This is a genomic window from Halomonas sp. TA22 (assembly GCF_013009075.1).
Taxonomy (GTDB): domain Bacteria; phylum Pseudomonadota; class Gammaproteobacteria; order Pseudomonadales; family Halomonadaceae; genus TA22.
Map to the genome: position 1 here is coordinate 283,390 of NZ_CP053108.1, position 115,343 is coordinate 398,732.

Consider the following 115,343-nt stretch of genomic DNA (forward strand, 5'->3'; position numbering starts at 1 on the left):
GTCGACCACCCCGTAGCCGTCGACCCGGACGACACTCTGCGCCAGGTGGCCGAGGCGCGCGATTGGCGCATCATCAGCCTGCGCTGAACTCGCATCTCACGCTAGACAATCGCCTTCGAGCAACCATCCACGCAGCCGAACTCCACGGCTGCGCATGCGCTGTCGCCATCCCGGCGGGCTCCCTGCAGAAGTGCTATATTGCACTGCACCACCAACGATAAAGTCCCACTCTGTTGCAACTGATTGAAAAGGCAAAGCTTTATTGCGCCCCCAGACCCAAGGTTTTCCTTATGGCGAGAGGCTTAACCATAAAGTTGAGCTTTGGCATGCAGTATTTATGGCGCGAAGCCGCTATACTGCCGCATCGAATCAAGCGCCGATCATGGCGTATCACCGAGACGCTCGGCCATGAGCCTCCGCCGGCCGAGAGGCTGATCGCCTCGATGACAGCCGTCCTTCTTCAGTGACTATATGAATGGTAGAGACACTATGGATGAGGCAGTAGATGTCGTACTCGTAGGAGCGGGAGTGATGAGCGCCACGCTTGCCACGCTCCTGCACGAGTTGGAGCCGAACGCTCGCATCGAGATTATCGAGCGCCTCGACTCCGCCGCCAGCGAAAGCTCATTTGCCTGGAACAACGCCGGCACCGGACACGCCGGCCTATGTGAGCTCAACTACACGCCTCAGGCCGAGGATGGCGCGATCGACCTGACCAAGGCCATCCAGATCAACACCATGTTCGAGGAGTCCAAGCAGCTATGGAGCTACTTGGTCGACCATGGCGACCTTGGCGATCCCGCGCGCTTCCTCTTCCCGGTTCCGCACATGAGCTTCGTGCGCGGCGAGAAGGACGTGCGCTTCCTGCGGGCGCGCTATGAAGCCATGCACTCCCACCCCTGTTTCGATGCCATCAAGTACACAGAGGACCCCGCCGAGATCGCCCAATGGGCACCGCTGTTGCTGGAGGGCCGCAAGCCGGGCGAGGCCATTGCCGCGACACGGATTGAGGCCGGCACCGATGTCGATTTCGGCGCCCTCACTCGCCAGCTGCTCGAGCGCCTCGGCAGGCACCCCGACGAACAGATCCGTACCTGTACCGGCCAGACCATCACCGACCTCGAGCGCAACGACGATGGCACCTGGCGAGTCAAGATCGAGGCCAAGCATGGCAAGGATCGCGTGCTGCGTGCGCGGTTCGTTTTCCTGGGTGCCGGTGGCGCGTCGCTGCACCTGCTGCAGAAAAGCGGCATTCCCGAAGCCAAGGGCTTCGGCGGCTTTCCGGTCAGCGGCCAGTGGCTGCGCTGCGATCTGCCGGAAGTGGTCTCCAAGCACAACGCCAAGGTTTACAGCCAGGCGCCCATCGGTGCGCCGCCCATGTCGGTACCGCACCTCGACACGCGTAATGTCGATGGTAAGCCCTCACTGCTGTTCGGGCCATTCGCCGGCTTCACCACCAAGTTCATGAAAACCGGCTCGGTATTCGACCTGCCCAAGTCGGTCAGCTCCTCCAATCTCAGTCCGATGCTGTCGGTGGCACGTGACAACTTCAGCCTGGTCAAATATCTGCTGGAGCAGTCTCGCCTCACCCATGAAGAGCGCATCGAGGAGCTGAAAGCCTTCTACCCCGCTGTCAGGGCCGAGGATTGGCGCCTCGAGATGGCTGGACAGCGGGTCCAGATCATCAAGAAGGATCCAAAGAAAGGCGGCGTGCTGCAGTTCGGCACCGAGATGGTGGCGGCAAGCGACGGTAGCCTGGCCGCCCTGCTGGGCGCCTCACCCGGCGCCTCGACGGCGACATCGATCATGCTCAATCTAATCGAGCGCTGCTTCCCCGAGAAGTATGCCTCGCCGGAGTGGAAGAGCCGTCTGGAGCAGATCGTTCCGGCCCGGGCCACGGTACTGGCCGAGGATGGAGAGCTGCTCAGGGAGAGCCGTCGTGGCTCCCATCGGACTCTCAAGCTGAGCGATCCCGACGCCTAGTTCCAGCAGTGGGACGCCTCATTACTGCCCCGGCCCATGGCCGGGGCAGTGCGTTTCAGCGCCACTGCGAGACGCCCACGACTTGGGTTATGCTATCGCACTCGATTTCGCCCAAGGAGGGCCAATGCCCCCCCGTCTGCGCCGCCCCTCGCTCTCATTGCTGTTTGCCATCCTCCTTGGCCTCGTCCTGCTCGCGTGGCTGCTGCTCGGCGACCTGCAGCGCTTCCAGACAGAGGCACCCGCCGAGGCCCTCGAACCCGCCGCCGCCCTGACACGGGTCGAGATCCAGGAGAGCCTGGCTCAGGCGTATATGCCCCGCGTGAATGTTCAGGGGCAGCTTGGCGCTTGGCGGGAAGTGGAGCTGCGCGCACGCAGCGAAGGCCAGGTGGAGCGCCTGCCGGTTGCGCAAGGCGCCCGCGTAGCCGCCGGTGAGACGCTCCTGCAACTGGCTGAAGAGGATTTGCCCGCCCAGTTGACCCGCGCCGAGGCGGAGCTGGAATTGGCTCGGGCCGAGCTGGCCGCCGCCGAACGGCTGCGCGAGCGCGATCTGATCTCGCGTACCGAACAGCTGCGCCTAAGCAGCGCAGTGGCGCAGGCGGCAGCCGAGCTACAGCGCCTGCGCCAGTTGCAGCAACACACCCGGCCGATGGCGCCATTCGATGCCGTTGTCGATCGCCTCGATATCGAGGTAGGCGACATCGTGCAGGTCGGCGAGGTCATCGCCCTGCTGGTCGACGACCGCCAGCTCAAGGCCCAGGGCCATGTCGCCCAGCGCGATGCCTTCGACCTCGAGCCCGGTCTTGCGGTGAGCATTCGCCTGCTCGACGGCAGCGAACTGGCGGGCGAGCTGGTGCATGTCGCCAGCCGAGCCGAGCAGGGCACGCGTACCTTCGCCGTCGAGGCGCGCCTCGACAACCCCGAGCGGCGCCGCCTCGCCGGAGCCAGCGCCAGCCTCGCCATCGCCCTGCCCCAGCGCCAGGCGCACCGCCTATCGCCGGCGCTGCTGGTGCTCGACGACCAGGGCCAGATCGGCATCAAGGCGCTCGACAACGAGGATCGCGTCGTATTCCACCGCGTCGACCTGCTCACGGCAGATAGCCGCCAGGCCTGGATCTCGGGCCTGCCGGATCGCGTGCGCCTGATCACGCTGGGGGGCGGTTTCGTCGCCGTTGGCGAGCGGGTCACGCCGATCGAGACCGGTGAGCTGGGCGGCAACGCCATCCTGCAGGATCTCCCGGTGGGGGGTGAGGCCAGCCCCACGGTGGCCAACTGACATGCGCCGTCTCATCGAAGCGGCCCTGGACCGCTCCCGCACCACCCTGCTCATGCTGGTGTTTCTGCTGATTGCCGGCGCCCTGGCCTATCAGGCCATTCCCAAGGAGGCCAACCCCGACGTCGCGATTCCGATGATCTACGTCTCGCTGAGCCTGGAGGGGGTCAGCCCCGAGGATGGCGAACGATTGCTGGTGCGCCCCATGGAGCAGGAGCTGCGCACCATTGCAGGCATGCGCAAGATGACCTCGCAATCGAGCGAGGGGCATGCTGCGGTGACACTCGAGTTCGATGCCGGTTTCGATCCCAGCCAGGCCCTGGCGGACGTTCGCGAGCGGGTCGATATCGCCCGTGCCGAACTGCCCTCCGAAGCCGACGAGCCACGCGTTCTGGAAGTCAATGTCGCGCTCTTCCCGGTTCTGTCGATCGGCCTGTCAGGCCCGCTGGAGGAGCTCCAGCTGCAGACCCTGGCCCGCCTGCTGCAGGAGCAGATCGAGGCGATTCCCGAAGTGCTGGAGGTGGATATTGGCGGCGAGCGCGAGGATATCCTGGAGATCATCGTCGATCCGCTGGTGCTCGACAGCTACGAAGTCGACTTCGATGCGCTGTTCAACCAGATGTCGCGCAACAACCGGCTGGTGGCGGCCGGCAGCCTGGATACCGGCGCTGGGCGCATGCCCTTGAAGGTGCCTGGAGTGATCGAGACACTCGAAGACATCATGGCGATGCCGGTCAAGATCGAGGAGGACAGGGTGGTGACCTTCGGCGACGTGGCGATCATTCGCCCCGCCTTCCAGGACCCGCAGGGCTTTGCACGTATCAACGATCAGCCTGCCGTGGTGCTGGAGATCTCCAAGCGGGTCGGCGCCAACATCATCGCCACCATCGAGTCGGTACGAGCGCTGCTCGACGAAGCGGGCCCGCTGCTGCCCGACGGGCTTGAAGTCACTACCATCACCGACCAGTCTCGCACCGTGCAGGACATGCTCTCGGAACTACTCAACAACGTGCTCACCGCCGTGGTGCTGGTCCTGATCGTGATTCTGGCGGTGATGGGACCACGCAGTGCGCTGATGGTCGGCCTGACGATCCCGGGTGCCTTTCTTACCGGCATCCTGCTGGTCTGGATGCTCGGCTACACCCTCAATATCGTGGTGCTGTTCGCGCTGATCCTGGTCGCCGGCATGCTGGTCGATGGCGCCATCGTGGTCAGCGAGCTTGCCGACCGCTATCTGCGCGAGGGCCAGGCACCGTCGCTTGCCTGGGCCAACGCCGCCTCGCGCATGGCCTGGCCAGTGATCGCCTCTACCGCCACCACGCTTGCGGTATTCATGCCGCTGCTGTTCTGGCCAGGCGTAGTGGGCGAATTCATGAAGTACCTGCCAGCCACGGTAATCCTGTGTCTGCTGGCATCGCTGGCCATGGCGCTGATCTTTCTGCCCACGCTGGGTGCGGTGTTCAGCCGCGGCATGGGGCACAGTCAGGGCGAGCAACGAATCACCCAAGGGGGGCGTGCCTATCGTCGGCTACTCGGCTGGCTGCTGGCGCGGCCCGGCGCGACGCTGCTGATGGCGATAGCGCTCATGGCATTGATCTATGTCGGCTATGGGCGCTTCAATCATGGAGTCGAGTTCTTCCCAAGCGTCGAGCCCGAGAGCGCCCAGGTGCTGGTACGAGCCCGAGGCGACCTCTCGGCCCGCGAGCGCGATGCGGTGGTCCAGCGAGTCGAGCGACGCCTGGCAGGCATGAGCGAAGTCCAGGCGCTCTATGCCCGCTCCTTTGCGATTCCCAACGAGCAGTTGGGCCCGGACGTAATCGGCCAGCTCAGCTTCCAGTTCATCGACTGGCAGCATCGCCGTCCCGCTACGCGTATCTTCGCCGACATGGCCAGCCGCACCGAGGACCTGCCCGGCATCATGCTCGAGTTCCGCGAACAGGAGCAGGGGCCTGCCAGCGGCAAGCCCATCGTACTCGAGATCAGCGGACAGCAGCCCGAGAGGGTCGATGAGACAGTGGATGCGCTGCGCAGTGCGATGGTCGAACTCGGTGGTTTCAGTGCCATCGAGGACAACCGCAGCCTGCCCGGCATCGAGTGGCGCATCGAGGTGGACCGCGAGGCCGCGGCACGCTTCGGTGCCGATGTGACCGCGATCGGCAGCGCCGTGCAGCTGGTCACCGCCGGCCTGCAGGTCGCCAGCTATCGGCCGGCCCATGTCAGCGACGAAGTCGATATCCGGGTACGCCTGCCCGAGGCGTGGCGCTCCCTCGAGCAGCTCGGCGGCATGACCCTCAACACCAATCGCGGCCAGGTACCGATCAGTCACTTCGTCGAGATCAGACCCGCCCCCAATGTCGCCAGCCTGCACCGCATTGACGGCCGTCGGGCGATCACGCTCGAGTCGGATGTTGCCCCCGGCTACCGCCCCGACGAACGCCTGCAGGCCCTGCTCGCCAGCATGCAGGGCCTGCCCGAGGGGGTCATGGTCAATATTGCCGGCGAGCAGGAGGATCAGCAGGAGACCGCCCAGTTCCTGATCACCGCCTTCGGTGTGGCGATCTTCCTGATGACGCTGATTCTGGTCACTCAGTTCAACAGCCTCTACCAGGCCGGCCTGGTGCTGTCGGCGATCGTCTTCTCCACCGCTGGCGTACTGCTCGGGCTGTTGGTCAACGGGCAGCCCTTCGGCATCGTCATGGTGGGCATGGGCATCATCGCCCTGGCGGGTATCGTGGTGAACAACAATATCGTGCTGATCGATACCTACAATCAGTTGCGTGGCAGCGGCTTGAGCGCGCCAGAGGCGGCACTCGAGGCCGGCGGACTGCGCCTGCGCCCGGTGCTGTTGACGGCGATCACGACGGTACTTGGACTGTTGCCGATGGTGCTTGGTATCAACGTCAACCTGTTCGCACCGAGCCTGGGGCTCGGCGCCCCCTCCACCCAGTGGTGGACCCAGCTCTCCAGCGCCATCGCCGGCGGCCTGACCTTCGCCACCGGGCTTACGCTACTGCTCACCCCCTGCATGCTGGTCCTCGGCGCCAAGCTCTCCAGCAGACGCTGATCTCGCTCAAAAGACAACGCCGCTGCGGAAAACCGCAACGGCGTTGACGTCTCATGCTGGCGCTTGTCCTTCAGGGACGGCTCACGTCACTGCGCTGGGGGCGGATTGAGCGCCGGGCGGCGGCGAATGCGCCGCATGCAGGCGCCCGATCAGCTGGTCTTCCAGGGCAAAACGCTCCGTCAGCCCCTTGGCGAGACGCTCGAGCCAGGCCGGCAGTCGAGTCAGGTAGTGCTCGCAGCGCACGGGAGTGGAGTAATCGGCATCGAAGGAGAGCACCAGCTCGGTGGACATCTCGAGCCGCTCGAGCAACTGACCGGCCACCAGCAGTGCCTCGTTGTCGTTGAAGGCCTTGGCCTCCTCGCGCAACTGTGGATAGATCTCGAAATGACCCGCACTGATGTAATCCATCAACAACTCGCTGAAGGCGTCGATGCGTGCCTTGCTCACCGCCTCCAGATCCGTGTCGCATGCCTCCTGAAGCTCGACGAAGTCGACGAGCATCTCGCGGCGCTGATCCAGCCAGCGGTCGATCAGTTCGTGCACACCACCCCAGCGTTCCAGGGCTGTCTTGCAATTCTCAAGCATTGACGCCTCCCTTCCGATTGCTTGCTCGCTAACGTCCGACTCATTGCCTCCTTGGCGAAGGGACAGACTCGCCCGAGACGCCGCCTCTGTCAATCGAACAGATGACGAATATCGATCAGTTGCGCAGGGCGCGGTAATTGAGGGTATAGCTCATGTCGGCGCTCTCGCAGCGCGTCGACCGGCAGCTGAATGGCTGGCGCACCTCCAGGTACCAGGTCCCCGCCGCAAGCGTCGTCTCGATGCGGAAGTTACGGTTCTCACCGCTCTCATTGTCCTCGATGACCGTCTGGCCATTAGCGTCGATCAGACGACCATTGAAGCCAGCGGGCAGCCCACGACTAGGGGGTGTCGAGGCTTCGAGTAGCACGTTGCTGGGGTGGGCGAGCGTGAAGGTGAACAGCTGCGAGCCCCCCGACATCTGACCATAATAGAGCTGGCCGGGACGCAGCTCGGTGGCGCGCTGCTGTTGCGTGGCAGTCGCCTGGCAACCCGCCAGCAGCAGCATCAGCAGAAGGGGAAGAAGAATTCGTGTCATACGCATGAGTCGTTCCTTGGGTCACGTTTTACGAGACATTAGCATGTTAATTATCACGAGATGGATAGCGGGCGCTATCAAGGCGTCTCTGGATGAGCCACCGCCCGGCGATTGTGCGAACGCCAGGCACCTACGAGCAGGCCCAGCGGCGCCAGTGCCAGCATCACGAATCCGATCAGCGTCCAGCCGGGCAGCGAGATGCCGAGAAACAGGAAATCGATCTCGGCGCACTCCCCGGAGCCGGAGAGCACATGCGTCAGCACCTGGCGCATGGGCAGTATCTCGATCATGTAATTCAGGCCGGGACCGCAGCTCGGCACCTGGTCGGCAGGCAGTGACTGCAGCCACAGATGGCGCCAGGCCACCGCGATGCCGCCCGCCACGCCCAACAGGCCAAGTGTGCCGTAAAGCGCTCTCCCCCAGCCTCTGGGATTGTGGATCGCGGCGATCGCAAGCACCGCTGCCGTGGCGAGCACCGCCACCCGCTGGAAAATGCACAACGGGCAGGGCTCGAGGCCGGCAACATGCTCGAGCGTCAGTGCCACTCCCATCATCAATGCACAGAATGCTAACCCGGCCAGGCTCCAGTGTCGCGCGGAGAGTGACTGAAGGGGGGACGCCTTGTGGCTTGCCTGCATCGAAGTAAGATCTCTCTGTAAATTCATCGGTAGCGTGCGCGTCAGACCGACGGCGCGGCGCGCGGTTCACGCGCCCGGGTAAAGTAGCCATCGAGAAATTCGCTGAATGTCTCGCTATTGGCCCGTTCGATATCGCCCTGCTGCTGGCGCGAGGTCTCGACCAGCTGGCGGAACAGCGCATCGCGAGCGCTATCCATGGGCGTGGTGCGAAACTCCCGAGCATGCTCCCGGGCGAGCTCCAGCATTGTCTCCGTCAGCTCCTTGGCTCGGAAAGAGCCACCCTCCTCGAGGCGACGCAGCAGGCGGCCCGACGGCGTGAGGTCGGGATCATCGAGCATCGCCTCGAGCGAGGCGATGGCCTCGGCGTGGGGCGCCCCCTCCTCAAGCAGATCCAGCAGCTGCGCCACCTCGGCCAGCTCGGCGAAGATCGCATGGCCACGACTGGCAAGCGAGTGCTGCTCGCCGTCGATGAACAGCTTGAGCGAGGGGTCGCGCCCGCGCTCGACGACCAGCCGACGGTTGTCATCCAGGTGGTCACACTCCTCGTCGGAGATCCACGGGCTCTCGGAGAGCAGGCACCACATCAGGAAGGTATCCATGAAGCGCATCTGCCGCTCGTCGACCCCCAACGGCAGGAAGGGGTTGAGGTCGAGACAGCGCACCTCGATGTATTCAACGCCCCGCGCCTCGAGGGCCTGGCTGGGCGTCTCGTTGTGGCGCGCCACCCGCTTGGGGCGGATATCGCTGTAGTACTCGTTCTCGATCTGCAGGATATTGGCGTTGAGCTGCCGCCACTCATCGTCCACATTGACGCCCAGTGCCTCGTAGGCCGGCCAGGGCGAGCTGATCGCGTGGCGCAGGGTGCCGACATAGTTCGACAGTGAATTGAAGCAGATCTTGAGCTGCTCCTGGACCTTGTTCTGGTACCCCAGACCGGACATGCGCAGGGTCGTGGCGTAGCGCGAGACCAGGGTCTCGTGACCATGGGCCTCGAGCCTGTCGGGAGTCGGCTTGCCTTCCAGGAAGCTCCTGTCGATGGCCGGCGAGGCGCCGAACAGATACATCAGCAGCCAGCTGTTGCGGCGGAACTGACGGATCAGGCCGAAGTAGCGCCCAGAGCGATAGTCGCCATCGCTCGACTCCTCGCGTGAAGGCGCCAGGGGGTCGAGCTCACGCAGCAGCGGCCAGAGGTTGTCAGGCAGCGAGACATTGTAGTGCACCCCGGCGATGGCCTGCATGATGCGGCCGTAGCGCACGTCGAGCCCCTTGCGGTAGGTGTGCTTCATGATCCCCACATTGGAGCTGCCGTAGTCGGCGATCGGCACGCTGTCGTTGCCGGAGAGGCGCGAGGGCATGCTCGCGGGCCAGATCAGCTCCTCGCCAAGATGGCGATAGCTGAAGCGGTGCAGATCGCCGAGAAAGACCATCGCATCCCGAGGGCGGCAGTAGACCGGGGTGATGTATTCGAGCAGCGCTTCGGAGTAGTCGGTGGTGATATAGGGATGGGTCAGTTTCGAGCCCAGCGCATGCGGGTGCGGGGTCTGGACGATGTGCCCAGCAGCGTCGACGCGCAACCCCTCCTTTTCGATCCCGCGGCGCAGACGGCCAAACGCTCCCTTGCGGGCCGCTCCATTGAGATGGGCGATGACACTCGCGAGTTGCTCGGACAAGGTGAACACCCCTTGGCATGGAAGGATGGGCCCGCGCCCCTCTCTTCGTACGTAAAACGGGCGAGCGTCCGGACGGGGCCGTGACGCTCGCATGAAACCCACATTATGGTGCCTGTTCGAGGCCTTTCAAGCTATCGATGCACACCTGCTCAGGCTATCGGCGCGCCTGACCTGTCAAAGCGATGCCCGGCCAGGCCTGCAAGCGTCATTTGTCCTTGCGGCGTGCCTGCAGCAGCGCCGCACCCAATGCCCCGACTGGTGCCGGCTCCTGAAGACCCTGGCCCTGGGACTGGCCTCGCGATTGGCGACGCGCTGGCTTGCCGCCGGGGTGTGCTCCCTTGTCGCTGCGCGGACTGCGCTGGCGGGAGTCGCCCAGCGGGTCGTCAAGGCGCATGGTGAGGCCAATGCGGGCACGCGCCACATCCACGCTCATCACCTTGACCTTGACGATATCGCCGGCCTTGACGACGCTGCGCGGATCCTCGACGAACTTGTCTGAAAGCGCCGAGATATGCACCAGGCCATCCTGATGCACGCCGATATCGACGAAGGCGCCAAAGGGGGTGACATTGCTCACGGTGCCCTCTAGCAGCATGCCGGGCTCGAGATCCTTGAGCGTCTCGACCCCTTCGCGGAATTCGGCAGCCTTGAACTCGGGACGCGGATCGCGCCCCGGCTTGTCGAGCTCCTTGAGAATGTCGGTGATGGTCGGCACGCCGAAGCTGTCGTCGACGTAGTCGGCCGGCTTGATCGCCTTCACGGTGGCGCTGTCACCGATCAGGCTCGCCACCTCGCGCTTTCGCTCACCGGCGATGCGCTCCACCAGGGGGTAGGCTTCGGGGTGCACGGCGCTACCGTCGAGCGGGTTGTCGCCGCCCATGATGCGCAGGAAGCCGGCACACTGCTCGAAGGTCTTGGGCCCCAGACGACTCACCTCGAGCAGTGCGCGGCGATTGCGGAAGGCCCCCTGCGCGTTGCGCTGCGCCACGATGTTCTCGGCCAGCGTCACGTTGAGCCCCGAGACACGCGACAGCAGCGCCGGCGAAGCGGTGTTCAGGTCCACCCCCACGGCGTTGACGCAATCCTCGATCACCGTCTCGAGGCTGCGCGACAGCTGCAGCTGCGAGACGTCGTGCTGGTACTGGCCGACGCCGATCGACTTCGGCTCGATCTTGACCAACTCGGCGAGCGGGTCCTGAAGACGCCGGGCGATCGATACCGCGCCACGAATGGTGACGTCGAGATCGGGAAATTCGCGTGAGGCATACTCCGAGGCGGAGTAGACCGAAGCGCCCGCCTCGCTGACCATCACCTTGGCCAACTTGCGCGGTGCGACGCGCGGCGCCACTTGCTTGATCAGCTCGCCGGCAAGCTTGTCGGTCTCGCGGCTGGCGGTGCCATTGCCCACCGCGATCAGCTCGACGCCGTGCTTCTCCACCAGCTTGCCGAGCACTGCCAGCGATTCGTCCCAGCGGTTGTGGGGCGCATGGGGATAGAGGGTGGCGTGCTCCAGGAATTGGCCGGTGGCATCGACCACCGCCACCTTGCAGCCGGTGCGCAGCCCGGGGTCGAGCGCCAGGGTCGCCTTGGGGCCGGCCGGTGCGGCAAGCAGCAGATCCTTGAGGTTGGCGGCAAAGACGTCGATCGCCTCACCCTCGGCGCGCTCGCGCAGGCGTCCCATCAGCTCGGTTTCAAGGTGCGTATAGAGCTTGACCCTCCAGGTCCAGCGCACCACCTCCTTGAGCCAGCGATCGGCGACGCGCCCGTGATCCTGGATGCCCACATGCCGGGCAATGGCTACCTCGCCGGGGTGGATCGGTGCCTCCTCCTCTCCCGGCAGGCGGATGGCGAGCGCCAGCACCCCCTCGTTGCGTCCACGAAACATCGCCAGGGCTCGGTGCGATGGCGTCTTGGCCAGCCGCTCGTCGTGTTCGAAGTAGTCGGAGAACTTGGCGCCCTCCTGCTGCTTGCCGTCGATCATCCGAGCGCTGAGCTCCCCCTCCTCCCACAGCCGCTCACGCAGACGACCGACCAGCTCGGCATCCTCGGCGAAGCGCTCCATGAGGATCTGCTTGGCGCCGTCGAGCGCCGCCTTGGCATCCTCAATGGCGGGAATCTCCTCCTCGGCGGGGCGTAGATAGGCCTGGGCCTCGCGCTCGGGGTCGAGTGCAGGATCATTGAGCAACGCATCGGCCAGCGGCTCGAGCCCCGCCTCGCGAGCGATCTGCGCCTTGGTGCGGCGCTTCTTCTTGTAGGGGAGGTAAAGATCCTCGAGGCGCTGCTTTGAGTCGGCGGCGAGGATCAGCCCTTTCAATTCGTCGCCGAGCTTACCCTGCTCGTCGATGGCGGCGAGCACCGCCAGGCGCCGCTCCTCGAGTTCGCGCAGGTAGCGCAGCCTCTCGTCAAGCAAACGCAGTTGCGTGTCGTCGAGCGCACCGGTCACCTCCTTGCGGTAGCGGGAGATGAAGGGCACGGTGGCGCCGCCATCGAGCAGCTCGACGGTGGCCGCCACCTGCTGGGGGCGAACGGCTTGAGAAGAGCTTGAGGAGAGTTCCTCGGCGAGGCGGGCAATGATCTTGGCGTGGGCGTCCATGAATGCTGATAAACCTTTGTCAATCGACGATATCCAGACAGTCGCGACAAGGTACCATAAACCTCACGCTCACGCCGACGCCCGCTCGCGCAGCAGGATCAGTGGCCCTGGCGACGGCTCTCCAGCGCGTTACGGTAGACCGCCGCCAGCCGGTAGAGGCCATGCACGAACTTGCCATAGGGCATGGTGACGAACAGCGACATCACCACACCGAGGTGAATCACCAGCAGCAGCCCCAGCGCCGAGGTCTCGCGAAACAGCATCAGGGCAAGGCCGGTGGCGCCGGTCAACCACAGCAGCGCGATGAAAGCCACGTCCATGCCTAACTGTTTGCCATCGCCGGTATTCTCGTCACGCTTGAGCTTGAGATAGAGCAGCCCCGCCGGGCCGATCAAAAGCCCGATGCCCCCCAGGGTGCCGAACAGCTTGGGCAGGCTTGTCAGCTCATAGGGCGCCACCCAGCCGAACACATAGTGGTAGATCGTACCGGTCACCGTGGCGGCGAAGCTGAGCATGAAGCCGTAGAAGGTGAAGTGGTGGAAGTAACGCCTGGCATGGGAGTGATAGCCATCGGGATAGGTGCATCCCACCTTGCCGTGGCCATGCAGGTGGCGCAGGGCGAAGGTCTCGGCCAGCGCCTGTCGCCAGCTCTTGCCATCGCCCAGCGCCCTGGCCCCCTCGCCGCTCTCGCGCCAGAAGTTGGCGGACCCCATCCCCAGCGCCAGCAGCACGAACAGTGCCACGCTGCCGAAGGTGATCACCATCACGTTATGCGGAATCAGAGCATAGAAGTCACCACCATGCTGATTGCTGACCAGCGGTGCCAACCCACCATTCAGAGCAATGGCGATCAGCAACAGCAGTGTCACCCCAAAGGCCAGCGCCAGTGCCGTCACCAGGCCATTGCGATCGAACAACCGGGCCAGAGGGCCGGGCCAGGCGTACTGACGATAGGACTCGGTGCGCAGCTTGGACAACGACTGCGGCACATTGACCGCGAACTCATGCGGCGGCGCGTACTGGCAGGCGTAGAAACACTCGCTGCAGTTGTGGCACAGGTTGGCCAGGTACTTGAGATCCTCCGGGCTGAAGGCGCGGCGACGCTCCATGGCCGGAAATACCGGGCAGAACCCTTCGCAATACCGGCAGGCATTGCAGATCGTCATGTTGTGGCGCGCCTCATCGATCAGCGCATCGATGCGCTGTCCCTGGCCAGGCGCCGCCGAGCGCTGCGTGGCTGTCTCAGTTGCTTGCACTGTCTCAGGTACTTGCATAGTGTCCTGCCTCTGTTCCCGCGATACGTCCAAATACCGTGCCGATGGTCATGCCGAAGCCGGCCACATAGCCCTGGCCTAGAATGTTGCCGGCCATGATCTCGCCGGCAAGAAAGACGTTGTCGGCAAGCTCGCCGCTCGCCATGTACATCCTCGCCTTTTCGTCGACCTCGGCGCCGAGATAGGTGAAGGTGATGCCGGTGCGCAGCGGATAGCCGAAGAAGGGCGGCTCGTCGAGCCGCTGCGCCCAGTGGGTCTTCTCCGGCGTGATGCCCCGTGTGCGGCAGTCGTCGAGCACGCTGTGATCGAAATGGCCGGGCTGCACGGCGGCGTTGAACTCATCCACGGTCTTGAGCAGCGAGGCCACCGGCAGGTCGAGCTTGAGCGCCAGCTCCTCCAGGGTGTCGGCCTGCTCCGGCGGAAAGACCGAGGGCATGAAGCGCCCCACCGCTTTCGCATCGGTGATCGAGTAGCCGATCTGATCGGGCTGGCGAGCGATCAAGCGGCCCCAGATCGCGTAGCGCTTGGGCCAGAAATCCTCGCCTTCATCGTAGAAGCGCTCGCCGTCACGGTTGACGACGATCCCAAGCGACACGCAGTCGACCCGGGTGACGATGCCACCGTCGTATTTCGGCGATCGCGCATCGATGGCCACGGCGTGCCCCTGGGTTGGATCGCCGATCGACTTGGCGCCATTGTCGAGCAGCGAGCGCAACATCTTGCCCTGGTTGAAGCGCGTGCCGCGGATCAGGAAGTTGCGCGATACCGGCCCCCAGGCCTCCTCGAGCCACGCCTGGTTGGATTCGAAACCGCCCGAGGCCACCACCACCGCCTTGGCGCTGACCTGATGGGTCTCTCCTCCGATACTCACCAGGGCATGGTCGAAACGCTTGCCGTCGAATACAAGCTGCTGTGCCTCGGCCTCGTAGATCACCTTCACGCCCAGCCGCTCGGCGGCATGGTAGTAGGTGTTGACCAGGGCCTTGCCGCCGCCCAGGAAGAAGGCGTTGGTACGCCCCAGATGCAGCGTCCCGCCAAGCGAGGGCTGAAAGCGCACCCCGTAGCCCTTCATCCAGTCGGTACAGGTTTCCGAGGCGCGTATCACCATGCGCGCCAGGGCTTCGTTGGTCTTGCCACCGGTGACCCGCCACACATCCTCGAAGAACTCCTCCTCCAGATAGGCGTCGGTCAGCACATCGGTGGGTGCGGTGTGCATGCTGCGCAGGTTGCGGGTATGGATACTGTTGCCACCACGCCATACCTTCGGCGCGCTCTCAAGCATCAACACACTGGCACCCTGCTCGCGCGCCGACAGCGCGGCACACAGCGCCGCATTGCCGCCACCGATCACCAGCACGTCGTGATGCACGAGATCGCCGGAGCCAAGTGACGGTGCGTTCGTGGATTTGGGCATGGCCAGACACCTTTGGATTCTTTTAAATACAACTGTATTCAAGCGTGTTCAAAATGACAAGAGACGGACGGCCCTTTACCATGCACTAGGCAATGGCAACCGAGCTTCACATCATGGCGGAACGCAAGACACGCAAGAACGCGCCGGTGACATCGAATCATCGTGGTGAGCCGCGCAGTGAGCAGGCCTACCGCTATATCGTCGAGGCAATCAAGGACGACACCCTGCCACCCGGCACCCGGGTGCGCGAAGTGGATCTTGCCGAGCGAATCGGTCTGAGCCGCACCCCCGTGCGCGAGGCGCTCAATCGCCTGCAGCTCGAGGGGCTCGTGGCCAACGACCCGGCCCGCGGCATGATCATCACCGAACTCGACCACGGCATGATCAGCGAGCTGTATGCCATGCGCGAGGTGCTCGAAGGCACCGCCGCCGGTCTTGCGGCCCGCCACGCCTCCGATGTCGAGATCGGCTTTCTGCGCGAGATCAGCGAGCGCGATGCCCAGCTCACCGAGGTTGCCGACCTGGTGAAGAACAACAAGCTGTTCCATGGCACCCTCTACCGCTGCGCGCATAACCGTTACTTGCTGAAGATGCTGCACACGCTCCAGGAGTCAATGATGCTGCTGGGACGCAGCACCCTGGCCAAGCCGGAGCGCCAGCAGATCGCACGCGCCGAGCACGGCGCCATCATCGATGCCTTGGTGCAGCGCGATCCCGCCGCCGCCGAGCAGCGGGCCCGCGAGCACATCCGCGAGGCCTACAAGGTTCGCCTCGGCGCCTTCTTCGACAGCGATCGCTAGCCGACGACCCGCCTCTCAGGTACGGATCGCGAAGGGGTCGCGGTCCTCCTCCGAGAGGTCGATCATCAGGTTCTTCACCTCCAGGTATTCATCCAAGGCTCGCAGGCCACGCTCGCGGCCGATGCCGCTGGCCTTGACGCCGCCGAAAGGTGCCTGGGCCGCGCTGGTGCGGTAGGTATTGACCCATATCCCGCCCACTTTGAGCCGCTTGGCCACACGGTGCACACGACTCAGGTTCTGGGTCCAGAGGCCCGCCACCAGGCCATAAGCGGTGCCGTTGGCAATCTCGATCGCCTCGGCCTCGTCGTCGAAGGGGATCACCGCCAGTACCGGGCCGAAGATCTCCTCCTGGGCAAGCTCGCTGTGTGGCGCCACGTCGACGAATACGGTGGGCTCGACGAAGCACCCCTGAGCGAACGCCTCCCCCTGCGGCACGCCGCCACCGACACGCAACCGGGCGCCCTGTTGCCTTGCCCGCTCGATGAAGGCAAGCACGTTGCGATGCTGCGCCTGGGTCGCCACCGGTCCCATCTCAGTGGCCTCGTTCAACGGATCTCCGAGCCGGATCGCCGCGGCACGCTTGCACACCGCCTCCGCTACCTGGTCGTAGATCTCGCGCTGTACCAACAGGCGCGAGCCGGCGATGCAGGTCTGCCCCGCCGCGGCGAAAATGCCCGCCACGGCCCCGGTCACGGCCTGCTCGAGATTGGCATCGGCGAATATGATATTGGCCGACTTGCCACCCAGCTCGAGGGTCACCGGAGTAAGGTTGTCGGCCGCCACCCGCGAGATCGCGCGGCCCGTGGCGCTGCCGCCGGTAAAGCTGATGAGGTCGATATCGCGGTGTGAAGTAAGTGTCGCCCCCACCGCGCCGTCGCCGGTCACCACGTTGATCACGCCGGCGGGAAAGCCGGCCTGTTCGCACAGCGCCGCAAATTCAAGCGTGGTCACGCTGGCCATCTCCGAGGGCTTGATCACCACCGTGCAGCCCGCGGCCAGTGCCGGTGCCAGCTTGTTGGCGAGAATCGCCATCGGCGAGTTCCAAGAGGTCACCAATGCCGCCACGCCCCTGGGCTCGCGAGTGGTGAAATCGACCAGCTCCGGACGATCCAGGGGAATGCTCTCGCCATGCAGCTTGTCGGCCCAGCCGGCAAAATAGCGATAGTTGCGTGCGGCAAAGCGCATCTGTACTCGTGTTTCGCGTATCACCTTGCCGTTGTCGGTGGTTTCGAGCCGGGCCATGCGTTCGGCATCTGCTTCGAGTAGGTCCGCCAGACGATGGAGTAACGTCGCGCGCATCAAGCCGGCACTGGCACCCCAGCCCTCGTCGAAGGCCCGGCGCGCTTCGGCCACCGCCGCATCGACATCGAGCTGTGTCGCCTGCGGCAGGTGGGCCCATATACGTTGGTCGAGCGGATTGATGGCGGGGAAGTTGCCGCCATCGGAAGCGTCACGCCACTCATTGCCGATACGCAGTTGATAGATCTTGACCACGGCTTGTCTCCTGTAGCGTCAGCGGAAGGGGTCGAAGAGGTAACCCACCGGCCAGCGCAGGTTGAAGGCGTCGGAGAGCCCGAACAGCATCGCAATCAGCACCAGGGCGCCGATCAGGGTCGCCAGCCAGCTCATCTTGCCGACGAAGCGGCAGAAGGCGAAGGTGAACAGTGCCACCGAGGCCATCAGGCCGATCAGGGCAATACCTGCATAGAGTCCACCCAGCCACAGAAAGTAGGGCATGGTGCGTCTGAACTTGGCGCCGTACACCGGCTCCAGCGCTTCCGCCGAATCGTTGGCCCGGCGCAGGCGTCGAAAGGTCAGCACGGCCTCTATCGCTATCAGGCCCAGCGTGGCGATCGCCACCACCTGGGGCATCAGCCGGGCGGTGAAGGGGTAATCGGCCGAGATGATCAGCGCTGCCGTGATCACGCCGGCCAGCAACACGATGAACAGCAGCTCTTCCCATAGACGCGTCGTCATCAGCTCTCTCCCAACCCTTTGCTTTTGGCCCGTACACCGGCGATCACTACGGCGACCGCGAGGGCGCCGATCACCAGCACGATCGGGTCGGCAAGCCACGACCAGCCGTAGCGCGAGGCCGAGATGGTCAGGTAGCGCTCGATGCTGGGCGCCAGCACGAAGCCGATCAGCACCGGGGCGCGCGGCCAGTCATAGGTCTTGAGCAGCCAGCCGAACAGGCCGACCGCCATCAGCGTCACCAGGTCGCCCCATTGATGGGTATTCTGATAGGCGCCCACCAGCATCACGATGAGCAGGAAGGGGGCGAATTTCTTGGCCGGAATGGTGCTCAGCCGGGCGATGGGACGCGACAGCATGAAACAGGCCAGCGCCCCCACCACGTTGGCCAGCGCCAGCGTCCAGACGATGGTCAGGGTGATCGAAAGGTCGGTGGTCAGCATCGACGGGCCTGGCTGTATGCCGAGCAGGATCAGTCCGCCGAGCAGCACCGCCGTGGTGCCGCTGCCGGGAATCCCGAACAGCATGGTGGGTATCAGCGAGCCCCCCTCCTTGGCGTTGTTGGAGCTCTCCGGCGCAATCACTCCGCGCACGTCGCCCTTGCCGAAGCCGCGCTTGTCCTTGGCGCTCTGTACCGCCTGGCCATAGGAGAGCCAGTCGACCACCGAGCCGCCAAGACCGGGTATGGCACCCACCGCCACCCCCAACGCCGAGGAGCGCAGCACCAGCCAGCGGTGGCGGAAGGTGTCGCAGATCCCCTCCTTCCAGCCGCTGGAGACCGCCTTGACCTTAGAAACCGCACGGTTGTCGGCCAGCAGATCGATGATCTCCGGTACCGCGAACAGGCCCATGGCCAGAATGGCCAGCGGGATGCCGTCCATCAGATAGACGCTGTCGCCGACGAAGCGAAAGGTCACCGATGCCGGAGCCGAACCCAGCATCGCGATCATGATGCCGAACATCGTCGCCAGGATGCCCCGGAAAGGGTACTTGCCGGAGAGCAGCCCGACCACGCACAGCCCAAGCACAGTGAGCATGAACAGGTGCGGCGACTGGAAGGCCAGCACCAGCGGGCGGGCAATGGGCAGGATCAGAAACAGCACCAGCGCCCCGATCAGGCCACCGATCATCGAGGCGCTGAAGGCCGCGCTCAAGGCGCGCCCCGCCTGGCCCTGCTGGGCCATGGGGTAGCCATCGAGAATCGTTGCCTGCGAGCCCGCCGACCCGGGCACCCCGATCAGCACGCTTGGGAAGGTGTCGGCGGTGGCGATCACCGCCGCCATGCCGATCAACATGGCAATGGCGGCATGCGGGTCCATCCCGTAGACGAAGGGCAGCAGTAACGACATGCCCACGACTCCCCCCAGGCCAGGGAGAATTCCTACGATCAGTCCCACGCCCACGCCCAGCAGCATGAAGATGAGTCGTGATGGGTCGAGCACCAGAGCCAAGGCATCGAACGCGGCAGCTATCACGGCGTCGAGCTCCTTTCAAGAAAGGCAAGAAAGGGAGCGCCGCTCACGGCCCCCCCATGCATGTAGGGCGCCATTACAGATCGGCGTCGTAGCGCTCCTTGAAGGTTTCGCGCAGATACTCAAGCGCCTCGTCGGAGATCTCCAGCGTCGCGCTCATGGCGGTGTAAGCATCATCGCCCACCAACCACTCATAGGGTCCGTTGGCCTCGATGGAGTCCTCGTGGAATGCCTCGTCCTGCCTCGCCTGTTCGAAGGCATAGCGCAGATCGTTGAGCGCCTCCTCCGGCGCATCCGGCTTGGCCCAGAGCATCTTGATGCTGCCGGCCGAGAGCACGGCGCGATAGGCATCCCATGCCACGCCTGACGGTGCCTCGCCATGCCGCTCCTCGTACACTTCGGCCACGGTCGGCATATCCGGGAAGGCCGGATCGCGAATCAGCTCGCCATCGGTATCGATGATGCCGAGGCTGAACAGCGGCACCGCAACGCCCTCCTCGATCAACGGCTCGACGTTGGAGGTGTAGGCGCTGGTGGTCTGGAAATCGAGGTTGGTCTCGCCCTGCTCCAGTGCCAAGCGAGTCGGCCCACGGCTCTCATAGCCGAAGATCGCCTCATGGGGCAGATCGAGCAGAGCGAAGGCGGCCAGCGCCATGGAGCCGATCGCCTGCGGTGAGACCTCGCCATAGATCAGTTCGTCGACATCCCAAAGCTCCTGGGGACCTTCGATGCCGAGCGTGCTGCTGGCATATACCACCCCACCCTGGGCCATGGCCACGACCGGCACGTAGTCTCGGAAGTCGTAACGCACGGCCTGGGAGCCGTACATGAAGGGAAACACCTGTCCGGCACTCTGCAGCAGTACGGTCTTGCCGTCGCCTCTGGTGCGCAGCTCGAATTCGTTGGTACCCTGCACGCCACCCGCGCCGGGACGATTGATCACCTGGACGCTGGCATTCTCGCCAAGGAACGGCCCGATCGTGGCGGCGATGTAGCGCCCCCAGGTATCGGCCCCGCCGCCGGGTGCCCAAGGGGTGAGAATTTCCAGGGTCTCGCCGTCGTAGAAACCGGTGCGCTCGGCGTAGGCCGGCGACATCGCTCCCAGGGCGAGCCCCGCCGCGGCGATGAGCATGGCCGCACGGCGAGCGTGATAGAGGGTATGGCCCTTATTGTTCATGTTGTATCTCCTCTGGAGCTGGTGCACGTTCCGACAGACGTTCGAGTGCGCCGTATCGGTAGTGCTCTCACTCTATGACATACCGGCTCAGCATGAATGTATACTTTAGTATTCAACTGACCTCAAAGTTATGCGCAAGTGTCCTAACGAGCGTTTCCGCCTGCTATATTGGCTACGCGCAAGCCGGAAGTCCGTGGAACGCCGGCCGCAAACGGCAGCCACAGCGAGGAAGAACACATGGAACTGGGCATGGCGGGAAAGGTGGCCCTGGTCACTGGCAGTAGCGAAGGCATCGGTTTCGAGACAGCCTGCGCGCTGGCGGCCGAAGGCGTACGTGTGGTGCTGGTCGCAAGGCGACTCCACCTCCTGGAACAGTCCGCCGAGCGGATCGCCACAGCCACCGGCCAACGGCCGACGATCGTGGCGGCCGACATGGCAACTCCCGAGGGGCCAGCTGCCGCGATTGGCGCCGCCATCGAGGCGCACGGGGCCCTCGACATTCTCGTCAACAATGCCGGTAGCAGCGCCGCAGGCCCTTTCCTCAACGCCGACGATGCGCTGTGGCAAGAGGACATCGAGCTCAAGCTGATGGGGGCGGTGCGCTGCATTCGCGTCGCGCTGCCCTATCTGAAAGCGTCATCCGCCGCCGCCATCGTCAATATCACCACCTCGGCGGCCAAGGCGCCGCCGGGGGCGTCGCTGCCCACGTCGGTAACGCGCGCTGCCGGCATCGCCCTGACCAAGTCGCTGGCCAACGAATTGGGAGGCGATGGCATTCGTGTCAATACCGTTTGCGTGGGGCGCGTGCGCTCGGCGCAAGTGGAGAGGCGCTGGCAGCGTGAAGCCTCCGAACTGAGCTGGGAGGAGTACTCCGCCCGCCAAGGGCAGAGCATCCCCCTGGGGCGGCTCGGCGAAGCTCGCGATGTCGCCAACTGCATCGTTTTTCTCGCCTCGCCACTCGCTGCCTATGTCACCGGCGCCAGCCTCAATGTGGATGGAGGCAGGGGCCCCACCGTCTGAACGAGACGTACGCCATCAACGACAACATCCGTACAGGAGTTCGCTATGCCCACCGTCGCCCACGCCCTCGTGGAAGGTCTTCGCCGTGAAGGCATCACCCATGTGTTCGGCATCCCCGGCACTCAGAATCTGGCGATTCTGGATGTGATCCGCGAGACACCGGATATCCGCTTCATCCTCACCCGCCATGAGCAGGGTGCCGCGTTCATGGCCTACGGCTATGCTCGCGCCGGCCATCGCCCCGCCGTGGTCACCGCCACCGAAGGGCCCGGCGTGACCAACATGGCCACCCCCTTCGGGGCCGCCTTTCGCGGAAATGTGCCGATCATTGGTCTCAATGGGCTTCAGGAGGCGTGGCTGCGCGAGAAGGATGCCAGCCAGGAGATGGACCAGATCGCCTTCGTCAAGCCGATCACCAAGTGGGCCTACTCGATCACCGGACCCGACAAGGCACAGGAGGCGCTGCGCAAGGCCTTCCGCGTAGCGTTGAGCGAACCTCCCGGCCCCGTGCATCTCGAAGCCTCATCGGAAATCTACCTCGACGAGACGCCATTGGAACAGCAATCGCCTGCCCAGTATCGGGCCATGGCGCTGCCCAGTGTGGCGTCCGCGATACTCGACCAGGCCGCCGAGCTGTTACGCTCCGCGCAGCGCCCGGTAATACTGGCCGGCAGCGGCGTGCTGCGCGAGCGAGCCAGCGCCGAGCTGATCGCCTTCGCCGAGCGCCACAACATCCCGGTGGCACCGCTGCAGTTCAGCCCCGACGCCTTCCCCACCTCGCATCCGTTGGGGCTCGGCCCGCTCGGGCGCAACGGCTGGAGCAGCGCCAACCGCGTGGTCAAGCGCGCCGATGTGGTGATCGCGGTGGGCGCGCGCATGGATCTCTTCTCCACCACCTTCAAGCATGGCCTGATCCAGGCTGACGCCAAGCTGATCCACCAGGCGGCAAGCACCGACCCCATCGGCACGATCTTTCCAGTCGACGTGGCCGCGGTCGGCGCCACGCCAAGCTTCCTTTCGGGCCTCACCGAGCGCCTGGCCGACAAGCGCTGGGCGTGGGTCGACGTGGCAGAGGAAGTGTCGCGCTGGGAGGAGGAGCGCCTGAGCCTTGTCGAGCCCGAAGCCGAGCCGATCCAGCCACCCTTCGTCGCCGACGTGCTGCGCCGTACCCTGCCCCGCGGCGGCATCATGGTGGTCGACGCCGGCAATGCCGGCAAGCACGCCCGACAGCACTTCGTCAGTTACGCCCCCGATACCTATCAGTTCATCGACAACTGGGCGGCGGTGGGTGCGGGCTTTCCCACCGCCATCGGCGCTGCCCTGGCGCGCCCCGACGTTCCCGTGCTCGCGGTACAGGGCGACATGGGCTTCATGTGCAATATTGGCGAGCTCGAGACCGCCGTTCGCGAGAAGATCAAGCTGGTGGCGGTGATCTTCAACGACGAGGGACTAGGCAACGAGCGCGCCTTTCAGGATGCCCACTACGGCGGGCGGCATTTTGCCGTCGATTATCGCAATCCCGACTTCGGTGAACTGGCCCGCATCTTCGGCGCCCATGGCGAGACCGTGACCCGCCCAGGCGATCTGGAGGATGCCATGCGGCGTGCCTTCGCGGCGGACGGCCCTGCAGTAGTCAACGTGATGATCGACAAGCATCATCTCGCCCCCGTGCTGTTCAGCGCCTGAGCCTGCGTGAGCGACGCGAGCGTCCCGGACCCCGGTGCCATTCGCAACCTGATCCTGGTCTGTATCGGCCTGACCAGCGTCTTCGTCGCCCAGACCATGCTGCTGGTCGCGGTGCCGCTGCGGGCATTGGAGCTGGGCGCGGGCCCCTCGCTGGTGGGGCTGATTCTCTCCGCTCCCTATCTGCTGCCACTGGTGTTCGCCATCCCGCTAGGGGGCGTGGTCACACGCGTCGGCCCGCAGAAGGTATTCATGGTGGGAGCCCTGGGCATGGTGGCGGGGCCTTGGCTGAGCCTTGTCGCGCCCAACTACACGGGACTGTTGGCAACCCAGCTCACCATCGGCGTGGCGCATGTGGTGATGGTGATCGCCGCGCAGTCGGTAGTCGCCGCCCTGGGTCGCGGCCGAGCGCTGGAGCGCTACTTTGGCTGGTACACCATGTGCCTCTCAGGGGGGCAGTTGATCGGCCCGCTGCTGGCGGGGCGTATGATCGACACGCTCTCGATGGGGTGGGTATTTGCCACGATCGGGGCGATCCCTTTGATTGGCTTGGCGAGTTCCCTAGGTTTCGTTGGCAGCGCCCGCCACGGACAGAGCACGTCGAGAACCCTGCTCGGCTATCGCGCCCAAGCCAACCTGCTACGTCACAATACCGGCGTGCAGATGTCCATCGCGGTGACCGTTGCGGTGCTCTTCGCGCTCGGCGCGCATGGTGCCTTTCTGCCAGTCTACCTTGAGAGCCTGGCCATGACGGCGACCACCATCGGCCTCCTGGTTAGCCTGCGTGCGCTATGCGCCATGCTCGTTCGTCCCTTCATGTCGTCGATCATCATGCGCCTTGGCGGTCGCTCGAAAACGCTGATCGCTTCCGTTGCCGCCGTCGCCGCAGGCCTGGTCTGGACCGGCATGACCAGCGAGCTTGCGCTGCTTGCTCTGTTCGCCGTGCTGATCGGGCTGGGCTCCGGCATCTCGCAGCCGCTGTCGATGGTGGTGCTCGCCGAACACGTACCAGCCGAACAACGCTCGAGCGCGCTCGGCATGCGCCTGATGGGCAATCGCGGCGCCCAGGTGCTGGCACCGCTGCTGCTTGGCGTGCTGGCCGAGCTGATGGGCTTTGCCTTGACGTTCCTGTTCGCCGGCCTGCTGCTGCTCGGCTTCCTGGTCCTGGTCATGCGACTGGCACCAGGCTTCGACCGCGCCGAAGCCGAGGCGCCGACACAAGTCGACCTACCGCCTCGTTAACGATACCAGCCCCCATCGTCCCAAAAGGGGCGCCGCCACTCCCGATCCGCCTCCCGGCGGGTCAAGCCGATATCGCGCAAGAGCGCATCGCTCAGCTCGCGCAACTGACGGCGCTCACGCTTCAACTGCCGCCAGCGCTTCGACCGCGCCCACAACCTGGCGTACCACGGGGGCATGCGCGGCTTGTGAAACCTGGCGAGGGGGGAATCGGAGTATTTGACCGGCATCATGACACTCTCCTTTACTGCCCAATCGAAATGACTGGAGAGAGTCTCGGTCACGTCATAAAATCATTCTAACGAATGTTTGTGATGTTAAACATCAACCGAGGTGATGCAATTATGTTAGCGACCATCGATCACGAATTGCTGCGCACCTTTGTCGCCATCGTCGATCACGGGGGGTTCACCAAGGCCGCCCAGGTGGTCAATCGCACCCAGTCGGCGGTCAGCATGCAGATCAAGCGACTCGAGGAGGATGTCATCGCTCGTCCACTGTTCATCCGCGAAGGGCACAGGATGCTACTGACCAGTGAAGGGCAGACGCTGCTGGGTTATGCGAGGCGGATACTCGAGTTGCATGGCGAGGCGCTCAATGTCCTGCGCCAGCCCGACATGGTGGGTCGCGTTCGTCTAGGCGTGCCGGACGACTATGTGATGCGCTTTCTGCCCGGCATCCTCAAGTCGTTCTCGCAGAGCTGGCCGATGGTCGATGTCGAGGTCCATTGCGAGCCTTCGTCGCGCCTGCTGTCACGCCCGAGCGGAAGCCTGGATCTGGTCATCGTGACGCGCGAGGTCGGTCATGAGATCGGCCAGACCCTGCGCAGGGAAGAGACGGTGTGGGTCGCCGCCGAGAGCTACGCACTGCATCGCCAGACTCCCCTGCCCTTGGCGCTCTTCGAGGAACCCTGCTTCTGCCGGCAGCACGCCTGCAATGCGCTGACAAGCGCCGGCAGGCAGTACCGGGTCGCCTACAGCAGCCCCAGCCTTGCCACCCTACAGGCCGTGGTCAGCGCGGGGCTGGCCGTCTCGGCGACGATGAAGAGTCTGATCACACCGGACATGCGCATCCTGGATGAAAAGGAGGGTTTTCCGGCACTGCCGGACGCCTCCATCGTTCTGCTGCGCTCAGCCGACGCCAATTCGCCGGTGGTCGAGGGGCTGGCCAATTATATCGCCGAAGGCTTCCAGCACTGAGCGCCAGCCCGTTGTCGCACCAGCGCAGCCGGTGCCGGAATCCCCAGAAAGTAACGGCGTTGCATGGCATATCTCCTCGCGGAAGGCAAAAAAACGGGGAAGTCAAAAGACTTCCCCGTTTGACCTTGCGGTCCCGACTCGGTTTGCCTGAAGCAAGTCTCAGTCGAGGCGTGGGCCAGCGGCAATGATCACCGGATCGACACCTTCGAACTTGGTGAAGTTGTCGACGAACTTGGCCACCAGCTCCTGCATCTTGCGCTGGTAGGCCTCGGCATCACCCCAGGCTTCACGCGGGTCGAGCAGACGGGAGTCGACACCCTGCACGGCGTGAGGCACGTCCAGGTTGAGCCCATCGATATGGCGGGTTTCCACGTCACGCAGCGCACCGGATTGAATGGCGCTGATGATGGCGCGGGTAGTGGGAATCGAGAAGCGCGATCCACCCTCACCGTAACTGCCCCCGGTCCAGCCGGTATTGACCAGATAGACGCGCGAGCCGAAGGCGTCGACGCGCTTGATCAGCAGGTCGGCGTATTCGCGTGCCGGACGCGGGAAGAAAGGCGCGCCGAAGCAGGTCGAGAAGGTCGCCTCCAGGCCGCTCGACGACCCCATCTCAGTGGAGCCGACCTTGGCGGTATAACCGGAGAGGAAGTGGTAGGCCGCCGCCTGTTTGGAGAGGAGCGACACCGGCGGCAACACCCCGCTCATGTCGCAGGTCAGAAAGATGATCGCATTCGGCTCACCGGCACGATTTTCCGCGACGCGCTTGTCGATATGCTCGAGCGGATAGGCAGCACGCGAGTTCTGCGTCAGGCTGTCGTCGGCATAATCGGCCTCGCGACGATCGTCGAGCACCACGTTCTCGAGCACGGTACCGAACTTGATGGCCTTCCAGATCAGCGGCTCGTTCTTCTCGGAGAGATCGATGCACTTGGCGTAACATCCGCCCTCCATGTTGAAGACCGTGCCTTCGCCCCAGCCATGCTCGTCATCACCGATCAGGTAGCGCGCGGGGTCGGCGGAGAGCGTGGTCTTGCCGGTGCCAGAGAGGCCGAAGAACAGCGTAGTCTCGCCATCCTCGCCCATGTTCGCCGAGCAGTGCATGGGCAGCACGTCGGACTCCGGCAGCAGGAAGTTCTGCACCGAGAACATCGCCTTCTTCATTTCACCTGCATAGTGCATGCCGGCAATCAGTACTTTACGGCTGGCGAAATGGATGATCACGCAGGCGTCGGAGTTGGTGCCGTCGCGTCCCGGTTCGCAGACGAATCCCGGCGCGTTGATGATGGACCACTCCTGCTTGCCGGAGGGGTTGTAGGCATCGGGGCGCACGAACATGGTACGACCGAAGAGGTTCTGCCAGGCCATTTCGGCATTCACGCGAATCGGCAGATAGTGCTTCGGATCAGCGCCGACATGCAGCTCGGAGACGAAATGCTCGCGCTCGTCGAGGTAAGCCTCCACCCGTGACCATAGGGCATCGAACTTGGCGGCATCGAAGGGACGGTTGACCTTGCCCCACTCGATCTGCGCGCTGGTCGAAGGCTCATCAACGATGAAGCGGTCTGCCGTCGAACGACCGGTCCGCTTGCCGGTCTTCACTACCAGGGCGCCGTTCGCTGCCAGATGCCCTTCGCCGCGCAACACAGCCTGCTCGATCAAGTCGGCGTGGCTAAGATTGGTAAAACGACGAGGCGTGCTGGCCTCGACGGCGCTGAACTGTGCACTGGTTGTGGTCATGTTGGTTTTCCCTGGCCTTGCGGCCATCTCTCTCTCGTTTGCCACACGTCGATACCGACGGGAATGGCGCCTGATCCTAGTCACTGAATGAACGATTGATTCGCTTCTGGTTCTCGTCGACATACCCGAAGGAGCGACGTTTATTACCACTTTGGTCACGCATTATGACAAAAAGCGAACGGCAGGAAAACGCAGAAATTCACCGAATTTCATGTAGTTTTACTACTACAAGACAGCAACTTACAAACCGTACCGCTAGTGAAGCGTAGGGGGTGGCGCATCCGGCGCCTCGATCAGGGATTCGATCTCGGCCGCGCCGAAATGGTAACGGGTATGGCAGAAGTGGCACTGGGTCTCCACCGCCTGCTGCTCTTCGAGAATCGTGCGCAGCTCCTGCGCTCCCAGGCTATAGAGCGCCTGGGCGATACGCTCCCGCGAACAGGTGCAGCCAAAGCGCAGCGCCTTGGGCTCGAATACCCTGGCCTGCTCCTCATGGTAGAGGCGATAGAGCAGCGCCTGAGGCTCGAGGCCGAGCAGTTCGTCGTGCTGCAGCGTGGAGGCCAGATGTACGGTACGATCCCAGGCATCCGGATCCTGATTGGCGGCGTCATCCGGCAGCTGCTGCAGCAGCAGCCCTGACGCCCGCGTGCCGTCGGCCGCCAGCCATAGCCGCGTCGGCAGCTGCTCGGAGCGCGCGAAGTACTCCTCGAGGCAGCCGGCCAGGGTCTGCTCGCTCAGCTCGACGATCCCCTGGTAACGATTCCCCTCACGGGGATCGAGGGTGATCACGATACGGCCGTTGCCAATCAATTCACGAAAGCTGGCGCTGCTATCGGGCAGCTCCTGCTCCTCGGCCAGGCGGGCAATGGCGCGCAATTCGCCACCGGGGTTGGACTCGGCCATCAGCAGCGCAAGCGCGCCCTCGCCGCGCACTTCGATGCTCAGGGTGCCATCGAGCTTGACGGTTTCGGTGAGCAGTGCCACGGCGGCCATCAGCTCGCCGAGCAGTTGGTCGATCGGCGCCGGATAGGCCTGCTTGTCGAGCACGTCACGGTAGGCGGCTTGCAGGGTGACGATCTCGCCACGCACATTGGTGTGATCGAAAAGAAAACGCTGAATCTGGTCGGTCATCACGGTCTCGGTAAGAGTAAGGGTAGGACGGAGCAGGCCGAGGTCACTCGTCGTCCTGCTGCCGCTGGAATCGGGTGATCTCGCGACGCTGCTTCTTGTCGGGGCGCCGCGGCGGCATCGACATCGCCTGATTGGCCAGTCGACGATTTTCGGTTTCTCGCTCGCGCCGGACCTGGCTTTCTGCGGTCTCGCGATAGAGCTCCCGGGCTTCGGGGGCACCGCGGCGCTGGTCGCTGAGCGCCACGATTTCCACTTCCCAGATATCCCAGCCCTGGGGGACGCGCACCACCGCGCCCACTTCGACGCTCTTGCTGGTCTTGGCCTTGGCGCCGTTGTAGTGCACCTTGCCACCCTCGATGGCCTTCTTGGCCATGGCCCTCGTCTTGAAGAATCGGGCGGCCCATAGCCACTTGTCGAGTCGTACGTTATCCATGGACTCCTGGTTCATTCGTCAGTGTGGGGGACCCTGGTCAGGCAGGATCGAGGCAAAGCTATTGAGTGCAATGAACTCCTCGAGTTCACGCTCGGGGCGGCGACTATCGGGCTGTTTGATCCCCAGCAGGTGCCTGATTCCGTATTCGCGGGCACTTTCGAGTACCGCCGGGTTGTCATCGATGAACAGCGTGCGGGTCGGATCGAAGGGCTCGATCTCCTGCAGCGCGAACCAGAACTCCTGCGCCTCCTTGGCCACGCCAAGATCCGCCGAGGAGACGATCGCGTCCAGATACGCCTCGATCCCAGTCAGCGGCAGCTTGAGCGCCAGGCTCTCGCGATCGGCATTGGTGGCCAGTATCACCCGCGGATGGGAGCGCTTGAGCCACTGCAGGAAATCGAGCGCATCGCTGCGCAGGCCGATCAGGTGCTGCACCTCACGCTTGAGCGCCACGACATCCACGCCCAGCTCACGGCTCCAGTAGGCCAGGCTGTACCAGTTGAGGGTGCCCTGCTCGCGGATGATCCGCGCTCTCAGCACCTCCTGGGTCGCCTCGTCCAGGCGATGCAACTCGGTATAGCGGCGCGGCAGGTGCTCCAACCAGAAGTGGCTATCGAAGTGCAGATCTAACAGGGTACCGTCCATGTCCAGCAGCACCGTATCGATGGCTCTCCAGTCGATCATTCGGCGTGGCTCCGCAAAGGCTTGAGGAGTGATATTGTACGGTATCCTTGGGGTCAAGACACAGACCCGACGCATGCCAAGCCGGAGAGACCATGACCCGCTCATTCCCCAACGTCTTGACCAAGCCCCGCATCCTGGCCAAGCGCGAAGTCGCGCGCAGCCGCCTGTTCGCCATCGAAGCCATCGACCTATGCTTTTCCAATGGCGAGGAGCGCACCTTCGAACGCTTGATGGGCAGCGGAAACGGCGCGGTGATGATCGTCGCCATGCCCGACCCGGAGCACGTGCTGCTGATCCGCGAGTATGCGGCAGGCTTCGACGACTACATCCTGACCCTGCCCAAAGGCCTGATCGACCCTGGTGAGGATATCGTCACCGCAGCCAACCGCGAATTGATGGAGGAGTGCGGCTTTGGCGCTCGCAACATCGAGCCGCTGGTCGAGCTGTCGCTTGCGCCCAACTACATGAACCATCGCATGCAGGTGATGTTGGCAAGCGAGCTCTATCCCAAGCGCCTGCCCGGGGACGAACCCGAACCGCTGATCGTCGAGACGCATGCCATCGACGAGCTGCCGAGCCTGCTGGCCCGTGAAGACTTTCACGAAGCCCGCGCCATTGCGGCGCTCTACATCGCGCGTGACAAGTTACGTGAGCAGCGCCCGCAGAACAGGCTGTGGTGAGTCTTCAGACATGCGTCAGGCGGCGATGATTGACGCCACCCTCCTTGAGCTTCATCCAGCGCCCCTGGCGGTAGCTGTCCAGCCCCGCCTCGAGCAGCGTCATCACGCTCAGGGCATCGTCGACACTGACTGGTGAGGCCGCCTTGCCCTGCAGTGCCGCCACGATGCCTCGATAGTAGGCCAGGTAGTCGCCCGCCTGGGTGGGGTACTCCCGGATGGTGGGTGCCGCTTCGCCCCCACCCTCGAACAGGGTCAGCGTACCGTTGAGCGGATCCTCTCCCCAGTGGGGCGAGGGCGTCTCCCCCGCCTTGAGGCGCGCTTCCTGAGGATCGAGCCCGAACTTGACGTAACTGCCCTTCGTGCCATGCACGATGAAACGCGGCGAGTCGGCCGCGACCAGCGCACTGGCCTGCAGCGTCACACGCCGCTCCCCATAGTCGAGCAGCGCCACGAAATCGTCATCCACCACCGCCCCCTCTCGGCGGGCTGCCATGTCGAGCATAATGGCCCGCGGCATGCCGAACAGCTCGCGTGCCTGATCGAGAAGGTGCGGCCCGAGATCGTACCAGATGCCTCCGCCGGGCTTGGCCTGCTCGCGCCAGCGGTCGCGGACATCGGGACGGAAACGATCGAAACGCGACTCGACACTGACGATTCGGCCAAGGCTGCCCTCATCGATCAGCGCCTTCAGCGTCAGGAAATCGCTATCCCAGCGACGGTTCTGGAATACCGACAGCAGGCGCTCGGCTTCATCGGCCTGAGCCTTGAGCATACGCGCCTCGGAGAGCGTCACGGTGAAGGGCTTGTCGACGACCACGTGCTTGCCCGCCGCCAGCGCTGCCTTGGCCAGCGGAAAGTGAGTCTCGTTGGGGGTGGGAATCACCACCAGATCGATATCGTCGCGGGCAAACAGCGCATGCGGCCTGGCTTCGACGGCAACGTCGGGCAGGCCGGCCTGCACCTTGCCGGCATCGCTTGACGACACGGCCACCAGCTCCAGCCCCGGCGTGGCGGCAATCAGCGGCACATGGAACGTCTTGCTGGCAAATCCATAGCCGACCAGCCCCACATTGTACGTTGTCTTCATCATCGTTCCTTGATGTCTTCCTTGGTGTCCCGGGTCTCGGTACGGCGGGCCGTGCGCCCTGCCCGGTTTTTGAAGCGCAATGCAAACCTAGTCGAGCTTGCTCAGATCGCGCACTGCCCCCTTGTCGGCGGAGGTCGCCAGCAGTGCATAGGCCTTGAGTGCGGCGGACACCTTGCGCACTCGCTCGATGCTCGGCTTCCAGGCGGCCTTGCCCTTGGCCTCCATCGCCTCTCGACGACGCGCGAGCTCAGCGTCGCTGAGCTTGACGTCGATGGAGCGCTTGGGAATATCGATGCGGATCGTGTCACCCTGCTCCACCAGGCCGATGGCCCCACCCGCCGCCGCTTCCGGCGAGACGTGACCGATGGAGAGCCCGGACGTACCGCCGGAGAAACGCCCGTCGGTGAGCAGCGCACACGCCTTGCCGAGCCCCTTGGACTTGAGATAGGAGGTGGGATAGAGCATCTCCTGCATGCCCGGGCCACCCTTGGGCCCCTCGTAGCGGATGACGACGATGTCGCCCTCCTTCACCTCGCCGGCCAGGATATGCTCCACCGCCTGGTCCTGGGACTCGACGACGTGCGCCGGCCCCTCGAAGATCAGGATCGAGTCGTCGACACCGGCGGTCTTCACCACGCAGCCATCGACGGCGATATTGCCATGGAGCACCGCCAAGCCACCCTCGCGAGAGAAGGCGTGCTCGAGATCGCGGATACAGCCGGTGGCGCGGTCGCCATCGAGACTTGGCCAGCGCGAGCTTTGCGAAAACGCCTGCTGGGTCGGCACCCCGCCGGGGCCCGCCTTGAAGAACTCCACCACCTCGGCGCTGGGGTTTCGCATGATGTCCCACTCATCCAGCGCTGCCTTGAGCGTATCGCCGTAGACGGTGGGCACCGAGGTATTCAGTACGTGGGCGCGATCCAGCTCGCCAAGGATTGCCATGATGCCACCGGCGCGGTGCACGTCCTCGATATGGTATTTCTGGGTATTGGGCGCCACCTTGCACAGCTGCGGCACTTCCCGTGACAGTCGGTCGATGTCGGCCAGGGTGAAGTCGATCTCCGCCTCCTGGGCAGCAGCGAGCAGGTGCAGGATGGTATTGGTCGAGCCGCCCATGGCGATGTCGAGCGTCATGGCGTTCCTGAACGCCGCCTTGGAACCGATGGCACGAGGCAGCAGATGCGCCTCTTCGCCCTCGTAGTAGCGCTTGGCCAGCTCGACGATGCGGTGGCCTGCAGTCTCGAACAGCCGGCGACGGTCGGCGTGGGTGGCAAGCACCGTGCCGTTACCCGGTAGCGCCAGGCCCAAAGCCTCGGTCAGGCAGTTCATCGAGTTGGCGGTGAACATGCCCGAGCAGCTGCCGCAGGTGGGACAGGCGCTGCGCTCGACCTCGGCCAGCGTCTCGTCATCCACCGAATCGTCGGCGGCCATGACCATGGCATCGACCAGGTCGAGGCCATGATCGATCAGCTTGGTCTTGCCCGCCTCCATCGGCCCACCGGAGACGAAGATCACCGGAATGTTGAGGCGCATGGCGGCCATCAGCATGCCCGGGGTGATCTTGTCGCAGTTGGAGATGCACACCAGCGCATCGGCACAGTGGGCATTGACCATGTACTCGACGCTATCGGCGATGATGTCACGGCTCGGCAGCGAATAGAGCATGCCGTCGTGGCCCATGGCGATGCCGTCGTCCACGGCGATGGTATTGAACTCCTTGGCCACCCCGCCGGCCTTCTCGATCTCGCGGGCCACCAGCTGGCCCATGTCCTTGAGGTGCACGTGCCCAGGCACGAACTGGGTGAAGGAGTTGGCCACGGCGATGATCGGTTTGTGGAAGTCCTCATCCTTCATGCCGGTGGCGCGCCACAGGGCGCGTGCGCCGGCCATGTTGCGACCGGCGGTGGTGGTGCGGGAACGGTACTGGGGCATGCTGTCCTCTCGTGCTTGATCGCGCTGTCTTGGTTGCCGTGACGGCAACTCGACAGTCTAGGTGTCCAGGTTGAACGGTGATTCTGTCATGAGCCACGGGACCTTGCCACTCGCCCGCCCTGACGGCGTGATATCAATGCGCCAGCCAGATGACATGGCGCGCCCCCTTGCCGGGGCGATGGGCCCGCACTTCGCGCTCCTCGACGCTGAAGCCGGTACGCTTCAAACGCTCGCTGAAGCCAGCGTCACGGCCCGCCGACCAGATCGCCAGCACGCCTCCCGGGCGCAGTGCCTCCTGGGCTGCCTCGAGGCCACGCGGCGAGTAGACCCAGTCATTTTCCTGACGGGTCAGGCCCTCGGGACCGTTGTCGATATCGAGCATGATCGCATCGAAACCCTGCGGCTCGCGGCGCAGCAGCGCCCCGACATCGCCGACGCTGACCGTGGTGCGAGGATCATCGAGGGGATTGCCGGCGACCATGCCCAGCGGTCCGCGGTTCCACTCCACCACCCCCGACACCAGCTCGGCGACCACGACCTCGGCATCCGCCCCCAGCGAGCGCAGCGCGGCGGCCAGGGTGAAACCCATGCCCAGGCCGCCGACCACCACGCGAGCGCCGGGGCGTTGCTTGAGCGGCTCGCAGCACAGCTCGGCCAGCGCATCCTCCGAGCCATGTAGGCGGCTGTTCATCAACTCGCCGGGCTTGCCGGCGATGCGGATGGAGAACTCATCGTTGCGACGCAGCAGCCTGAGCTCCCCGCCCTGCCCCGGAATGGCGGCGGTGTCCAGCAGTTCGAATTTGGCCATGCGATCTCGTTAGTCGTTTGACGTTTGGCGGCCGGCTTAGCCGAACACGATCTTGGCCACATCCTTGTAGCGGCTGGCGAAGTGTACTGTCATGCCCTCCTTGAGGAAATCCGGCAGCTCGTCGAAGTCGCGGCGATTGGCCTCGGGTAGGATCACTTCGAAGATGTCGCTGCGGCGCGCGGCGATCACCTTCTCGCGAATCCCGCCCACCGGCAGCACCTGGCCGGTGAGCGTCAACTCGCCGGTCATCGCCAGCGAGCGCTTGATCGCCTCTCCCCGCGCCAGCGACAGCAGCGCAGTGGTCATGGTCACCCCGGCGGAAGGACCATCCTTGGGTGTGGCGCCTTCCGGCACGTGCAGGTGAATGAAGGCGTCGTTGAAGAAGCCGGGATCGGCGCCATACTCGCCGAGATGACCAAGTACATAGCTGTAGGCGATATTGGCCGACTCCTTCATCACATCGCCGAGCTTGCCGGTGAGCTTGAAGCCGCGATCCAGGGCATGCACCTTGCCGGCTTCGATCGGCAGCGTCGCGCCGCCCATCGAGGTCCAGGCAAGGCCGGTGACCACCCCCTCGCCCTTGAGCACCTTCTCCTTGCGAAACAGTGGCGCACCGAGAAACGATTCGAGATTGTTGATTGAAATCTTGATCGACTGCTGCTCTCCCTCGAGCAGCTTGACTGCGGCCTTGCGCACGATGCGGTGCAGCTGCTTCTCGAGCTGGCGCACCCCGGCTTCGCGGGCATAGCCCTCGATCACCTGCTTGAGAGCCGCATCGGTGAGATTGATGCGCATCTTGGGAATCTTGTTGCGTGTGAGCAGCTTCGGCCAGAGATGATGTTTGGCAATCGCCACCTTCTCTTCGGCGATATAACCGGAGAGCCGGATCTGCTCCATGCGATCGAGCAGCGGGCCGGGGATCGAATCCAGGGTATTGGCGGTACACACGAACAGCACCTTGGAGAGGTCGAGGCGTACGTCGAGGTAGTGGTCGAGGAAGTCGACGTTCTGCTCGGGATCGAGCACCTCGAGCAGCGCCGAGGCGGGATCGCCCTGGAAGGATTGGCCCAGCTTGTCGATCTCGTCGAGCATGATCACCGGATTGGAAACCTCGACCTCCTTGAGCGCCTGGACCAGCTTGCCGGGCATGGCACCGATATAGGTCCGACGGTGCCCCTTGATCTCGGCCTCGTCGCGCATGCCGCCCACCGAGAAGCGGTAGAACTCACGCCCAAGCGCCTCGGCGATGGAGCGCCCGACCGAGGTCTTGCCCACCCCGGGCGGACCCACGAGCAGCAGGATCGAACCGCCGACGTCGCCCTTGAAGGTACCTTCGGCAAGAAACTCGATGATCCGCTCCTTGACGTCGCCCAGACCGTCATGATCCCGGTCGAGCACCTCACGTGCATGCTTGAGATCAAGCTGATCCTGACTGGTGATACCCCACGGCAGCGAGGTGAGCCAGTCGAGGTAGTTACGCGTGGTGCCGTACTCCGGCGAGCCGGTCTCCAGTACCGAGAGCTTGTTCAGCTCGTCGTCGATGCGCGACATCACGCGCTCGGGCACCTCGAGCTCGACGAGGCGCTTCCTGAAGGTATCGACATCGTTCTCGCGATCGTCCTTGGATATCCCAAGTTCGCGCTGGATCACCTTGAGCTGCTCGCGCAGGAAGAACTCGCGCTGACGCTTCTGCATCTGCGCATTGACCTGTTCGCTGATCTGGCTCTGCAGCTGAGCTACCTCGATCTCCTTGTGCAGCAGCGGCAACACTTTCTGCATGCGCGCCATGACCGGCAAGGTTTCGAGGATGCCCTGAAGCTCCGGCCCCTTGGCGGAGGTGATGGCCGCTGCAAAATCGGTCAGCGGCCCTGGCTCATGGGGGCTGAAGCGGTTGAGATAGTGCTTGAGCTCCTCGCCATACAGCGGGTTGATCGGCAACAGCTCCTTGATGCCGTTGATCAGCGCCATGGCGTAGGCCCGCGCCTCGTCCTCCTCGGCGTCGACCGGCTCCTTGGGGTAGCTCACCTCGACCAGATAGGGTGGCTTCTTAGAGAGCCAGCGCTGGATCTTGAAGCGACGCATGCCCTGGGCAATGAACTGGATCTGATCGCCTTCACCCTGCACCTTGTGCATGCGCACCGCGGTACCGATCTCAGGGAAGCTTTCGTGGTCGAGATCGCTGACGTCGCTGTCGCCGACGAAGGCAAGGCCAACGGTATGGTGCGGCGTATTGCCGACGCGCTGAATGGTCTCCTCCCAGCGCGGGCGATGAATCACCAGCGGCTGTACCTGGGCCGGGAAGAAGGGGCGGTTGTGTATCGGCAGCAGATAGAGCCGCTCCGGCAGGTAATCGCGGGTCGGCACCACGGCGCCGCTACTGGACTCGGAGTTCCCGATGCTCTCTGCATCGGCGCACTGTGTCCCAGAGCCTGACTCATAGCCTGCCTCGGAAATGAAGTTGTGCTGATCGTCGCTTTCGCTCATTTCGTATCCTAGTTGGCCGTCGGGCGCAAGGCCCCATTGCCAACGCAATGCGGGCGCAAGCGCCAAACTTCAAGCCAAGCCGTGATTCTCGTCAGCGTTACAAAGGAGCGAATCAATACGAATGACATCAGAACAGAGAGGGCATGGCCTGCTGGTTGAGCCAAACCTCACCGTCGATCACATCGATGGAGAGCTCGGTGGTGTCGAGAGGCAATCCCAGTTGCAGCGATACCAGCAGCGGCAGATCGTGGCAAATGAAGTGGCCATTCAGACGCGAGCGCCAGCGCTGCTGCTGTATCGGATCGTCCAGGTTGCGCAGCGACAGCTCCTCGACGTTATCGCCGGTGAACGTCAGGGCACCATCAAGGGCGATCTGCATGTCCAGCACCGGACTTGCCAGGCGCAGGGACTCCACCACCAGACGTGGCGAATCAATGAGCATATCGAGCAGGTAGGGTTCGAGCCTGGCAAGCAGGGCTGCATCGAGCTCGCCTTCCGCCTTGAGCAGTGCCACCTCGTCACGCAGATGATCGGCCAAGGCACGCACACCATCGGCATCGATGCGCGTCAGCGCGAGGTCCAGCTGGCCGGCGAGAATGGGTTGAGCCCCAAGACGAGCCTCGCCCAGCGAGAGCCGGGCCGTCAGATCGAGCGAATCGCTGCCAAGTTTCGTTTCACCACGATAACTCAGCGCGTCCAGCTCCCATGCCGGGCCGTGGCCCTGACGATAGCTCAAACGGGAAAGGTGCAGGTCGTCTCGCTGCAGGAAATGCCCGGGCGCACCGTCGTAGCGATACTGGCTTTCTAGCACCAGCGGCCCCGCCGCCAGAAACTCACTGCCACGGCTCCACTGCCAGGCAGCGACTTGCCCACTCAAGGTCATGTCGCCGCGGCGCCCTTCGAGGGTCAGGTCGGTACCGCCGAACGCCAGTAGCCAGCCCGGCCGCTGGTCTTCGAAAGGCGCCATGTGCAGTGTCGCCTGGAAGGTCTGCTCAAGGGTCCGATACTCGGCCGCCCAGCGCGGCATCGGTGCCTCGACCCGCTCACCGAACAGCGGCTCCCCCGCCTCGCCCAGCGTCAGCGACACCGCACCTTCGGCACGGGTGGCGAGCAGGCCATGACGAGCGGTATAGGGAATCACCAGCCGCCACTCATCGCCATTGAGGGGCACCAGGTGCACTTCTCCCCGGGAGATGAACCAGCCGCGACTCACCTGGGCACGACTCACCTGCACGTCCTGACGCTGCTTGATGTTCTCAAGCGCCCCCGAGAGCTCGCGCTCGAACATCGTGCTCGAGTAAGCCTGAGCGGCCAGATACCCTACCCCGAGTACTCCGAGGGCAACGACGACAAGCTTTCCTTTGCGCATGGGCATTCCTTGCTACGTCGAAAACAGCTACGTCGAAAACAGTTACGTCGCGAACAGTTACGTCGAAATAGTCATATATCAGTTACACCGTGATCAGCGGCCACCTCGCCTGGGGAGGGCCTATCGCTAATGCAGCCAGAGCCAGAGGTGAATAGTACTCCAGGCATAAATGCCGGCAAGCACGTCATCGATCATGATGCCGAAGCCACCGGCAACCCGCCGATCGGCCCAGCGGATCGGCCAGGGTTTGAAGATATCGAACACCCTGAATACCAGAAACCCCCATAACGCCGCTTCCCAGGAGAAGGGGACCGCCGCCATGGTGATCCAGTAGCCCACGAACTCGTCCCAGACGATGCCCGAGTGATCATGGACGCCCAAGTCATGCGAGGTGACTTCACACAGCCAGATGCCGACGAGCATCGCCATCGCCACGATACTCATGTACCAGGCAAACGGCAGGTCCGACATCAGCCAGTAGAAGGGAATCGCCGCCAGGGTACCGAAGGTGCCCGGCGCCCAAGGCACGCATCCGCTCCCCAGGCCAAAGGCCAGGAAGTGGGTGGGCCGGCGCCAGACACTGGCCGGAGCGCGGTTCATGGCGTCTCTCCAGAAAAGTGCTGCCAGCCGCTGCGCGCCTCGTCAGGAACACCCTGCACGCCTGTCTTGCGGGTCACGCGTCCTATGAGAGTGAGCGACAGACCCAGGCCGGCTAGCCGGGCGCGCGCCTCGGCGATATCCCGCTGTGCCAGGCTGATCAGTAATTCGTAATCGTCCCCGCCGCACAGCGCAGCGCGCAGCGCGCCCTGCTCTCCCAGCCGCGCCTGAAGCCCCTCGGGCAGCGGCAAGCATTCGCAATCGAGCTGCGCGCCCACGCCGGAGGCCCGGCACAGATGATCAAGGTCGGCGACCAGACCATCGGAGATATCGATAGCCGCACTGGCAAGACCGCGTAGCGCCTGTCCAGCCGCCAACCGCGGCTGCGGCAGCAGGTAGGCCCCGAGCCAGGGGTTGTCGGCCAGATCGCGCTCACCCGCCTGCCAGGCGAGCAGGCCAGCATGCGCCCCGCCCAGCGTGCCGGTCACCGCCAGCCATTCGCCGACACTCGCCCCGCTGCGTCGCAGGGCACTGCCGGTGGGCACCTCGCCGTGCACGGTCACGCCAATCGCAAGTTCGCCACGCGTGACATCACCCCCGACCAGGCTGACGCCACTTGCCAAGCATAGCGCATGGAAGCCCCGCGCATACTCGCCAAGCCAGGCATCATCGGCGTTCGATAACGTCAGCGACATCACGCACCAGCGCGCCTTTGCCCCCATCGCGGCAAGATCGCTCAGGCTGACCGCGAGCGCCCGGTGGCCAATGGCGAAGGCCGGCGCCTCCCCCGGGAAGTGCACCTGTGCCACCGAGGTATCGACGCTCACCGCCAGTTCATGGCCAGGTGAAGGCGCAAGCAGGGCACAATCATCCCCCACCCCCAGCACGACGCTTCGGTCCTGCGGCGGGCGGGTGAAATGACGGGCTATGAGTTCGAACTCGCCAGGCATATAAGGGCGCAGCTAACGACGCGCGCTGACCTCGGCATAGCGCAAGCGGCCAGCCAGCTTGTCGAGAATGCCATTGACGTATTTATGGCCATCGGTGGCACCGAAGGACTTGGCGAGCTCCACGCCCTCGTTGATGACGGCGCGGTAAGGCACTTCGAGACGACGGGAGAGTTCGTAGGTCCCGAGGCGCAGAATGGCCAGCTCGATGGGGTCGAGCTCCTCCAGACGCCGGTCGAGCAGTGGCGAGATTGCCGCGTCGAGTTCATCCTTGAAGCGCACCACGTTGTGGAGCAGTTCATGGAACAGCGCCAGGTCGGCGATCTCCATGACCTTGGACCAGTTCTCGTGATCCTCCATGTCATCGTCGGCGCGCTGGCTGCGAAACTCCACCTCTATCGAGGTGATCGACTTGCCGGTCATCTGCCACTGATAGAGCCCCTGTACGGCAAGCTCTCGCGCCGCATGGCGAGACTGTTGCGCCGCCGAGGGGGCACGGCGCTTGTCGCTCATGCCTCACCCCCGAACTGCTTGAGCAGCGAGACCATCTCCATGGCGGCCATCGCCGCCTCGGCCCCCTTGTTACCGGCCTTGGTGCCGGAGCGCTCGATCGCCTGCTCGATGGAGTTGACGGTCAGCACGCCGTTGGCGATCGGCGTATCGAACTCGAGCTGCAGCGAGGAAAGCGCCGCATTGCAGTTACCGGCGACATACTCGAAGTGCGGCGTGCCGCCACGAATCACCGCACCCAGGGCAATCACCGCATCGGGCTTGACCACCTTGAGGGCACGCTTGACCGCCAGCGGCAGTTCCCAGGCGCCGGGCACATGGACGATATCGATGGTGTCGCTATCGACGCCATGCCGCACCAGGCTATCCACCGCCCCTTCCACCAGGCTGTCGACCACATGGTGATTGAAACGTCCGACCACGATCACATAACGACCATCGACATCGGTAAAGCTGCCTTCGACTTGGGAGATCGGTTGCATTCTTTCTATCCTAATAAAAACGTCATGCGGCCGAGCGATCAGGGACTGATGAGCTCGACCACTTCCAGATCGAATCCCGACAGTGCCGAGAATTTCCAGGGCGAACTGAGCAGACGCATCTTGCCCACTCCCAGATAACGCAACATCTGCGACCCGGTGCCGATGGTCAGGTAGTTGCCCGACCCATCGGACTCACTCGAGCGCGGCGCGCGGCGGCGCTCGAGCAGAAGATCGAGTTGATCCTTAAGGTCCCGATGCGGGCACCCGTCGTCGAGCAGCACGAATACCCCCGCCTCCGCCTGGGCCACCTCGGCAAGCGCCCCCTGGGCAGTCCAGCTCTGGTTGCCGGGCTTGGTCAGGGTCAGCAGGTCGCGCAGGGTGTCGGCGAGGTGCACGCGCACCGTGGTCGGCACCTCAGGGCTTGGCTGCCCCTTGACCAGCGCCAGGTGATGCGCTCCTTGGATGCTGTCGCGAAACACATGCAGCGTCAGTTCGCCATGCTGCGTGGAGACCGGCAGGGTCTCCAGGTGCTCGACGGTCTGCTCGTTAAGGACGCGATAATGGATCAGGTCGGCGATGGTACCGATTTTCAGGCCATGCTCGGCGGCAAAGCGCTCGAGTTCGGGACGTCGCGCCATCGTGCCGTCATCGTTCATCACTTCACAGATCACACCGCTGGGGTCACAACCAGCCATACCGGCTAGATCGCAGGCAGCCTCGGTGTGACCGGCGCGACGCAGCACACCGCCAGGCTCCGCCATCAGCGGGAAGATATGCCCCGGTTGAACGATATCCGACGACTTGGCATCGCGTGCCGCGGCGGCTTGAACGGTCAAGGCGCGGTCGGCGGCGGAAATGCCGGTGGAGATGCCCTTGGCCGCCTCGATGGAGAGGGTGAACTTGGTGCCGAAACCGGAGCCGTTGTCACGCACCATCAGCGGCAGATTGAGCTGTTCGCAGCGCTCGCGCGTCATCGGCATGCAGATCAGGCCGCGCGCGTGGCGGGCCATGAAATTGATGTGCTCGGCCTGCACCTTCTCGGCGGCCATGATCACATCGCCTTCATTCTCGCGATCCTCGTCATCCATGAGGATCACCATCTTGCCTTGCCGAATGTCCTCGATCAGCGCCTCGATGGAGGCCAGAGCGGTGGAGGACGACTCCTCCTCGACGGAGGTTGAATCCTGGGAAGAATGCGCCATGAAAACTCCGGTTTAGCTAAGCCGCGAATGTCGCAAGAGGGCGACAACCGAGTTGCCGCAGGCCGACGCCCGCATCGAATCGGCGCTCAGGGTACCTTGGCATGGCCTCGGGCGCCAGTAGATAGCGGTGCACTCCGCTATATCTCCTGCAGATGCCGCTGCGGGCGGGCAGTGACACGCCAGTCGCGACCAATGGCGCGGATATCGAGTATCTCCAGTGCACGCTGCTGGGCCATACGCTCAAGCCCCGGCAGCTCGAACAGCGGCCGCGCCTCGCCCCCCAGCAGGGTGGGCGCCACGAACAGTTGAAGTTCGTCGACCAGCTCGGCCTCGAGCATGGCGCCGGCAAGGGTCGCCCCGGTCTCGATCAGTACCTCATTGGCCGCCTCCTGAGAGGCCAGGTAGCGCAGCAGCGCATCGAGATCGACACGCCCCGCCTCGCTCGATGGCAGCACCAGCACCTCGGCACCGGCATACTCGAGCCGCTCGCGGCGGGCATCGTCTCGGCTGCAAGTGGCAACCAGGGTGCGCCCGGGCTCGCGCAAGCAGGCCGCCGCCAATGGCATCCGCAAAGAGGAGTCGACCACCACCCGAAGCGGCTGGCGAAGGGCGATCCTGTCGGCGTCTTCGAGATCGAGCTGGTCGGCACGCACGGTGAGCCTGGCATTGTCGAAGATGATCGAATCCACGCCACTGATCACCGCGCTGGAACGTGCCCGCAGCCGCTGCACCTCGGTGCGCGCCGCCGGGCCCGTGATCCACTGCGACTCGCCAGAGCTCATCGCGGTGCGGGCATCCAGGCTCATTGCCATCTTCAACCGCACGAAGGGGCGGTTGTGCAGCATGCGCGAGATGAAGCCGGGGTTGAGCGCCCGGGCCTCCGACTCGAGCAGGCCGCATTCGACCTCGACCCCCGCTTCGCGGAGCATCGCCAGGCCACGCCCGGCCACTTCGGGATTGGGGTCCTGCATGGCCGCCACCACCCGGGTGACGCCGGCATCGATCAGGGCCTGGGCGCAGGGCGGCGTGCGGCCATGATGCGAGCAGGGCTCGAGCGTCACATAGGCGGTAGCACCCTGGGCCGCCCCGCCTGCCTCGCGCAGCGCGTTCACCTCGGCGTGGGGCTCGCCGGCCCGCACGTGATACCCCTCGCCCACCACCTGCTCCTTGTTGACGAGCACGCAGCCGACGCGGGGGTTGGGGTCGGTGGTATACAGGCCACGCCGCGCAAGCGTCAGCGCTCTTGCCATGAAGGTTTCCGCGGTCGGCTTGGCCATGCACTCTCCGGGGGGTTCAGTGTTCGTCGTTGGGTGAAAGGTTCGGCTCCTGGGCCAGACGATCGATCTCGGCACGAAACTCGTCGATATCCTGAAAGCGCCGATAGACCGAGGCGAATCGAATATAGGCCACCTGATCGAGACGCTTCAATGCGTGCATCACCTCCTCACCGATCTCGCGAGCCTCGATCTCGCGCTCGCCCCGTGCACGCAGCCGCTGGCGAATGCGTTGCACTGACGCCTCGATCGACTCGGCACTCACCGGGCGCTTCTCCAGTGCCCGCAGCATGCCGGCCCGCAGCTTCGCCTCGTCGAAGCTCTCCCGCGAGCCGTCGCCTTTCACTACCCTCGGCATGACCAGCTCGGCCGTTTCGTAGGTGGTGAAGCGCTCCCCACAATCCACGCATTGGCGGCGGCGGCGAACCTGATCGCCTTCGGCGACCAGGCGCGAATCAGTGACCTTGGTGTCATGCTTACCGCAAAAGGGGCAATGCATCAGTCGTTACTTCCGATGTCGTAAAAAGGTTAATCCGCCCGAAATGATGCGATCAGTGTACCGGCTCGAAGCGAATGCGCCCAGCGCATGGCATGCGTTGTGCATTATGCTGAGTCAAATGTCGCAAGCTTCAGGAGACCTTCATGTCCGACCCTTCGACTCCTCCCGTCAGGCCTCTTGCCGAATCCGAATTTCTCTCGCTGGCCAAGGCCCGCCTCGAGGAGGTCTATGGGCAACGCGCCGCTGAGGTGCTGCGACGGCTGACGAAGATGCTGCCCCACCATCGCCAGGCACTCGCGGGCCGGGCCGGGGAGAGCCGTCCGCTGTGGAGCGAACGCGATCAGTGGCTGATCACCTATGGCGATTCGATCATCGACGGCGACCGCCCGCCCCTCGAGGTGCTCGACGAATTTCTCGAAAACCGCCTGGGCGAGACCTTCAGCGGGGTGCATGTGCTGCCCTTTTTCCCCTGGAGCAGCGATGACGGCTTTTCCGTGGTCCACTACCGCGAGGTCAACCCGGCCCTGGGCGACTGGTCCCACGTGCAGCGCCTGGCCAGCCACCGTGACCTGATGGTCGACCTGGTGATCAACCACGTCTCCCGCGAATCGCTGTGGTTCGTCGACTACCTGGCGGGCAGCCAGCCGGGACGCGACTACTTCATCGAGATGGACCCGACCACCGATCTCTCCCAGGTCACCCGGCCGCGCAACTCGCCGCTGCTGGTGCCGATCGCCACCCGACGCGGCACCCGGCACCTCTGGGCGACCTTCTCCGAGGACCAGATCGACCTGAACTTCGCCAATCCCGACGTACTGCTGGAGTTCATCGGCATCCTGCTATTCTACGTCGAGCAGGGGGCACGCATCATTCGTCTGGACGCCATCGCCTTCCTCTGGAAGGAAGTCGGCACCTCCTGCATTCATCTGCCACAGACCCACGCTATCGTGCGCCTACTGCGCGCCCTGCTCGATCATCTGGCGCCGGGCACGCTGCTGGTCACCGAGACCAACGTGCCCCATCGCGAGAATCTCAGCTACCTGCGCCTGGAGCTTGCCGAGGAGGAGGGAACGCAACCCGACGAGGCGCATATCGTCTATCAGTTCACTCTGCCGCCGCTGCTCGTGCATACCCTGACCAGCGGCGAGGCGACCACGCTGTCGAGTTGGCTGCGCGGGCTGCCCAACCTGCCGCCGGGGTGCAGCTACCTCAACTTCACCGCCAGCCACGACGGCATCGGCGTACGCGCTCTGGAAGGGCTGCTGCCGAGCCACGAGGTCGAGGCCTTGCTCGAGCTGATGCACCGCTTCGGCGGGTTCGTGAGCATGAAGGCCAATCCTGACGGCAAGGATTCGGCCTACGAGATCAACATCACCTTCTTCGAGGCCCTGAAGGGCACGCGGCGCGGCGCCGACCCCTGGCAGGCCGAGCGCTTCCTGTGCAGCCAGAACCTGATGCTGGCCCTGCAGGGCATTCCGGCGCTCTATCTCCACTCGCTGACCGCCACGCTCAACGACCGGGAAGGGGTCGAGCGCAGCGGACACCTGCGCTCTATCAATCGCCGCCGCTGGGAGCGCGAGGATCTCGACGAGCTGCTCGACAGCCGCAACACGCCCACCCGGGAGGTGTTCCTGGCGCTCAAGCGGCGCCTGGACATTCGCCGCAACGAGCCATGCTTCCACCCGGATGCCGCCCAGCGCGTGCTCGATACGCCGAGCCAGCTGCTTGCCATCGAGCGTGGGCCGCTGCCCAACGGACGGTGCTTGCTGGCGATCTACAACGTCACCGACAAGCGCCAGCCACTCGCCTTTCCCGAACTCGACGAGCGCGCGTGGTTCGACCTGCTGGAGGGCCAGCCTTGGCAGCCCGAGGCGCGCGAACTTCGTCCCTACCGCAGCCTGTGGCTGGTCAGCGAGTGAGCGCCTTGGCGATGGCGCCGTCAGAGGTAGCGGTTTCTTGCCGTGGCGGCGCCTCGTCTGCCTCTCCCCAGGAGAGCCGCGCGGCATTGGCGACCACACTCAACGAGCTTGCCGCCATCGCCAGCACCGCCACCAGCGGCGGAATCGCCATCCATACCACCAACCCCAGCGCCAGCAGGTTGTAGACGCCTGACAGCACCAGGTTCTGGTGCATCACCCGCCGTGCCTGTCGGGCGATGCGCCAGGCGTCGACCACACCGGAGAGGCCCGGCTGCAGGAGCTGAACGGCGGCGGCATCGCGTGCCTGGGGGCTTGCGCCAAGCGGCGCGACACCGACACTCGATGAAGCCAGCGCCAGCACATCGTTGATGCCATCGCCCACATAGAGCGAGGGGCGGGGCAGCGCATCGACCAGGCGCGCCTTGGCCTCGGGGGATTGCGCGGCAAAGCACTCGCGCTCGGCAAAGCCCACGGCACGCCCGATGCGCTTGACCACCGGCCCCCGGTCACCACTGATAAGTGCAAGCGTCATGCCCTGGGCACGCAGCTCGGCGAGACTGGCACTGGCCTGGGGGTCCGGGCGGTCGGTCAGCCGCAACCGCCCTTGCCACTCGCCGTCAAGCGCCACGTCGACGACGATCTCCTCGTCGGCGCGCAGCGGCGGCATGTCCACCCCCTGCCCCACCAACCAGTCGCGTTCACCGACCAATACGCAGCCGCCATCGGCCAGCCCGACTCGCCGTCCAAGCCCGGCGTGATCCTCGATGCTGGGTGGCGCCTGGGCCGCATCGACGCCCTGCTCGTGCGCGGCCTGGCGAATGGCGCGCCCCAACGGGTGCTCGCTCCCCCACTCCGCCAGCGCGGCCAGCTCAAGTACGCGCGGCTGGCTCATGCCGTCTGCTGGCTCAATGCCGGCAAGGGCGACGTCGCCAAGGGTCAAGGTGCCGGTCTTGTCGAACGCCGCCGAGCGTGCATGACCGGCGCTTTCCATCGCTGCCAGATCGCGAAATACCACTCCCTGCTCGAGCGCCCGGGAGCTCGCCGCCATGGTCGCCAGGGGGATCGCCAGGCCCACCGCGCAGGGGCAGGCCACCACCAGCACCGACAGTGCCCGTACCACGGCCTCCTCGGCGGGCACGCCAAGCAGCAGCGCCACCAGCAGCGTGGCGACGGCAAGCAACACCGCCAACGGGCTCAGCCAGGCGGCAAAACGATCCGCCAGCAGCTGCAGCCCGCCCTTGCGGGCATGCAGTTCGAGCATGCGTCGATAGAGATGATCGAGATACCCCTCCCCCGCCGCGGCGCTCACACGCAACACCAGCGGCGGTCCCAGGTTGCGACACCCCGCCTGGAGCGCATCGCCGGGGCGGCGGGTCACCGCTCGACTCTCGCCATTGAGCGGCGAGAGATCCAGCAGCGCCTGGCCTGTCTGGTCGGCAAGGGCGACAAGTTCCCCATCCAGCGGCAGCAGCTCGCCACTGGCCACCCGCAGCCGCTCGCCGACCGCCACCTGCTCCAGCGCTTTGCGACGCTCGCCCTCGGGCTCGATCAGGGTAACCTCCTTGGGCGGCTGATAGAGCCGCGTCAAGGCGGTGAGACCGCGATAGCGGCTCAGCGTCTCGACCAGGCGCCCTCCCAGCAGCAGCAGCACCAGCATCACCGCAGTATCGAAATAGACCTCGGCGGAACCTCGCCATAACAGCCATAGCGACACTACGACGGCACTGGCGACCCCCAGTGTCACCAACGCGTCCATCCCCGGACGTCCGGCCAGCAGGGTACGAAAGCCCGCGCGATAGAAGGGAATGGCAGCATAGCCGAGCACCGGCACCGCAAAGGCGCCGGAGACCAGCGCCATGATCAGCTCCCTGTAACCCTCCTCGGGTACCGCTCCAGCATAGATCAGCAGCGAAGCGAGCATCGTCCACATCCCGAAGCTCGAGGCAGTGATCAGGCGAAGCATCAGGTGTCGGCTTTCGGTTTCCAGCCGCTCCTGGGCATCGTTGGCCGCCTCCAGCGGTGCCAGCTCATAGCCCAGCCGCTCGAGCCGGGGAGCCAGCTTCTCGAGCGTGACCGCCTCCTCACGGCCAGCCACCAAGGCCGTGGCGGTAACGTAATTGACACGGGCGCTGGCAACGCCAGGCCGGCGCGAAAGCAGGCTTTCGATCGCCTGAGCGCAACTGGTGCACCACATGCCGTGGACCGAATAGAGCACTTCGGTATCCATTTTCGGCGCGGCGTCATCGCCGATATGCTCATTGGCGCGTGCTTCCTGCATGACGATCCCTTAGTGCGCGACAGAGAGGACAGCTTACCTTTCCACTTCGGCTATGACAGCACTGTGCAGCGAGAACGCTTCATGGCACCCTTGGCGCACATTACAGGAGTCATGATCATGCGCCGCCACCTGCTTGCTCTACTCATGCCGCTCATGCTGCTGGCATTGCCCTTTTCGGCCACATGGGCTCAGCCGATTGCGCCGACCGAGGCAGCACAGCTTAGTGACGAGGCGGCCGCCGCCTGGGCGGCTCTGGAGGCGAGCGCCTGGATTCGCGAAGGCGAGCCCGACGCCGAACGGGTGATCTATGTCTTCACCGACCCCTACTGCCCCTATTGCCACCGCCTGTGGCAAGCGACACGCCCCTGGGTGGAAGCCGGCAAGGTACAGATGCGCCATGTGATGGTCGGCCTGATGGCCCGCGACAGCCCGCGCACGGCAATCTCGCTGCTGGCAGAGGAGAACCCCAGCGAAGCGCTGCTCGCTCATCTGCGCGGCGAGACAACCCCTCGGCTCGAGACCCTGCCCCGCGCACTGGAGGAAGCCTTGCTGGACAATCATCTATTGATGGAGAGTTTTGGCGCCATGGCCACCCCAAGCTTGATCTACCATGTCGACGAACTCGAGATGGCGCACGGCTTGCCGGACGAGCAGGAGCTCGAGCGGATCATGGGCTCGGCATTGCAAGAATGAATCTGGAGCGGCTACACACTACACCTTACCTTGGTTATCCAGCTCCACGGCCGCGTGCATGCGCTCGAGCAGATCGGGAATTGCCGCCTGCACGCGGTTCCAGCTGGGAATGAAGGGCTTGTCGCGGGGGTTGTCGAGAAAGGCCGCCCCCGCCTCCATGATATTGCCGGCGAACAGCTCCACCGCCTGCTCCTCGCTGTGCCGGTCGAGCTTCAGACCGTTCATGACCGCATCGTTGTCGTAGGTCTCGATCATGTCCAGCGCGATGCGGTAGTAGGTCGCCTTGATGGTGCGGAAACTCTCGGCATTGATCTGCACGCCAAGCGTCGCCAGCTTGCGATACAGCGCCTTGGCGATATCCAGGCTCATGCGGTTGAGCCCGCCGTTGGGATCGTCCTCGGAGACCGGCTGATGCTTGTGGTCGTAGGCATCGGCGATGTCCACCTGGCACAGCCGCTTGGTGGAGTAGTTGCGATGCACCTCCGACAGCACGCCGATCTCGAGTCCCCAGTCGCTGGGAATGCGGATGCCGTCGAGCACGTCGGTGCGCATCGAGAATTCGCCGGAGAGCGGATAGCGGTAGCTGTCGAGATAGTCCAGGTAGGGCAGCGGGCCATAGACGGTCTTGAGGGCACGAATCAATGGCGTCACCATCAGCCGTGCCACGCGGCCATTGAGCTTGCCATCGGCGATGCGCGAGTAGTACCCCTTGCAGAACTCGTAGTTGAACTGGGGGTGTGCCACCGGGTAGATCAGACGCGCCAGCAGCGAACGGTCGTAGGTGAGGATATCGCAGTCGTGCAGCGCCACCGCCTCGGTACGCCGCGAGGCCTGCACGTAGCCGGAGCAGAACCATACGTTGCGCCCCTTGCCCTGCTCCTGGGGCGAGATATCCATCTCGGCGAGCTCGGCATCCAGCGCCTTGAGGCGCGGGCCATCGTTCCACAGGATGCGGTGATGCTGGGGGAGGCGCGAGAAGAACTCGCGGGCGTGCAAGAACTGGTCGCGGTCGGCGCGATCCAGGCCGATGACGATCTCCGATAGATACGGCACCTTGGCCAGCTCGTCGACGATATGCGAAAGCGCCGGCCCCTCGAGCTCAGAATAGAGCGAAGGCAGGATCAGCCCCATCGGGCGGCGCATCGAGAAACGCACCAGGTCGGCTTCCAGCGCTTCCACCGGGCGGTGGGTCAGGTTGTGAAAATTGGTGATGATGCCGTTCTGATAGAAATCGCTCATGGGTGGCTCTCCTTGCCGCCGTGTACAGCGTCATGTGACGCATCCTCGGGTATCTCCCCGCCCCACCAGTACTCAATGCCCTCGGCCCAACCCTCAGGCCCATACGCCTCGCTGCGGTAGAGCTTCGCTGCCTCGACCTCGACCGCCTGCCCGTGCCGTGCGCGAATCAGTACCGCCAGATCCACGGCGGCCAGCAGCGGCACATCGTTGGGGCCATCACCCAGCCCCAGGGTATGCGGCGTGCACCCGCGCAGCGCCTCGAAGCGATCGACCAGCCAGCGCACCGAATCGCCCTTGTGTACTTCACCCATTACATGCCAGAAGCGGCCGCCTCGGGTCAGGCGCAGCCCATCGTCGGCCAGCGCCCGGCGGAAGGCCTCCACGTCGCCATCCTCCTGCCAGATCAACGGCTCGCTGCCTTCGCGCACCCGCGCCTGGCGCGCCGCGGGCTCCGGCAAGCCGGTCAGTGCGATAATTTCATCGAGCGACATCTCGCCCATGGCGCGAAAGTGCAGGCCCATCCGCTCGCGAATCACCGCCAGGCGCTTGCGCACGAAGTCGATATCCAGCCCCGGCGTCTTGATGCACAAGCCATCCGGCGCGGTCGGGTCGCGGTCGAGCCTGGCATGCTGCCAGGCGGGCGGCAGCCCGATCACCGCCCCATTCTCGGCAATGAAGGGTGCATCGCCCAGCCCCAGCTCCAGGCGCAGCGAGAGCAGCTCGGCGCGGGTCTTGCTGGTCACCGGAATCACCGGCACACCGGCGCGTTTCAGGCGCGAAAGCCACGCCCTGGCCGGCGCCCAGCTGTAGGTGTCGTGGTCGAGCAGCGAGCCGTCGAGGTCGGTGAAGACCAGGCGTGGCGGTGAAGCGGTGGACGGCATGACGCACTCCCATATTGCGTGATTATGGTGAACCTAGCACGTGGCGTGCCAAGCTGCCCATGCGCCTGATACAGCGGCATTTGAAGAGGCCTGTAGAAGCGTTTCACGTTATGGACAGTTAATTGCACCATGATCACGCGTGCTACCGCACAAATATAGTGCCTTCTCACCCTCTCTCAGCCAATGGTATTGCTGGCGTACGCCGCTACGCTGGGCTAGGTTGATCGAATGCAGGGAATAACAATCAACATGACCATGGAGGTCTACCATGCTGAGCAGCAGACTTACCTCATCCCTGCAGGCGCGATACGACGATGTACGACATGACGTGCAGCAGCGCTACGACGATGTACGACATGACGTGCAGCAGGTTCGAACCCCTGTTCCCGCCGTGAAAGGGCGGTGTCCTGGACCACTAGACGAATGGGACGCAGCAATTTCGCCTCAACGAGGTGGCGCGTATGTTACTGAGCGCCCCGAAAGCTGTCAAGCGCCTACCGGCACGCCTGTCGCGAACGACGGCACTGGATCCCTGCCTGGGCTACGCTGTGGTAATCGACAAGGGTGGAAATCGTCTCGCCGATCGTTGTCTCATGAAGCGCTACCACACCCATGCGATTCGCCGGAGAAACCGTCATGCGCAACAAAGTCGAGAAAAACGAAGCCGAATGGCGTGAGCAGCTCACGCCGGAGCAGTACCGTGTCACCCGCGAGAAGGGCACCGAAGCACCGTTCAGCGGCGACTATCAGGTCAGCGACGAGCAGGGCATCTATCACTGCGTGTGCTGTCAGGCGCCGCTGTTCGAAAACGAGCATAAGTTCGATGCCGGCTGCGGCTGGCCAAGCTTTGACCGCCCCCTGGGCAAGGGCTCGGTTGAGGAGCATGCGGACACCTCCCATGGCATGCAGCGTACCGAAGTCGTGTGCTCGCACTGCAATGCCCACCTGGGCCATGTCTTTCCCGACGGCCCGCCTGAGACCACAGGCCTGCGCTACTGCATCAACTCCGTGGCTCTGGGCTTTCACGCAGGCGAGTAGCGCTTCGGCGAGTGGCTCACCTTAGATCGATCCCACGCCACTGAAACGGGTCAGCTCTGCTAGAATGGGCGCCCGCTTCTGTGGTGATGGAGAATGACAATGCTCGGCTGGTTTCCGGGACACATGAACAAGGCGCGCCGCCAGATCAAGGAGGCGCTGCCGGAGATCGACGTGGTGCTCGAGGTTCTCGACGCCCGGCTGCCCTATTCCAGCGCCAACCCAATGCTGGCCGAGCTCACCGAGCACAAGCCGGTGCTCAAGATTCTCTCGCGCGCGGATCTTGCCGACCCCGAACGCACCCGCGAATGGGTAGCGCATTTCGATGCGCTGGAGGATACTCGTGCGTTGGCGGTCACCACCACCAACATCCGTGAACTCAAGCGCATTCCCCGCCTCTGCCACGAGCTGGCCGGCCAGGTACGTGCCGATCGCGATGTGCGTGTGATGGTGATGGGTATCCCCAATGTCGGCAAGTCGACGCTGATCAACGGCCTGGCGGGGCGCAAGATTGCCAAGACCGGCAACGAGCCGGCGGTGACCAAGCGCCAACAGAAGGTGCGCATCGACGGCCATGTGGCACTGATCGACACCCCAGGGGTGCTGTGGCCGAAGATCGAGAACCAGGTCAGCGCTTACCGCCTGGCCGCCAGCGGGGCGATTCGCGATACCGCCATCGAGTATCTCGATGTGGCGATGGTCACCGCGGCAGAGCTTGCCAAGCGCTACCCCGCCGCCCTGATGTCACGCTACAAGCTCAAGGCGCTGCCGGCGTACACGGCCAATCCCGAGGCGGAGAGTGTCGAGGCCGATGGCCCAAGGCGCCCCGACTTCCTGGCCCTGGCCGGCTTCGACGGCATGGCCATCGTGCGCGAGATCGCAAGCAAACGCGGTGGGCTGCGTCCCGGCGGCGCGGTCGATCTGCACCGCGGTGCCGAGGTGCTGCTGCATGAGCTGCGCGACGGCAAGCTGGGGCCGATCACATTGGAGACGCCCGAAGATATCCCTCCGCCCCCCGTCGATGACCTCGAGCACGACGAAAGCCAGCCCCATAACGCCAATTGAGTTGACGGACACTGCATGGACACCTCTACTCCCATCAGGAAATCCCACAAGCTAGACCACGTCTGCTACGACATTCGCGGCCCGGTGCTCGACCACGCCAAGCGCCTGGAAGAGGAGGGTCAGCGGATTTTGAAGCTCAACATCGGCAACCCGGCGCCGTTCGGCTTCGAGGCGCCGGAAGAGATCCTTCAGGACGTGATGCGCAACCTCGCCACTGCCCAGGGCTACTGCGACTCGAAGGGGCTCTACTCGGCGCGCAAGGCGATCATGCAGGAGTGCCAGCGCAAGCAGATCCCCGGCGTAGGCATCGAGGACATCTACGTCGGCAACGGCGTCTCCGAGCTGATCGTGATGGCCATGCAGGCGCTTTTGAACGACGGTGATGAAGTGCTGATTCCAGCACCCGACTATCCGCTCTGGACCGCCGCGGCCAACCTGTCAGGTGGCCGCCCGGTCCACTACATGTGCGACGAGCAGGCCGACTGGGCGCCTGACATGGCCGATATCCGCGCCAAGGTCACCAGTCATACCCGAGCCATCGTGCTGATCAATCCCAACAACCCCACCGGCGCAGTCTATCCACCGGCGGTGATCAGCGAGCTGCTCGACATCGCCCGCGAGCACGACCTAGTGGTCTTCTCCGACGAGATCTACGACAAGATTCTCTACGACGAGGTCGAACACGTCTCCACCGGCGCCCTGGCTTCCGACGACCAGTTGGTGGTCACCATGAATGGCCTCTCCAAGAGCTACCGCTGCGCCGGCTTTCGCTCCGGCTGGATGATTCTCTCGGGCAACGTCGCCAAGCCGCGCGCCAGCGATTTCATCCAAGGGCTGAACATGCTCGCCTCGATGCGTCTGTGCGCCAACGTACCCGCCCAGCATGCCATCCAGACCGCGCTCGGCGGCTATCAGTCGATCAACGACCTGATCCTGCCCGGCGGCCGGTTGCGTGCCCAGCGCGATATTACCGTGGAGAAGCTCAACGCTATCCCGGGGGTCTCCTGCGTCACGCCCAAGGGGGCGCTCTACGCCTTTCCCAAGCTCGATCCCAAGGTCTATCCGATCACCAACGACGCCAAGCTGGTGCTCGACCTGCTGCTGCAGGAGAAGATCCTGCTGGTACAAGGTACCGCCTTCAACTGGCCGGAGCCGGACCATGTGCGCATCGTCACCTTGCCTTGGGCAGAGCAGCTCGGCGATGCGCTGGAGCGTTTCGGCACGTTCCTGGCACGTTATCGCCAATAACGATCAAGGCCTGCAAGCGCAGGCAATCAAGGATGAATGATGAAAAAAGCGGCGGCGCTTGAAACCTCGCGCCGCAGGCCATATCTAACTCGGCAAAAATAAGCCCGGCCACTCGCCAGTTACCGTAAGGTCATCGCCGTAGTCGTCGGGCGCGCATTCCAAGTCTGCAGGAGAGTTTGCAACATGATGAGAATCATTCTTTTTCTGGCCACCAACCTGGCGGTGATCCTGGTGGCCAGCATTACGCTGCGGCTGCTGGGCGTGGAGCCCTACCTCTCCGCACAGGGCATCAACTTCACCAGCCTGCTGATCTTCTGTTTCGTGTTTGGCATGGCCGGTTCGATGGTGTCGCTATTCATCTCCAAGTGGATGGCCAAGCGCAGCACCGGCACGGTGGTGATCGAGACGCCGCGCAACTCCACCGAGCAGTGGCTGGTAGATACCGTCGCCGAACTCTCTCGCGAGGCCGGGATCAAGACGCCGGAAGTGGGGATCTTCCCGGCCCAGCAGTCCAACGCCTTCGCCACCGGTTGGAACAAGAATGATGCCTTGGTGGCGGTCTCCGCTGGCCTGCTCAACCGCATGCGCCCCGAAGAGGTGCGTGCGGTACTGGCCCACGAGATCGGCCACGTCGCCAATGGCGACATGGTCACGCTGGCGCTGATCCAGGGTGTGCTCAATACCTTCGTGATGTTCTTTGCCCGGGCCATCGCTCACCTGGTCGACAACTTCCTGCGTAGCCGCAGCGATGGCGCTGGCCTCGGTTTCATGGGCTACTTCGCGGTGGTGATCGTCGCCGAGATCGTGTTCGGTCTGGTTGCCTCGGTGATCGTTGCCTGGTTCTCGCGCTTCCGCGAATATCGCGCCGACGCGGCAGGCGCCAAGCTTGCCGGCTCCGGGGCGATGATCAACGCCCTTGCCCGTCTCAAGGCCGAGACGCAGATGCCCGATCAGATGCCGGATACCTTGACCGCGTTCGCCATTACCACTGGCCAGACCCGCAAGGTGATGGAGCGATTGTTTGCTAGCCACCCGCCGCTGGATGACCGCATCCGCGCGCTCAAGGAGTCCGCTTACCGCCAGTAAGCGAGAAGCGCCCTGCAGCGGCGAGCCTTCGCCGCTGCAGGGCCTTATTATCCCCCTCCTTCCTCCCTGACTTCTCTCGTTAACCCATCCCCTATTTCACCGGCCTCTCCCCTCTTCTTTGCTATGCTCCTTGGCCGGCCCCATCTCATGGCGGCTCAGGTTGTGCGCGCTATTGACCAGCCCGACATGGGAAAATGCCTGGGGGAAGTTGCCGAGCTGACATTCATGAACAGGATGGTACTCCTCGGCCAGCAATCCCAGATCGTTGCGCACCGCCAGCAGCTTGTCGAAGAGTTCGCGCGCCTCCTCCTTGCGCCCGAGTAATAGCAGGGCATCGACGAGCCAGAAACAGCACAGCAGGAAGGCACCTTCGCCGTCCGTGAGGTTCTCCCGCTTTTTCTCATCGAGAAAGCGATAGACGAAGCCGTCGTGGACAAGTTCTGCCTGTATCGCCTCGATGGTTCCCACCACCCGCGGGTCTTCTATCGGCAGAAAGCCCATCTGGGGAATCAGCAGCAGCACGGCATCCAGCGAATCGGTGTCGTAATGCATGACGAAGGCGTTACGCTCGCGATTGAAGGCGCGCTGACACACTTCTTCATGAATACGTGCCCTGAGTGCCCGCCAACGGGGAAGATCACCCTCGAGCCGATAGCTTTCGGCATCCTTGATGACCCGGTCGACTGCGACCCACGCCATGATCTTGGAGTAGGTATAGTGTTGCTCGGGGCCACGAAGCTCCCACAGGCCCGCATCTTTCTCCTGCCAATGATCCTCGAGATAAGCGATCAGACGCCGCTGCACGTTCCACATGTCCTCGTCGGGTTCCATGTGTTCGAGCCGGCTCAGGTGCAAGCCATCCATCACCTGGCCATAGATGTCGTTCTGGCGCTGCAGATAGGCCTCGTTGCCGACCCGCACCGGCCGGCAGCCATTGAAACCCGTCAGCCAGACAATCTCCTGTTCGTCGAGCCGCCGCTCACCGCCGACGCCGTACATCGGCTGCAGCATGCGAGGATCGCCGCCTGCCACACGTAGCAGCCACTCCCGCCAGGCCTTGGCCTCTTCCCGATAACCTGACGACAGCAGCGCATAAAGCGTGAAGGTGACATCGCGAAGCCAGGTGAAGCGATAGTCCCAATTGAGTTCTCCGCCGATCTCCTCCGGCAGTGAGGTGGTGGGTGCGGCGACGATGCCCCCCGTATCGACATGCGTAAGCGCCTTGAGGGTGATCAACGAGCGAACCACCGGCTCCCTGAACGTCTCGTCGATCTGACAGCGCTCGCTCCACTCGAGCCACCACCGCTCGGTCTCATCGAGAGATTGGCACGCATCTAGCCGCTCCGGCGCGGCACTGTAGGCGTGATACCAAGTGAGTACGAAGGGCACCCGCTCGCCCGCCTCGATCGTGAAATCGGCCTCTATATCGTTATGGCGATCCCGCATCTCGATGGGCGAGTCCAGGCGCAACCCAGCGGGGCCTGCAATGGCACTCACTCCTTCACGGCGGCAGTGCACCCAAGGATGGACATGACCGTAATCGAAGCGGAACACCGCCCTGGATTGCATCTCGACTCGCCCGCTTCGCCCTTCCACGATGCGCACCACATCGACGATGGTATCGCTCTCGCGGCTCAGCGGCATGAAGTCGATGATGGCGACACTTCCCGCCAGCGTCTCGAACAACGTTTCGAGCACCAGCGTCTCGCCCCGATAGCAGCGGCTCTGTGAGCGAATCTCGCCCACCGGGCGAATTTGCCAGTAGCCGTTCCGCTGCTCTCCGATCAGTGCGGCACAGCACGCCTCCGAATCAAAGCGTGGTAGGCACAGCCACTCCAGAGAGGCGTGTCGATCGATAAGCGCTGCCGTACGCATGTTGCCGATCAGCCCGTAGTCCTCGATTCTCTTGGGATTGTCCATCCTGGAACCTCATTACCAATGTGGTATCAGCTTGGCTGGCGTAGATAAGATGGTCAAAACCCGTCATGACGCTTTGCCAATTGCCCACCCCACCGCCCCGAACTACGCTTTAACGGCACGGAACATCACGACGGCGCGTTCCCTGACTGACACTACGACCATGGCCGGTCCATCAACCGCTTTGCATGGAGGCTTGAATGAGCGACAAGCAAGTTGGCGACTTTCTGCTCGAGCGTCTCGACGCCTGGAACGTTAAACGGATCTTCGGTTATCCGGGCGATGGCAGTAATGGCATCATGGGGGCGCTGAATCGTGCCGGGGACCGCTTCGAGTTCATCCAGTCCAGGCATGAGGAGATGTCGGCGCTCATGGCCTGCGCCCATGCCAAGTTCACCGGAGAGGTGGGTATTTGCACGGCGACTTCCGGCCCGGGGGCGATCCACCTGCTCAATGGGCTCTACGATGCCAAGAAGGATCACCAGCCGGTGGTCGCCATCGTCGGCCAGCAGGCACGCGACGCCATGGGCGGCAGCTATCAGCAGGAGGTGGATCTCGTCTCACTGTTCAAGGATGTCGCCCACGAGTACGTGCACATGGCGACGAGCGCGGCGCAGATTCGTCACCTGGTCGATCGCGCCATCCGCATTGCGCTGGCCGAACGCACCGTCACGGCTCTGATCATCCCCAACGATCTGCAGAGCCAGCCCGCCGTCGAGACGCCCGCCCACGCTCACGGCACCGTTCACTCCGGCGTAGGCTTCAGCATGCCGCGGACAGTGCCCTATGAAGAGGATCTCAAGCGCGCGGCTGCAGTGCTCAACGAGGGCAAGCGTGTGGCGATCCTGGTCGGCGCCGGAGCGCTCAACGCCACCGACGAGGTGATCCAGATCGCCGAGATGCTTGGCGCGGGTGTCGCCAAGGCTCTGCTCGGGCGCGCCGCACTGCCCGATGACCTCCCCTTCGTGACCGGCTCGATCGGCCTGCTTGGCACCAACCCCAGCTGGGAGCTGATGGCCAACTGCGACACCCTGCTGATGATCGGCTCCACCTTCCCCTACTCCGAATTTCTGCCCGAGGAGGGACAGGCCAGGGGGGTGCAGATCGATATCGATGGTCGCATGCTCAGCATGCGCTACCCCATGGAGGTCAACCTGGTCGGCGACAGTGCGGCAACCCTGCAGGCGCTATTACCCTTCATCGAACGCAAGCAGGAGCGTGCCTGGCGCGAGGAGATCGAGAAGAGCGTCGCCCAGTGGTGGGAAGTGCTCGAGGCGCGGGCCATGGCCGAGGCGAACCCGGTCAACCCGCAGCGGGTGTTCTGGGAACTCTCGCCACGCCTGCCCGACAACTGCATCCTAACCAGCGACTCGGGCTCCGCGGCCAATTGGTACGCCCGCGACCTGAAACTGCGGCGCGGCATGCTGGCGTCGCTCTCCGGCGGGCTTGCCACCATGGGCAACGGCGTCCCCTACGCCATCGCCGCCAAGTTCGCCTACCCCGAGCGCACCGTCATCGCGCTGGTCGGTGATGGCGCCATGCAGATGAACGGCAACGCCGAACTGATCACCATCGCCAAGTACTGGAAGCGCTGGTCGGATCCGCGCCTGGTGGTGATGGTGCTCAACAATCAGGACCTCAACCAGGTGACCTGGGAGATGCGCGCAATGGAGGGCGACCCCAAGTACGAAGCATCGCAGGATCTTCCCGATTTCCCCTATGCCGAATACGCCGAGATGATCGGCCTGAAGGGGATCAAGGTGACCGAACCCGAGGCGCTTGCCGGCGCCTGGGAGCGTGCGCTGAGCGCCGACCGCCCGGTCGTGCTCGAAGTGGTGACGGATCCGGACGTACCGCCGATCCCGCCGCATATCAAGCGTGAGCAGGCCCAGGCCTATCTCTCGGCGCTGCTGCATGGCGATCCTGATTCGCTGGGTATCGTCAAGGCGTCGTTCAAGCAGTTCGCACGTGAGATCGTGCCAAAGCTGCGCAAACATTGATCCGGCATCGCGGGAACGAGAGAGGAGGCTTTACGACATGGAGAAACGTCAGGAAGTGGTAGTAGTGACAGGCGCCGGCGCCGGCCTGGGTCGAGCGGTGGCCCGTGAATTTGCTCGACACGGTGCGCAGCTGGGCTTGATCTCGCGCAACCAGAACCGCCTCGAAGCGGTGAAGAGTGAGGTCGAGGCACTCGGCGGACGCACGGTGACGGTGAGTACCGATGTCGCCGATGCCAGCCAGGTGGAGCGGGCGGCCGAGCGCATCGAAGCGGAGCTCGGGCCGATCGACATCTGGGTCAACAGTGCCATGACCACCGTGTTCTCACCCTTCCATGAGGTGACCCCGGAGGAGTTCAAGCGCGTCACCGAAGTCACCTACCTGGGGTACGTGCATGGCACCATGGCGGCACTGAAGCGCATGAGGGAGCGCAATCACGGCACCATCGTGCAGGTCGGGTCGGCGCTCTCCTATCGACCGATACCGCTGCAGAGTGCCTATTGCGGTGCCAAGCATGCGATCAAGGGCTTCACCGAATCGCTGCGCTGCGAACTGATGCACGAGCGCAGCAAGGTGCACATCACGCGGGTTGAGATGCCGGGTCTCAATACACCGCAGTTCGACTGGTGCAGGAGCCATCTGCCGAAACAGGCCCGCCCCATGGCACCAGTCTTCCAGCCCGAGGTGGGTGCTCGGGCCGTCTACTGGGCCGCCTATCATCGTCGCCGCCAGCTCAATGTCGGCATGTCGTCGGTGCTGACCATCTGGGGCAACAAGATCGCCCCGGCCTTGATGGATCGCTTTCTCGCCCGCACTGCCGTGGACGGGCAGCAGATGCCCGAGCCACTGCCGGACGAGCGTCCCGACAATTTGTGGGAGCCGGTCAAGGGCGACATGGGCGCTCGCGGTCGCTTCAGCCGCGAAGCTCACCTCGACAGCAAGCAACTATGGCTGAGCACCCATCGCGACAAGGTCGGCCTGGCGGCAGGCGCAGTCCTGCTCGTCGGCTCGCTGCTCTACGGCTCTCGCCTCTCTCGAGCGCGGCACCGCTAGCCCTGCCGCACACGGACGAAGCCATTGGCGATTCGAGAGTGAGTCACTCAAGCGCCACGCCAAACCCCGCCGCTCCGAGCCATTGCCCCAGGGAGTGGGCGGCGGGGCGCAGCCCCACCTTCAACGTGGAGAACTCGCGCCGCAGCGGGTACTCGGCCCGACACGCATCGAAACCCGCCGCCATGACCTGCCGCCGTGCCCGAGCGATCAGCGCATCGTGATCGCGACGCACGTCATACATGGCACGCATGCACAGCCGCATCGCCTCCCAGGGCGACAGCCCCCCATCCAGCGTCAGCCCGGCCAGGGCCGGCGCCGGCGCAAGGGCCTCGAGCCGCTGGCGGGCCGGCAGGCCGAAGTGGTTCATCAACGCCTGATAGACCTGATGGGTACCGCGCATCTTGCCATCCAGACTGTAACCGGCGATATGCGGCGTGGCGATCTCGGCACTACGCCAAAGCGCCTCGTCGATGCCCGGTTCGCCCTCCCACACGTCCAGGACGGCGGTGATGTCGCCGCAGCGGCCAAGACGCTCGCCAAGCGCCGCACCATCGAGGCAGTCGCCACGCCCGGCGTTGAGTAGCCAGGTGCCGGGAGCGAGCGCGGCGATCCGCTCGCGATCCAACAGGTGATGGGTCGCATGGGGGCCATTCTTGACCAATGGGGTATGCAGGCAGAGCACCTCACAGCGCTCGATCAACTCATCGAGAGGGAAGAACGCTTCGCCAGGCTCGCGCTCGGCGGCTCTCTCGGCTCTGGGCGGATCGCAGCGCAGGCACTCGATCCCCAGTGCCGACAGCCGTCGAAAAAGCCGCTCACCGACATTGCCAGCCCCGACGATGCCGACTCGTCGGCTATCGAGCTCGCTTCCCTGGCGCTCGGCCAGCAGCGTCAGGCTAGAGAGCACGTAGTCGACCACCGCCTCGGCGTTGCAGCCCGGCGCACTGGCGAAACCGATGCCCCGCCTGGCAAGCGCGGCCTGGTCGACATGATCGGTGCCGATGGTGCAAGTACCGACGAAGCGCAGTCGCGAACTCTCCACCGCTCCTTCGTCGACCCGAGTGATCGAACGCACGATCAGCACCTCGGCATCACGTACCGCCGCCGCATCGATCTCGCGCCCGGGCAGCCGAACCAGGGTGCCCATCTCGCCAAAGCAGGCATCGGCCAGGGGAATGTTGCTATCGACGACAATACGCATGGGCAGCCTTCCTTATCGATTCGGCAATGACTTGTTCCCACGGCTTGTCCACCACGGTGGGAGGGTTACAATAACGCCCCGCCGCGAGTCCATCCACTCGAGCGCTGATATCTCATCTTAATCGGGAGCCGCCGTGATCGTTCGCTGGGAAAGTGACCATGACTATGTGCTGGTGCACGTGCATCAGGACATGTTCGGCGACTGGATCTTCAGCCGCGCCTGGGGCCAGATCGGCACCCAGTTCGGCGGTCTCAAGCACCAGTTGGCCGACGACCACGGCCAGGCGATGATGTGGCTCGACGACGTCGACCATATCCAGCGCTCGCGGGGCTTTCAGAAAGTCTTCGAAGTGCAGGACGACACCCCCGAAGGGCAGGACGCGGTGCGCCAGCTATCGCTGCTCGACAATGCCTGAGCGCGGATGAAGTGCGCTCCAGGCTTATCCCAGATAGCGCCGTCCGCCGCGCATTACCGCCCCCCTGCTCGGCGGAGAAACCACATGCCGCTCCCGCCAGGCATCGACGTCGAGCCAACCACGCGCTTGGAGCCAGGTGGCCAGACGCTTGGCCTCGAAGCCACGGTCCAGCTCCTCGCCCCCCTCGTCCACCAGTACGGGAATGCGCACTCCATAGCGCACCATCAGCGCCTCGTCCTCGGCGATCTCGACTCGCGCGAGGGAGTATTCGACCCCGGCAAGGTGGGCGAGATGGTGCTCGAGTTCCTCGCAGAGATGGCAGCCCAGGGTGGTATAGAGCATCAATGTGATCATCCCCCCTCCCGGTGGCGAATCAGGAAGCAGTGGTGCAGGTCGGGGCGTCGCTGGAAGTCCGGATCGAAGGTCCTGGCCGAGATATCCTCCACTCTATAGTGCTCGGCCAGGTCGCCATCGAGCAGGAAGCGACGCTGGTTGTTGGAGAACACCAGCGTGCCGTCCGGCGCCAGGCGCGCCATCGCCAGCCGTACCAGCCGACCATGATCGCGCTGCACATCGAGGGTGTCCTCCATCCTCTTCGAGTTGGAGAAGGTCGGGGGATCCATGAAGATCAGGTCGAACTCACTGCCGGCGGTCTCGAGCCAATGCAGACAGTCGTCACGCACGACTCGGTGACGGCGCTGGTCGAGACCATTGAGCGCGAAGTTGTCGCGGGCCCACTCCAGGTAGGTATTGGAGAGATCGACACTGACGCTATCGCTGGCACCTCCCTCCTGTCGAGTGCCCAGCGCGGCATGCACGGTGGCCGTCGCGGTATAGCAGAACAGGTTGAGGAAGCGCTTGCCGGGGGCCATCTCGGCAAGCATGCGGCGCACCGGCCGATGATCGAGAAATAGCCCGGTGTCCAGGTAATCGCGCAGGTTGACCCACAGCAGCGCCCTGCCCTCGCGCACCTGGAAACGCTCACCGCTGGTGGCCTGTTTCTGGTACTGGGCGCGACCGCTCTGGCGTTCGCGTTGCTTGATATGGACATGATCGGCACGCACCCCGAGCACCTCGGGAATCACGCCCAACGCATCGAGCAGGCGACGCTGGGCCTGTCCAGCATCGATCGACTTGGGCGGTGCATACTCCTGCACATGCACCCGCTCGCCGTAGACATCGATGGCCAGGGCATACTCCGGCATGTCGGCATCGTAAAGGCGATAACACGTCTCGCCGGACTGCTTGAGCCACTTGTTGAGCCGCTTGCGGTTCTTCTCCAGCCGATTGACGAACATCTGTGCGCCCTCGGAGCGACGCGGCCGCTGTTCGCCCGTTTGCGTCGTCTGCGGCTCCCCCTCGGCCAGCGGCATCAGCAGCAGCTTGCAATCCAGTGGACCGTTCTTGAACGCGTACTGCTTCTCGGCACGCAGTCCGGTGCGGTGGCCAAGATCCGGGTTGCCGGTGAACAGCGCCAGTTGCCAGCCCGGAAACTGCCCCCGGGCGCGCTCGCCAAGGGCGGTATAGAGCGGCACCAGCTCGGGCAGCTCGCCCAAGCGTTCGCCATAGGGCGGATTGGTGATCAAGAGCCCCTGTGCCTGGGAGTCGAGCGCCTCGGGGCGGGTCAGCTGCGCCACCGAGCCGCCCTGGAACTCGATCAGCGCCGGGATACCGGCACGCATGGCATTGGCCCTGGCGGCAGCTATCGCCTGGGGGCTCTGGTCGAAGCCATAGAGGCGTGACTTGCAGCGCTTGCGACCGATGCTTGCACGCGCCAGGGCCTCGCGCGTGAGCTCGTGCCAAACATTCGCGTCGTGTCCGGCCCAGCCGTGAAAGCCGAAACGCTCACGAGCCAGGTTGGGGGCGACATCCGCCGCCATCAGGGCGGCCTCGATCACCAGCGTTCCGGAGCCACACAACGGATCGACCAGCGCTTCGCCGGCCTTGGCACGCGCCGGCCAGCCAGCGCGCACCAGCAGTGCCGCGGCCAGGTTCTCCTTGAGCGGCGCGTGGCCCAGCTCACGGCGATAACCCCGCCGGTGCAAGCTGTCGCCAGAGAGATCGATGCCCAGCGTCAGGCGGCCACGGTGGAGATGGGCATAGAGGCGCAAGTCGGGGTTGCTCGGGTCGACATCGGGGCGGGCCTGGCCGGCGGCGCGCAGCGCATCCACCACCCCATCCTTGACTGTCTGCGCGCCGAATCGGGTATGGCGGATTTGCTCCGACTGACCATGAAAATCCACCGCCAGGGTCGTGCCGGGTCGCCAGTGACGGTGCCAGTCGAGGGCTTCGGCACACGCCTTGAGCTGCTCGGGACGCTCGACCCCTTCCTCCCGCACCAGACACAGGATGATGCGATTGGCCAAGCGCGACCAGAGACAGAGGCGGTAAGCACTCTTGAGCGAGGCCCGCAAGTGCACACCGGCCACCGTGGTCTTGTCGATTTGCGCGCCGAGAGCGCTTAGCTCCTCGGCCAGCAGCATTTCGATGCCTTTGGGGCAGGTTGCAAAAAGAGCAATAGAATCAGTCAATTGAAGATCTGTCATAAACTGGCCATGGCTCGAAAGCCGGTCATATTCCTGTAAAGACTATTTGGTAAGGCGCTTATGCCAAATCACTTGTCGACAGAAGCATCCAATATGGACTAGTTGTAAAGAGGTAGCTACTGAGAACGCATGCGTTTCTTGTCCATGGGCGTCTACGGATGGGCGTCACACGGGTTGCGGCGAGGCGGAAACTGTACCGGCCTGCCGCACTGACACCTGTCTCACTGACAGTGTGTCCAAACCGCTAGTTTCAAAAACCTGGTTTTTCAAGAGGCCATCCGATGAAACGACAGAAACGTGATCGCTTCCAGCGTGCTTATGTTCACGGTTACAAGGCCGGTGTGTCCGGCCGATCCCGGGATGACTGTCCCAGTCAGGACATCAATCTTCGCGAATACTGGATGAGCGGTTGGCGTGAGGGTCGTGGGGATCAATGGTCCGGTATGACAGGTGTCTCCGGCATTCATAAGAACCCCATGGTGATGTGATATCACCCTTATTCAAGGCCCGCACCAAAGTGCGGGCCTTTCTGTACCGGGCGCTTCCCCGTTCACTCCCCCTCTAGCGTCCCATCGCCTGCAACGCCCTGGCACATTCACCCACCAGCATCGGCCCGCGATAGATGAATCCCGAATAGAGCTGTATCAGATCGGCCCCCGCTTCACGCTTGGCCACCGCCGTTTCGCCACTCTCGATGCCGCCGACGCCGATGATCGGCATACCGGGCAGCTGCCGCCGCAATTCGCACACCACTCGATTGGAGAGTTCCAGCACAGGCCTGCCGGAGAGCCCCCCCTCCTCGTCGGCATGGACAAGGCCCGCCACCGTCTCGCGGGAGAGCGTGGTATTGGTGGCGATCACCGCATCGATGCCGTTGGCCTTGAGGCTTGCCGCCACCAGTGCGACTTCGTCTGCACTCATGTCCGGGGCGATCTTGACCGCCAGCGGAACGCGCCGCCCATTGGCTTGGTCGAGCCGCGTGCCCTCCTCTCGCAGCGTGGCGAGCAGCGCATCGAGCTGCTCGCCGAACTGCAGATTGCGCAACCCCGGCGTGTTGGGCGAAGAGATGTTCACGCTGACGTAGTGGGCATGAGCATGCACCTTGCGCAGGCAGGCGAGGTAGTCATCGGCTGCCTGTTCCACCGGGGTGGTGAGATTCTTGCCAATATTGATACCGATCACGCCGTTGTAGCGACTCGCCTTGACGCGCTCGATCAGATGATCGACCCCGGCATTGTTGAATCCCATGCGATTGATGATGGCGCCACGTTCGGGCAGGCGGAACAGCCGCGGCCTTGGGTTGCCCTCTTGCGGCCTGGGGGTCACGGTGCCCACCTCGACGAAGCCGAAGCCGAGCGAGCCCAGCGCGTCGAGGTGGTCGGCATTCTTGTCGAGGCCAGCGGCCAGCCCCACCCTGTTGGGGAAACGCAACCCCATCAACTCCACCGGATCGTCGATGCGCGGTCCACCGCCAAGGCGCGGCGCCATGCCCAGGCGATGTACGCCGTCGAGCAGCGACAGCGTCACGCCGTGCGCGGTTTCCGGATCGAGATGAAACAGCAACGAGCGGGCAAGGGCGTACATGGCTCTCCTCGGCATCACAGGCAGGACTAGGCAGTGGGCGGCGAGTATACCGCAAGCCTACCCATAACGACGAACCCCCGCCGGGCGGCGGGGTTCGTCTGCTTTCACATGAGCACCGTCAGGGGCGCGTCACCCCTCGCTGCCACTTTCGGCCAGGTCCACCAGCTCGCGGATCGCCACGGCGAACAGCGCAAAGCCGCCCGCCTGACTGCCACCGGAACGCACCTCCGCCAACAGGTGACACCAGCGGTGATAGAGAGCGTCATGCCGCTCGATCCACTGCTCCACGCGCTGGTCGATATCCAGCGGACCATCCTCCATCTTCAGCACACCGACCGACAGTGCCAGTTGCTGACGCTCGAGGTCGTCGCGGAAGGTCTCCCGCGCCTGGGCCTGCCAGCCGTCGCGCACCTTGAGCGCGTTGATCTGCTCCCCCATCCATGGCAGCTCCAGGCGATGCCCCACCTCGTAGAACGCCTCGGCGACACGCTGGATCTTTTCGCCGGTCTGCTTGGACGCCTCGATGATGCCAAGCCCGACATACAGGCTATGGGTAGCCGCCACGGCACTGGCCAGCACTTCGGGCACGCCTGCCGCGATCAGCTCGTCGCGTCGCGCCTCCCATGCGTCGCGCTCATCGCCGCGCAGTCGCTCGCCGAGACTCTCCTGCAACTGAGCCAACCGCGGTGCGAAGTAGGCAATGCTGTCCTTGGTGGTCATCCCGATACGCTGGCGTAGGAACCAGCGGCTGGCACGCCTCAGCAGGCGCATCAGATCGAGCATCATGCGGTACTGCACTTGGCTCTCGATCTGGTTGTCGAGCGCTTCGATCTGCTGCCACAGCCCATTGAGATTGAAGCTGTCCCGCGCCACGATGTAAGCCCTGGCGATGTCGGCCCGCTCGGCACCGGTGCTGTCCATCAGCCGGCGCACGAAGACGACGCCCATATGATCGACCAGGTCGTTGGCGATCTGGGTAGCGACAATCTCGCGCTTGAGCTTGTGCTCGTACATCTCCTCTCTGAAGCGCTCGACCAGAATCGACGGGAAGATACGCTCGAGATGCTGCTGGATATAGGGGTCGTCCGGTACGTCCGAGGCGATCAGGCTATCCTTGAGCACGCTCTTGGCGTAGGAGATGAGCACCGAGAGCTCGGGCAGGGTCAGCCCCTCGCCGTCGTTGGAGCGTTCCAGCAGCGCCTCGTCGGTAGGCAGGAACTCCAGCTCACGATCCAGCTGGCCGCTGGACTCGAGCTCGTTGATGAAGCGCCGATAGGAGCCCATCCCCTCCTGGGAGAGAATCTCCGAGAGTGACAGCGCCTGGGTCTGGCGGTAGTTGTCGAGGATCACCAGCTCGGCGACCTCGCCGGTCATCTGTGCCAGCAGCTGGTTGCGCTGCTTGTCGGTCAACTCGCCGCGCTTGACGATATCGTCGAGCAGGATTTTGATGTTGACCTCGTGGTCGGAGCAGTTGACGCCCCCGGCGTTGTCGATGAAGTCGGTATTGACGCGCACGCCCCGTCGCGCGGTCTCCATGCGCCCACGCTGGGTCAGCCCCAGGTTGCCGCCTTCACCGACCACCCGGCAGTGGAGCTCGGCGCCGTTGATGCGCAGCGCATCGTTGGCCTTGTCGCCCACCTCGGCGTCGCTCTCGTCTCGTGCCTTGATGTAAGTGCCGATACCGCCGTTCCAGAGCAGGTCGACTCGCGACTTGAGCATGGCGCGAATCAGTTCGTTGGGTGAGAGCTTGCTCTCGCTGATGCCGAAAACCTCCTTCATCTCCTTGGAGATCGGGATCGACTTGGCACTGCGCTTGAAGATGCCGCCACCGTTCGAGATCAGGCTTGCGTCGTAATCTTCCCAGCTCGAGCGCGGCAGCGCGAACAGCCGCTCGCGCTCGGCAAACGAGGCGGCGGCATCCGGCTTCGGATCGACGAAGATATGCAGATGGTTGAAAGCCCCCACCAGGCGAATCCGGTCGGAGAGCAGCATGCCGTTGCCGAACACGTCGCCGGCCATGTCGCCGATGCCCACCACCGTGAACTCGTCGGCCTGGGTATTGATGCCCATCTCGCGGAAGTGGCGCTTGACCGACTCCCAGGCGCCCTTGGCGGTAATGCCCATCTTCTTGTGGTCATAGCCGTTGGCGCCGCCGGAGGCGAAGGCATCGCCCAGCCAGTGGCCATACTCCAGCGATATCTCGTTGGCGATATCGGAGAAGGTCGCCGTGCCCTTGTCGGCGGCGACCACCAGGTAGGGGTCGTCGACGTCGTGACGCACCACCGCACGTGGCGGCACGATCTCGGTGCCATCGAGGTTGTCGGTGACATCGAGCAGTGCGCGAATGAAGATCTTGTAGCAGGCGATCCCCTCCTGCTGAATGGCGTCGCGATCGCCGCTTTCGGGCATCCGCTTGCAGACGAAGCCGCCCTTGGCGCCGACCGGCACGATCACCGCATTCTTGACCTGCTGCGCCTTGACCAGCCCCAGCACCTCGGTGCGGAAGTCCTCGAGACGATCCGACCAGCGCAGCCCGCCGCGAGCCACCTTGCCGCCTCTCAGGTGTACCCCCTCCACGCGCGGCGAATAGACGAATATCTCGAACATCGGCCGCGGCTTGGGCATGTCGGGGACTTGCTTGGGATCGAGCTTGAAGGCGATGTAGTCCTTGGGCTCGCCATCGGCCCCCGGCTGGTAGTAGTTGGTACGCAGGGTCGCCTGGATCAGTTCGATATAGCGACGCAGCAGCAGGTCGTCGTTGAGGCTCGCCACGTCGTCGAGGGCGGCGTACAGGCGCGACAGGCAGGCCTCGATCTCCGTCTCGCGCGACTCCTGCTCGGGGTCGAAGCGCAGCTCGAACAGCGTCACCAGCTCGCGGGTGATCTCCGGATAGCAGGCCAGCGTCGAGGCGATATAGGTCTGCGAGAGCCCGAAGCGGATCTGCTTGAGATAGCGGGCATAGGCGCGCAGCATGGCAACTTCGCGCCAGCTCAGGTTGGCACCGATGATCAGGCGATTGAAATCGTCGTTCTCCGCCTCGCCATTCCAGATGCGCTTGAAGGCATCGATGAACGGCTCGCGCATCTCCTGCAGATTGACGGTTTCGTTGGTGTGGTGCTCGAGGTCGAAGTCATGGATCCAGTAGCGTCCGTCACTGCAGGCAAGCTCGTAGGGCCGCTCGCCGATGACGCGCAGGCCGAGGTTCTCCATCACCGGCAGTACGTCGGAGAGCGGTACCGGGCTCGCCCTGTGGAACAGCTTGAGGTTGACGCCGTCGCCCTCCTCCTCGACCAGCCGATAGAGTGACAGTGACAGGGGCGCCCCACTCTTCAGCTCATTGACGTGATGAATGTCGTAGACGGCCGCGCGTGCAGTGTAATCCTCGCGATAGCTCGCCGGGAAGGCGTCTCGGTAGACATCCATCAGGCGGTTGGCCTGCTCTTCGCCGAAGCCCTCGACCATTGCGCCATGCAACTCGTCGCGCCAGCTGCGCGCCAGGCTCATGATCTTCTTCTCGATGCGCTTGACGTCATAGTCGCTGGGGCTATCGCCGTTGAAGCGCAGAATGAACTGGATGCGTGCCAACACCGACTCGGAGAGATAGGTATTGAAGTCGCCGAAGGTAGCGTCGAGCTCCTCACTCAGCAGATTCTGGATGCGCACGCGCAGGTCGGTTGAGAACACATCGCGGGGTACGAATACCAGGCAGGAGTAGAACTTGCCGAAGCGATCCTCGCGCACGAATAGCCTCACGCGGCGGCGCTCGCGAATGTTGAGGATTCCCCGCGCCGTATCGGTCAATTCATTGACATTGATCTGGAACAGGTCGTCGCGGGGATAGACTTCGAGGATCTGCATCAGCTGCTTGCCATCGTGCCCCTGGGGGTCGACGCCAGCCGCCTCCATCACTGCCTTGAGCTTCTTGCGCAGCACCGGCACGTTGCGCGGCGACTCGTTGTAGACCGCCGAGGTGAACAGCCCCAGGAAGCGCCGCTCGCCGATGATCTGGCCGGTGTCGTCATAGCGGTCGATGGAAATGTAGTCCGGGTAGGTCGGACGATGCACGCGCGAGTGGTAGGCGCTCTTGGCGAAAGAGAGCAGCTCGGGAATCAGCACGTAGCGATCGCCCTCGACCCCCTGGTCGTTGCGGATGCGTTCGCGATAGCGCGGCTGTTCGAGACGGAACACGCCAAGCTCGCTGCCCTCGATGTGATCGAGTTCGTCGTGGCCGTTGGCCGAGCGTACGGTGTACTCGTCATAGCCCAGGAAGGTGAAGTTATCGGCCAGCAGCCACTCGAGAAACGCCATGGCCTCCCGGTGATCCTCGCTGTCGATCTGCTCGGGGCGCTTGGTCTCGAGTTCCTTGAGCACTCCGCGTACCTGGTCGCGCATCGCTTCGTAGTCGGCCACGGCAGTGCGCACGTCATTGAGCACTTCGTGCAGGCTCGCCTCGATCTCCTCGCGTGCAGCCGGGTCGGAGTGGCGGTCGACCTCGATGACGATCAACGACTCGCGGCTCTGCGGCGCTCCCTGCTCCTTGGGCCGCGTCACCTTGACCAGCTGATGGGCGCTATCGCGCTGCATCGCCAGCACCGCGTTGTGGATGGCATGCACGGTAATGCCGCGGCGGTTGAGCTCGATGCGTACCGAGTCGACCAGAAACGGCATGTCGCGGTGCAACAGCTCGATCTGGGTATGGGTCGACTGCCAGCCATGCTCCTCGAAGGTGGGGTTGTAGACCCGCACCTTGGGCTCGGCAGGGTCGTGCGACTGGATGAAGTGCCAGATTGCCAAGGTGGCGCTGTAGACATCCTCAGGACGGCGCTCCACCAGGTCCTCCAAAAACGCCGTCGCATAGAAGGCATCGGCAAAGGCCGTGATCGCCCCGACTTTATCCTCCGCGAGTCGCTTGACCAGCTGTTCCTGAAGTTGCGCAAGAAATTCCTGTTTGCCTGCGTTCGCCACGTGTTGCATCCGTCACCTCGGTTTGATCCGGTCAGCACTCGACCGGCGAAAAGTCTGCGACGGGGCTCGCTGGCCCTATCTGTGTCCAGCTTACGCCTGCCGCCTTGCCGACCCTACTGAATTGACCCTTTTGACATGTGCCATGTCGGTTACGCATCGATCCTTGACGTCGCGCCTCGTTATGCGCATCACGCTAGCGCTTCTCCAGCACCACGCCGCATTCGCAGTGGTGCGTCCAGGGAAACTGATCGAACAGTGCAAAGCGCGTGATGCGGTGCGTCACACCCAGGCGCTCGAGATTATCCGCCAGAGTGTCCGGATTGCATGACACATAGACGATGCGCGCATAGTCGCTGAGCTGATCGCAGCTACGCTCATCCAGTCCGGCACGCGGGGGATCGACCAGCACGGTAGAAAAATCGTAGTCGTCCAGCGCCATCTCGGCCACCCGACGCCCCCCTTTCTCCCCCTTGAGCGCCGCCGAGAACTCCTCGGCGGACATCCGCCCGACCACGGCATTGTCGATTCCGTTGGCCTCGAGATTGACCTTGGCCGAGGCGACTGAGGTACGCGAGATCTCGGTGGCCAGAACCCGCCGGAAGTTCTCGGCCAGCGCCACGGTGAAGTTGCCATTGCCGCAGTAGAGCTCGACCAGGTCTGCCGCCTGGCTGTCTCGCGTCACGTCCCGAGCCCAGCCGAGCATCGATTGGCTGATCTCGGCATTGGGCTGGGTAAAGCTGTTCTCGACCTGCTGGTAGACGAACTCCCGTCCCTCCACGTTCAGGCGCTCCCATACATGGTCACGCTCGAGCACCAGGCGCTGCTTGCGCGAACGGCCAATGAGCGAGATGCCAAGGCGCGCCTGAAGCGCCACGGCCTCGCGCTCCCACCCCTCGTCGAGCGGGCGATGGTAGACAAGCGTCACCAGCGCCTCGCCGGAAAGCGTGGTGAGGAACTCGACCTGGAACAGCTTGCGACGCAGCGTCGGCTTGTCGCGTATCGCCTCGATCAGCTGCGGCATCAATTCATTGATGCGCCGGCTGGCCACCGGATACTCGTCGAGTCGAATGACCCGCTTCTTCTTCGGGTCGTGCGGGTCGACCTCGAACATGGCGTAGAACAGGTCGTCGCCCTCATGCCAGAGCCGGAATTCGCAGCGCTGGCGGTAATGGCTTGCCGGCGACGGATAAACCTCCAGCGGGGGCGGTGAGAAGTGCGCGAACTGCTCGGTGATGCGCACGCGCTTGGCCTCGAGTTGCTGGTCATAGTGCGTGGGGTCGACAACGGGTACGGCCACGGGGCCTCCTTGATTGTGGGAAACACGTGGAAAGCGGAACGGGGATCAGCCAAGACGCGGGGCGGGCTCATGGCGGGGCGCCACCGCAAGCAGGCTCGGCACGCCGAAACCGTGGTATGCCAGCGCCGGGGTCAGCTGTGGCGCCGAGGCGGTGAGCCAGACCGGCCCCGGGCGCTGCGTCAGTGGGGGGCGCTCCACCAGTTGGGCGACGCGGCGGGCAATGGCATCGCCGGAATCGACCCAGGTAATAGTGCGTGCCGGACAGGCCGCAAGCGCATGCCTCTGCAGCACGTCACGCAGCAGCGGGAAGTGGGTGCAGCCGAGTACCACGGTGTCGAGCTCCTCCTCCCGCCACAGCGGTGCCAGGCATGCTTCCACCACGGCGTCATCCAGCAACTCGCCGGCCAGCATCCGCTCGGCTTGGGCGACCAGCGGATCGGCGGCCAGACGCAGCACCTTGCAATCGCCGGCAAAATCCTCGATCAGCTGACAGGTATAGGGACGATTGACCGTGGCCGAGGTGGCCAGCAGCGCAATGCTGCCGCTGCGGGTGAACCGGGCGGCGGGCTTGATGGCAGGCACGGTGCCGATCACCGAGACCGACAGCTGTTCGCGCAGCGCATCCAGCGCCAGGGTACTGGCGGTATTGCACGCCACGACCAGCGCACAGGCACCGCTTTCACGAATCGCCGCCTCGCACACCGCAACGCTGCGTGCCACCAGCCAGTCGTCAGCCTTGGTGCCGTAGGGCAGCATGGCGTTGTCGCAGACGTAGGCAAGCTCGGCGCCCGGCAGCCGGGCGCGCATCGCCGCGACTACCGACAGCCCGCCGACACCGGAATCGAAGATCAGAATCGGTCCACTCATGGGGTCGTTGTCCGAAAATAGCTCAGCAGGGTATCGATCAACACACGCAGGCGTGAAGGCATCAGCTCACGCTCGGCATACAGCAGGTGCACGCCCAGCGGTGGCGGACAGTACGCCTCCAGCACCCGCACCAGGCGCCCATTGGCCACTTCCGGCTCGCCCAGAAACGCAGGCTTCATGGCCAGCCCCATGCCGCGGATGGCGGCCTCGACCAGAGCCCGGCCATTGTTGCAGCTCAGCACCGGCTGGAAGCGGATGCGCGTAAGCCTGCCCTCGACCCACATCGGCCAGCTCGGCCCTCCCCGCTGCAGGCTGTAATGCAGGCAGCGATGCCGGGCCAGATCGCGCGGGTGCGCCGGCACACCGTGGCGCGCCAGATAGTCGGGCGAGGCGTAGAGATAGATCGGCATCGTCATCAGCGAGCGAGCGATGAGACTGGAGTCCTCCAGCTCACCGATACGGATCACCAGGTCGAAGTCCTCGGCCAAGGGGTCGACACGCCGATCCTCGAGCACAACATCGAGCTCCACCTGAGGATGGGCCTGCTCGAAAGCCTGCAGCGCCGGTATCAACTCAAGCACACCGAAATCCAGAGGCGCGGAGAGCCTCAAGCGCCCACGCACTTCGCCGCGCTGCTCGCCAAGTCCCGCTTCCAGCTCGTCCAGCTCGTCCAGCAGCCGGCCAGTGGTGTGCAGGTAGCGCTCACCCTCGGCGGTGAGCTGCAGCCGCCGGGTGGTGCGGATCAGCAGCCGCACGCCCAGCATCTCCTCGAGCCTGGCGATCTGCTTGCTGACCATGGCGTTGGAGATATCCAGCTTGCGAGCGCCGCCGGCAAAACTGCCCGCCTCCACCACCGCTCGAAATATCTGCATCGCCTGCAGCCGATCCATGTCGCCGCACCCTCATCTCCCCTTGGTGAGCGCATTCTACCTCAGACGGGAGTCACGACTCGAACTGTCGTGCCCTATTCACGCTCTGCGACCGCATTCATCAGCCTGACCTAAGCGCAGGCGCTTTTCAGCGCTTGCCAGCCTCCTGAATACTGTTTATTTTTACAGCATTATTTTTCAGGAGGCTAACATGCACATCATCCCCCTACCTCAAATGCCCGCCATCAAGGCACCGCCAGGCCCCACCCGGCGCGGTGCCAGCGGTTTTCCCTCGCCGGCCGACGAGTATCTGGAGACCCCGCTGGACCTGCATCGTCATCTGATACCGCGCCCCTCATCGACCTTCTTCATGCGAGTGGCCGACGCCACCCAGAGCGAGGCGGGGTTCCATCCTGGGGATCTGCTCGTCGTCGATCGCGCCCTCTCGCCCCAGCCAGGCGACTGGGTAATCGCCGTGATCGATGGCGGGCTGTGCCTGCGCCGCATCGAGGGTCTGGGGCGCCAGCGCTGGCTCTGCCCTCCCGAACCTCAGCGAGCCAGGTTGCCCTTGGAGGAGGAGAGCGACTGCCGGCTCTGGGGCGTGGTGCATCATGTCATCCATAACTTTCGACATGCATCGCGTACAGAGGCGCGCTAGGGGATGTTCGCGCTGGTCGATTCCAACAACTTCTATGTGAGCTGTGAACGGCTATTCGCCCCTCGCCTGGAAGGCCAACCGGTGGGGGTGCTCTCCAACAACGATGGCTGCGTAATTGCCCGCTCGGAGGAGTTCAAGGCCCTGGGCATCCCCATGGGCATGCCGACTCACAAGATCGCCCCGGACCTGCGTCGCCAGGTGGTGTTGTGCTCCTCCAACTATGCGCTCTATGGCGACATCTCGGCGCGCATTCAGCAGGTGCTGGCCGCACGGGTCCCAGCGCTTGAGCCCTACTCCATCGATGAGTGCTTTCTCGACCTTCGCGGTGTGAAGGAGGATCTGGAGACCCTGGGAAGGGAACTGGCCATGGCGGTGGCTCAAGAGGTCGGCATGCCGGTCTCGGTGGGCATCGCCCCTACCCGCACACTGGCCAAGCTGGCCAATCGGCATGCCAAGCGGCACCCGGCGCGCCCCCAGGTATGCGTCTGGCCGAGTGCGGATACGCCAGCGTTGATACGCCTGCTCGACGAGCTGCCGCTCAACGGCCTATGGGGAATCGGCGAGCGCTTGCAGCGGCGCCTGGCTGGCCAGAACATCGTCACCGCCGCCGCCCTGCGCGACGCGCCGCAGGAGTGGCTACGCAAGCATTTCAGCGTAGTGGTGGCACGTCTGGCGAAGGAGCTTACGGGAACGCCCTGCCTGCAGGGCACGGATATCGATACGCCACGCCGCTCCATCCTCTGTTCACGCTCCTTCGCGCGGCCCCTGAACGATCCTGGCGAAATCAGCGCAGCACTGCGCTACCACAGCCAGCGCGCCGGCGAGAAGCTGCGCCGCGACGACCTGCAAGCCAGTGCTCTCGGGCTCTTTCTGCGCACCAGTCCCTACCAGTATCCCGACCGACCCGGCGGTAGCCTATGGGCACCGCTACCCTACCCCAGCGCCGATACGCTGTGTCTCAACCGCCTAGCGCAGGCGTTGCTAGCACGCTTGTGGGACCCTTCGCTGACCTATCAGAAGGTCGGGGTCATGCTGAGCGAGCTAACCCCCCGCCAGCATAGCCAGGGATCGCTGTTCCAAGGGCATGAACCGCTACGCCAAGAAAAGCTGATGGCCACCTGGGACACGATTCGACAACGCTTTGGAAACGATGCCCTGACACTGGGCGTGCATGCTGCCGATGCCCGCTGGCAGATGCACAGTCGCTATCGCTCGAGCCGCTATACCACTCGCTGGGACGAGCTGCCCGGAGTCAGTGCGTGCTGACACCGGGCTGGCTGCTAGATCGCAGGTTCGGGCGTGGCACGAAACTCGGCGTAGAGCTCGGGATAGGCCTGCTGCAACTGCTCGAGCTTGGCCGAGGCCTCTTCGGGCAGCAGGGTGGAGAGACGCTCGAGATCCTCCTCATCGAGGTGCTCGCGAATCAGCGGAAACAGCTCCTCACGCTCGTTGCGCAGATAGGCGCGGTGCGCCTCCAAGTAGGCCTTCAGATCGTCCGCGAACACATCCATCGGCATGACCGCATCCATGAGCACTCTGTCGACATCCTGGGAGAAGCGCAGCAGGCGCTCGCGCAGGTCCTGATAGTCGGCATTGAGTTGGCAAGTCAGCTCCCGGGCACTGGGGACGCGCTCGAGCAACTCGTCGCTGCAGATCCGCTCCAACGGCAAGGTGAACCCCTCCATGTAGTCGAGAATGTAATCGACGACCTCTCGAATCAGCTGAAAGTTGGGCCGCTCGCCGGCCGCCAGTGTCTTGTGCTTGAGTTGCAGCACGTGCAACAGGCGCGCCATGTTGGCATGATCCAGACGCAGTTGAGTCAGCATGGGCATGGGAGGCCTCCTCTGCTGTCAAGGGCGAGAAAACATGACACCGATCAGACGTGACATTGAACGAATGTCATGCACGGATGCAGTCAAGGGTATGGGAGCTCTGCTTGTCCGCAATAGACAGGTTAGACGACTCTACCCACTTTAGGCATCGTAATGGCAATGGATTCGACCAAGGAGTAAGCATGGCCAGAAGGGGACGATACGTATTGGGCGCCGCTGGCACGCTCGTGCTGATGAGTATCGCCCTGGGCTTGGCAGCAGTTCGCGGGTCATCCCCCGAGGTGACCGGAGCACCGGCCAGCGCCGATCCACCCTCACTGATCCTCGACTTCACGCTCGTCAGTCACCGGGGCGAGACGCTTACGCCTGACGCGTTCGAGGGGCGCTGGCTGCTGCTGTTCTTCGGCTTCACCCACTGCCCCGATGTCTGCCCCGCCAGCCTTGCCACCCTCGCCCAGGTGCTGGAGCGGCTAGGGGACCAAGCAGAACCGCTGCAGCCGCTGATGATCAGCGTCGATCCCAAGCGCGACACTCCTGACATTCTCTCCCGCTACGTCACCCATTTTCACCACGACATCGTTGGGCTGACAGGCACGCCGGCGCAAGTCGACGCTGCAGCCGCCAGCCTTCGCGCCTACTACCGCCAGGTACCCTACGGCTCACAGGGCGACTATACGGTGGATCACTCGGCGTTTTTCTATCTGATCGACCCGCAGCGGGAGGTAGCCGAACTCTACCCTCACGGCATGGGCGTGGAGGCCATCGCCGACGACATACGAGCCCACCTGGACGCAGCCCCTTCCTGGGGAGGCGATACCTAGGCTGGCGGTCGCGACCACGCGAAGCAACCCACCGCCAGCAACGAATTGCTGACCAGCAAGGCGCCGTTGCCATAGAGCGATCTCGCACGGCGCGGATCGGGCAGGTCAAGCGCCCATAGATCCCCCGTGGCGTCGCTCCAGACGAGCCGGGCATCGATCTCGGCAATCGCTGCCAGCCGCTGCGAAGCGGGCATACCAGGCTTGAACAGGACCACCGCCCCAGACGTGTCGGAAGGCGGCACGGCAGCCAACGGCCCCGCCACCAGCACCGCCAGCGTAAGCACCATCGCCGCTGCTCCCGGCTTGAGCCGAGTGCCGCCTTCTCCACCGCTGCCGCCGCGACGCAGCAGCCAACCCGCGATCAGCGGCAGGCCGCCGAACAACCCCAGCCAGAGCAGGTCCCAGAACAGCAGATTGTCCGCCGCCATACGAATACGATGAAAGCCCAACGCCCAGTGGAAGACGAAGGCATCGATCACATGCCACAGGCCAAAGCCGAGCAGTGCATTGGCCAGCAGCCGCCGGTCCGCCCCAGGCCTCGCGAAGCGGTCCCGAGAGCGCCAAAGTAGCCACAGGCCGATGATGGCCAATACATACATCACGGCATGGAAAAGCCCGTCAGCAAGAATCTGCACCCGCATGTCGGCGAAGAAGGCCCCCTCGAGACCGAGCAGCAGATGGTGCCACTGCAGGATCTGATGCAGCAGGATGCCATCGAAGAACCCAGCAAGGCTGAAGCCGAGCAGGTAGCCTGCCCATCTGAAGTGCTTCGCGCCCAAGGAGGGTGCCTGTGACGCCATAACGTGCTCTCCGTGACAGGGATTTCACCTCAGTCTAGCGAGCTTGACGCAATACGCCCGCCCGGGGTGCAACCCGGGCGGCATCTTGGCATGATCAGGCAATGGCACCCAGCCGCTCAGCGATACCGGAATCGACGACATGGACCTTTTCAGTCAGCAGCACGCCCAGGAGAGCGCTCCCCTGGCCTTTCGCATGCGCCCACGCCGCCTGGCCGACTATGTGGGCCAGGCGGCCCTGATCGGCCCAGGCAAGCCCTTGCGGCGCATGGCCGAGAGCGCCACAGTGCGCTCGATGATCCTGTGGGGCCCCCCCGGGGTGGGCAAGACCACCCTGGCGGAGATTCTCGCCCATGAATCGCACTCCGAGCTGGAGCAACTTTCGGCGGTGATGGCCGGTGTGAAGGATATCCGCGCGGCGGTGGAGCGCGCGCGCATCAGTCAGTCGCAAGGCAAGAGCACCCTGCTGTTTCTCGACGAGATCCATCGTCTCAACAAGAGCCAGCAGGACGCCCTGCTGCCGCATGTCGAGTCAGGGCTCCTGACGCTGATCGGTGCCACCACCGAAAACCCCTCCTTCGAGGTCAATTCAGCGCTGCTGTCGCGGGCCCGTGTCTACGTGCTCAAGGCCCTCGATCAGCAGGAGCTGCTTCAGGTGATGCGCCAGGCCCTGGAGGATGACGAGCGCGGGCTAGGCAAGCGCCACATCGAGGTCGACGACGAGGTGCTTGGCATGCTGGCAAGGGCAGCCGGTGGCGATGCCCGGCGCGCCCTTGGCCTGCTTGAGACCGCCTGCGACTTCACGCAGCCACACGGCAAGGGCGAGCACCTGCCCCGCGAGGCACTCGACGACGTGCTCGGCCATCAGGCCAGCGCCTTCGACAAGCAGGGCGATCATTACTACGATCTGCTCTCGGCCATCCACAAGTCGATACGCTCATCGCGCCCCGATGCCGCGCTGATGTATATCGCCCAGTTCATGCAGGGTGGCGGCGACCCGCTCGATGTGGTCCGGCGCCTTACGGCCATCGCCTCGGAGGATGTCGGCAATGCCGACCCGCGCGCCCTGCCCCTGGTCATCGCCGCCTGGGATGCCTACCTGCGCCTGGGCGACTACGAGGGGCAACGTGCCATCGTGCATGCTGCCATTCACCTGGCAGTCGCCCCCAAGAGCAACAGCATCGACCAGGCCTGGAGCAAGGCCAAGGCCTTTGCCGCTCAGCACCCCACCCTCGAGGTGCCGACCTATCTGCGCAACGCGCCGACCAAGTTGATGAAGGAGCTGGGCCACGGCCAGGGGTATCGCTACGCGCACAACGAAGCGAATGGCTATCCGGCCGGCAGTGCCCATGACTGCTGGCCGCTGCAGTTGCCGAAGACGACGCTCTTTCAGCCCAGCGAGCATGGCCAGGAGGCACGCTTCAAGCAGATCATGGCGTGGCGCGCCGAGCTGGATGCCCAGGCGGACGACTCCTCCAAGGGTGATAGGTAGCATGACAAAACGCCGCCCTCGGATGAGAACGGCGCTTGCTGGAGAAGCAGTGGGGCTCAGTGTGAGTCGCGAATCACATCAGTACCGTCGGGAATGTCGAACACGAAGCGCGACTCGTCGATGGAGGGATTGAACTCGATGCCATCGAACTCGATGGCGGTCAGCTGGCCGGTGCTGTCGGCCATCTGCAGCGCATTGAGCCGCTCGTTGTTGAAGGACATCTTGAGCTCCTCGAACAGCGTGTCGGGGCTGCGCGGGGTCAGGGTAAAGGTCTCGATTGCCCCCTGCTGCTGATAGGCCACCTCATAGCTGCCGGTAAGTTCGGAGGCGCTGCCCGAGAGCAGTAGCGCCGGGGTATGCGTCACTCGGGTATCCAGCGGCTGGACGGTCACCTGCTCGAGATCGGGATCGTAGAGATAGACCTCGTGACCATTGGAGACGACGATCTGCTGGTAGGGGGCATTCACCTCCCAGCGAAACTTGCCGGGACGCGACAGCCACATCTGGCCGCCAGCTTCCTGCAGTCGCTGGCCACTACCATCGAGAATTCGCTGATCGAAGCTGGCCGAATAGGTCTGCAGCGGCTCAAGCAGCTGGGTCAGGCGCTGCGCACCCTCGTTTGCCAGCGCCGTCATCGGGACGGTGGCAGCCAGCGACAGTGCCAACAGCGATGTCTTCAGTTTCATGTTCACTCCCTAGCGGCCAGTACCGCGTCGACAAGAAAAGTCCGACGCAGGCCTCGTGGCTGTCATTGATTCCCGAGTCATTGACCTCGGCCGTTCGCGGCGGTTTCAGGACTGCCGCGACTTCCTCGATTGCTGCATATTGCTTGGCCAGCATGTCGCTCACTGCCGATCAATCGCCGACCGGGGGTGGCGCCAGTACGTCGCGGCTACCGTTGGTACCCATCGACGACACCACCCCTGCACTCTCCATCGATTCGACCAGCCGCGCGGCGCGGTTGTAGCCGATCTTGAAGCGACGCTGCACCGCCGAGATCGAGGCACGGCGAGACTCGGTGACGAACATTACCGCCTCGTCATAAAGCGCATCCTGCTCGGCATCATCGCCCTCGCCCCCCTCGGCCTCGAGGCCGGTCAGGGCATCGGCCGAGACGCCGCCGGAGAGGATCTCCTCGATATACTCGGGCTCGCCACGACGCTTCCAGTCCTCGACCACGCGGTGCACCTCATCGTCGTCGACAAAGGCGCCGTGCACGCGGGTCGGCAATCCCGAACCGGCCGGCAGGTAGAGCATGTCGCCGTGGCCGAGCAGCGCCTCGGCACCGCCCTGGTCGAGGATGGTACGCGAATCGACCCGGGACGAGACCTGAAACGCCATACGGGTGGGGATGTTGGCCTTGATCAGCCCGGTCACCACATCCACCGAGGGACGCTGGGTGGCAAGAATCAGGTGGATACCCGCCGCCCGGGCCTTCTGCGCCAGCCGTGCGATCAGCTCCTCGACCTTCTTGCCGACGATCATGAACATGTCGGCGAACTCGTCGATCACCACCACGATATAAGGCAGCTTCTGCAGCACCGGGGGCGGCTCATGCATCTGCCAAGGCTGCGGCTCCCACAGCGGATCGGCGACCTGGGCACCAGCCTGCTCGGCCTCGTCGAGCTTGCCGTTGAAGCCGGCGATGTTGCGCACACCCATCGCCGCCATCAGCTTGTAGCGACGCTCCATCTCGGCCACGCACCAGCGCAGCGCGTTGGCGGCCTCCTTCATGTCGGTGACCACCGGGGCCAGCAGGTGCGGAATCCCGTCGTAGACGGAGAGTTCCAACATCTTGGGATCGACCATGATCATGCGCACTTCGTCGGGCGTGCCCTTGAGCAGCATCGAGATCAGCATGCCGTTGACACCTACCGACTTGCCCGAGCCGGTGGTACCGGCCACCAGCAGGTGCGGCATCTTGCCGAGATTGGCGACCACCGGCTCGCCACCGATGTCATGCCCCAGCGCCAGCGTCAGCGGCGATGTCGCCTGTTGGTAGGCGTCGGAGTCGATCACCTCGCGCAAGCGGATCATGGCGCGATTGGGGTTGGGAATCTCGATCCCCACCGTGGGCCGGCCGGGAATGATCTCTACCACCCGCACGCTCTTGACCATCAGCGAGCGGGCCAGGTCCTTGGCCAGATTGCTGATCTTGGAAACCTTCACGCCAGCGGCCGGCTTGATCTCGAAGCGCGTGATCACCGGTCCCGGCCAGGTCTCGACCACCTCGGCCTTGACGCCATACTCACGCAACCGGGTCTCGAGCAGCTCGGCCATGCCGGCAAGCTGCTCCGGCGTGTAGTTGGGCTTCTGCGCCTCCGCCGGCGTCAACAGGCGCAGGCTAGGCAGATCGCCATCCGGGTCGGGCAAGTGGTCGAACTGCGGACGCTGGCTCTGCAGGTGCTCGACGGTCCACAGCGTCGGGCCCTGAGGATCAACGACCGCCGCGCGAGCCTGCTCGGCCGTCGCCAAAGAGACTGACGGAGGCGATACGCTCGCGGCTTGCTCGAATCGCGGCTCGCGCGGCAGTGGAGGCTCTTGCCGAGGCTCTGCGTCTGCCGTGGATGGCTCGCTCGCCATCCGCGGGGAAGCTTCCTCCCCCTCGTCGACATCGGTCCAGGAGAGGCGTGGCTCGTCACTTTCCTCCTCTTGCCAGCTCACCTCGCGCCAGTCATCAAGCTCCGGTTCGCGCTTCTCGGCGGCCGGCGGTGCCATCGGCGCTGTTAGCTCGTCTGGTGCGGAGCCCCAGGTAATGGCCGGGGTATTTTGCTCATTAACTTCAAACGGTTCGTCATCGAACCTGTCGTCAGGCAGCGCTTGCTTGGTGGGCTCAGTAGCGAAAGCTCCGTTCATGCGGCCATCCGCTTCGCTTACGGCCGGTTCGACAGGTACCGAGGTGGGTGCAGACGAAGGCTCTGGAATGCTCTCGTGACGGTCAGCGCGCAGCGGCATGGAGACCCAGCCGAACTCCTCGTCGTCCGGCAACGCCGGCTCGGGCACCTCCTCCGGACGCCGCCGTGTCGCCACCTCGTGGGTAGTTTTCGGCGCCACCTCGTCAGAGGCGGCAGGCATCGCGGCCACCGAAGGTTCGGCAGGCGCAGGCGTCTCAGCCGTCGCCTCGCGAGGCTGCATCCGGGCGGTATAGGCGGCCTCCGGCTGCTTGGCCGATGGCGTCCGCTCAGGTACATCCCAAGGTATCTGCGTTCCCCCCTCGAGCTGTGGCTCGCGACGCTCTGCACTGCGCTGGGTGGGAGGGGCCTGGGTATTGAAGGCGGGTACGCTCTGCGCCATACGCCAGGGCATGAGACGCTCCCACCAAGGCGGGTCGGCTTGAGCATCGTCATCATCGAGCTCCGTCTGCTGCCGTTTTGCCTCTTGCTCTCGATTCTGTAACTTGGTGGCGGCCACTGCCAGCGAGGCCTGGCGAGCATCATCGCGATTGGTCGCCCACTGCTGGCGGGCACCGCCGAACTTAGTGCCGAACCAGCCGAACAGGCGAAACGCCTGACGTCCAAGGTCATCCATGATGGTCAGCCAGGAGAGTCCGGAGAACAATGGCAAGCCACACATCAGAGCGACCAGTGCCAGCAGTGTCGTGCCGTGGGCACCCACCAGCGGTACCAGCCCCACCACCAGCCCTTCGCCCAAGATACCCCCGGAGTTGGCAGGCAGGCTGCTCTGGGGGTTATAGAAGTGCAGCGCACCGAGCGTGGTGGTGCCCAGCAGCAGCAGGAACAGCCCGGCAGACTTGACGGCCAGCACCATGGCATCCCACTCGAAGCTCACCTGGCGAGAGCGGATCAGCCACCAGGCGGCAAACCCGAGCATACCCGGCCACCACAATGCGCTGGTTCCGAAGAGCGAATAGAGCACATCGGCAAGCCAGGCACCGACCGGCCCCATCCAGTTGCTCACGGCCGTCTCCGGCCCACTATGCGACCAGCCGGGATCGCCCGGACGGTAACTGAACAGGGATAGCAGTAGAAATACGCAACCCGCCAGCAGCACGATCACCACACCTTCGCGGCTGGCACCCTGCAGGCGCAAACCAAAGCGCTTGGCCTTTTCCTTAGCTTGGGCCGCCGACACCCGGCGCCCCGTCGCTCTCTTCTTGACACTCAAGCAGCCATCCCCCTTTACGCTTCGTAGCGTCTATCATGGTCCAGCAACAGCGCCATCATACCGAGCCAACCCGTCTCATCACAGAGGCGAAGCACCGAGAGTACAGAGTCCCGGCATTGCGAGGATGGTCGTGGCTCGCTTACTGATCGATAATGGCGTTTCCATTTTTCACACGATGCGAACTATTGCCAATGTTGCCCTGGCTGGCGTCCTCTCCCGTCCTCTTCCCGCCCATCGAGCTTGCCCTGGATGATCCACAGGGGCTGCTCGCGGCGGGAGGTGCGCTGACGCCCGAGTGGCTCTTGGCCGCCTATCGGCGCGGCATCTTCCCTTGGTTTAGCGAAGGGCAGCCGATCCTATGGTGGTCGCCAAGCCCCCGCATGGTGCTGTTCCCTGACGAGATCCGAGTCCGTCGCAGCCTGGCCAAACGCCTGCGCAATGCCGGTTTTCAGGTCACCGTCGACAGCGATTTCGCTGCGGTCATCGATGCCTGTGCCGCCTCCCGTGAGGAGCAGGGGGGGACCTGGATCACCGATGAGATGCGCGATGCCTATCTGCTCCTCCATCGCAGGGGGGTGGCCCGCTCAATCGAGGTATGGCGTGAGAGGCAATTGGTGGGCGGGCTTTATGGGGTGATGCTCGGACGCATGTTCTTCGGCGAATCGATGTTCAGCCGTGAGCGCGATGCTTCCAAGGTGGCCCTGGTTCACCTGACCCAGCGCATCCAAGCACACGGCGGCGGGCTGATCGATTGCCAGATGCACACCGCACATTTGGCGAGCATGGGAGCCAGGGAGATCGCCCGCGAAGCGTTCCTCGACTATCTTGAGCGATATGCCACGGACGAGCAGCACATTGACCTGCAAGGAGTAGCAAACAGTGAGCAGTAATGCGCCTCGACAGCCGGCGCGGGATCTGCGTTTCTTCCTCACGGTACCGCACGCCTGCAGCTATCTCGAGGGACACGAAGCCACCACTCTGTTCCTCGACCCTCAGGAGACGCCCGTTCAGGACGTCTACGACTCCCTTGCGTTGCTGGGGTTTCGCCGCAGTGGACGCCATCTCTACCGGCCACACTGCGACAACTGCCAGGCCTGCATATCGGTGCGCATTCCGGTCGCCGACTTCGCGCCCAATCGCAGCCAGCGCAAGCTGCTCAAGCGCAACGCCGACCTGACCCTGCATGAGCGACCGGCACGCTTCAATGCCGAGCACTATGCGCTCTATTCTCGCTATATTCGCGTGCGGCATGCCGACGGCGATATGTTTCCGCCCAGCCACGAGCAGTACCGGACCTTTTTGACCCTCGACCATCCCTATGCGCGGCTGCTGGAGTTTCGCCTCGATGGACAACTGCTCGCCGTCTCCGCGATCGACGTGCTGGGTCATGGCCTTTCGGCCATCTACACCTTCTTCGAACCTTCGGAGGATTTCGATCGTCGCTCGCTTGGCAGCTTTGCGGTACTTTCGCTGATCGAACTGGCTCGGCGCCATGCGCTACCCCACGTCTACCTGGGCTACTGGATTCGCGAATGCCGCAAGATGAATTACAAGCGCGCCTTCCAGCCTCTGGAGTACCTGCATGGACGCCACTGGCGCCGCAGCATAACCGATTGAACAGCTTTTTTGCCTTGACGGCCGGCATACGGCACAATATCGCGCTATCTTGATTGCCTCTGACGTGTCAGTGCTGGCAAAAGCCGCTGGCGGACAGTCATTGCGCATGATGGCAGATTGTCTTTTGCACTATCTTAATGATGAGATTATGAGGAATTGCCTATATGGCACGTGAAGACCATATTGAAATGGAAGGCGTTGTCGTCGATACCCTTCCGAACACCATGTTTCGTGTCGAGCTTGAGAACGGCCACGTCGTGACGGCTCACATTTCGGGGAAGATGCGCAAGAATTACATTCGCATCCTGACCGGTGACAAGGTCAAAGTGGAGTTGACGCCGTACGATCTCTCCAAGGGCCGCATCGTCTACCGTTCTCGCTAAGCTCGCGACTGAGCTTACTTCTCGCCGGCTCCATGGCACGACGCCCCGTCGAATGACAGGGCGCCGAGTGATATCTGCGAAGCGGCGACCGGACAGCCCGGTCGCACCCTTCTAGATCAAGCCAATTCCGCTTCCGTGGCCAGATGCAGTTCATTGCCCTCCTCGGCGACGGTAACGTGAACGACACCACCGTTGTCGGCCAGTTCGCCGAACAGGATAAGCTCGGCCAGCGGTTTCTTGAGCTTCTCCTGAATCAGACGAGCCATCGGGCGCGCACCCATTTCCGGATCATAACCCTTCTTGGCGAGCCATACCCTCGCCTCGTCGTCGACGTCGAGCTGAACGCGCTTCTCGTCCAGCTGCGCCTGCAGTTCCACCAGAAACTTGTCGACTACGTTGCGCACCACGGAGGGGTCGAGCCCATGGAACGGAATGATGCCATCCAGGCGATTACGGAACTCCGGGGTGAAGGTCTTGCGAATCACCTCCATGCCATCGGTCGAGTGATCCTGATTCTGGAAACCAATGGAGCGACGTGAAATCTGCTCGGCCCCGGCGTTCGAGGTCATGATCAAAATCACATGGCGGAAGTCCGCCTCGCGACCATTGTTATCGGTCAGTCGACCATGGTCCATCACCTGCAGCAGCAGATTGAAGACTTCCGGATGCGCCTTCTCGATCTCATCGAGCAGCAGTACACAGTGTGGCTGCTTGGTGATCGCCTCGGTCAACAGCCCGCCCTGGTCGTAACCGACATAGCCCGGAGGCGCACCGATCAGTCGCGAAACGGTATGACGCTCCATGTACTCGGACATGTCGAAGCGCACAAGCTCAATCCCCATCAACGCGGCCAGCTGGCGCGCCACTTCGGTCTTGCCGACCCCGGTGGGACCGGAGAAGAGGAAGCTGCCGACCGGCTTATCCGGCGACTTGAGCCCGGCCCGCGACAGCTTGATCGCTGCCGACAGACTGGTGATCGCCTCATCCTGACCGAAGACCAGCATCTTCAGGTCACGCTCCAGGTTGGAGAGCAGCTTGCGATCCGAGCTGGAGACACTCTTCGGCGGAATCCGCGCAATGGAGGCGACGATCGCCTCGACCTGCTCGACATCGATGGCCTCGACCCGCATCTCCGATGGCAGCAGGCGCTGGTGCGCTCCCGCCTCGTCGATCACGTCGATCGCCTTGTCGGGCAGATGACGATCGTTGATGTAGCGATCGGCCAAGCGCACCGCACTCTCCAGCGCACCATCGGTGTACTTGAGGCGGTGGTGCTCCTCGAAGCGTCCACGCAACCCCTTGAGAATGCGGATGGTATCGTCAACGGAGGGTGCCATGACGTCGACTTTCTGGAAACGCCGCGCCAGCGCACGATCCTTCTCGAAGATGCCGCGGAATTCCTGGAAGGTGGTCGAGCCGATACAGCGCAGCTCACCGGAGGAGAGCAGCGGCTTGAGCAGGTTCGAGGCATCCATTACTCCGCCCGAGGCAGCGCCCGCCCCGATCACGGTGTGGATCTCGTCGATGAACAGGATCGCGTTGGGCTGCTTCTTGAGCTCGGCGAGCAGGCTCTTGAGGCGTTTCTCGAAGTCGCCGCGGTATTTGGTGCCGGCCAGCAGCGCCCCCATGTCCAGCGAATAGACCACCGCATCGCTGATCACGTCGGGCACCTCCTCCTCGACGATGCGCTTGGCCAACCCCTCGGCAATGGCGGTCTTGCCGACACCGGCCTCACCCACCAGCAGCGGGTTGTTCTTGCGCCGTCGCGCCAGGATCTGCACGACCCGCTCGAGCTCCTGATCGCGTCCGATCAGCGGATCGATCTTGCCCAGCCGGGCCTGCTCATTGAGATTGGTGGCATAGCCGGTCAGCGGATGCGCCGCCCCCTCGCCGCTCCCCTCTTCGGCCTCTTCGGCATCCTGAGAGGGAGAGGAGGGGCTCTGGGTGTGTCCCGCCACCTTGGAGATGCCATGAGCGATGTAATTGACCGCATCGACCCGAGCCACGTTCTGCTGCTTGAGGAAATAGACAGCCTGGCTCTCCTGTTCGGAGAAGATCGCGACCAGCACATTGGCACCGGTGACTTCGCTCTTGCCCGATGACTGGACATGGAAGACTGCGCGCTGCAGCACGCGCTGGAAGCCCAGCGTCGGTTGCGTCTCGCGGTCACTCTGATCCTCGGGAATCAAAGGTGTAGTGGAGTTGATGAAGTCCTGCAGGTCCGTGCGCAGTTTCTCGAGGTTGGCGCCACACGCGCGCAACACATCCGCAGCAGAGGCGTTATCCAGCAGAGCTAACAGCAGGTGTTCCACGGTCATGAATTCATGACGCTTGGAGCGCGCCACGGTAAAGGCCGTGTTCAGGGTAAGTTCAAGTTCTTTGCTCAGCATGGCAGTCCCCTTCTCGCCGCCTCGGGCATCAGTCGGCAAATTCTCAACCGGCCTATTCAACATCGGGCACATTGACGATTATCGCAAGTCCGATGTACCAACGATGAATAGGCCATAGGTGCAATGTTGGCCAGGGCGCCTCGCCGGGTTCAGTCGGCAATGTCGATATCACACAGCAGCGGGTGCTGACACTCCCTGGCATATTCGTTGACGAGATGGCATTTGGTTTCGGCGATATCGCGAGTAAAGATGCCGCATGTCGCCTTGCCCTGGGTATGTACCGCCAGCATGATCTGGACGGCCTTTTCACTGTCGAGATGAAAGAACGCCTGCAGCACCTCGACAACGAACTCCATGGGCGTGAAGTCATCGTTATGCAAAATCACTTTGTACATCGGCGGCTTGGCCAATTCCGGCTGAGCAGGATCGACGGCCAGGCTGCCGTCGTCCTCCTGCTCGGGCCGAGGGGGGCGCGTCATGCCCATCCTCGGCGGCAGCGTACCGAAGCGATACCGCGAGTCATTTATGACGTACATAAAACACGTTCCATTAACGCAACCCTTGTGCCGTGACGCCACGTTCATTGAGACGCCGCACGCTGCAAAGGGTTCCTGGTTTATCACTAAATGCGTCCATCGACGATCACTTGCAAGGCGTCTCTAGAAAATAGATGAAAAGAGCCCTCGTCCGCCAAAGCGAACGAGGGCTTATTGACATCTCGACACCTACATTGCGATGACGATGTCCGCCCCAGCCGGGACGATCAGCCTTTGGCGACCATCGCCAGGGCATCGTTGAGGGTCTTGCTCGGACGCATCGCCTGGTGGGTCAGATCGTAGTCGGGATGGTAGTAGCCGTTGATGTCCATCGGCTTGCCCTGGACCTGATTGAGCTCTTCGACAATGGTGTTCTCCTTTTCCTGCAGTGTCTCGGCCAGACGCGAGAACAGCGTCTTGAGCTCGGCATCCTCGTCCTGTGCCGCCAGTGCCTGGGCCCAGTAGAGCGCCAGATAGAAGTGGCTGCCACGGTTGTCGAGTTCTCCGACCTTGCGCTTGGGCGACTTGTCGCTGTCGAGGAACTGGCCGTTGGCCTTGTCCAGTGCATCGGCCAGCAATTTGGCGCGGACGTTGCCGAAGGTTTCGCCTAGATGCTCCAGCGAGGCCGCCAGGGCCAGGAATTCGCCCAGCGAATCCCAGCGCAGGTGATTCTCCTCGAGGAACTGCTGCACGTGCTTCGGTGCGGAGCCACCGGCACCTGTCTCGAACAGGCCGCCACCGTTCATCAGCGGCACCACGGAGAGCATCTTGGCGCTGGTGCCAAGCTCCATGATCGGGAACAGATCGGTCAGGTAGTCGCGCAGCACGTTACCGGTGACCGAGATGGTGTCTTCGCCCTTGCGAATGCGCTCCAGGGAGAACTTCATGGCCTCTTCCGGCGTCATGATGCGGATATCCAGCCCGTCGGTGTCATGCGCCTTGAGGTACTGCTCGACCTTCTTGATCAGCTGGGCGTCGTGGCCGCGATTGGCATCGAGCCAGAACACCGCCGGGGTGCTGCTGGCGCGGGCGCGGGTCACGGCAAGCTTGACCCAATCCTGTATCGGCGCATCCTTGGTCTGGCACATGCGCCAGATGTCGCCCTTCTCGACGGCGTGCTCGAAGATCACCTTGCCGCTCTCGTCGGTGACACGCACGCTGCCGTCGGCGGGAATCTGGAAGGTCTTGTCGTGGGAGCCATACTCCTCGGCCTTCTGCGCCATCAGGCCGACATTGGGTACGCTGCCCATGGTGGTCGGATCGAAGGCACCATGCGTCTTACAATCCTCGATCACGGTCTGATAGATGCGCGCATAGCTGCGATCGGGAATCACCGCCTTGGCATCGTGCAACTGATCGTCCGTGCCCCACATCTTGCCGGAGTCACGGATCATGGCCGGCATCGAGGCATCGACGATCACGTCACTCGGCACGTGCAGGTTGGTGATGCCCTTGTGCGAGTTGACCATGGCAAGCGCCGGGCGCTGACCGTAAAGTGCCTGGATATCAGCCTCGATTGCGCTGCGCGTCTCTAAAGGAAGCGTCTTGATCGACGAGTAGAGGTCGCCGATGCCGTTGGTGGAGTCGAAACCGGCTTGCTGCAGGGCGTCGGCGTGCTTGTTCAGCACCTCGCCATAGAACTCGTCGACCACCAGGCCGAACATGATCGGGTCGGAGACCTTCATCATGGTTGCCTTGAGGTGCAGCGAGAAGAGCACGCCCTTGCTCTTGGCGTCCTCGATCTCGGCGGCGACGAAGCGGCGCAGCGCCTTGCTGCTCATGACCGCCGCGTCGACCACTTCACCTGCCAGCACCGCCGTCTTCTCCTTGAGCACGGTGGCGCTGCCATCCTTGCCTATAAGCTCGATCTTGAGGCTACCTGCGGATTCGATCAGTGCGGACTTCTCGCTGCCGTAGAAGTCGCCATCTTGCATGTGTGCCACGTGGGACTTGGAGTCGGCGCTCCACTCGCCCATGCGGTGCGGATACTTGCGGGCATAGTTCTTGACGGAGAGCGGTGCACGACGGTCGGAATTGCCTTCGCGCAGCACCGGGTTGACCGCACTGCCCTTGACCTTGTCGTAGCGTGACTGGATCTCTTTTTCTTCGGCGCTCTGGGGCTCCTCGGGATAGTTCGGCAGCTTGTAGCCCTGCTGCTGAAGCTCCTTGATGGCGGCCTTGAGCTGGGGCGTCGAGGCACTGATATTGGGCAGCTTGATGATGTTGGCTTCGGGCGTGGTGGCAAGCTCGCCGAGCTCGGCCAGGTGATCGCCGATGCGCTGCTCTTCGGTCAGGTAGTCGGGGAACTTGGCGATGATCCGTCCGGCCAGGGAGATGTCGCGGGTTTCCACTTCGATCCCGGCGGGATCGGTAAAGGCGTCGATGATCGGCAGCAGCGAATGGGTCGCCAGCGCGGGGGCTTCGTCGGTAAGCGTGTAGATGATCTTCGGCGTTTTGGACATCGTTGCGTTAACCTCTCTAAGTCGCTGCGATTGAGTAAGTCTCGAGCTGGGCAAATCGGACGCGGAGATGCTGAGTGTAGGCATTGCCAGTTGCCCGGCTGAACCGACGAGCCGTGTCCGTGCCTGAGTTTGACTGGCAGGTGTAATCTAAAAGTCGACGAGCGAAGGCCAGTCCGGCTGTGACGTGGCGCCCCAGCGGTCACGCCGGAGTATACCAGCACCGCACCTCATGCGCATGAGCCATATGGCTGGTATCGTAGACGCTGGCGCAAGGCCAGCTACCAAGAGATCACATGAGCGCACTCTATCTGCTGCACAAGCCATACCGGATGCTCTCGCAATTCACCGATACCGAGGGGCGTGCGACGCTTGCCGATTGCATCGACGTGCCCGGCGTCTACGCCGCCGGCCGGCTCGATTACGACTCCGAGGGCCTGCTGCTGCTCAGCGATGATGGCGCCCTGATCCACCGCATCAGCGATCCGCGCCACAAGCAGCCCAAGACCTACTGGGTACAGGTCGAGGGCGAACCCGATCGCGTCGCCCTTGCAGCACTGCGCTCGGGGATCATGCTGGCCGATGGCCCAACCCGCCCAGCCAAGGTGCGCCTGATCGACTCACCGCCGGTGGCCGAGCGTGACCCGCCGATACGCCAGCGCAGCAACGCACCCACTCGCTGGCTCGAGCTGACCATCAGCGAAGGGCGCAACCGTCAGGTACGGCGCATGACCGCGCATGTCGGGCACCCTACGCTGCGCCTGGTGCGCTCGGCCATCGGCCCCTGGCGGCTCGAGGGGCTAGCGCCGGGCCAGTGGCGCCGCGAGACGCTGCACGCCCCGATCACTTCACCGCCCAGGCGCCGCACGGCACCTGCCAACAGGAGAGGCCGATGAAACGCTGGTCCCCCCGAGTCACTGTCGCCACCGTGATCGAGCGTGCCGGGCGCTACCTGCTCGTCGAGGAGGATCGCGGTGGCCCCTTCACCCTATTCAACCAGCCCGCGGGCCACCTTGAGAAAGGGGAGCGGCTGCTCGAGGCCGCCGAGCGCGAGGTGCGCGAGGAGACCGCCTGGCGCGTCGGCATCACCGACTACCTGGGACTCTACACCTACCACTCGCAGGATGGCGTGACCTTCCATAGCCATGGCTACGTGGGCATGGCGCTGGCGCATCTCGGCAACGAGCTGGACCCAGACATTCATGCCGTCCACTGGTTGACCTATGACGAAATAGAGGAGCTGGAGCGCGCCGGGCGCCTGCGCAGTCCACTGGTCATGCGGCGCATCCGCGATGCGCGCAGTGGGCGCCTCTTCCCGCTTGACGTGGTTCAGGAGCGTTGAAACTCGAAGCAACAGCTTTCTTTCGGGTATAATCGCGCTCCCTTTGTCGCATCCAACCGAGAACGTCTATGACTGATACCGGCTCCGCCACGGGCAAGGTCATCGTCGGCATGTCCGGCGGCGTCGACTCCTCCGTCTCCGCCCTGCTGCTGCTCGAACAGGGCTATCAGGTCGAAGGACTGTTCATGAAGAACTGGGACGAGGACGACGGCACCGAATACTGTACCGCCAAGGAGGATTTGGCAGACGCCCAGGCCGTATGCGACAAGCTTGGCATCACGCTGCATACCGCCAACTTCGCTGCCGAATACTGGGACAATGTCTTCGAACATTTCCTGGCCGAGTACAAGGCCGGGCGCACGCCGAATCCCGACATCCTGTGCAACCGCGAGATCAAGTTCAAGGTGTTCCTCGAGTATGCCGAGATGCTCGGCGCCGAGAAGATCGCCACGGGCCACTATGTTCGCCAGGGCATTCGTGAAGGGCGGCCGCGCCTGCTCAAGGGCATCGACGCCAACAAGGATCAGAGCTACTTCCTGCACGCCGTGCCGGAGGCCGCCATCGCCCGCACGCTGTTCCCGGTCGGCGAGCTGGAGAAACCCGCGGTGCGTGCCCTGGCCGAGAAGCATGACCTGGTGACGGCGAAGAAGAAGGACTCGACGGGCATCTGCTTTATCGGCGAACGGCGCTTCAGCGACTTTCTCAAGCAGTACCTGCCCGCTCAGCCGGGCCACATCGAGACCCCCGAGGGCGACGTGATCGGCGAGCACATGGGGCTGATGTACTACACGCTGGGCCAGCGTCAAGGACTCGGCATCGGTGGGCTGGCCGCCTATCCCGAGGAGCCCTGGTACGTCGCCGCCAAGGATCTCGAACGCAATGTCCTGATCGCCGTGCAGGGCAAGCATCATGCGTTGCTCGACAGCGATGCGCTCTGCACCGAGCCGATGGACTGGGTGGCTGGCGAGCCGCCGGCAAGTGAGGGGCGCTTTACCGCCAAGACCCGCTACCGTCAGCGCGACGTCTCCTGCCGCATGCAGACCAATGAGGATGGCGGTGTGACGGTACTCTTCGACGCCCCGCAGCGCGCCGTGACACCGGGACAGTCACTGGTGCTCTACGATGGCGATATCTGCCTGGGCGGCGGGGTGATCCGCGCCACCTGGAACCACACGGAGCCCACCGCATGAGCAGCACCCCGATCCACTCCATCCCGGACACCCCCATGGCACGTCAGGTAATGGCACTGGCCGGGGTCTTCCAGGCTGCCGCCGTGGTCAACGACCTGGCACGCACCGGACAGGCCGACGAACGCTACTGGAAAACCTTGATCCGGGCCACCATCGATACCGACCCGGAGAGCTTCGAGGCGATCTACGGCGGGCACCCCAACTACCTGCGCCAGGGCCTCGAGACGCTCGAGGCCGTGGTAGGGCGCAAACAGGCCGACCCGGTGGTGTTGCGCTACGGCTTCTCGCTGCTGATGCTGATGCAGAAGCTGCACAAGGATGACGCGATGATGGCCACCCTGGGGAGCAAGCTGACCCGCATCCAGGGCCAGGCCGAGCACTTCGGCGACACTCACGAGAACGTGGTGGCAAGCCTGGGCGAGCTCTACCAGGAGACCCTCTCCACCTTCAAGTACCGCATCGTCGTGCAGGGTGACCCGACCCTGTTACAGCAGCGCATGATGCCCGAACGGGTACGCGCCACCCTGCTGGCCGGGGTGCGCTTTGCACTGCTCTGGCATCAGCAGGGCGGACGACGCTGGAAGTTGATCTTCCAGCGTGGCGCCATGAAGAGCGCCATCGACGACATCAACCGCCATTAAGACCGCTCCGATCACCAGGAAATCACCATGCAGCTCTCTCCACTGACCGCCCTTTCTCCCGTCGACGGCCGCTATGGCAGCAAGGCGTCCGCCCTGCGCGAGCACTTCAGCGAATTCGGCCTGATCCGAGCCCGCGTCATCGTCGAGGTGCGCTGGCTCGAGTCGCTGGCCGCCCTGCCGGGCATCGCCGAAGTGCCGGAGCTCTCCGCCGAGGCCAAGGCATTTCTCGATGCGATGCTGTGCGATTTCTCGGAAACCGACGCCGAGCGCATCAAGGAGATCGAGCGCACCACCAACCATGACGTCAAGGCGGTGGAGTACTTCATCAAGGAGAGGATCGCCGGCCAGTTAGAATTGCATGCCGTCAGCGAATTCGTGCACTTTGCCTGCACCAGCGAGGACATCAACAACCTCTCCCACGGCCTGATGCTCAAGGGCGGTCTCGAGGTACTGCTGCCGGTGATGCGCGAGGTGACCGAAGCGGTGGAGCGCCTCGCCCATGAGCACGCCGCCCAGCCGATGCTGTCGCGCACCCATGGCCAGACCGCAAGCCCCACCACACTGGGCAAGGAGATGGCCAACGTCGCCTACCGGCTGCGTCGTCAATTGAAGCAGATCGAGGGCGCCGAGATTCTCGGCAAGATCAACGGCGCGGTAGGCAACTACAATGCCCACCTGACCACCTATCCAGACGTCGACTGGGCAGCCAACGCCCAGCGCTTCGTCGAGGGCCTGGGGCTGACCTTCAACCCCTACACCACACAAATCGAGCCGCACGACTACATCGCCGAGCTGTTCGATGCGATCTGCCGCTTCCATACCATTCTGATCGACTTCGACCGCGACGTGTGGGGCTACATCTCGCTGGGCTACTTCAAGCAGCGCACCGTCGAGGGCGAGATCGGCTCATCGACCATGCCGCACAAGGTCAATCCCATCGACTTCGAGAACTCCGAGGGCAACCTGGGGCTCGCCAATGCGATTCTCGGCCACCTGGCGCAGAAGCTGCCGATCTCGCGCTGGCAGCGCGATCTCACCGACTCCACCGTGCTGCGCAACCTCGGGGTGGGCCTGGCCTATGGTCTGATTGCTTACCAGGCGGCACTCAAGGGCATCGGCAAGCTCGAGGCCAACCCCCAGCGCCTGGCCGAGGATCTCGATGCCAGCTGGGAAGTGCTGGCCGAACCGATCCAGACCGTGATGCGCCGCTACGGTATCGAGAAGCCCTACGAGAAGCTCAAGGAGCTGACCCGTGGCAAGCGTATCGACCAGGCCGGTTTCGCCGCCTTCATCGACAGCCTCGCACTGCCGGACGAGGTCAAGGGGGAATTGAAGGCACTGTCACCGGCCACCTATATCGGCAATGCCGAAGCCCAGGCAAGGAGCCTCTGACATGGATGCCAATACGCCCCTAACGCTGCTTGGCGGGATATCGGCCAGCGAGTTCCTGCGCGACTACTGGCAACGCAAGCCGCTGCTGATCCGTGGCGCCTTTCCCGACTTCGAGAGCCCGCTGGACCCCGATGAACTGGCCGGCCTTGCCTGCGAGGAGGGTATCGAGGCACGCCTGGTCGAGGAGCATGGAGCCGAAGGCCCCTGGCAGGTCAGCCACGGCCCCTTCGACGAAGCCACCTTCGAGGCACTGCCCGAGCAGCAGTGGTCGCTGCTGGTCCAGGCCGTCGACCACTACGTGCCCGAAGTGGCCGAACTGCTCGAGCAGTTCACCTTCCTGTCCCGCTGGCGGCTGGATGACATCATGATCAGCTACGCGGCACCTGGCGGCAGCGTCGGCCCCCATGTCGACCAGTACGATGTGTTCCTGCTCCAGGCCAGCGGCGCGAGACGCTGGCAGCTAGGGGGCTTCATTGGCGACGATGCCCCGATCGTTGCCGGGATCGACCTGCGCATTCTCGAGCGCTTCGAGGTCGAAGCCGACGCCGATTGGGTGCTGGAGCCAGGCGATATGCTCTACCTGCCGCCCGGCTATGCCCATAACGGGATCAGCGAGTCGGATGATTGCATGACGATCTCGGTGGGCTTTCGTGCCCCCTCCGCCGACGAGTCCATCACCTCCTATGCCGACTATGTCGGCGAGACCCTCCCGCCCTCCCGGCGCTATTCGGATGCCGGCATGCAAGCGCCAAACGATTCCGGCGAGCTCAACGATGCATCAGTGGCGCGCATGCGCTCACTGATCCTCGAGAGCCTCGACGACCCCGCACAGCTGGCGCAGTGGTTCGGCCGTGTCATGACCCAGCCCAAGTATGCCGATCAACTGATTCCCGTCGAGACGCCCACGCAGGAGGAGGCGCTTGTCGCCGAGCTACAGGAGGGCAACGAGCTGGCACGCAGCCCCGGTTCGCGCTTCGTGTGGCGGCGACTCGACGAGACGCTTGCCACACTGTTCGCCGATGGCGAAGGGTATACCTGCTCACTGGCATTGGCACAACGCCTCGCCGACCCTTGGGCGCCACTGGATGCCGAGATGCTGGAGTTCGATGGTGCCGGCGAGCTGCTGACCGCTCTCTACGACCGTGGCAGCCTGGGTTGGCCAGCGCTGGCCGAAGATGAGGAGTAGTCCCATGAGCGAGAGCGTGACGATCCAGCAGGGCGACTGGGAGGAGCTCGGCGCACTGGCTGGCGACATTCGCCGCATCGTGTTCATCGACGAGCAGTTCGTCCCCCAGGAGGAGGAGTGGGATGGCCGCGATGGCATTTCACTACACTTTCTGGCCTACCACGCCGATGCACGCTTCCAGGGCAAGCCGCTGGGCACCGCCAGACTGCTGCCGGACGGCCACTTGGGGCGTGTGGCGGTACTTGCCGAGGCGCGCGGACTGGGCATCGGCCTGCAACTGGTGAAGGCCGGAATCGAGGCGGCACGTAGCCAGGGACACGCCACGATCGAGCTTTCGGCCCAGAGTCATGCCCTGGCATTCTACCAACGTCTCGGTTTCGTCGCCCACGGCGATGAATTCTTCGACGCAGGAATACCGCACCGCAACATGACCCTCCCGCTAGACGACTGATTCTCCTCTCTGTTCCGTAAAGTCCGGAAATTGACTACATAAAGCGAGCCATTAATGGCTCGCTTGTAGTCTTACTACAACGTCTTCTGCCCCTAAGTAATGATTGTTGAGCCCAGCATTCATGGGCCATAGTTCAATTACAGGCAGCATTAAAACGATCGTTTTATATCCAGCCATGTAGTCGATATAAACAATCGTTTTAATTTTTTCCTGATTGGACCCAGGCAGCGCTTCAACGAATCAAGCCCAGGTTAACTCAGCCACGGCTTCGCTGGTGCAGCATAAGCAACGCGGTGCACTGCGGACAACGGAACATCAACAGGATGGCCCCTATGGCAGCTTATCAAGACGATCTCAACACCATTGCCCAACTACGCGACACCCAGAATGGCAAGTGGGACAACATCAGTTCCGAATCCGCCGCACGCATGCGAGCCCAGAATCGCTTCAGGACTGGCCTGGACATAGCGCGTTACACCGCCGCGATCATGCGTCGCGACATGGCCGAGTACGACAACGACACCAGCAAGTACACCCAATCGCTGGGCTGCTGGCACGGCTTCATCGGCCAACAGAAGATGATCGCCATCAAGCGTCACCATGGCACCACCAAAGGACGCTACCTCTACCTCTCTGGCTGGATGGTCGCCGCCATGCGCTCGGAATTCGGCCCCCTGCCCGACCAGTCGATGCATGAGAAGACCTCGGTGCCGGCGCTGATCGAGGAGCTCTATACCTTCCTGCGTCAGGCCGATGCCCGTGAACTGGGCCATCTGTTCCATGAACTCGACGACGCCCGTGCCAAGGGTGACGAGATCGCCGCCAAGGCGGTGCAGAACAGGATCGACAACTACGAGACCCACGTGGTACCGATCATCGCCGACATCGATGCCGGTTTCGGTAACGAAGAGGCGACCTACCTGCTGGCCAAGAAGATGATCGAAGCGGGTGCCTGCTGCATCCAGCTCGAGAACCAGGTCTCGGATGCCAAGCAGTGCGGCCACCAGGATGGCAAGGTGACCGTGCCACATGAGGATTTCCTCTCCAAGATCCACGCCGTGCGTTACGCCTTCCTGGAGCTTGGTGTCGACGACGGAGTGATCGTGGCACGAACCGACTCGCTGGGTGCCGGCCTGACCCAGAAGATACCGGTCAGCAAAGAGCCGGGCGATCTTGCTGCTCAGTACAACAACTTCCTCCATACGGTGCCAATCGACACCAGCAACGACGTGAGCGAAGGCGACACCTTGATCAAGCTCGACGGCGAGCTGAGAAAGCCGCTGCGCCTGGCCAACGGTCTTTACCGGTTCCGTTCCGGCACTGGCGAGGATCGCGTGGTACTGGACTGCATCACCTCACTGCAGAACGGCGCCGACCTGCTATGGATCGAGACCGAGAAACCCCATGTCGGACAAATCGCCAGCATGGTCGACCGTATCCGCGAAGTGGTGCCGGACGCCAAGCTAGTTTACAACAACTCACCATCGTTCAACTGGACACTGAACTTCCGACAGCAGGTGTTCGACGCCTGGGAACAGGAGGGCAAGGATCTCTCGGCCTATGATCGCACCCAACTGATGAGTGCTGAATACGACGATACCGAGCTTGCGCAGGTCGCTGATGAGTGGACGCGCAACTTCCAGCGCGAGGGCTCACGTCAGGCAGGTATCTTCCACCATCTGATCACGCTGCCGACCTACCATACCGCCGCGCTCTCCACCGACGATCTGGCACGCGGCTACTTCGGCGATGAGGGAATGCTGGCCTACGTCGCCGGCGTGCAGCGCCAAGAGATCCGCAAGGGCCTGGCCTGCGTCAAGCATCAGGACATGGCTGGCTCCAATATCGGCGATGATCACAAGGGATACTTCTCCGGCGAGGGCGCACTGAAGGCCGGCGGCAAGGACAACACCATGAACCAATTCGGCTGATGCTGAAATAATAGACTGAGATCAAGACTCCAGGCATGGAATTGGGAGGCGCAAGCCTCCCTCTTTTTGTTAACCCAGCCACTCGGCTCGGGATTCTCATTGTTTGTCGATTCCAGTACCTCGCGCATGGCACAAACCACCTTTAGGCTGGTCGAATGGGTCAGTCGGCGATAAACTGATTTTCAAACGCCGTTTCATAACCATGACGACGTAATACAGGAGGTGCCTTGCATGAAACGACTTCTTCCCGTGTTGGCCATCGGCGTGCTGACACTTGCCGGCTGCGCCAATACCGCCCCCTATGGCGGTAACGTTTACCGGGGCAGCCAGGCGCAGACTGGTCAGAGCGTGGCCTACGGCACCATCACTGCCATGCGCCAGGTACAGATCCAGGCCGACAGCCCCCAGGGCAACGTGATCGGCACCCTCGGCGGCGGGGTCATCGGCGGTCTGCTCGGCAATCAGATCGGTGGCGGTTCCGGCCGCCAGATTGCCACTGCCGCAGGCGCCATCGGGGGTGCGGCGGCGGGCTCTCGTACCGAAGACGCCGTCAACCGGGTACGCGCCTGGGAGATGGAGATTCGCCGTGACAGTGGCGATAGCGTCGTCGTGGTACAGCGCGCCGACCAGCAGTTTCAAGTGGGTCAGCGCGTGCGCCTGATCGGTAGCGGTGCCAATATGAGTGTTGCCCCTTACTGATCCGCTTCGATCTCATCAGTACGAATGAGGCCCGCCATTGGCGGGCCTCATTCGTTCCAGAGATATCGAGAAGCGTATCAGAACCGCTTCATCGCCGCTCCCAGCACCAGTCGAATGATCAGATAAACCAGCGCCAGCGTCAGCAGGCTCAAGATCATGTCGATCGGTCGAATCAGAAAAGTAGCGCCCAGCACGGCAAAGGCGGGACACCAGATCCAACGATCGCCATGTCCGGGACGCAATACCTCGGGTAGTATCTTGACCAGGAATTCTCTTAGCGTCCCTTCCCACGCCTTCAGGCAAAAAAACAAAATGAGAGCAAAGGCAATCAGCCAGATCAGCGTTTCGGTCATCGATCTTTCTCCATGAAAAATTTTACGGGGATAGGATAAAGTTTCCCCAAGAGTAAATCATGTAGGAGCGGGAATGTAGCTCTTGCTTGGTTCGCCTCAAGCGTTCGCACGCATCGGCCGGTGCGCCCCTCGACAGTCGCCATGGCCTTGAGCCATGGTCATGATCACACGCGGCAACCTGAAAAAATTCCTTTCGCCCCTGACAGAATCGACCAGGGCACGTACCATAATAGAGACATGCACTCACCGAAAGGTCCATCAATGCAGATTGCGCAAAATTCCGTTGTCGCGTTCCACTACACCCTGACCAACGACGCGGGTGAGGTGCTGGATAGCTCGGAAGGCCGCGAGCCGCTGACGTATCTCCATGGCGCCGGCAATATCATTCCCGGTCTCGAGAAGGAACTGGAAGGTCGCCAGAGCGGCGACAAGTTGCAAGTGACGGTAGCGCCAGAAGAGGGCTATGGCCAGACTCAGGAGGCACTGGTTCAGGAGGTTCCCATGGAATCCTTCCAGGGTGTCGAGAATGTCGAGCCGGGCATGCAGTTCCAGGCGCAGACCCAGGGCGGCCCGCTGATGGTCACCGTGACCAAGGTCGAGGGCGACAGCGTCACTGTCGATGGCAATCACCCGCTGGCCGGTCAGACGCTCAACTTCGACGTCGAGATCGCCACCGTCCGTGAAGCCAGCAAGGAAGAGCTCGAGCACGGCCACGTTCATGGTGAGGGTGGCGTCGAGCACTGAGTTCGCCACACGATCTGAGCACGCCGCCGACAGGGCAGCCACTGGCTGCCCTGTCGTCATATCTGCAGCAGCCGTTGGCTGACGCGTCAGCCCTCTAGATGATCGGGCATCAGGATCAGCTGTCCATGTCGTACGCTGCGCTCAGAGATCACCTCGCTGGAGAAGGCCCGCACCTCACGCCCCCTCCCCTTCAATACCGCCATCTCCAAGCAGCTGTCATGGTCAAGGTGCACATGCAGCGTCGACACCGTCAGGTGGTGATGCGCATGGGAGTGATGCGTCAGGCGCTTGGATAACTCCCTCGCCGCATGGTCATAGACATAGACCAGCGCTCCCACGCAGGGTTGCTCCTCCTCGCCTTCCAGTACCATCTCCTTGAGCCCCGCCCGCGCCAGATCGCGGATCGCCTCGGAGCGGTTCTGATATCCGCGCTGGGCGATCAGCTGGTCCAGATCCGCCATCAAGTCGTCATCCAAGGTGACCGTCACCCGCTGCATCGTTGTCTCCTGTGATCCGTCGCACACATTGGAAGTCGGCATAGTATGATGTTATTGACTAGACATCATACGCACTCGACTTTAGGGTAAGAAAAACAATCTTGCAGGAAATCCGGATGCACTCCTCGTCCCGCTATTTTCGTCAGCCACGCTGGCTGCTTGCGCCAGTGCTCTGTCTCGGTTCGATGCTAAGCCTGGCCGCCCCCCACCCCAACGAGCTGATACTCGCCATTGGCGGAGAGGCCGATCAAGGCTACGACCCACTGCTGGGCTGGGGTCAATATGGTCATCCGCTGTTCCAGTCCACACTATTGGTCCGCGACGCCGAACTGCAGCCACAAGGCGATCTTGCCATCCACTGGTCGCTCTCCGACGACCGGCGCGTCTGGACACTGGAGCTGCGCGATGACGCCCGCTTCTCTGACGGCACGGCGCTCACCGCAAAGGATGTCGCCTTCACCTTCAACCAGGCCGCCAGCGCCGGGGGAAGAGCCGATCTCACCATACTCGAGCATGCCGAGGCCCCCGACGAGCGACACGTTCGCTTGACCCTCAAGGAGCCGCGCATCACCTTCGCCGACACCTTCTTTACTCTCGGTATCGTGCCGGCGGCCTCCCGCGACAATGGCTACCACGCGGGCTATGGGCGCGCCCCGCTAGGCTCGGGCCCCTACCGCATGGTCGAGTGGCAGGAGGGCGAGCAACTGATCGTCGAGCGCAACCCCCATTTTTACGGTCCCGCCCCGGCCTTCGAGCGTCTGGTGTTCCTGTTTACCGGTGAGGATACCACGCTGGCCGCGGCCCATGCCGGGCGTGTCGATTTGGCCGTAGTGCCGCCGGTACTCGCCGGCCAGCCACCCGCCGGCATGCGCCAGGTGGTCATGCAGAGCGTCGACAATCGCGGCATCCTCTTTCCCATGCAGTCACGAGGAGACGGTGACATCGGTAACGACGTCACCGCCGACCCGTCGATCCGCCAGGCGATAAATCGCGCCCTCGACCGCGACACGCTGGTGGAGGTGGCCCTGAACGGTTTCGGCCGCCCCGCCTACGGCCCTGCGGATGGCCTGGACTGGTCCAACCCTGAAGACACCGTCGCCGATGCCGGCCTCGTCGCGGCGGAAACACTGCTCGATGAGGCTGGCTGGCGCATGGGGGAGGATGGTCTGCGCTATCGCGAGGGGATGCCGGCACGCTTTCGGCTCACCTACCCCTCGTCGGACTCCACCCGTCAACTGCTCGCCGAAAGCGTGGCCGAGCTGCTGCGTCCACTGGGACTTGCCGTCGAGCCCACCGGACGTCATTGGGACGAGATCCGCCGTGAGGCCCTTCAGCGCGATGCCATCCTGTTCGGCTGGGGTAGCCACAGTCCGCTGGAGGTCTACTATCTCTACCATAGTCGGCATGCCGGCAATGATCTCTACAATGCCGGCGACTATGCCAACCCGAGAGTCGACGACTATCTCGACGCCGCCCAAGCTGCCGAGAGCATCGAGGCATCCCTACCACTATGGCAACAGGCACAGTGGGATGGCGAAACGGGCTTCGGCATGCGCGGCGATGCCGCCTGGGCCTGGCTGATCAATCTCGAGCATGTCTATCTTGCCAACGAGTGCCTCGATCTTGGCAAGCTGGGCATCGCCCCTCACGGTCATGGCTGGCCTATCACCGCAAGCCTGCTCGAGTGGCGCTGGCAGTGCGACTGAGCAGCCGTATCGCCGGGCGCCTGGCCAGGCTGCTGCTGGTATTGATGACGGTGGCAGCGATTGCCTTCGGGCTGGTCCAGCTTTCGCCCATCGATCCCGTGGATGCCTACCTTGGGGCGCAGATGGCCCAGGTCAGCCCGGAGCAGCGCGCGCTGATCACCAGCCGCTGGGGCTTCGACGAGCCCGCCACCAGGCAATTTCTGCACTGGCTTGGCAACCTCACCCAAGGCGAGCTGGGCTGGAGCCACGTTTACAACGCGCCAGTTGCCGAGATACTCATCAGCCGCTTCATGGCCTCGTTGCCACTCCTTGTGAGCGCCTGGTTGGGTGCCACCCTTTTCGGTTTCGTGCTCGGCGTGATCGCCGGTAGCCGCGAGGGGTCGCCAAGCGATCGCCTGATTCGGCTCTACGCCTATACCCTTGCCTCCACGCCCACCTTCTGGCTGGCGATCCTCGCCCTGCTGCTGTTCTCGGTGAGCCTTGGCTGGACTCCGGTATGCTGTGCCGGCCCCGCTGGCGTGGTGCGCGCCGAAATTGACCTTGCCACGCGACTGCACCATCTGCTTCTCCCGGCACTGACGCTCTCGATACTCGGCGTGGCACAGATCGCACTGCATACCCGCGCCAGGATGCTCGAGGTGATGCGCTCCGAGCTTGCCCTATACGCGCTGGCCCAGGGTGCCAGCCGGCGCGAGGTGGCCTGGCGGCATGGGGCCCGCCACGCCTGCCTGCCGGCGCTGACCCTGTCGCTCGCCTCGCTGGGCGAACTGTTCGGCGGCTCGCTGCTGGTCGAGCAGGTGTTCGCCTATCCTGGGCTTGGCCGCGCCACCGTGGAGGCTGGGCTGCGCAGCGACGTCCCGCTGCTGCTGGCCATCGCCATGTTCACTGCGCTGTTCGTCACCCTTGGCAATGCCCTTGCCGATCTGCTCTATCGCTGGATCGACCCTCGCCTGCAGGGAGTGTCCCCATGAGCCCTGGTCGCACCGTCGCAACGCCGATGGCCAGTCCTCGTCTACGCCTCGTCCTGGCTTCGGGAATGGTCCTGCTACTGATCATCACTCTCCTCCTCGCCCAGAGCCAGCTGGGCGAGGAGGCCATACGCAGCGACTTCCAGGCGCGCCTGGCTCCGCCGGGAGCGGCGCACTGGTTCGGTACCGATGCGCTGGGGCGGGACCTCTTCGCGCGCACGCTCAAGGGGCTTGCCCTCAGCCTCTGGGTGGGCGGGGCGGCGGCGGCACTAGGTACCTTGATCGCTCTGCTGCTGGCAGGGATTACCGCCCTCGGTCGCCCCTTCGATGCCGCCGTCGGCCTGCTGGTCGACAGCGTGCTGGGGCTGCCGCATCTGATCCTGCTGATCCTGATCGCCTTCGCTCTCGGCGGCGGCACCCAGGCGGTGATCCTCGCCGTGGCCCTGACCCATTGGCCGAGCCTGACCCGCCTACTACGGGCTGAGATGCTGCAGATCCTGAGTACCGACTATGTACTCCTCTCGCGCCACTTCGGCAAATCGCGGCGCTACATTCTCGTTCACCACTTGCTGCCGCACCTGTTGCCCCAGTGCCTGGTCGGCTTTCTGCTGCTCTTTCCCCACGCCATTCTGCATGAGGCGGCGTTGACCTTTCTCGGCTTCGGCCTAACGCCGGGACAACCCGCCATCGGCGTACTGCTCGCCGAATCGCTACGCTATCTCAGCGCCGGCTACTGGTGGCTCGGGGTCTTCCCCGGGCTCGGGCTGCTGGTGATGGTGCTGACCTTCGATCGCCTCGCCGCCGGCCTGCGAACCCTGACCACCCCGCAGGAGGCCCAGCAGTGATGGCTGCCATGTTCGTACGAGGAGCTTGACGATGCTCGAGATCCAGCGCCTTTCGCTCGACTTCCTGCGCTATCGTGGCCTATGGCGTCGCGAAAGTCTGTCCTGCCTGCAGGGCGTGTCATTGACCCTGTCCCGGGGGGAGCTGCACGCCGTGGTCGGCGCCTCTGGCGCCGGCAAGAGCCTGATGGCATTGGCGGTGATGGGACTGCTGCCCGCCAATACCCGAATGGGCGGTACCCTGATGCTCGATGGCACGTCACTCGATGCCGCTCGCCAGGCGGCTCTGCGCGGCACGCAGCTGGCCTGGATTCCGCAATCGATCGCTTCCTTGGACCCACTGGCCCGCTGTGGCCATCAGGTGCGCTGGGCGGCACGCCGGGCCGGCGTGTCCCGCGAGCGCTCCTGGCAGGCTGCCGGCCGGGCACTGCAGCGTCACGGGCTCGATGCACCTGTCGGCCACGCCTACCCGCACAGCCTTTCAGGCGGCATGGCACGGCGAGTGCTGTTGGCCATCGCCAGCGTCGGCGGTGCCGAGTGGCTGATCGCCGATGAGCCCACCGTCGGCCTGGAGGAAGAGAATCGCCGCAGCGTGCTGGTGCGCCTGCGCCAGTTGGCCGACGCCGGCAAGGGGGTACTGCTAATCACCCATGACCTGCGCCACGCCTTGGCGGTGGCAGACCGGGTCACGGTATTTCACGATGGCACGTCACTGGAGACTGCCGAGGCGAGCGCCTTCCGCGGCCAGGGCGAGCGTCTCGCTACCGCCTATGCTCGCACCCTGTGGCGCGCCCTGCCCGACAACGATTTTCTCCTCCCTACCATGCCCATCGAAAGGGCGTCCTGGGAGGCGAGTCTTGCTTGAAGCCAGGCATATCTCCCACGCCCATCGGAGCGCGTCAAGATTGTTAGACGACATCTCGCTTGTCGTCTCCCCCGGTGAGGTGGTAGGGCTTGCCGGCGCGTCCGGCGCTGGCAAGTCGACGCTCGGGCGCCTGCTGGCGGGTCACTATCCGCCGCGGCAAGGCGAGGTGCTGCTCGATGGCTCACCGCTGCCAGGCCGAGGCCTGGCCCCGGTGCAGTGGCTACCCCAGACACCCGAGCTTGCGATCAATCCGCGCTGGACGATTCGCCGCATCCTGCATGAAGCCTGGACACCGGACCCTGCCCTATGTGAGCGCTTCGGCATTCGAGCCACCTGGCGGCAGCGCTATCCGTTCGAGCTCTCGGGCGGAGAACTGCAGCGCGTGGCGATCGTGCGCGCACTCGCCCCTGAGGTTCGCTACCTGATCGCCGACGAGATCTCGGCCATGCTCGATGCCATTACTCAGGCCCAACTTTGGCACGCCCTGCTAGAGCTCCTCCAAGAGCGCTCGCTCGGACTGCTGGTGATCAGCCATGACGACGCCCTGCTCAGGCGTCTCTGCTCGCGCTGCCTGCGTCTTGAGAGTGGACGCCTGCTGCCTCACGCTCCTTGAGGGTCCGGTAACCTCCCCACAGCCGGGTGACGGTAGTGACCAGTCAGGCGATGGCTAGATATGAGCTGCCGGTACCGACGAAGGCGAACAGCAGCAGCGCAGCGGCCAGTGCATGGGCGTCAGGGTCGGCCAGGGCGAAGCTCAGCACCACGGCAGCATAAAAGACGAAGTCGAGCCCGATATCGAGAAAGCCCCGTCATCGCTGGCGCTGCCGGTGTAGCGTGCCAGGCCCACCGCAATGGCGCGTTCGGCGAACGCCTGTTGAAGCGTGCCTGGTTGGCCTTGAGGTTCTCAAGCGTCAGCGCTTCGTGTCCGCCTACCACGAAGAACAGCGCAACGGCTGCGATGACAACCAAACCTATCCATAGACGTAAATGCTTCAAGACAATCGCGCCTTGGGGCCCGTGTTATCTCTGTGCGGCAAAGTGAAGCAGCTGCCGAAAAAGATGTGACAGCGGCGCAAAGCGGAGAGATGATCGAATCTCATTATCATTCATAAAGGAAGTCATCATGCTCCGCAAATTGCTCGTCGCCTCCGCGCTCTGCTTCGCCAGCCTACCGGTACTGGCCGCCCAGTGTGAAGTGGATGTCGATTCCACCGATCAGATGACCTTCGATACCGATGCCATAGAGATCAGCCAGAGCTGCGATACCTTCACCGTCAATCTTCACCATAGCGGCACCATGAGCAAGGATGTCATGGGCCACAACTGGGTGTTGACCAAGAGCAGCGATGTCAACGACGTTGCCCGCGCCGGCATAGCTGCCGGACTCGACAACGACTACCTGGAGCCCGGCGACGAGCGCGTCATCGCCTATACTGACGTGATTGGCGGTGGCGAAACCACCTCGGTCAGCTTCGATGTCGCCAAGCTTGAGGAAGGCGAAGAATACACCTTCTTCTGCAGCTTCCCCGGTCACTTCGCGATGATGCGCGGCAGCGTATCGCTGGTCGACTGAGCACTTCGACACACTCCACATCAGGGAGCGCTCAACGAGCGCTCCGTCCTCTCAGCCAGAATGCCACTCCCAAGGTAAAGGCCAGTACCAGCCACGAGGCCACGGCGATACCCTGCCAGCCGGCGACCTGCCAGAATGGCTCCAGATAGAAACCGCCCAGGCTCGCCCCGATATAATAGAACACCAGATAGAGCGCCGAGGCACTGCCCCTGGCCGTCTGCGCGTTGCGTCCCACCCAGCTCGAGGCCATCGAGTGCGCCAGGAAGAAACCGAAGGCATTGATGGTCAGCCCGATCAGAATCAGCGGCAAGCCCGGGGCAAGTGTCACCAAGGTGCCAAGCGTGAAGATCCCGATTCCCAGCATCATGCAGGCCGGCTGCGACAGGCGCTGCGCGACGCGTCCCGACAGGGCCGACCCCAGGGTGCCTCCCAGATAGGTAAGAAAGATCATCCCCAACCATTGAGTGCTCAGGCCATAGGGCGCCTCGCTCAAGCGGAAGGTGATGTAGCTGTACTGGTTGATGAAGATCAGGAAATTGAGCCCCCCGATCAAATAGGCGGCCAGCAGCAACGGATTGCGCAGATGATGGGCGATGGAGAGTAGTGCCGGGCGCAGTTGGAACGGCGTGGGGCGGAAATTGCGTGATTCGGGCAGCAACCTCCAAAATAGCAGCATGCCGACCAGGCTGACCCCGCCGACCACCAGAAAGCTCATCTGCCAACCGCCGAACTCCGCCGCCACCCCACCCATGATGCGCCCGCCGATACCACCCAAGGTGTTGGCGCTGATATAGAGTCCTACCGCCAGCATCAAGGCGCGCTTGTCGAACTCGTCGCCCATCCAAGCGATGGCCACCGCCGGCAGGCCCCCCAGCACGAAACCCTGTAACGCACGCAGCCACAGCAGGCTCTGATAGTTCGGTACGAACGCCAGGCCCAAGGTACATAATGCCGCCAATACCAGGGTAATCAGCATGATGCCGCGCCGCCCGATGGCGTCCGACAGGGTACCGAACACCAACAGAGCCACCGCCAGCGTCAGCGTTGCCACCGACATGACCAGGCTCACCGCCAGGGTCGAGATGCCGAAGGTATGGCGCAGCTCGGGCAGCAGCGGCTGTGGCACATAGAGATTGATGAATACGATGAAAGAGCCCAGGCACAGCGCCAGGGTCGCCCGCCACCAGGCTCTAGAATAGGCTTCGATCATGCTGTCCTCCTGATTGGAGAGGCATGATCGCGTTAATGCTATGATAAGCCAAACAGCAACTTTCGATACATATCATCTAATTTGCTTATGGCCCTACCCTTCGATCTCCGCGCCCTACGCTGCTTCGTGACCGTGGCCGATTGTGCCGGCTTCAGCGCGGCGGCACGCGAACTGCATATCGCCCAGTCGGCGGTGAGCCAGACCATCGCCAACCTGGAGCGGCGTATGGAGGTGACGCTGCTTCACCGCCATGAGCGACGCATCACTCTGAGTCAGGAGGGAGCGACGCTCTACCGTCATGCCCGCGATCTGCTCGAGCGCGCCGAGGCCGCCCATCTCGCCATGCGCGAGCTGCATGGCTTGGTCAAGGGCGAAGTGCGCATCGGCATCCCCTCCATGCTCGGCTCCTACTACTTTCCGCCTCTGCTGATGGGATTCAAGACTCGACACCCAGGGATTCGCCTTACGGTGGTGGAGGCCGGTACGCGTCGTCTACAGCAGATGATCGCCAGTGGCGAGCTGGACCTGGGCGTAGTGATTGACGATGCGGGCAGCGATGGGCTCGAGCGGCGACGCTTTCTGCGTGAGGAAATGGTGGTCTGCGTGCCTGAGGACCACCCTTTCGCGCGCCTTGAATCGGTCTCCGCGGGGGTCTTTTTCGATGAGCCGCTGGTGCTGTTTCAGGAGGGATACTTTCATCGCGAGTTCGTCGATGCACTCGCCAAGGAGGAGGAGTTCGTCGCCAACGTGGCGTTCGAATCCAATCTGATTCCCCTGACCAAGGCGATCGTGCGTCAGGGCTTCGGCATCTCCACCTTCCTGCGCCGAGTGGTCGACGATCCAGGGCTCGCCGCGGTGTCATTCTCGCCGCCGGCCTGGCTGGACCTGTCGCTTGCCTGGTCGTCAAAGGGTGGGCTGTCGCGCGCTGAGCAAGCCTTCGTCGATTATGTACTGGAGCACCGAGACGAGGCCTGACACGGAATCATTTGCTCGACTGAGACGCTCAAGGCATGGCGCGCATGGCCAGCTGCGCCTGATCCATGGGGCGCCGAGCCTGCCAGTAGTGCTGTTGCCAGAAGACGTTGTCCAGCTCGGAGAGAATCACACCTTGGGAGGTGGAAGCATGCAAGAAGTAGCCATCGCCGACATAGACGCCGACATGATTGTAAGGGCCGGGGGGGCGGAAGAAGACCAGATCGCCGGGCTTGAGCTCGCTGCGGTCGATGCGTTGGCCCTGCAGCACCTGGGAATCGGTGGTGCGTGGCAGGTCCATGCGGAAGCTCTCGCTGAAGATGTGCTGTACGAGCGCCGAGCAGTCGATGCCACCTTGCCCCTCGCCCCCCAGCCGATAGGGCGTACCGACCCAGCGCTCATGCTGGGTAAGCAGCGCCTGGCGCACCAATTCGGGCGACGGACTCTGGAAGCTGCGAAGCTCGCGGATGGGATTGTCCACGGGGGACATCATTGGGCCGTGACTGAGCGAGGGCCTGCTGATACTGCTGAAATAATTGGCGGGGGCAGAGTCGCTGCGCTGCTGGCTCGCACAGCCAACCATCAGGGCCAGCAGCAAACTCACACTCGCGATACGCAACATCCTGGCGACCATCGACATGGCGACCATCTTCATCACGACCTCATTGACGATTCTAGGAACCGTTCTTACCCGCGGCACGCATGAGTGCGTGCCGTGAGAATGACGCCGCTGTGGAAGTGGTGCCTGTGCCCGAGCGGGTGCAAGGGCCATGTACCACGTCCATAGCAGCCTGTCAGCGGTTCAGCGGTGGCAAATCCAGGCGCTTGACAGGGAGCGCCTGAAGAAAAGGCTAAGCGAATATAAGCAATTTCCTGACGATTGGCGAGCCCCTATCGAACACAATTGCCAGTCTATTTTACTAATGCAGCGTGCGTGCATCGCCTGGTAGGGTATCGATATGCAGCGGCGCCCAGTGACGCGGCCTGGCGCCCGGGAAATCGAGGCTCGCCCAGGCGCCGCTGAGCGGTGGCGCTCCGGTCAACCAGGAGACCAGCGCCTGGCGAAATCCGGTCAGAAAATCGTTACGCTCCGGTGTCTCTCCCATGAAGAAGGAGAAACCCGCAAACAGCCCGCGCGCATACTCTCCCCATCCTGAATAGTGGGCCGCCGCCAGCTCCATCGCGCGCTCCAGTGCCTCATCGAAGGCCTCCTCGTTGAGCCAATTCAACTGTCGACCAGCCACTGCCAAGTCGACCGCCTGGGCGATGTCCCAGGCCGTCATGTCGATCTCGTTGCACTCGTGCTCATTGTCGCGGGCGCGCTTCAGGCGCAACAGGTGATTGCGCTCCTCCTCGTCACATTCACCGGACTCAAGAATCGCGATCTCTGCCTCCAGGCGTGCCCGGTTCAGGGTATAGGGGGCGTAGTTGATCTGGTACTCCTGCCGGTCGCCGGAGCTGAGCAGAAAATCGAGAAACTCGCCAAGCGATTGGCTGCTCTGCAAGCCGTAATGACTATCGAGCCAGTCACGAATCGCCTCGCGCTCGCGCTCGCTCTCGGGGAAAGGCTCGCTCCAGGCGCTGGCATTGAGCGGACCCACCAGGGCCAGGGCGGTAAAGCGCAGCAGCGTGGGGCGCCGCCCCGGTTCGCGCCAGGCAGCCGGCTGCCAATCCAGCCAGTGGAACGGACTGCCCGGGTCATCGCGGTGCCAGCGGATGTCATGGACCAGGGTCGGCCCCTCGCCTTCGGGCAGTACCGCCTCCCAGGCTGCCCAGGCATCCAGCAGGCGGCGCGAATCGGCATAGAATCGACACAGCACGCCGCGCAGCGACTCGGCCAGCTCAGCCAGGCCTTGTGAGGAAAACACCTCGCTATCCATCGCCATCTGTAGGTAGAACGCATACTTCTCGGCCATGTGGATGGTGGCGGCATGGCGGCTGCAGCTGGCCAGTCGATCGCGCTGGGCAAGCTCTGCTGGATCGGGATGGCCGAATGGCGTGGCGGCACTTGGCAAGGCGTTATGGCTGGCATCTGCCGCCAGCTGGTTGAGGTAGTGGGCCTGGGCCGGCAGCCAGTAGCGCGTCAGCCCGGCGACACCGTCATCGGGAAACAAGCTCAACGTCTCACGAAGGTAGCTTCGCGCGTCGTCGCGCCGCGCCGGGTCGAGCATCGCGGGCGGAGGGCCCTGGCGGTAGAGCAGGTCGGGATCGCGCAACGAGGCGAGCGTTAGGGTCCAGTGGCGTGCATCGCGCCGCCAGCCACGCATCGCCTCACGCGAGCGCTGGCGGGTCTGATCATCGAGCAGGGATTGCAGCGGCTCGCGCCAAGGGCTGACCGGCGAGTGCAACAACAACGCCCAATCGTGGGTCATGTCGCCCATGCAGTCACCACCCTCGAACAGGCTGCGTCCACGCTGATAGGCATGCACCAACGCCACCCAGTCGCTGTAACGGCGAATCAGCAGATCCGCGGCATGAGCGGCGAAGGCGCCGGCCTCCGCTTCGTCGAGCCACTCCATGCACCAGCCGGCATGCGCCAGTTCGACCAGGCGCAGCCAGTCCCAGGCGGCCCACTCGAGTGCCTCTCCACGCCCCAGGAACGTCAGCATGACCCGTCCGTAACCTTCGCCACCCTTGAGGTTCTTCGCCCAGCTCAGGCGCGTCTCGGCATCCGCCTCGAGCAGTCGCGCGGCATCGACATCCCAGCCATAGCGATCCCCCTGCCCAGCCAGCCACAGCATCAAGCGGATCAACCCCTCGCGGTCGCTGATCTGCCAGACATCGTGCAGCCAGTTGCCGACTTCCGGCCAGTCGAGCCCGGCGGCAGGCGGCAGGCCCAAGGTGGGGGCAAATGCCGCCCGCAGGCGCCAGCAAGCCTGTCCCGGCGCCGCTGGCCACAGCTCGGCATCGGCGGAACCGTGCTTGGCCAGATGGAGACACACCATCTCCCAGGTGATGCCTTCGCCATCGTGCTCGAGGGTGGCCAGCGCCTGACAGGACTCATAGAAGCCATCGTCGCCCCGCACCCAGCCCTCCGCGCTGCGTACCTGCAGCAGGGCTTGCAGCCAGCTGTCGAGATCCGAGTACCGAGAGCAGATCGTCCTAGCCAGGCACTGCGCCCATGCCCTGCCCTGGTCTAAAGCCATCCAACCGGCCGCCACGGCCAGCGCGATCAGCTCTAGCGAAGCGAGCTGACGTGCGGGATCGTGCCCCTCCGGGGCGAACGCTTCCATGAGACGCCAGCCAAGCTCGCTACGGTCAGCAACGCCCAACTGCTGGAGTCGGGATGCCGCGAGGTCGACCTCCACGGCAGTAGGATCTGGCTCGAAGGCCCAGCCGCAAAGCACCAGCTGCTGGGCCCACCAGGCATTTAGGGGATCGACCAAGGCTCACCTCAACGTTGCAAGCGATATCGCGAATCGAAAAAAGGGGCCCTAGTGTAGCTGAAAGCGGCGGCTACGCCGACGCCGGCATCGAGGCAGGGGAACCTTTATCGCAAAATTGTTGGCGGATACAAGCGGGCCTTGGCTGCATGTTTTAAATAATGCACACTGCGTAAAACATGCTAGCCAGCGCCCTCAAACAACGACGACTCAGGAGCCCCGATGCCGACCCTCCCCGATCTACTGATTCCTCACGCCTACATCGATGGCAAATGGCGTGAAGGCACGTGTCGCTTCGCCGTGACCAACCCCGTCAACGGTGAGCTTCTGGCCGACGTGCCCGACCTGGGCGCCGAGGATGCTCGCGATGCCATCACCGCAGCCGAGGCCGCCTGGCCTGCGTGGCGCAAGCGCACGGTCAAGGAGCGTTCACAACTGCTGCGCGCCTGGTTCGATGCGATCATGGCCAACCAGGAAGCTCTTGCCAGGCTGATGACACTTGAGCAGGGCAAGCCACTCGCCGAGTCGCGCGGCGAGGTGGCCTATGGTGCTGCCTTCGTCGAGTTCTACGCCGAGCAGGCCAAGCGCATGGCCGGAGAAACCCTGCCGAGCCACGGCGCCGACAAGCGCCTGCTGGTCTTTCGCGAGCCGATCGGGGTGGTCGCCGCCATCACGCCGTGGAACTTCCCGTTGGCGATGATCACCCGCAAGTGCGCACCTGCACTGGCCGCCGGTTGCCCGGTGGTGATCAAGCCCGCCGAGGCCACGCCGCTCACCGCCCTGGCACTCGCCAGGCTGGCCGAGCAGGTCGGCTTTCCCGCTGGCGTTCTCAACGTAGTGACAGCCGAGAAGCCGGCAGCCATCGGCGAGGTGCTGACCTCCGACCCGCGGGTGCGCAAGATCTCCTTTACCGGCTCCACCCCGGTGGGCAAGCAGCTACTCGCACAGTGCGCCGGCACGGTCAAGAAGGCTTCCATGGAGCTAGGCGGCAACGCACCCTTCATCGTCTTCGACGACGCCGACCTCGACGCCGCCGTGGAGGGCGCCATCGCCTCCAAGTACCGCAACTCGGGCCAGACCTGCGTATGCACCAACCGCTTTCTGGTCCAGGCCGGCGTATATGACACCTTTCTCGACAAGCTGGCCCACAGGATCGACCACTTGAAGGTGGGCAATGGCCTCGACGATGGCGTCCTCCAGGGGCCTCTGATCAATGCCGCGGCGGTGGACAAGGTGCAATCGCACATCCTCGATGCCGTGGCCAAGGGCGCTCGCCTGGTCTGCGGCGGTGACGTGCACCCGCTGGGCGGCACCTTCTTCCAGCCCACGCTGCTTGCCGACGTGACGTCCGGGATGCGCGTCGCCACGGAGGAGACCTTCGGCCCGTTGGCGGCGGTGTTCCGCTTCGACAGCGACGCCGAGGCCATCGCCATGGCCAATGCCACCGAGCTCGGACTGGCCGCCTATTTCTACGCTCGCGACTACAAGCGCATCTGGCATGTCATGGAGGGGCTTGAGTATGGCATGGTGGCAGTCAACGAAGGGCTGCTCTCTACCGAGCTTGCTCCCTTCGGTGGCGTCAAGGAGTCCGGCCTGGGGCGCGAAGGCTCGCACCACGGCTTGGATGAATTCACTGAACTAAAATACGTATGTATCGGCGGCCTGTGAGCGCCAATCGCCCCGCATCGAAGGAGTGAAGAGATGAACAACGCACAACTCAATGAGCTCAAGCAGCGCTACGTCGCCAATGGCGCCGCTAGTCCCGCCACCCAGTTCGCCGAGCGCGCCGAGAACGCGCTGATCTGGGACGCCGACGGCAACCGCATCATCGATTTTGCCGGCGGTATCGGCGTGCTCAACATTGGTCACCGCCACCCCAAGGTAGTCGAGGCCGTCAAGGCGCAACTCGACCGCGTGATGCACACCTGCCAGACGGTAATGCCCTACGAGGGCTACGTGAAGGTGGCTGAGAAACTCAGCCAGATCACCCCGGTGCGCGGTCACGCCAAGGTGATGCTGGCCAACTCCGGCGCCGAGGCGCTCGAGAACGCGGTCAAGATCGCCCGCGCCGCCACCGGCAAGACCAACGTGATCTGCTTCGACGGCAGCTATCACGGCCGTACCTTCATGACCATGGCGATGAACGGCAAGGTCAATCCCTACCAGACCGATTTCGGACCCATGCCCGGCACGGTATTTCGCGCTCCCTACCCGGTGCCCTACCATGGGGTGAGCGAGGAAGAGGCCCTGCGCGGGCTGAAGATGGTGCTGAGAACCGATGCCAACCCCAAGGACACCGCGGCGATCATTCTCGAGCCGGTGCTCGGTGAAGGCGGCTTCTACCCCGCCTCGGCCCGCTTCCTGCAAGCGATTCGCGATCTGTGCGACGAGCACGGCATGCTGATGATCGTCGATGAAGTGCAGTCCGGCTTCGGGCGTACCGGCAAGATGTTCGCCATTGAGCACAGCGGCGTTGAGCCGGACATCATGACCATGGCCAAGAGCATGGCGGACGGCATGCCGATCTCGGCCATCGTCGGTACCGATAAGCACATGGATGCCTCCGGCCCCAACTCGCTGGGCGGCACCTATACCGGGAGCCCGGTCTCCTGTGCGGCCACCCTGGCGGTCCTCGAGGTATTCGAGCAGGAGCAGATCCTGGAGAAGAGCCAGGCGCTGGGCG

The 115,343-nt window shown here is 63.7% G+C and carries 98 protein-coding genes, 1 tRNA gene and 1 pseudogene (2 of these 100 only partly in view); 46 read left to right on the forward strand and 54 right to left on the reverse strand.

Annotated features, from left to right (window positions below; all coding sequences use genetic code 11):
• The 4 genes from HJD22_RS01320 to HJD22_RS01335 all read left to right on the forward strand — a co-directional run.
• Positions 1-87 carry the end of an HAD family phosphatase gene (locus HJD22_RS01320; RefSeq protein WP_208656640.1) on the forward strand. 567 nt of this gene lie to the left of the window's left edge, so only the last 87 of its 654 coding nucleotides appear in the window; its start codon lies off the left edge, out of view; its stop codon occupies positions 85-87.
• Positions 88-489: 402 nt separating this feature from the next.
• Positions 490-1,983 (forward strand): malate dehydrogenase (quinone), encoded by a 1,494-nt coding sequence (mqo, locus tag HJD22_RS01325; protein WP_208656641.1) that lies wholly within the window; start codon positions 490-492, stop codon positions 1,981-1,983.
• Positions 1,984-2,107: 124 nt separating this feature from the next.
• A complete protein-coding gene (locus HJD22_RS01330) occupies positions 2,108-3,256 on the forward strand; it encodes an efflux RND transporter periplasmic adaptor subunit (protein ID WP_208656642.1) in 1,149 nt (382 codons plus the stop codon).
• 1 nt (position 3,257) lies between these two features.
• Entirely contained in the window at positions 3,258-6,317 is a 3,060-nt protein-coding gene (locus tag HJD22_RS01335; RefSeq protein WP_208656643.1) for an efflux RND transporter permease subunit, read from the forward strand.
• An 81-nt stretch (positions 6,318-6,398) separates the two neighbouring features.
• Here the strand turns inward: HJD22_RS01335 and rsd are convergent, their stop codons facing one another.
• From rsd to tcuA, 7 genes are all read right to left on the reverse strand, one after another.
• A complete protein-coding gene (gene rsd / locus HJD22_RS01340) occupies positions 6,399-6,902 on the reverse strand; it encodes a sigma D regulator (RefSeq protein WP_208656644.1) in 504 nt (167 codons plus the stop codon).
• A gap of 115 nt (positions 6,903-7,017) precedes the next feature.
• A complete protein-coding gene (locus HJD22_RS01345) occupies positions 7,018-7,443 on the reverse strand; it encodes a hypothetical protein (protein ID WP_208656645.1) in 426 nt (141 codons plus the stop codon).
• Positions 7,444-7,514: 71 nt separating this feature from the next.
• The gene (locus HJD22_RS01350) at positions 7,515-8,075 is read right to left on the reverse strand and encodes a disulfide bond formation protein B (RefSeq protein WP_208656646.1); all 561 of its coding nucleotides are present in this window, start codon (positions 8,073-8,075) and stop codon (positions 7,515-7,517) included.
• A gap of 41 nt (positions 8,076-8,116) precedes the next feature.
• Complete coding sequence (gshA, locus tag HJD22_RS01355) at positions 8,117-9,754, reverse strand: glutamate--cysteine ligase (protein WP_248730053.1); 1,638 nt, start codon at positions 9,752-9,754, stop codon at positions 8,117-8,119.
• A gap of 196 nt (positions 9,755-9,950) precedes the next feature.
• A complete protein-coding gene (locus tag HJD22_RS01360; protein ID WP_208656648.1) occupies positions 9,951-12,338 on the reverse strand; it encodes a Tex family protein in 2,388 nt (795 codons plus the stop codon).
• Between the two features lie 98 nt (positions 12,339-12,436).
• Complete coding sequence (gene tcuB / locus HJD22_RS01365) at positions 12,437-13,594, reverse strand: tricarballylate utilization 4Fe-4S protein TcuB (protein ID WP_217267797.1); 1,158 nt, start codon at positions 13,592-13,594, stop codon at positions 12,437-12,439.
• A gap of 4 nt (positions 13,595-13,598) precedes the next feature.
• A complete protein-coding gene (gene tcuA, locus HJD22_RS01370) occupies positions 13,599-15,026 on the reverse strand; it encodes an FAD-dependent tricarballylate dehydrogenase TcuA (RefSeq protein WP_208656650.1) in 1,428 nt (475 codons plus the stop codon).
• Positions 15,027-15,139: 113 nt separating this feature from the next.
• On the opposite strand from tcuA, the gene HJD22_RS01375 reads away from it, so the two are divergent.
• The gene (locus HJD22_RS01375) at positions 15,140-15,826 is read left to right on the forward strand and encodes a GntR family transcriptional regulator (RefSeq protein WP_208656651.1); all 687 of its coding nucleotides are present in this window, start codon (positions 15,140-15,142) and stop codon (positions 15,824-15,826) included.
• Positions 15,827-15,841: 15 nt separating this feature from the next.
• Here the strand turns inward: HJD22_RS01375 and HJD22_RS01380 are convergent, their stop codons facing one another.
• The 4 genes from HJD22_RS01380 to HJD22_RS01395 all read right to left on the reverse strand — a co-directional run bounded on the left by HJD22_RS01380 (position 15,842) and on the right by HJD22_RS01395 (position 20,449).
• Positions 15,842-17,320, reverse strand: coding sequence for an aldehyde dehydrogenase (locus HJD22_RS01380; protein WP_208656652.1), 1,479 nt, complete (start codon positions 17,318-17,320; stop codon positions 15,842-15,844).
• An 18-nt stretch (positions 17,321-17,338) separates the two neighbouring features.
• Positions 17,339-17,803: a hypothetical protein gene (locus HJD22_RS01385; RefSeq protein WP_208656653.1), complete on the reverse strand. Its 465-nt coding sequence runs from the start codon at positions 17,801-17,803 to the stop codon at positions 17,339-17,341.
• The gene (locus tag HJD22_RS01390) at positions 17,803-19,275 is read right to left on the reverse strand and encodes a tripartite tricarboxylate transporter permease (protein WP_217267798.1); all 1,473 of its coding nucleotides are present in this window, start codon (positions 19,273-19,275) and stop codon (positions 17,803-17,805) included. Before HJD22_RS01390 ends, HJD22_RS01385 begins: the two co-directional genes overlap by 1 nt.
• A 73-nt stretch (positions 19,276-19,348) precedes the next feature.
• Positions 19,349-20,449 (reverse strand): tripartite tricarboxylate transporter substrate-binding protein, encoded by a 1,101-nt coding sequence (locus HJD22_RS01395; protein WP_208656654.1) that lies wholly within the window; start codon positions 20,447-20,449, stop codon positions 19,349-19,351.
• A 237-nt stretch (positions 20,450-20,686) separates the two neighbouring features.
• Here HJD22_RS01395 and HJD22_RS01400 point away from each other — a divergent pair, with 237 nt between their 5' ends.
• The 3 genes from HJD22_RS01400 to HJD22_RS01410 are packed head-to-tail and all read left to right on the forward strand — an operon-like array spanning position 20,687 to position 24,394.
• Complete coding sequence (locus HJD22_RS01400) at positions 20,687-21,469, forward strand: SDR family NAD(P)-dependent oxidoreductase (RefSeq protein ID WP_208656655.1); 783 nt, start codon at positions 20,687-20,689, stop codon at positions 21,467-21,469.
• Positions 21,470-21,514: 45 nt separating this feature from the next.
• The gene (locus tag HJD22_RS01405) at positions 21,515-23,155 is read left to right on the forward strand and encodes a thiamine pyrophosphate-binding protein (RefSeq protein ID WP_208656656.1); all 1,641 of its coding nucleotides are present in this window, start codon (positions 21,515-21,517) and stop codon (positions 23,153-23,155) included.
• A 6-nt stretch (positions 23,156-23,161) separates the two neighbouring features.
• Positions 23,162-24,394, forward strand: coding sequence for an MFS transporter (locus tag HJD22_RS01410; RefSeq protein ID WP_217267799.1), 1,233 nt, complete (start codon positions 23,162-23,164; stop codon positions 24,392-24,394).
• On the opposite strand, the gene HJD22_RS01415 is transcribed toward HJD22_RS01410, so the two are convergent.
• Positions 24,391-24,624 carry a DUF1127 domain-containing protein gene (locus HJD22_RS01415; protein ID WP_248730054.1) on the reverse strand — a complete coding sequence of 78 codons (234 nt, stop codon included), beginning with the start codon at positions 24,622-24,624 and terminating at the stop codon, positions 24,391-24,393. The genes HJD22_RS01410 and HJD22_RS01415 overlap by 4 nt on opposite strands.
• Positions 24,625-24,735: 111 nt before the next feature.
• Between HJD22_RS01415 and HJD22_RS01420 the strand changes: the two genes are divergently transcribed.
• On the forward strand, positions 24,736-25,590 hold the full coding sequence (locus HJD22_RS01420) for a LysR substrate-binding domain-containing protein (RefSeq protein ID WP_217267800.1): 855 nt from the start codon (positions 24,736-24,738) through the stop codon (positions 25,588-25,590).
• Between the two features lie 159 nt (positions 25,591-25,749).
• Here the strand turns inward: HJD22_RS01420 and HJD22_RS01425 are convergent, their stop codons facing one another.
• From HJD22_RS01425 to yrfG, 4 genes are all read right to left on the reverse strand, one after another.
• Entirely contained in the window at positions 25,750-27,330 is a 1,581-nt protein-coding gene (locus HJD22_RS01425) for a phosphoenolpyruvate carboxykinase (protein WP_208656658.1), read from the reverse strand.
• A 255-nt stretch (positions 27,331-27,585) separates the two neighbouring features.
• Complete coding sequence (gene hslO, locus HJD22_RS01430; RefSeq protein WP_208656659.1) at positions 27,586-28,461, reverse strand: Hsp33 family molecular chaperone HslO; 876 nt, start codon at positions 28,459-28,461, stop codon at positions 27,586-27,588.
• A 43-nt stretch (positions 28,462-28,504) separates the two neighbouring features.
• On the reverse strand, positions 28,505-28,894 hold the full coding sequence (locus HJD22_RS01435; protein ID WP_208656660.1) for an RNA-binding S4 domain-containing protein: 390 nt from the start codon (positions 28,892-28,894) through the stop codon (positions 28,505-28,507).
• 18 nt (positions 28,895-28,912) lie between these two features.
• Positions 28,913-29,578 carry a GMP/IMP nucleotidase gene (gene yrfG, locus HJD22_RS01440; protein ID WP_208656661.1) on the reverse strand — a complete coding sequence of 222 codons (666 nt, stop codon included), beginning with the start codon at positions 29,576-29,578 and terminating at the stop codon, positions 28,913-28,915.
• Between the two features lie 92 nt (positions 29,579-29,670).
• Here yrfG and nudE point away from each other — a divergent pair, with 92 nt between their 5' ends.
• Positions 29,671-30,258, forward strand: coding sequence for an ADP compounds hydrolase NudE (gene nudE, locus HJD22_RS01445; protein WP_208656662.1), 588 nt, complete (start codon positions 29,671-29,673; stop codon positions 30,256-30,258).
• 4 nt (positions 30,259-30,262) lie between these two features.
• Here the strand turns inward: nudE and HJD22_RS01450 are convergent, their stop codons facing one another.
• From HJD22_RS01450 to nrdR, 12 genes are all read right to left on the reverse strand, one after another.
• The gene (locus HJD22_RS01450) at positions 30,263-31,345 is read right to left on the reverse strand and encodes an oxidoreductase (RefSeq protein WP_208656972.1); all 1,083 of its coding nucleotides are present in this window, start codon (positions 31,343-31,345) and stop codon (positions 30,263-30,265) included.
• A gap of 87 nt (positions 31,346-31,432) precedes the next feature.
• Positions 31,433-33,277, reverse strand: coding sequence for a dihydroxy-acid dehydratase (ilvD, locus tag HJD22_RS01455; protein ID WP_208656663.1), 1,845 nt, complete (start codon positions 33,275-33,277; stop codon positions 31,433-31,435).
• A gap of 133 nt (positions 33,278-33,410) precedes the next feature.
• Positions 33,411-34,085, reverse strand: a complete 675-nt coding sequence (locus HJD22_RS01460) for a hypothetical protein (protein WP_208656664.1) — start codon at positions 34,083-34,085, stop codon at positions 33,411-33,413.
• Between the two features lie 36 nt (positions 34,086-34,121).
• Positions 34,122-36,569 (reverse strand): endopeptidase La, encoded by a 2,448-nt coding sequence (lon, locus tag HJD22_RS01465; protein WP_208656665.1) that lies wholly within the window; start codon positions 36,567-36,569, stop codon positions 34,122-34,124.
• Between the two features lie 127 nt (positions 36,570-36,696).
• Positions 36,697-37,938, reverse strand: a complete 1,242-nt coding sequence (locus HJD22_RS01470) for a DUF945 family protein (RefSeq protein ID WP_208656666.1) — start codon at positions 37,936-37,938, stop codon at positions 36,697-36,699.
• Between the two features lie 126 nt (positions 37,939-38,064).
• The gene (locus HJD22_RS01475; protein WP_208656667.1) at positions 38,065-38,538 is read right to left on the reverse strand and encodes a phosphatidylglycerophosphatase A; all 474 of its coding nucleotides are present in this window, start codon (positions 38,536-38,538) and stop codon (positions 38,065-38,067) included.
• Positions 38,535-39,485 (reverse strand): thiamine-phosphate kinase, encoded by a 951-nt coding sequence (gene thiL / locus HJD22_RS01480; RefSeq protein ID WP_208656668.1) that lies wholly within the window; start codon positions 39,483-39,485, stop codon positions 38,535-38,537. The genes HJD22_RS01475 and thiL overlap by 4 nt, the downstream gene beginning before the upstream one ends.
• Before the next feature lie 12 nt (positions 39,486-39,497).
• Positions 39,498-39,995, reverse strand: a complete 498-nt coding sequence (gene nusB / locus HJD22_RS01485; RefSeq protein ID WP_208656669.1) for a transcription antitermination factor NusB — start codon at positions 39,993-39,995, stop codon at positions 39,498-39,500.
• Positions 39,992-40,474, reverse strand: coding sequence for a 6,7-dimethyl-8-ribityllumazine synthase (gene ribE, locus HJD22_RS01490; protein WP_208656670.1), 483 nt, complete (start codon positions 40,472-40,474; stop codon positions 39,992-39,994). The genes nusB and ribE overlap by 4 nt, the downstream gene beginning before the upstream one ends.
• Before the next feature lie 38 nt (positions 40,475-40,512).
• A complete protein-coding gene (gene ribBA / locus HJD22_RS01495) occupies positions 40,513-41,676 on the reverse strand; it encodes a bifunctional 3,4-dihydroxy-2-butanone-4-phosphate synthase/GTP cyclohydrolase II (protein ID WP_208656671.1) in 1,164 nt (387 codons plus the stop codon).
• 137 nt (positions 41,677-41,813) lie between these two features.
• On the reverse strand, positions 41,814-42,953 hold the full coding sequence (gene ribD, locus HJD22_RS01500; RefSeq protein WP_208656672.1) for a bifunctional diaminohydroxyphosphoribosylaminopyrimidine deaminase/5-amino-6-(5-phosphoribosylamino)uracil reductase RibD: 1,140 nt from the start codon (positions 42,951-42,953) through the stop codon (positions 41,814-41,816).
• 16 nt (positions 42,954-42,969) lie between these two features.
• Positions 42,970-43,449, reverse strand: coding sequence for a transcriptional regulator NrdR (gene nrdR / locus HJD22_RS01505; RefSeq protein ID WP_208656673.1), 480 nt, complete (start codon positions 43,447-43,449; stop codon positions 42,970-42,972).
• A 143-nt stretch (positions 43,450-43,592) separates the two neighbouring features.
• On the opposite strand from nrdR, the gene HJD22_RS01510 reads away from it, so the two are divergent.
• The gene (locus HJD22_RS01510) at positions 43,593-45,368 is read left to right on the forward strand and encodes a sugar phosphorylase (RefSeq protein ID WP_208656674.1); all 1,776 of its coding nucleotides are present in this window, start codon (positions 43,593-43,595) and stop codon (positions 45,366-45,368) included.
• On the opposite strand, the gene HJD22_RS01515 is transcribed toward HJD22_RS01510, so the two are convergent.
• Positions 45,358-47,646, reverse strand: a complete 2,289-nt coding sequence (locus tag HJD22_RS01515) for a cation-translocating P-type ATPase (RefSeq protein ID WP_248730055.1) — start codon at positions 47,644-47,646, stop codon at positions 45,358-45,360. The genes HJD22_RS01510 and HJD22_RS01515 overlap by 11 nt on opposite strands.
• Positions 47,647-47,763: 117 nt before the next feature.
• Here HJD22_RS01515 and dsbG point away from each other — a divergent pair, with 117 nt between their 5' ends.
• Positions 47,764-48,339, forward strand: a complete 576-nt coding sequence (gene dsbG, locus HJD22_RS01520; RefSeq protein ID WP_208656675.1) for a thiol:disulfide interchange protein DsbG — start codon at positions 47,764-47,766, stop codon at positions 48,337-48,339.
• Between the two features lie 18 nt (positions 48,340-48,357).
• On the opposite strand, the gene HJD22_RS01525 is transcribed toward dsbG, so the two are convergent.
• From HJD22_RS01525 to HJD22_RS01535, 3 genes are all read right to left on the reverse strand, one after another.
• Positions 48,358-49,578, reverse strand: coding sequence for a glycosyl transferase (locus HJD22_RS01525; protein ID WP_208656676.1), 1,221 nt, complete (start codon positions 49,576-49,578; stop codon positions 48,358-48,360).
• Complete coding sequence (locus HJD22_RS01530; protein ID WP_208656677.1) at positions 49,575-50,459, reverse strand: mannosyl-3-phosphoglycerate phosphatase; 885 nt, start codon at positions 50,457-50,459, stop codon at positions 49,575-49,577. The genes HJD22_RS01525 and HJD22_RS01530 overlap by 4 nt, the downstream gene beginning before the upstream one ends.
• A gap of 364 nt (positions 50,460-50,823) precedes the next feature.
• Positions 50,824-50,882, reverse strand: a tRNA-Glu gene (locus HJD22_RS01535).
• 213 nt (positions 50,883-51,095) lie between these two features.
• Between HJD22_RS01535 and msrB the strand changes: the two genes are divergently transcribed.
• The 4 genes from msrB to htpX all read left to right on the forward strand — a co-directional run bounded on the left by msrB (position 51,096) and on the right by htpX (position 54,893).
• Positions 51,096-51,497, forward strand: a complete 402-nt coding sequence (gene msrB, locus HJD22_RS01540; protein WP_208655432.1) for a peptide-methionine (R)-S-oxide reductase MsrB — start codon at positions 51,096-51,098, stop codon at positions 51,495-51,497.
• Between the two features lie 99 nt (positions 51,498-51,596).
• The gene (gene ylqF / locus HJD22_RS01545) at positions 51,597-52,559 is read left to right on the forward strand and encodes a ribosome biogenesis GTPase YlqF (protein WP_208655433.1); all 963 of its coding nucleotides are present in this window, start codon (positions 51,597-51,599) and stop codon (positions 52,557-52,559) included.
• A 15-nt stretch (positions 52,560-52,574) separates the two neighbouring features.
• Positions 52,575-53,807 carry a pyridoxal phosphate-dependent aminotransferase gene (locus tag HJD22_RS01550; RefSeq protein WP_208655434.1) on the forward strand — a complete coding sequence of 411 codons (1,233 nt, stop codon included), beginning with the start codon at positions 52,575-52,577 and terminating at the stop codon, positions 53,805-53,807.
• 183 nt (positions 53,808-53,990) lie between these two features.
• The gene (gene htpX / locus HJD22_RS01555; protein ID WP_208655435.1) at positions 53,991-54,893 is read left to right on the forward strand and encodes a protease HtpX; all 903 of its coding nucleotides are present in this window, start codon (positions 53,991-53,993) and stop codon (positions 54,891-54,893) included.
• 96 nt (positions 54,894-54,989) lie between these two features.
• On the opposite strand, the gene HJD22_RS01560 is transcribed toward htpX, so the two are convergent.
• Positions 54,990-56,813 carry a glycoside hydrolase family 15 protein gene (locus HJD22_RS01560; protein WP_208655436.1) on the reverse strand — a complete coding sequence of 608 codons (1,824 nt, stop codon included), beginning with the start codon at positions 56,811-56,813 and terminating at the stop codon, positions 54,990-54,992.
• A gap of 197 nt (positions 56,814-57,010) precedes the next feature.
• On the opposite strand from HJD22_RS01560, the gene HJD22_RS01565 reads away from it, so the two are divergent.
• Together HJD22_RS01565 and HJD22_RS01570 are read left to right on the forward strand one after the other, a co-directional pair.
• Positions 57,011-58,810, forward strand: coding sequence for a thiamine pyrophosphate-requiring protein (locus tag HJD22_RS01565; RefSeq protein ID WP_208655437.1), 1,800 nt, complete (start codon positions 57,011-57,013; stop codon positions 58,808-58,810).
• A 37-nt stretch (positions 58,811-58,847) separates the two neighbouring features.
• Complete coding sequence (locus tag HJD22_RS01570; RefSeq protein WP_208655438.1) at positions 58,848-59,861, forward strand: SDR family oxidoreductase; 1,014 nt, start codon at positions 58,848-58,850, stop codon at positions 59,859-59,861.
• Between the two features lie 43 nt (positions 59,862-59,904).
• Here HJD22_RS01570 and pdxB read toward each other — a convergent pair whose 3' ends face one another.
• Positions 59,905-61,062 (reverse strand): 4-phosphoerythronate dehydrogenase PdxB, encoded by a 1,158-nt coding sequence (gene pdxB / locus HJD22_RS01575; protein ID WP_208655439.1) that lies wholly within the window; start codon positions 61,060-61,062, stop codon positions 59,905-59,907.
• 133 nt (positions 61,063-61,195) lie between these two features.
• Here pdxB and HJD22_RS01580 point away from each other — a divergent pair, with 133 nt between their 5' ends.
• Positions 61,196-61,477: a hypothetical protein gene (locus HJD22_RS01580; RefSeq protein ID WP_208655440.1), complete on the forward strand. Its 282-nt coding sequence runs from the start codon at positions 61,196-61,198 to the stop codon at positions 61,475-61,477.
• A gap of 24 nt (positions 61,478-61,501) precedes the next feature.
• On the opposite strand, the gene HJD22_RS01585 is transcribed toward HJD22_RS01580, so the two are convergent.
• Positions 61,502-61,831 carry a glutaredoxin family protein gene (locus tag HJD22_RS01585; RefSeq protein ID WP_208655441.1) on the reverse strand — a complete coding sequence of 110 codons (330 nt, stop codon included), beginning with the start codon at positions 61,829-61,831 and terminating at the stop codon, positions 61,502-61,504.
• A complete protein-coding gene (rlmKL, locus tag HJD22_RS01590) occupies positions 61,828-64,023 on the reverse strand; it encodes a bifunctional 23S rRNA (guanine(2069)-N(7))-methyltransferase RlmK/23S rRNA (guanine(2445)-N(2))-methyltransferase RlmL (protein ID WP_208655442.1) in 2,196 nt (731 codons plus the stop codon). Before rlmKL ends, HJD22_RS01585 begins: the two co-directional genes overlap by 4 nt.
• Positions 64,024-64,304: 281 nt before the next feature.
• On the opposite strand from rlmKL, the gene rmf reads away from it, so the two are divergent.
• Complete coding sequence (gene rmf / locus HJD22_RS01595; RefSeq protein WP_133483250.1) at positions 64,305-64,511, forward strand: ribosome modulation factor; 207 nt, start codon at positions 64,305-64,307, stop codon at positions 64,509-64,511.
• Positions 64,512-64,584: 73 nt separating this feature from the next.
• On the opposite strand, the gene HJD22_RS01600 is transcribed toward rmf, so the two are convergent.
• The 5 genes from HJD22_RS01600 to HJD22_RS01620 form a co-directional block, all read right to left on the reverse strand.
• A complete protein-coding gene (locus HJD22_RS01600) occupies positions 64,585-65,607 on the reverse strand; it encodes a quinone-dependent dihydroorotate dehydrogenase (protein WP_208655443.1) in 1,023 nt (340 codons plus the stop codon).
• A 129-nt stretch (positions 65,608-65,736) separates the two neighbouring features.
• The gene (locus tag HJD22_RS01605) at positions 65,737-70,581 is read right to left on the reverse strand and encodes an NAD-glutamate dehydrogenase (RefSeq protein WP_208655444.1); all 4,845 of its coding nucleotides are present in this window, start codon (positions 70,579-70,581) and stop codon (positions 65,737-65,739) included.
• 184 nt (positions 70,582-70,765) lie between these two features.
• Complete coding sequence (gene trmA, locus HJD22_RS01610; protein WP_208655445.1) at positions 70,766-71,869, reverse strand: tRNA (uridine(54)-C5)-methyltransferase TrmA; 1,104 nt, start codon at positions 71,867-71,869, stop codon at positions 70,766-70,768.
• Positions 71,870-71,914: 45 nt separating this feature from the next.
• Positions 71,915-72,736, reverse strand: coding sequence for a glutamate racemase (gene murI, locus HJD22_RS01615; RefSeq protein ID WP_208655446.1), 822 nt, complete (start codon positions 72,734-72,736; stop codon positions 71,915-71,917).
• Positions 72,733-73,626, reverse strand: a complete 894-nt coding sequence (locus HJD22_RS01620; protein WP_208655447.1) for a LysR family transcriptional regulator — start codon at positions 73,624-73,626, stop codon at positions 72,733-72,735. Before HJD22_RS01620 ends, murI begins: the two co-directional genes overlap by 4 nt.
• Before the next feature lie 190 nt (positions 73,627-73,816).
• Here HJD22_RS01620 and HJD22_RS01625 point away from each other — a divergent pair, with 190 nt between their 5' ends.
• Both HJD22_RS01625 and HJD22_RS01630 read left to right on the forward strand, forming a co-directional pair.
• Positions 73,817-74,263: a LexA family transcriptional regulator gene (locus HJD22_RS01625; RefSeq protein ID WP_208655448.1), complete on the forward strand. Its 447-nt coding sequence runs from the start codon at positions 73,817-73,819 to the stop codon at positions 74,261-74,263.
• A gap of 3 nt (positions 74,264-74,266) precedes the next feature.
• Positions 74,267-75,529 (forward strand): Y-family DNA polymerase, encoded by a 1,263-nt coding sequence (locus HJD22_RS01630; RefSeq protein ID WP_208655449.1) that lies wholly within the window; start codon positions 74,267-74,269, stop codon positions 75,527-75,529.
• Between the two features lie 14 nt (positions 75,530-75,543).
• On the opposite strand, the gene HJD22_RS01635 is transcribed toward HJD22_RS01630, so the two are convergent.
• Positions 75,544-76,089: a hemerythrin domain-containing protein gene (locus HJD22_RS01635; RefSeq protein WP_208656866.1), complete on the reverse strand. Its 546-nt coding sequence runs from the start codon at positions 76,087-76,089 to the stop codon at positions 75,544-75,546.
• A 188-nt stretch (positions 76,090-76,277) separates the two neighbouring features.
• On the opposite strand from HJD22_RS01635, the gene HJD22_RS01640 reads away from it, so the two are divergent.
• A complete protein-coding gene (locus HJD22_RS01640; protein ID WP_208655450.1) occupies positions 76,278-76,916 on the forward strand; it encodes an SCO family protein in 639 nt (212 codons plus the stop codon).
• Here HJD22_RS01640 and HJD22_RS01645 read toward each other — a convergent pair.
• Complete coding sequence (locus HJD22_RS01645) at positions 76,913-77,716, reverse strand: DUF2243 domain-containing protein (RefSeq protein WP_208655451.1); 804 nt, start codon at positions 77,714-77,716, stop codon at positions 76,913-76,915. The two genes, HJD22_RS01640 and HJD22_RS01645, sit on opposite strands and share 4 nt — an antisense overlap.
• Before the next feature lie 139 nt (positions 77,717-77,855).
• Between HJD22_RS01645 and HJD22_RS01650 the strand changes: the two genes are divergently transcribed.
• A complete protein-coding gene (locus tag HJD22_RS01650; protein ID WP_208655452.1) occupies positions 77,856-79,205 on the forward strand; it encodes a replication-associated recombination protein A in 1,350 nt (449 codons plus the stop codon).
• 56 nt (positions 79,206-79,261) lie between these two features.
• On the opposite strand, the gene lolA is transcribed toward HJD22_RS01650, so the two are convergent.
• Positions 79,262-79,891, reverse strand: coding sequence for an outer membrane lipoprotein chaperone LolA (gene lolA / locus HJD22_RS01655; RefSeq protein ID WP_208655453.1), 630 nt, complete (start codon positions 79,889-79,891; stop codon positions 79,262-79,264).
• Positions 79,892-80,060: 169 nt separating this feature from the next.
• Entirely contained in the window at positions 80,061-83,330 is a 3,270-nt protein-coding gene (locus tag HJD22_RS01660; RefSeq protein WP_248730056.1) for a DNA translocase FtsK, read from the reverse strand.
• A gap of 191 nt (positions 83,331-83,521) precedes the next feature.
• Here HJD22_RS01660 and aat point away from each other — a divergent pair, with 191 nt between their 5' ends.
• From aat to infA, 3 genes are all read left to right on the forward strand, one after another.
• Entirely contained in the window at positions 83,522-84,220 is a 699-nt protein-coding gene (gene aat, locus HJD22_RS01665) for a leucyl/phenylalanyl-tRNA--protein transferase (protein ID WP_208655454.1), read from the forward strand.
• Positions 84,210-84,947 (forward strand): arginyltransferase, encoded by a 738-nt coding sequence (locus tag HJD22_RS01670; RefSeq protein ID WP_208655455.1) that lies wholly within the window; start codon positions 84,210-84,212, stop codon positions 84,945-84,947. Before aat ends, HJD22_RS01670 begins: the two co-directional genes overlap by 11 nt.
• 164 nt (positions 84,948-85,111) lie before the next feature.
• Positions 85,112-85,330 (forward strand): translation initiation factor IF-1, encoded by a 219-nt coding sequence (infA, locus tag HJD22_RS01675; RefSeq protein ID WP_013332816.1) that lies wholly within the window; start codon positions 85,112-85,114, stop codon positions 85,328-85,330.
• A 116-nt stretch (positions 85,331-85,446) separates the two neighbouring features.
• Here the strand turns inward: infA and clpA are convergent, their stop codons facing one another.
• From clpA to HJD22_RS01690, 3 genes are all read right to left on the reverse strand, one after another.
• Complete coding sequence (gene clpA / locus HJD22_RS01680) at positions 85,447-87,720, reverse strand: ATP-dependent Clp protease ATP-binding subunit ClpA (RefSeq protein ID WP_208655456.1); 2,274 nt, start codon at positions 87,718-87,720, stop codon at positions 85,447-85,449.
• Between the two features lie 149 nt (positions 87,721-87,869).
• Positions 87,870-88,205, reverse strand: a complete 336-nt coding sequence (clpS, locus tag HJD22_RS01685) for an ATP-dependent Clp protease adapter ClpS (protein WP_208656868.1) — start codon at positions 88,203-88,205, stop codon at positions 87,870-87,872.
• A 278-nt stretch (positions 88,206-88,483) separates the two neighbouring features.
• Positions 88,484-90,718: an NADP-dependent isocitrate dehydrogenase gene (locus HJD22_RS01690; protein WP_208655457.1), complete on the reverse strand. Its 2,235-nt coding sequence runs from the start codon at positions 90,716-90,718 to the stop codon at positions 88,484-88,486.
• Positions 90,719-91,011: 293 nt separating this feature from the next.
• Between HJD22_RS01690 and HJD22_RS01695 the strand changes: the two genes are divergently transcribed.
• The 9 genes from HJD22_RS01695 to HJD22_RS01735 all read left to right on the forward strand — a co-directional run bounded on the left by HJD22_RS01695 (position 91,012) and on the right by HJD22_RS01735 (position 99,547).
• Positions 91,012-91,611 (forward strand): pseudouridine synthase, encoded by a 600-nt coding sequence (locus HJD22_RS01695; RefSeq protein WP_208655458.1) that lies wholly within the window; start codon positions 91,012-91,014, stop codon positions 91,609-91,611.
• The gene (locus tag HJD22_RS01700; protein ID WP_208655459.1) at positions 91,608-92,057 is read left to right on the forward strand and encodes an NUDIX domain-containing protein; all 450 of its coding nucleotides are present in this window, start codon (positions 91,608-91,610) and stop codon (positions 92,055-92,057) included. Before HJD22_RS01695 ends, HJD22_RS01700 begins: the two co-directional genes overlap by 4 nt.
• Positions 92,058-92,125: 68 nt before the next feature.
• On the forward strand, positions 92,126-93,247 hold the full coding sequence (gene mnmA, locus HJD22_RS01705; protein ID WP_208655460.1) for a tRNA 2-thiouridine(34) synthase MnmA: 1,122 nt from the start codon (positions 92,126-92,128) through the stop codon (positions 93,245-93,247).
• On the forward strand, positions 93,244-93,888 hold the full coding sequence (gene hflD, locus HJD22_RS01710) for a high frequency lysogenization protein HflD (protein WP_208655461.1): 645 nt from the start codon (positions 93,244-93,246) through the stop codon (positions 93,886-93,888). The genes mnmA and hflD overlap by 4 nt, the downstream gene beginning before the upstream one ends.
• 27 nt (positions 93,889-93,915) lie before the next feature.
• Positions 93,916-95,280 (forward strand): adenylosuccinate lyase, encoded by a 1,365-nt coding sequence (purB, locus tag HJD22_RS01715; RefSeq protein ID WP_208655462.1) that lies wholly within the window; start codon positions 93,916-93,918, stop codon positions 95,278-95,280.
• Position 95,281: 1 nt separating this feature from the next.
• Complete coding sequence (locus HJD22_RS01720) at positions 95,282-96,466, forward strand: cupin domain-containing protein (protein WP_208655463.1); 1,185 nt, start codon at positions 95,282-95,284, stop codon at positions 96,464-96,466.
• Positions 96,467-96,470: 4 nt separating this feature from the next.
• Positions 96,471-96,917 carry a GNAT family N-acetyltransferase gene (locus HJD22_RS01725; protein WP_208655464.1) on the forward strand — a complete coding sequence of 149 codons (447 nt, stop codon included), beginning with the start codon at positions 96,471-96,473 and terminating at the stop codon, positions 96,915-96,917.
• Positions 96,918-97,249: 332 nt separating this feature from the next.
• Entirely contained in the window at positions 97,250-98,848 is a 1,599-nt protein-coding gene (locus HJD22_RS01730; protein ID WP_208655465.1) for an isocitrate lyase, read from the forward strand.
• A 231-nt stretch (positions 98,849-99,079) separates the two neighbouring features.
• Positions 99,080-99,547 (forward strand): glycine zipper 2TM domain-containing protein, encoded by a 468-nt coding sequence (locus tag HJD22_RS01735; protein ID WP_208655466.1) that lies wholly within the window; start codon positions 99,080-99,082, stop codon positions 99,545-99,547.
• A gap of 77 nt (positions 99,548-99,624) precedes the next feature.
• On the opposite strand, the gene HJD22_RS01740 is transcribed toward HJD22_RS01735, so the two are convergent.
• A complete protein-coding gene (locus HJD22_RS01740) occupies positions 99,625-99,900 on the reverse strand; it encodes a hypothetical protein (protein WP_208655467.1) in 276 nt (91 codons plus the stop codon).
• Positions 99,901-100,161: 261 nt separating this feature from the next.
• On the opposite strand from HJD22_RS01740, the gene HJD22_RS01745 reads away from it, so the two are divergent.
• Positions 100,162-100,644: a peptidylprolyl isomerase gene (locus tag HJD22_RS01745; RefSeq protein ID WP_208655468.1), complete on the forward strand. Its 483-nt coding sequence runs from the start codon at positions 100,162-100,164 to the stop codon at positions 100,642-100,644.
• 86 nt (positions 100,645-100,730) lie between these two features.
• On the opposite strand, the gene nikR is transcribed toward HJD22_RS01745, so the two are convergent.
• On the reverse strand, positions 100,731-101,141 hold the full coding sequence (gene nikR / locus HJD22_RS01750; protein WP_208655469.1) for a nickel-responsive transcriptional regulator NikR: 411 nt from the start codon (positions 101,139-101,141) through the stop codon (positions 100,731-100,733).
• 116 nt (positions 101,142-101,257) lie between these two features.
• Between nikR and HJD22_RS01755 the strand changes: the two genes are divergently transcribed.
• The 5 genes from HJD22_RS01755 to HJD22_RS01775 are packed head-to-tail and all read left to right on the forward strand — an operon-like array spanning position 101,258 to position 106,135.
• Positions 101,258-102,847 carry an ABC transporter substrate-binding protein gene (locus tag HJD22_RS01755; RefSeq protein WP_248730057.1) on the forward strand — a complete coding sequence of 530 codons (1,590 nt, stop codon included), beginning with the start codon at positions 101,258-101,260 and terminating at the stop codon, positions 102,845-102,847.
• The gene (locus HJD22_RS01760) at positions 102,838-103,818 is read left to right on the forward strand and encodes an ABC transporter permease (RefSeq protein ID WP_208655470.1); all 981 of its coding nucleotides are present in this window, start codon (positions 102,838-102,840) and stop codon (positions 103,816-103,818) included. The genes HJD22_RS01755 and HJD22_RS01760 overlap by 10 nt, the downstream gene beginning before the upstream one ends.
• The gene (locus tag HJD22_RS01765; RefSeq protein WP_208655471.1) at positions 103,815-104,660 is read left to right on the forward strand and encodes an ABC transporter permease; all 846 of its coding nucleotides are present in this window, start codon (positions 103,815-103,817) and stop codon (positions 104,658-104,660) included. Before HJD22_RS01760 ends, HJD22_RS01765 begins: the two co-directional genes overlap by 4 nt.
• 31 nt (positions 104,661-104,691) lie before the next feature.
• A complete protein-coding gene (locus HJD22_RS01770; protein ID WP_208655472.1) occupies positions 104,692-105,522 on the forward strand; it encodes an ATP-binding cassette domain-containing protein in 831 nt (276 codons plus the stop codon).
• A gap of 40 nt (positions 105,523-105,562) precedes the next feature.
• Positions 105,563-106,135: an ABC transporter ATP-binding protein gene (locus tag HJD22_RS01775; protein ID WP_248730058.1), complete on the forward strand. Its 573-nt coding sequence runs from the start codon at positions 105,563-105,565 to the stop codon at positions 106,133-106,135.
• Positions 106,136-106,178: 43 nt separating this feature from the next.
• Here HJD22_RS01775 and HJD22_RS01780 read toward each other — a convergent pair.
• Positions 106,179-106,363 (reverse strand): annotated as a pseudogene (locus tag HJD22_RS01780) (CDP-alcohol phosphatidyltransferase family protein); the annotation flags it as partial.
• A gap of 282 nt (positions 106,364-106,645) precedes the next feature.
• Between HJD22_RS01780 and azu the strand changes: the two are divergent.
• A complete protein-coding gene (gene azu, locus HJD22_RS01785) occupies positions 106,646-107,095 on the forward strand; it encodes an azurin (protein WP_208655474.1) in 450 nt (149 codons plus the stop codon).
• Between the two features lie 31 nt (positions 107,096-107,126).
• Here azu and HJD22_RS01790 read toward each other — a convergent pair whose 3' ends face one another.
• Positions 107,127-108,305: an MFS transporter gene (locus tag HJD22_RS01790; protein ID WP_208655475.1), complete on the reverse strand. Its 1,179-nt coding sequence runs from the start codon at positions 108,303-108,305 to the stop codon at positions 107,127-107,129.
• Positions 108,306-108,392: 87 nt separating this feature from the next.
• Between HJD22_RS01790 and HJD22_RS01795 the strand changes: the two genes are divergently transcribed.
• Positions 108,393-109,280, forward strand: a complete 888-nt coding sequence (locus HJD22_RS01795) for a LysR family transcriptional regulator (RefSeq protein ID WP_208655476.1) — start codon at positions 108,393-108,395, stop codon at positions 109,278-109,280.
• 28 nt (positions 109,281-109,308) lie between these two features.
• On the opposite strand, the gene HJD22_RS01800 is transcribed toward HJD22_RS01795, so the two are convergent.
• Both HJD22_RS01800 and HJD22_RS01805 read right to left on the reverse strand, forming a co-directional pair.
• Positions 109,309-109,932, reverse strand: a complete 624-nt coding sequence (locus HJD22_RS01800) for an NlpC/P60 family protein (protein WP_340163032.1) — start codon at positions 109,930-109,932, stop codon at positions 109,309-109,311.
• A 265-nt stretch (positions 109,933-110,197) separates the two neighbouring features.
• Entirely contained in the window at positions 110,198-112,663 is a 2,466-nt protein-coding gene (locus HJD22_RS01805; RefSeq protein ID WP_208655477.1) for a YbeU/YbeR family protein, read from the reverse strand.
• A gap of 219 nt (positions 112,664-112,882) precedes the next feature.
• Between HJD22_RS01805 and HJD22_RS01810 the strand changes: the two genes are divergently transcribed.
• Positions 112,883-114,328: an NAD-dependent succinate-semialdehyde dehydrogenase gene (locus tag HJD22_RS01810; protein ID WP_208655478.1), complete on the forward strand. Its 1,446-nt coding sequence runs from the start codon at positions 112,883-112,885 to the stop codon at positions 114,326-114,328.
• 33 nt (positions 114,329-114,361) lie between these two features.
• Positions 114,362-115,343 carry the 5' portion of a 4-aminobutyrate--2-oxoglutarate transaminase gene (gabT, locus tag HJD22_RS01815; RefSeq protein ID WP_208655479.1) on the forward strand. 317 nt of this gene lie beyond the right edge of the window, so 982 of the gene's 1,299 nt are visible here — the first part of the coding sequence; it begins with the start codon at positions 114,362-114,364; its stop codon lies off the right edge, out of view.

Excerpts from the sequence above, each read along its gene's own strand:
- mqo (WP_208656641.1), top strand. The coding sequence starts at position 490 with ATGGATGAGGCAGTAGATGTCGTACTCGTAGGAGCGGGAGTGATGAGC.
- HJD22_RS01330 (WP_208656642.1), top strand. The coding sequence starts at position 2,108 with ATGCCCCCCCGTCTGCGCCGCCCCTCGCTCTCATTGCTGTTTGCCATC.
- HJD22_RS01335 (WP_208656643.1), top strand. The coding sequence starts at position 3,258 with ATGCGCCGTCTCATCGAAGCGGCCCTGGACCGCTCCCGCACCACCCTG.
- rsd (WP_208656644.1), bottom strand. The coding sequence starts at position 6,902 with ATGCTTGAGAATTGCAAGACAGCCCTGGAACGCTGGGGTGGTGTGCAC.
- HJD22_RS01345 (WP_208656645.1), bottom strand. The coding sequence starts at position 7,443 with ATGCGTATGACACGAATTCTTCTTCCCCTTCTGCTGATGCTGCTGCTG.
- HJD22_RS01350 (WP_208656646.1), bottom strand. The coding sequence starts at position 8,075 with ATGCAGGCAAGCCACAAGGCGTCCCCCCTTCAGTCACTCTCCGCGCGA.
- HJD22_RS01360 (WP_208656648.1), bottom strand. The coding sequence starts at position 12,338 with ATGGACGCCCACGCCAAGATCATTGCCCGCCTCGCCGAGGAACTCTCC.
- tcuA (WP_208656650.1), bottom strand. The coding sequence starts at position 15,026 with ATGCCCAAATCCACGAACGCACCGTCACTTGGCTCCGGCGATCTCGTG.
- HJD22_RS01375 (WP_208656651.1), top strand. The coding sequence starts at position 15,140 with ATGGCGGAACGCAAGACACGCAAGAACGCGCCGGTGACATCGAATCAT.
- HJD22_RS01385 (WP_208656653.1), bottom strand. The coding sequence starts at position 17,803 with ATGACGACGCGTCTATGGGAAGAGCTGCTGTTCATCGTGTTGCTGGCC.
- HJD22_RS01395 (WP_208656654.1), bottom strand. The coding sequence starts at position 20,449 with ATGAACAATAAGGGCCATACCCTCTATCACGCTCGCCGTGCGGCCATG.
- HJD22_RS01400 (WP_208656655.1), top strand. The coding sequence starts at position 20,687 with ATGGAACTGGGCATGGCGGGAAAGGTGGCCCTGGTCACTGGCAGTAGC.
- HJD22_RS01405 (WP_208656656.1), top strand. The coding sequence starts at position 21,515 with ATGCCCACCGTCGCCCACGCCCTCGTGGAAGGTCTTCGCCGTGAAGGC.
- HJD22_RS01415 (WP_248730054.1), bottom strand. The coding sequence starts at position 24,624 with ATGATGCCGGTCAAATACTCCGATTCCCCCCTCGCCAGGTTTCACAAG.
- HJD22_RS01420 (WP_217267800.1), top strand. The coding sequence starts at position 24,736 with ATGTTAGCGACCATCGATCACGAATTGCTGCGCACCTTTGTCGCCATC.
- HJD22_RS01425 (WP_208656658.1), bottom strand. The coding sequence starts at position 27,330 with ATGACCACAACCAGTGCACAGTTCAGCGCCGTCGAGGCCAGCACGCCT.
- hslO (WP_208656659.1), bottom strand. The coding sequence starts at position 28,461 with ATGACCGACCAGATTCAGCGTTTTCTTTTCGATCACACCAATGTGCGT.
- HJD22_RS01435 (WP_208656660.1), bottom strand. The coding sequence starts at position 28,894 with ATGGATAACGTACGACTCGACAAGTGGCTATGGGCCGCCCGATTCTTC.
- yrfG (WP_208656661.1), bottom strand. The coding sequence starts at position 29,578 with ATGATCGACTGGAGAGCCATCGATACGGTGCTGCTGGACATGGACGGT.
- nudE (WP_208656662.1), top strand. The coding sequence starts at position 29,671 with ATGACCCGCTCATTCCCCAACGTCTTGACCAAGCCCCGCATCCTGGCC.
- HJD22_RS01450 (WP_208656972.1), bottom strand. The coding sequence starts at position 31,345 with ATGAAGACAACGTACAATGTGGGGCTGGTCGGCTATGGATTTGCCAGC.
- ilvD (WP_208656663.1), bottom strand. The coding sequence starts at position 33,277 with ATGCCCCAGTACCGTTCCCGCACCACCACCGCCGGTCGCAACATGGCC.
- HJD22_RS01460 (WP_208656664.1), bottom strand. The coding sequence starts at position 34,085 with ATGGCCAAATTCGAACTGCTGGACACCGCCGCCATTCCGGGGCAGGGC.
- lon (WP_208656665.1), bottom strand. The coding sequence starts at position 36,569 with ATGAGCGAAAGCGACGATCAGCACAACTTCATTTCCGAGGCAGGCTAT.
- HJD22_RS01470 (WP_208656666.1), bottom strand. The coding sequence starts at position 37,938 with ATGCGCAAAGGAAAGCTTGTCGTCGTTGCCCTCGGAGTACTCGGGGTA.
- HJD22_RS01475 (WP_208656667.1), bottom strand. The coding sequence starts at position 38,538 with ATGAACCGCGCTCCGGCCAGTGTCTGGCGCCGGCCCACCCACTTCCTG.
- thiL (WP_208656668.1), bottom strand. The coding sequence starts at position 39,485 with ATGCCTGGCGAGTTCGAACTCATAGCCCGTCATTTCACCCGCCCGCCG.
- nusB (WP_208656669.1), bottom strand. The coding sequence starts at position 39,995 with ATGAGCGACAAGCGCCGTGCCCCCTCGGCGGCGCAACAGTCTCGCCAT.
- ribE (WP_208656670.1), bottom strand. The coding sequence starts at position 40,474 with ATGCAACCGATCTCCCAAGTCGAAGGCAGCTTTACCGATGTCGATGGT.
- ribBA (WP_208656671.1), bottom strand. The coding sequence starts at position 41,676 with ATGGCGCATTCTTCCCAGGATTCAACCTCCGTCGAGGAGGAGTCGTCC.
- ribD (WP_208656672.1), bottom strand. The coding sequence starts at position 42,953 with ATGGCCAAGCCGACCGCGGAAACCTTCATGGCAAGAGCGCTGACGCTT.
- nrdR (WP_208656673.1), bottom strand. The coding sequence starts at position 43,449 with ATGCATTGCCCCTTTTGCGGTAAGCATGACACCAAGGTCACTGATTCG.
- HJD22_RS01510 (WP_208656674.1), top strand. The coding sequence starts at position 43,593 with ATGTCCGACCCTTCGACTCCTCCCGTCAGGCCTCTTGCCGAATCCGAA.
- HJD22_RS01515 (WP_248730055.1), bottom strand. The coding sequence starts at position 47,646 with ATGCAGGAAGCACGCGCCAATGAGCATATCGGCGATGACGCCGCGCCG.
- dsbG (WP_208656675.1), top strand. The coding sequence starts at position 47,764 with ATGCGCCGCCACCTGCTTGCTCTACTCATGCCGCTCATGCTGCTGGCA.
- HJD22_RS01525 (WP_208656676.1), bottom strand. The coding sequence starts at position 49,578 with ATGAGCGATTTCTATCAGAACGGCATCATCACCAATTTTCACAACCTG.
- HJD22_RS01530 (WP_208656677.1), bottom strand. The coding sequence starts at position 50,459 with ATGCCGTCCACCGCTTCACCGCCACGCCTGGTCTTCACCGACCTCGAC.
- msrB (WP_208655432.1), top strand. The coding sequence starts at position 51,096 with ATGCGCAACAAAGTCGAGAAAAACGAAGCCGAATGGCGTGAGCAGCTC.
- ylqF (WP_208655433.1), top strand. The coding sequence starts at position 51,597 with ATGCTCGGCTGGTTTCCGGGACACATGAACAAGGCGCGCCGCCAGATC.
- HJD22_RS01550 (WP_208655434.1), top strand. The coding sequence starts at position 52,575 with ATGGACACCTCTACTCCCATCAGGAAATCCCACAAGCTAGACCACGTC.
- htpX (WP_208655435.1), top strand. The coding sequence starts at position 53,991 with ATGATGAGAATCATTCTTTTTCTGGCCACCAACCTGGCGGTGATCCTG.
- HJD22_RS01560 (WP_208655436.1), bottom strand. The coding sequence starts at position 56,813 with ATGGACAATCCCAAGAGAATCGAGGACTACGGGCTGATCGGCAACATG.
- HJD22_RS01565 (WP_208655437.1), top strand. The coding sequence starts at position 57,011 with ATGAGCGACAAGCAAGTTGGCGACTTTCTGCTCGAGCGTCTCGACGCC.
- HJD22_RS01570 (WP_208655438.1), top strand. The coding sequence starts at position 58,848 with ATGGAGAAACGTCAGGAAGTGGTAGTAGTGACAGGCGCCGGCGCCGGC.
- pdxB (WP_208655439.1), bottom strand. The coding sequence starts at position 61,062 with ATGCGTATTGTCGTCGATAGCAACATTCCCCTGGCCGATGCCTGCTTT.
- HJD22_RS01585 (WP_208655441.1), bottom strand. The coding sequence starts at position 61,831 with ATGATCACATTGATGCTCTATACCACCCTGGGCTGCCATCTCTGCGAG.
- rlmKL (WP_208655442.1), bottom strand. The coding sequence starts at position 64,023 with ATGACAGATCTTCAATTGACTGATTCTATTGCTCTTTTTGCAACCTGC.
- rmf (WP_133483250.1), top strand. The coding sequence starts at position 64,305 with ATGAAACGACAGAAACGTGATCGCTTCCAGCGTGCTTATGTTCACGGT.
- HJD22_RS01600 (WP_208655443.1), bottom strand. The coding sequence starts at position 65,607 with ATGTACGCCCTTGCCCGCTCGTTGCTGTTTCATCTCGATCCGGAAACC.
- HJD22_RS01605 (WP_208655444.1), bottom strand. The coding sequence starts at position 70,581 with ATGCAACACGTGGCGAACGCAGGCAAACAGGAATTTCTTGCGCAACTT.
- murI (WP_208655446.1), bottom strand. The coding sequence starts at position 72,736 with ATGAGTGGACCGATTCTGATCTTCGATTCCGGTGTCGGCGGGCTGTCG.
- HJD22_RS01620 (WP_208655447.1), bottom strand. The coding sequence starts at position 73,626 with ATGGATCGGCTGCAGGCGATGCAGATATTTCGAGCGGTGGTGGAGGCG.
- HJD22_RS01625 (WP_208655448.1), top strand. The coding sequence starts at position 73,817 with ATGCACATCATCCCCCTACCTCAAATGCCCGCCATCAAGGCACCGCCA.
- HJD22_RS01630 (WP_208655449.1), top strand. The coding sequence starts at position 74,267 with ATGTTCGCGCTGGTCGATTCCAACAACTTCTATGTGAGCTGTGAACGG.
- HJD22_RS01635 (WP_208656866.1), bottom strand. The coding sequence starts at position 76,089 with ATGCTGACTCAACTGCGTCTGGATCATGCCAACATGGCGCGCCTGTTG.
- HJD22_RS01640 (WP_208655450.1), top strand. The coding sequence starts at position 76,278 with ATGGCCAGAAGGGGACGATACGTATTGGGCGCCGCTGGCACGCTCGTG.
- HJD22_RS01645 (WP_208655451.1), bottom strand. The coding sequence starts at position 77,716 with ATGGCGTCACAGGCACCCTCCTTGGGCGCGAAGCACTTCAGATGGGCA.
- HJD22_RS01650 (WP_208655452.1), top strand. The coding sequence starts at position 77,856 with ATGGACCTTTTCAGTCAGCAGCACGCCCAGGAGAGCGCTCCCCTGGCC.
- lolA (WP_208655453.1), bottom strand. The coding sequence starts at position 79,891 with ATGAAACTGAAGACATCGCTGTTGGCACTGTCGCTGGCTGCCACCGTC.
- aat (WP_208655454.1), top strand. The coding sequence starts at position 83,522 with ATGTTGCCCTGGCTGGCGTCCTCTCCCGTCCTCTTCCCGCCCATCGAG.
- infA (WP_013332816.1), top strand. The coding sequence starts at position 85,112 with ATGGCACGTGAAGACCATATTGAAATGGAAGGCGTTGTCGTCGATACC.
- clpA (WP_208655456.1), bottom strand. The coding sequence starts at position 87,720 with ATGCTGAGCAAAGAACTTGAACTTACCCTGAACACGGCCTTTACCGTG.
- clpS (WP_208656868.1), bottom strand. The coding sequence starts at position 88,205 with ATGGGCATGACGCGCCCCCCTCGGCCCGAGCAGGAGGACGACGGCAGC.
- HJD22_RS01690 (WP_208655457.1), bottom strand. The coding sequence starts at position 90,718 with ATGTCCAAAACGCCGAAGATCATCTACACGCTTACCGACGAAGCCCCC.
- HJD22_RS01695 (WP_208655458.1), top strand. The coding sequence starts at position 91,012 with ATGAGCGCACTCTATCTGCTGCACAAGCCATACCGGATGCTCTCGCAA.
- HJD22_RS01700 (WP_208655459.1), top strand. The coding sequence starts at position 91,608 with ATGAAACGCTGGTCCCCCCGAGTCACTGTCGCCACCGTGATCGAGCGT.
- mnmA (WP_208655460.1), top strand. The coding sequence starts at position 92,126 with ATGACTGATACCGGCTCCGCCACGGGCAAGGTCATCGTCGGCATGTCC.
- hflD (WP_208655461.1), top strand. The coding sequence starts at position 93,244 with ATGAGCAGCACCCCGATCCACTCCATCCCGGACACCCCCATGGCACGT.
- purB (WP_208655462.1), top strand. The coding sequence starts at position 93,916 with ATGCAGCTCTCTCCACTGACCGCCCTTTCTCCCGTCGACGGCCGCTAT.
- HJD22_RS01720 (WP_208655463.1), top strand. The coding sequence starts at position 95,282 with ATGGATGCCAATACGCCCCTAACGCTGCTTGGCGGGATATCGGCCAGC.
- HJD22_RS01725 (WP_208655464.1), top strand. The coding sequence starts at position 96,471 with ATGAGCGAGAGCGTGACGATCCAGCAGGGCGACTGGGAGGAGCTCGGC.
- HJD22_RS01730 (WP_208655465.1), top strand. The coding sequence starts at position 97,250 with ATGGCAGCTTATCAAGACGATCTCAACACCATTGCCCAACTACGCGAC.
- HJD22_RS01735 (WP_208655466.1), top strand. The coding sequence starts at position 99,080 with ATGAAACGACTTCTTCCCGTGTTGGCCATCGGCGTGCTGACACTTGCC.
- HJD22_RS01740 (WP_208655467.1), bottom strand. The coding sequence starts at position 99,900 with ATGACCGAAACGCTGATCTGGCTGATTGCCTTTGCTCTCATTTTGTTT.
- HJD22_RS01745 (WP_208655468.1), top strand. The coding sequence starts at position 100,162 with ATGCAGATTGCGCAAAATTCCGTTGTCGCGTTCCACTACACCCTGACC.
- nikR (WP_208655469.1), bottom strand. The coding sequence starts at position 101,141 with ATGCAGCGGGTGACGGTCACCTTGGATGACGACTTGATGGCGGATCTG.
- HJD22_RS01755 (WP_248730057.1), top strand. The coding sequence starts at position 101,258 with ATGCACTCCTCGTCCCGCTATTTTCGTCAGCCACGCTGGCTGCTTGCG.
- HJD22_RS01765 (WP_208655471.1), top strand. The coding sequence starts at position 103,815 with ATGAGCCCTGGTCGCACCGTCGCAACGCCGATGGCCAGTCCTCGTCTA.
- HJD22_RS01770 (WP_208655472.1), top strand. The coding sequence starts at position 104,692 with ATGCTCGAGATCCAGCGCCTTTCGCTCGACTTCCTGCGCTATCGTGGC.
- azu (WP_208655474.1), top strand. The coding sequence starts at position 106,646 with ATGCTCCGCAAATTGCTCGTCGCCTCCGCGCTCTGCTTCGCCAGCCTA.
- HJD22_RS01790 (WP_208655475.1), bottom strand. The coding sequence starts at position 108,305 with ATGATCGAAGCCTATTCTAGAGCCTGGTGGCGGGCGACCCTGGCGCTG.
- HJD22_RS01795 (WP_208655476.1), top strand. The coding sequence starts at position 108,393 with ATGGCCCTACCCTTCGATCTCCGCGCCCTACGCTGCTTCGTGACCGTG.
- HJD22_RS01800 (WP_340163032.1), bottom strand. The coding sequence starts at position 109,932 with ATGAAGATGGTCGCCATGTCGATGGTCGCCAGGATGTTGCGTATCGCG.
- HJD22_RS01810 (WP_208655478.1), top strand. The coding sequence starts at position 112,883 with ATGCCGACCCTCCCCGATCTACTGATTCCTCACGCCTACATCGATGGC.